93 protein-coding genes, 7 tRNA genes, 3 pseudogenes and 1 riboswitch (1 of these 104 cut by a window edge) are annotated in these 115,343 nt (G+C 40.2%); of the genes and pseudogenes, 43 read left to right on the plus strand and 60 right to left on the minus strand.

Annotated elements, in window-relative coordinates; all coding sequences use genetic code 11:
- The first annotated feature begins 58 nt into the window (after positions 1 to 58).
- From trxA to B9Y81_RS10255, 8 genes and pseudogenes are all read left to right on the plus strand, one after another.
- A complete protein-coding gene (gene trxA / locus B9Y81_RS10220) occupies positions 59 to 532 on the plus strand; it encodes a thioredoxin (protein ID WP_085536841.1) in 474 nt (157 codons plus the stop codon).
- 12 nt (positions 533 to 544) lie between these two features.
- Positions 545 to 913, plus strand: coding sequence for a MarR family transcriptional regulator (locus B9Y81_RS10225; protein WP_085536842.1), 369 nt, complete (start codon positions 545 to 547; stop codon positions 911 to 913).
- A 108-nt stretch (positions 914 to 1,021) separates the two neighbouring features.
- Entirely contained in the window at positions 1,022 to 2,131 is a 1,110-nt protein-coding gene (gene lpxK, locus B9Y81_RS10230; protein WP_085536843.1) for a tetraacyldisaccharide 4'-kinase, read from the plus strand.
- Positions 2,124 to 3,143, plus strand: coding sequence for a thiamine-phosphate kinase (gene thiL / locus B9Y81_RS10235; protein WP_085536844.1), 1,020 nt, complete (start codon positions 2,124 to 2,126; stop codon positions 3,141 to 3,143). The genes lpxK and thiL overlap by 8 nt, the downstream gene beginning before the upstream one ends.
- Before the next feature lie 76 nt (positions 3,144 to 3,219).
- Positions 3,220 to 3,292, plus strand: a tRNA-Phe gene (locus B9Y81_RS10240).
- Between the two features lie 361 nt (positions 3,293 to 3,653).
- A pseudogene (locus tag B9Y81_RS15540) lies at positions 3,654 to 8,477 on the plus strand (RecQ family ATP-dependent DNA helicase).
- A gap of 195 nt (positions 8,478 to 8,672) precedes the next feature.
- On the plus strand, positions 8,673 to 9,362 hold the full coding sequence (locus B9Y81_RS10250) for a response regulator transcription factor (RefSeq protein WP_085536845.1): 690 nt from the start codon (positions 8,673 to 8,675) through the stop codon (positions 9,360 to 9,362).
- Positions 9,363 to 9,380: 18 nt separating this feature from the next.
- Entirely contained in the window at positions 9,381 to 11,150 is a 1,770-nt protein-coding gene (locus tag B9Y81_RS10255; protein WP_085536846.1) for a sensor histidine kinase, read from the plus strand.
- 136 nt (positions 11,151 to 11,286) lie between these two features.
- Here the strand turns inward: B9Y81_RS10255 and pgl are convergent, their stop codons facing one another.
- The 3 genes from pgl to gnd are packed head-to-tail and all read right to left on the minus strand — an operon-like array spanning position 11,287 to position 14,932.
- Positions 11,287 to 11,988 (minus strand): 6-phosphogluconolactonase, encoded by a 702-nt coding sequence (gene pgl / locus B9Y81_RS10260; RefSeq protein WP_085536847.1) that lies wholly within the window; start codon positions 11,986 to 11,988, stop codon positions 11,287 to 11,289.
- Between the two features lie 11 nt (positions 11,989 to 11,999).
- Positions 12,000 to 13,466: a glucose-6-phosphate dehydrogenase gene (gene zwf / locus B9Y81_RS10265; RefSeq protein ID WP_085536848.1), complete on the minus strand. Its 1,467-nt coding sequence runs from the start codon at positions 13,464 to 13,466 to the stop codon at positions 12,000 to 12,002.
- An 11-nt stretch (positions 13,467 to 13,477) separates the two neighbouring features.
- The gene (gene gnd / locus B9Y81_RS10270) at positions 13,478 to 14,932 is read right to left on the minus strand and encodes a decarboxylating NADP(+)-dependent phosphogluconate dehydrogenase (RefSeq protein WP_085536849.1); all 1,455 of its coding nucleotides are present in this window, start codon (positions 14,930 to 14,932) and stop codon (positions 13,478 to 13,480) included.
- Between the two features lie 137 nt (positions 14,933 to 15,069).
- On the opposite strand from gnd, the gene B9Y81_RS10275 reads away from it, so the two are divergent.
- Genes B9Y81_RS10275 through B9Y81_RS10285 form a run of 3 tightly spaced genes read left to right on the plus strand, consistent with a single transcriptional unit; the run spans position 15,070 to position 18,778 of the window.
- Positions 15,070 to 16,932 carry an SLC13 family permease gene (locus B9Y81_RS10275; protein WP_085536850.1) on the plus strand — a complete coding sequence of 621 codons (1,863 nt, stop codon included), beginning with the start codon at positions 15,070 to 15,072 and terminating at the stop codon, positions 16,930 to 16,932.
- A 60-nt stretch (positions 16,933 to 16,992) separates the two neighbouring features.
- The gene (locus B9Y81_RS10280) at positions 16,993 to 17,952 is read left to right on the plus strand and encodes a DUF2156 domain-containing protein (RefSeq protein ID WP_085536851.1); all 960 of its coding nucleotides are present in this window, start codon (positions 16,993 to 16,995) and stop codon (positions 17,950 to 17,952) included.
- Positions 17,906 to 18,778: a GNAT family N-acetyltransferase gene (locus B9Y81_RS10285; RefSeq protein WP_085536852.1), complete on the plus strand. Its 873-nt coding sequence runs from the start codon at positions 17,906 to 17,908 to the stop codon at positions 18,776 to 18,778. Before B9Y81_RS10280 ends, B9Y81_RS10285 begins: the two co-directional genes overlap by 47 nt.
- Before the next feature lie 12 nt (positions 18,779 to 18,790).
- Here B9Y81_RS10285 and B9Y81_RS10290 read toward each other — a convergent pair whose 3' ends face one another.
- Positions 18,791 to 20,125: a sigma-54-dependent transcriptional regulator gene (locus B9Y81_RS10290; RefSeq protein WP_085537750.1), complete on the minus strand. Its 1,335-nt coding sequence runs from the start codon at positions 20,123 to 20,125 to the stop codon at positions 18,791 to 18,793.
- Positions 20,126 to 20,322: 197 nt separating this feature from the next.
- Here B9Y81_RS10290 and prmA point away from each other — a divergent pair, with 197 nt between their 5' ends.
- Both prmA and B9Y81_RS10300 read left to right on the plus strand, forming a co-directional pair.
- Entirely contained in the window at positions 20,323 to 21,180 is an 858-nt protein-coding gene (gene prmA, locus B9Y81_RS10295; RefSeq protein ID WP_085536853.1) for a 50S ribosomal protein L11 methyltransferase, read from the plus strand.
- Positions 21,181 to 21,337: 157 nt separating this feature from the next.
- The gene (locus B9Y81_RS10300; RefSeq protein WP_085536854.1) at positions 21,338 to 22,300 is read left to right on the plus strand and encodes a hypothetical protein; all 963 of its coding nucleotides are present in this window, start codon (positions 21,338 to 21,340) and stop codon (positions 22,298 to 22,300) included.
- Between the two features lie 311 nt (positions 22,301 to 22,611).
- On the opposite strand, the gene B9Y81_RS10305 is transcribed toward B9Y81_RS10300, so the two are convergent.
- Complete coding sequence (locus B9Y81_RS10305) at positions 22,612 to 26,697, minus strand: hybrid sensor histidine kinase/response regulator transcription factor (RefSeq protein WP_085536855.1); 4,086 nt, start codon at positions 26,695 to 26,697, stop codon at positions 22,612 to 22,614.
- Positions 26,698 to 26,885: 188 nt separating this feature from the next.
- Here B9Y81_RS10305 and B9Y81_RS10310 point away from each other — a divergent pair, with 188 nt between their 5' ends.
- From B9Y81_RS10310 to B9Y81_RS10325, 5 genes are all read left to right on the plus strand, one after another.
- On the plus strand, positions 26,886 to 28,172 hold the full coding sequence (locus B9Y81_RS10310; protein WP_085536856.1) for a phenylacetate--CoA ligase family protein: 1,287 nt from the start codon (positions 26,886 to 26,888) through the stop codon (positions 28,170 to 28,172).
- Between the two features lie 30 nt (positions 28,173 to 28,202).
- A complete protein-coding gene (locus B9Y81_RS10315; RefSeq protein ID WP_085536857.1) occupies positions 28,203 to 28,628 on the plus strand; it encodes an acetolactate synthase in 426 nt (141 codons plus the stop codon).
- A 17-nt stretch (positions 28,629 to 28,645) separates the two neighbouring features.
- On the plus strand, positions 28,646 to 28,783 hold the full coding sequence (locus B9Y81_RS15515; protein WP_394335440.1) for a symporter small accessory protein: 138 nt from the start codon (positions 28,646 to 28,648) through the stop codon (positions 28,781 to 28,783).
- On the plus strand, positions 28,780 to 30,333 hold the full coding sequence (locus tag B9Y81_RS10320; protein WP_085536858.1) for a sodium:solute symporter family protein: 1,554 nt from the start codon (positions 28,780 to 28,782) through the stop codon (positions 30,331 to 30,333). Before B9Y81_RS15515 ends, B9Y81_RS10320 begins: the two co-directional genes overlap by 4 nt.
- 970 nt (positions 30,334 to 31,303) lie before the next feature.
- A complete protein-coding gene (locus B9Y81_RS10325) occupies positions 31,304 to 32,953 on the plus strand; it encodes an IS1182 family transposase (protein ID WP_085535336.1) in 1,650 nt (549 codons plus the stop codon).
- 63 nt (positions 32,954 to 33,016) lie between these two features.
- On the opposite strand, the gene B9Y81_RS10330 is transcribed toward B9Y81_RS10325, so the two are convergent.
- From B9Y81_RS10330 to B9Y81_RS10360, 7 genes are all read right to left on the minus strand, one after another.
- Positions 33,017 to 36,145, minus strand: a complete 3,129-nt coding sequence (locus B9Y81_RS10330; RefSeq protein WP_085536859.1) for a FimB/Mfa2 family fimbrial subunit — start codon at positions 36,143 to 36,145, stop codon at positions 33,017 to 33,019.
- A gap of 23 nt (positions 36,146 to 36,168) precedes the next feature.
- Entirely contained in the window at positions 36,169 to 37,074 is a 906-nt protein-coding gene (locus B9Y81_RS10335; protein WP_085536860.1) for a FimB/Mfa2 family fimbrial subunit, read from the minus strand.
- A 98-nt stretch (positions 37,075 to 37,172) separates the two neighbouring features.
- Positions 37,173 to 38,534, minus strand: coding sequence for an Mfa1 family fimbria major subunit (locus tag B9Y81_RS10340; protein WP_085536861.1), 1,362 nt, complete (start codon positions 38,532 to 38,534; stop codon positions 37,173 to 37,175).
- Positions 38,535 to 38,736: 202 nt separating this feature from the next.
- Positions 38,737 to 39,366, minus strand: a complete 630-nt coding sequence (locus B9Y81_RS10345; RefSeq protein ID WP_085536862.1) for a DUF3575 domain-containing protein — start codon at positions 39,364 to 39,366, stop codon at positions 38,737 to 38,739.
- 454 nt (positions 39,367 to 39,820) lie between these two features.
- Positions 39,821 to 40,696, minus strand: coding sequence for a helix-turn-helix domain-containing protein (locus B9Y81_RS10350; protein WP_176221480.1), 876 nt, complete (start codon positions 40,694 to 40,696; stop codon positions 39,821 to 39,823).
- Positions 40,697 to 41,407: 711 nt separating this feature from the next.
- Complete coding sequence (locus B9Y81_RS10355; RefSeq protein ID WP_085536864.1) at positions 41,408 to 42,166, minus strand: SDR family NAD(P)-dependent oxidoreductase; 759 nt, start codon at positions 42,164 to 42,166, stop codon at positions 41,408 to 41,410.
- Positions 42,167 to 42,224: 58 nt separating this feature from the next.
- A complete protein-coding gene (locus tag B9Y81_RS10360; RefSeq protein WP_085536865.1) occupies positions 42,225 to 42,698 on the minus strand; it encodes a PaaI family thioesterase in 474 nt (157 codons plus the stop codon).
- Positions 42,699 to 42,837: 139 nt separating this feature from the next.
- Between B9Y81_RS10360 and B9Y81_RS10365 the strand changes: the two genes are divergently transcribed.
- The 9 genes and pseudogenes from B9Y81_RS10365 to B9Y81_RS10405 form a co-directional block, all read left to right on the plus strand.
- Positions 42,838 to 43,158 (plus strand): ArsR/SmtB family transcription factor, encoded by a 321-nt coding sequence (locus B9Y81_RS10365; protein ID WP_085536866.1) that lies wholly within the window; start codon positions 42,838 to 42,840, stop codon positions 43,156 to 43,158.
- Positions 43,159 to 43,221: 63 nt separating this feature from the next.
- On the plus strand, positions 43,222 to 43,647 hold the full coding sequence (locus tag B9Y81_RS10370; RefSeq protein WP_085536867.1) for an arsenate reductase ArsC: 426 nt from the start codon (positions 43,222 to 43,224) through the stop codon (positions 43,645 to 43,647).
- Complete coding sequence (arsB, locus tag B9Y81_RS10375) at positions 43,640 to 44,698, plus strand: ACR3 family arsenite efflux transporter (RefSeq protein ID WP_085536868.1); 1,059 nt, start codon at positions 43,640 to 43,642, stop codon at positions 44,696 to 44,698. Before B9Y81_RS10370 ends, arsB begins: the two co-directional genes overlap by 8 nt.
- Before the next feature lie 4 nt (positions 44,699 to 44,702).
- Positions 44,703 to 45,134 carry a nitrophenyl compound nitroreductase subunit ArsF family protein gene (locus B9Y81_RS10380; protein WP_095996274.1) on the plus strand — a complete coding sequence of 144 codons (432 nt, stop codon included), beginning with the start codon at positions 44,703 to 44,705 and terminating at the stop codon, positions 45,132 to 45,134.
- A gap of 5 nt (positions 45,135 to 45,139) precedes the next feature.
- Entirely contained in the window at positions 45,140 to 45,838 is a 699-nt protein-coding gene (locus B9Y81_RS10385; protein WP_085536869.1) for an aromatic aminobenezylarsenical efflux permease ArsG family transporter, read from the plus strand.
- Positions 45,839 to 45,849: 11 nt separating this feature from the next.
- Positions 45,850 to 46,083, plus strand: a complete 234-nt coding sequence (locus B9Y81_RS10390; RefSeq protein ID WP_085536870.1) for a thioredoxin family protein — start codon at positions 45,850 to 45,852, stop codon at positions 46,081 to 46,083.
- Between the two features lie 14 nt (positions 46,084 to 46,097).
- Entirely contained in the window at positions 46,098 to 46,454 is a 357-nt protein-coding gene (arsD, locus tag B9Y81_RS10395) for an arsenite efflux transporter metallochaperone ArsD (RefSeq protein ID WP_085536871.1), read from the plus strand.
- 82 nt (positions 46,455 to 46,536) lie between these two features.
- Positions 46,537 to 48,252: an arsenical pump-driving ATPase gene (gene arsA / locus B9Y81_RS10400; RefSeq protein WP_085536872.1), complete on the plus strand. Its 1,716-nt coding sequence runs from the start codon at positions 46,537 to 46,539 to the stop codon at positions 48,250 to 48,252.
- A 177-nt stretch (positions 48,253 to 48,429) separates the two neighbouring features.
- Positions 48,430 to 48,786: pseudogene (locus tag B9Y81_RS10405) on the plus strand (carbohydrate kinase family protein); the annotation flags it as partial.
- Here the strand turns inward: B9Y81_RS10405 and B9Y81_RS10410 are convergent.
- From B9Y81_RS10410 to B9Y81_RS10430, 5 genes and pseudogenes are all read right to left on the minus strand, one after another.
- Positions 48,743 to 48,961, minus strand: a pseudogene (locus tag B9Y81_RS10410) (substrate-binding domain-containing protein); the annotation flags it as partial. The pseudogenes B9Y81_RS10405 and B9Y81_RS10410 overlap by 44 nt on opposite strands.
- Before the next feature lie 411 nt (positions 48,962 to 49,372).
- Positions 49,373 to 49,445: transfer RNA gene (locus B9Y81_RS10415), tRNA-Lys, on the minus strand.
- 77 nt (positions 49,446 to 49,522) lie between these two features.
- Entirely contained in the window at positions 49,523 to 50,326 is an 804-nt protein-coding gene (locus B9Y81_RS10420) for an MBL fold metallo-hydrolase (RefSeq protein ID WP_085536875.1), read from the minus strand.
- A 41-nt stretch (positions 50,327 to 50,367) separates the two neighbouring features.
- Positions 50,368 to 51,429, minus strand: a complete 1,062-nt coding sequence (locus tag B9Y81_RS10425; RefSeq protein ID WP_085536876.1) for an asparaginase — start codon at positions 51,427 to 51,429, stop codon at positions 50,368 to 50,370.
- Positions 51,430 to 51,466: 37 nt separating this feature from the next.
- A complete protein-coding gene (locus B9Y81_RS10430) occupies positions 51,467 to 52,078 on the minus strand; it encodes a trimeric intracellular cation channel family protein (protein WP_085536877.1) in 612 nt (203 codons plus the stop codon).
- 144 nt (positions 52,079 to 52,222) lie between these two features.
- Here B9Y81_RS10430 and B9Y81_RS10435 point away from each other — a divergent pair, with 144 nt between their 5' ends.
- A complete protein-coding gene (locus B9Y81_RS10435) occupies positions 52,223 to 53,701 on the plus strand; it encodes a DUF3943 domain-containing protein (protein ID WP_085536878.1) in 1,479 nt (492 codons plus the stop codon).
- Here B9Y81_RS10435 and B9Y81_RS10440 read toward each other — a convergent pair.
- Positions 53,698 to 55,335: an ABC-F family ATP-binding cassette domain-containing protein gene (locus tag B9Y81_RS10440; RefSeq protein WP_085537752.1), complete on the minus strand. Its 1,638-nt coding sequence runs from the start codon at positions 55,333 to 55,335 to the stop codon at positions 53,698 to 53,700. The genes B9Y81_RS10435 and B9Y81_RS10440 overlap by 4 nt on opposite strands.
- Before the next feature lie 443 nt (positions 55,336 to 55,778).
- On the opposite strand from B9Y81_RS10440, the gene B9Y81_RS10445 reads away from it, so the two are divergent.
- Both B9Y81_RS10445 and B9Y81_RS10450 read left to right on the plus strand, forming a co-directional pair.
- A complete protein-coding gene (locus B9Y81_RS10445; RefSeq protein WP_085536879.1) occupies positions 55,779 to 56,051 on the plus strand; it encodes an HU family DNA-binding protein in 273 nt (90 codons plus the stop codon).
- Positions 56,052 to 56,280: 229 nt separating this feature from the next.
- Positions 56,281 to 57,852 carry an Rne/Rng family ribonuclease gene (locus tag B9Y81_RS10450; protein WP_085536880.1) on the plus strand — a complete coding sequence of 524 codons (1,572 nt, stop codon included), beginning with the start codon at positions 56,281 to 56,283 and terminating at the stop codon, positions 57,850 to 57,852.
- Between the two features lie 57 nt (positions 57,853 to 57,909).
- Here the strand turns inward: B9Y81_RS10450 and B9Y81_RS10455 are convergent, their stop codons facing one another.
- Genes B9Y81_RS10455 through B9Y81_RS10480 form a run of 6 tightly spaced genes read right to left on the minus strand, consistent with a single transcriptional unit; the run spans position 57,910 to position 64,951 of the window.
- Positions 57,910 to 59,310, minus strand: coding sequence for a putative oxidoreductase C-terminal domain-containing protein (locus tag B9Y81_RS10455; protein WP_085536881.1), 1,401 nt, complete (start codon positions 59,308 to 59,310; stop codon positions 57,910 to 57,912).
- Between the two features lie 54 nt (positions 59,311 to 59,364).
- On the minus strand, positions 59,365 to 60,573 hold the full coding sequence (gene uxuA / locus B9Y81_RS10460) for a mannonate dehydratase (protein ID WP_085536882.1): 1,209 nt from the start codon (positions 60,571 to 60,573) through the stop codon (positions 59,365 to 59,367).
- Positions 60,574 to 60,576: 3 nt separating this feature from the next.
- A complete protein-coding gene (locus B9Y81_RS10465; protein WP_085536883.1) occupies positions 60,577 to 61,383 on the minus strand; it encodes an SDR family oxidoreductase in 807 nt (268 codons plus the stop codon).
- A 26-nt stretch (positions 61,384 to 61,409) separates the two neighbouring features.
- On the minus strand, positions 61,410 to 62,309 hold the full coding sequence (locus B9Y81_RS10470; RefSeq protein ID WP_085536884.1) for a DUF6807 domain-containing protein: 900 nt from the start codon (positions 62,307 to 62,309) through the stop codon (positions 61,410 to 61,412).
- A gap of 31 nt (positions 62,310 to 62,340) precedes the next feature.
- The gene (locus B9Y81_RS10475) at positions 62,341 to 63,570 is read right to left on the minus strand and encodes a DUF6807 domain-containing protein (protein ID WP_085536885.1); all 1,230 of its coding nucleotides are present in this window, start codon (positions 63,568 to 63,570) and stop codon (positions 62,341 to 62,343) included.
- Positions 63,571 to 63,583: 13 nt separating this feature from the next.
- Positions 63,584 to 64,951 carry a Gfo/Idh/MocA family protein gene (locus tag B9Y81_RS10480; protein WP_085536886.1) on the minus strand — a complete coding sequence of 456 codons (1,368 nt, stop codon included), beginning with the start codon at positions 64,949 to 64,951 and terminating at the stop codon, positions 63,584 to 63,586.
- A gap of 180 nt (positions 64,952 to 65,131) precedes the next feature.
- Between B9Y81_RS10480 and B9Y81_RS10485 the strand changes: the two genes are divergently transcribed.
- From B9Y81_RS10485 to nrdG, 3 genes are all read left to right on the plus strand, one after another.
- Positions 65,132 to 66,019 carry an AraC family transcriptional regulator gene (locus tag B9Y81_RS10485; protein ID WP_085536887.1) on the plus strand — a complete coding sequence of 296 codons (888 nt, stop codon included), beginning with the start codon at positions 65,132 to 65,134 and terminating at the stop codon, positions 66,017 to 66,019.
- Positions 66,020 to 66,320: 301 nt separating this feature from the next.
- Positions 66,321 to 66,525, plus strand: a riboswitch (cobalamin riboswitch).
- A 74-nt stretch (positions 66,526 to 66,599) separates the two neighbouring features.
- Positions 66,600 to 68,984, plus strand: coding sequence for an anaerobic ribonucleoside triphosphate reductase (locus B9Y81_RS10490; RefSeq protein WP_085536888.1), 2,385 nt, complete (start codon positions 66,600 to 66,602; stop codon positions 68,982 to 68,984).
- The gene (nrdG, locus tag B9Y81_RS10495) at positions 68,977 to 69,510 is read left to right on the plus strand and encodes an anaerobic ribonucleoside-triphosphate reductase activating protein (RefSeq protein WP_085536889.1); all 534 of its coding nucleotides are present in this window, start codon (positions 68,977 to 68,979) and stop codon (positions 69,508 to 69,510) included. The genes B9Y81_RS10490 and nrdG overlap by 8 nt, the downstream gene beginning before the upstream one ends.
- Here the strand turns inward: nrdG and argS are convergent.
- The 4 genes from argS to B9Y81_RS10515 all read right to left on the minus strand — a co-directional run bounded on the left by argS (position 69,461) and on the right by B9Y81_RS10515 (position 74,200).
- On the minus strand, positions 69,461 to 71,254 hold the full coding sequence (argS, locus tag B9Y81_RS10500) for an arginine--tRNA ligase (RefSeq protein WP_085536890.1): 1,794 nt from the start codon (positions 71,252 to 71,254) through the stop codon (positions 69,461 to 69,463). The two genes, nrdG and argS, sit on opposite strands and share 50 nt — an antisense overlap.
- Before the next feature lie 135 nt (positions 71,255 to 71,389).
- Positions 71,390 to 71,746 carry a thioredoxin family protein gene (locus B9Y81_RS10505; protein WP_085536891.1) on the minus strand — a complete coding sequence of 119 codons (357 nt, stop codon included), beginning with the start codon at positions 71,744 to 71,746 and terminating at the stop codon, positions 71,390 to 71,392.
- A gap of 537 nt (positions 71,747 to 72,283) precedes the next feature.
- Complete coding sequence (locus B9Y81_RS10510) at positions 72,284 to 73,435, minus strand: AAA family ATPase (RefSeq protein ID WP_085537753.1); 1,152 nt, start codon at positions 73,433 to 73,435, stop codon at positions 72,284 to 72,286.
- A 120-nt stretch (positions 73,436 to 73,555) separates the two neighbouring features.
- Entirely contained in the window at positions 73,556 to 74,200 is a 645-nt protein-coding gene (locus B9Y81_RS10515) for a DUF5715 family protein (protein ID WP_085537754.1), read from the minus strand.
- Positions 74,201 to 74,267: 67 nt separating this feature from the next.
- On the opposite strand from B9Y81_RS10515, the gene B9Y81_RS10520 reads away from it, so the two are divergent.
- Positions 74,268 to 74,564: a hypothetical protein gene (locus B9Y81_RS10520; protein WP_085536892.1), complete on the plus strand. Its 297-nt coding sequence runs from the start codon at positions 74,268 to 74,270 to the stop codon at positions 74,562 to 74,564.
- Between the two features lie 166 nt (positions 74,565 to 74,730).
- Here B9Y81_RS10520 and B9Y81_RS15220 read toward each other — a convergent pair whose 3' ends face one another.
- The 5 genes from B9Y81_RS15220 to pruA form a co-directional block, all read right to left on the minus strand.
- Positions 74,731 to 74,928 carry a hypothetical protein gene (locus B9Y81_RS15220; RefSeq protein WP_139822915.1) on the minus strand — a complete coding sequence of 66 codons (198 nt, stop codon included), beginning with the start codon at positions 74,926 to 74,928 and terminating at the stop codon, positions 74,731 to 74,733.
- A gap of 140 nt (positions 74,929 to 75,068) precedes the next feature.
- A complete protein-coding gene (locus B9Y81_RS10525; RefSeq protein ID WP_085536893.1) occupies positions 75,069 to 75,407 on the minus strand; it encodes a hypothetical protein in 339 nt (112 codons plus the stop codon).
- 3 nt (positions 75,408 to 75,410) lie between these two features.
- The gene (locus B9Y81_RS10530; protein WP_085536894.1) at positions 75,411 to 75,710 is read right to left on the minus strand and encodes an FtsB family cell division protein; all 300 of its coding nucleotides are present in this window, start codon (positions 75,708 to 75,710) and stop codon (positions 75,411 to 75,413) included.
- Between the two features lie 110 nt (positions 75,711 to 75,820).
- Positions 75,821 to 76,996, minus strand: coding sequence for a proline dehydrogenase family protein (locus B9Y81_RS10535; protein WP_085536895.1), 1,176 nt, complete (start codon positions 76,994 to 76,996; stop codon positions 75,821 to 75,823).
- Positions 76,997 to 77,025: 29 nt separating this feature from the next.
- Positions 77,026 to 78,657 (minus strand): L-glutamate gamma-semialdehyde dehydrogenase, encoded by a 1,632-nt coding sequence (pruA, locus tag B9Y81_RS10540; RefSeq protein ID WP_085536896.1) that lies wholly within the window; start codon positions 78,655 to 78,657, stop codon positions 77,026 to 77,028.
- A 244-nt stretch (positions 78,658 to 78,901) separates the two neighbouring features.
- On the opposite strand from pruA, the gene B9Y81_RS10545 reads away from it, so the two are divergent.
- The 5 genes from B9Y81_RS10545 to B9Y81_RS10565 are packed head-to-tail and all read left to right on the plus strand — an operon-like array spanning position 78,902 to position 84,443.
- Positions 78,902 to 79,456, plus strand: a complete 555-nt coding sequence (locus B9Y81_RS10545; RefSeq protein WP_085537755.1) for a helix-turn-helix domain-containing protein — start codon at positions 78,902 to 78,904, stop codon at positions 79,454 to 79,456.
- Positions 79,457 to 79,477: 21 nt separating this feature from the next.
- Complete coding sequence (locus B9Y81_RS10550) at positions 79,478 to 81,127, plus strand: AMP-binding protein (RefSeq protein WP_085536897.1); 1,650 nt, start codon at positions 79,478 to 79,480, stop codon at positions 81,125 to 81,127.
- A gap of 6 nt (positions 81,128 to 81,133) precedes the next feature.
- Positions 81,134 to 82,216: a glutamate 5-kinase gene (proB, locus tag B9Y81_RS10555; RefSeq protein WP_085536898.1), complete on the plus strand. Its 1,083-nt coding sequence runs from the start codon at positions 81,134 to 81,136 to the stop codon at positions 82,214 to 82,216.
- A gap of 11 nt (positions 82,217 to 82,227) precedes the next feature.
- Positions 82,228 to 83,478, plus strand: a complete 1,251-nt coding sequence (locus B9Y81_RS10560; RefSeq protein WP_085536899.1) for a glutamate-5-semialdehyde dehydrogenase — start codon at positions 82,228 to 82,230, stop codon at positions 83,476 to 83,478.
- A gap of 11 nt (positions 83,479 to 83,489) precedes the next feature.
- The gene (locus B9Y81_RS10565; protein ID WP_085536900.1) at positions 83,490 to 84,443 is read left to right on the plus strand and encodes a Rossmann-fold NAD(P)-binding domain-containing protein; all 954 of its coding nucleotides are present in this window, start codon (positions 83,490 to 83,492) and stop codon (positions 84,441 to 84,443) included.
- 49 nt (positions 84,444 to 84,492) lie between these two features.
- Here B9Y81_RS10565 and B9Y81_RS10570 read toward each other — a convergent pair whose 3' ends face one another.
- Both B9Y81_RS10570 and B9Y81_RS10575 read right to left on the minus strand, forming a co-directional pair.
- Positions 84,493 to 85,491 carry an acyl-ACP desaturase gene (locus B9Y81_RS10570; RefSeq protein WP_085536901.1) on the minus strand — a complete coding sequence of 333 codons (999 nt, stop codon included), beginning with the start codon at positions 85,489 to 85,491 and terminating at the stop codon, positions 84,493 to 84,495.
- A gap of 328 nt (positions 85,492 to 85,819) precedes the next feature.
- Positions 85,820 to 86,131, minus strand: a complete 312-nt coding sequence (locus tag B9Y81_RS10575; RefSeq protein WP_085536902.1) for a DUF3467 domain-containing protein — start codon at positions 86,129 to 86,131, stop codon at positions 85,820 to 85,822.
- A 208-nt stretch (positions 86,132 to 86,339) separates the two neighbouring features.
- Here B9Y81_RS10575 and B9Y81_RS10580 point away from each other — a divergent pair, with 208 nt between their 5' ends.
- On the plus strand, positions 86,340 to 87,989 hold the full coding sequence (locus B9Y81_RS10580) for an IS1182 family transposase (RefSeq protein WP_085535336.1): 1,650 nt from the start codon (positions 86,340 to 86,342) through the stop codon (positions 87,987 to 87,989).
- A gap of 61 nt (positions 87,990 to 88,050) precedes the next feature.
- On the opposite strand, the gene rpoC is transcribed toward B9Y81_RS10580, so the two are convergent.
- From rpoC to B9Y81_RS10690, 22 genes are all read right to left on the minus strand, one after another.
- Positions 88,051 to 92,343 (minus strand): DNA-directed RNA polymerase subunit beta', encoded by a 4,293-nt coding sequence (gene rpoC, locus B9Y81_RS10585; protein WP_085536903.1) that lies wholly within the window; start codon positions 92,341 to 92,343, stop codon positions 88,051 to 88,053.
- Positions 92,344 to 92,411: 68 nt separating this feature from the next.
- Positions 92,412 to 96,224 (minus strand): DNA-directed RNA polymerase subunit beta, encoded by a 3,813-nt coding sequence (rpoB, locus tag B9Y81_RS10590; RefSeq protein ID WP_085536904.1) that lies wholly within the window; start codon positions 96,222 to 96,224, stop codon positions 92,412 to 92,414.
- A gap of 107 nt (positions 96,225 to 96,331) precedes the next feature.
- Complete coding sequence (gene rplL, locus B9Y81_RS10595) at positions 96,332 to 96,706, minus strand: 50S ribosomal protein L7/L12 (protein WP_085536905.1); 375 nt, start codon at positions 96,704 to 96,706, stop codon at positions 96,332 to 96,334.
- A gap of 34 nt (positions 96,707 to 96,740) precedes the next feature.
- Positions 96,741 to 97,268, minus strand: coding sequence for a 50S ribosomal protein L10 (gene rplJ / locus B9Y81_RS10600; RefSeq protein ID WP_085536906.1), 528 nt, complete (start codon positions 97,266 to 97,268; stop codon positions 96,741 to 96,743).
- Between the two features lie 15 nt (positions 97,269 to 97,283).
- The gene (rplA, locus tag B9Y81_RS10605; RefSeq protein ID WP_085536907.1) at positions 97,284 to 97,982 is read right to left on the minus strand and encodes a 50S ribosomal protein L1; all 699 of its coding nucleotides are present in this window, start codon (positions 97,980 to 97,982) and stop codon (positions 97,284 to 97,286) included.
- Between the two features lie 15 nt (positions 97,983 to 97,997).
- On the minus strand, positions 97,998 to 98,441 hold the full coding sequence (rplK, locus tag B9Y81_RS10610; protein ID WP_085536908.1) for a 50S ribosomal protein L11: 444 nt from the start codon (positions 98,439 to 98,441) through the stop codon (positions 97,998 to 98,000).
- Between the two features lie 65 nt (positions 98,442 to 98,506).
- Entirely contained in the window at positions 98,507 to 99,049 is a 543-nt protein-coding gene (nusG, locus tag B9Y81_RS10615) for a transcription termination/antitermination protein NusG (protein WP_085536909.1), read from the minus strand.
- A 12-nt stretch (positions 99,050 to 99,061) separates the two neighbouring features.
- Positions 99,062 to 99,256, minus strand: a complete 195-nt coding sequence (gene secE, locus B9Y81_RS10620; RefSeq protein ID WP_085536910.1) for a preprotein translocase subunit SecE — start codon at positions 99,254 to 99,256, stop codon at positions 99,062 to 99,064.
- A gap of 17 nt (positions 99,257 to 99,273) precedes the next feature.
- Positions 99,274 to 99,346 (minus strand) — tRNA-Trp (locus B9Y81_RS10625).
- Between the two features lie 46 nt (positions 99,347 to 99,392).
- Positions 99,393 to 100,580: an elongation factor Tu gene (tuf, locus tag B9Y81_RS10630; RefSeq protein ID WP_085536911.1), complete on the minus strand. Its 1,188-nt coding sequence runs from the start codon at positions 100,578 to 100,580 to the stop codon at positions 99,393 to 99,395.
- Between the two features lie 79 nt (positions 100,581 to 100,659).
- Positions 100,660 to 100,731 (minus strand) — tRNA-Thr (locus B9Y81_RS10635).
- 6 nt (positions 100,732 to 100,737) lie between these two features.
- A tRNA-Gly gene (locus B9Y81_RS10640) sits at positions 100,738 to 100,810 on the minus strand.
- 12 nt (positions 100,811 to 100,822) lie between these two features.
- Positions 100,823 to 100,905 (minus strand) — tRNA-Tyr (locus B9Y81_RS10645).
- Between the two features lie 22 nt (positions 100,906 to 100,927).
- Positions 100,928 to 101,001, minus strand: a tRNA-Thr gene (locus B9Y81_RS10650).
- 93 nt (positions 101,002 to 101,094) lie between these two features.
- Complete coding sequence (gene hpf / locus B9Y81_RS10655; RefSeq protein WP_085536912.1) at positions 101,095 to 102,291, minus strand: ribosome hibernation-promoting factor, HPF/YfiA family; 1,197 nt, start codon at positions 102,289 to 102,291, stop codon at positions 101,095 to 101,097.
- A gap of 80 nt (positions 102,292 to 102,371) precedes the next feature.
- Complete coding sequence (gene rpsU / locus B9Y81_RS10660; RefSeq protein WP_085536913.1) at positions 102,372 to 102,563, minus strand: 30S ribosomal protein S21; 192 nt, start codon at positions 102,561 to 102,563, stop codon at positions 102,372 to 102,374.
- Positions 102,564 to 102,809: 246 nt separating this feature from the next.
- Positions 102,810 to 103,691 (minus strand): signal peptidase I, encoded by an 882-nt coding sequence (gene lepB, locus B9Y81_RS10665; protein ID WP_085536914.1) that lies wholly within the window; start codon positions 103,689 to 103,691, stop codon positions 102,810 to 102,812.
- A 13-nt stretch (positions 103,692 to 103,704) separates the two neighbouring features.
- The gene (locus tag B9Y81_RS10670; protein ID WP_085536915.1) at positions 103,705 to 104,154 is read right to left on the minus strand and encodes a cysteine peptidase family C39 domain-containing protein; all 450 of its coding nucleotides are present in this window, start codon (positions 104,152 to 104,154) and stop codon (positions 103,705 to 103,707) included.
- On the minus strand, positions 104,151 to 105,485 hold the full coding sequence (locus B9Y81_RS10675) for a glycosyltransferase (RefSeq protein ID WP_085536916.1): 1,335 nt from the start codon (positions 105,483 to 105,485) through the stop codon (positions 104,151 to 104,153). Before B9Y81_RS10675 ends, B9Y81_RS10670 begins: the two co-directional genes overlap by 4 nt.
- A 6-nt stretch (positions 105,486 to 105,491) precedes the next feature.
- The gene (locus B9Y81_RS10680; RefSeq protein WP_085536917.1) at positions 105,492 to 106,508 is read right to left on the minus strand and encodes a 6-bladed beta-propeller; all 1,017 of its coding nucleotides are present in this window, start codon (positions 106,506 to 106,508) and stop codon (positions 105,492 to 105,494) included.
- 155 nt (positions 106,509 to 106,663) lie between these two features.
- Complete coding sequence (locus B9Y81_RS10685; RefSeq protein WP_085536918.1) at positions 106,664 to 106,879, minus strand: hypothetical protein; 216 nt, start codon at positions 106,877 to 106,879, stop codon at positions 106,664 to 106,666.
- Between the two features lie 199 nt (positions 106,880 to 107,078).
- On the minus strand, positions 107,079 to 107,960 hold the full coding sequence (locus B9Y81_RS10690; protein WP_085536919.1) for a DUF1573 domain-containing protein: 882 nt from the start codon (positions 107,958 to 107,960) through the stop codon (positions 107,079 to 107,081).
- Positions 107,961 to 108,505: 545 nt separating this feature from the next.
- On the opposite strand from B9Y81_RS10690, the gene uvrA reads away from it, so the two are divergent.
- Both uvrA and B9Y81_RS10700 read left to right on the plus strand, forming a co-directional pair.
- The gene (gene uvrA, locus B9Y81_RS10695; protein WP_085536920.1) at positions 108,506 to 111,289 is read left to right on the plus strand and encodes an excinuclease ABC subunit UvrA; all 2,784 of its coding nucleotides are present in this window, start codon (positions 108,506 to 108,508) and stop codon (positions 111,287 to 111,289) included.
- Positions 111,290 to 111,383: 94 nt separating this feature from the next.
- Positions 111,384 to 111,725, plus strand: a complete 342-nt coding sequence (locus B9Y81_RS10700; protein WP_085536921.1) for a TIGR04076 family protein — start codon at positions 111,384 to 111,386, stop codon at positions 111,723 to 111,725.
- A 28-nt stretch (positions 111,726 to 111,753) separates the two neighbouring features.
- Here the strand turns inward: B9Y81_RS10700 and B9Y81_RS10705 are convergent, their stop codons facing one another.
- Genes B9Y81_RS10705 through B9Y81_RS10715 form a run of 3 tightly spaced genes read right to left on the minus strand, consistent with a single transcriptional unit; the run spans position 111,754 to position 114,996 of the window.
- On the minus strand, positions 111,754 to 111,996 hold the full coding sequence (locus B9Y81_RS10705) for a hypothetical protein (RefSeq protein WP_085536922.1): 243 nt from the start codon (positions 111,994 to 111,996) through the stop codon (positions 111,754 to 111,756).
- Between the two features lie 52 nt (positions 111,997 to 112,048).
- Positions 112,049 to 113,797 (minus strand): T9SS type A sorting domain-containing protein, encoded by a 1,749-nt coding sequence (locus tag B9Y81_RS10710; protein ID WP_085536923.1) that lies wholly within the window; start codon positions 113,795 to 113,797, stop codon positions 112,049 to 112,051.
- 53 nt (positions 113,798 to 113,850) lie between these two features.
- Positions 113,851 to 114,996 carry a DUF6051 family protein gene (locus B9Y81_RS10715; RefSeq protein WP_085536924.1) on the minus strand — a complete coding sequence of 382 codons (1,146 nt, stop codon included), beginning with the start codon at positions 114,994 to 114,996 and terminating at the stop codon, positions 113,851 to 113,853.
- 176 nt (positions 114,997 to 115,172) lie between these two features.
- On the opposite strand from B9Y81_RS10715, the gene B9Y81_RS10720 reads away from it, so the two are divergent.
- On the plus strand, positions 115,173 to 115,343 hold the 5' end (the start) of the coding sequence (locus B9Y81_RS10720; protein ID WP_085536925.1) for a LytR/AlgR family response regulator transcription factor. The gene runs 678 nt beyond the window's last position; only the first 171 of its 849 coding nucleotides appear in the window; the start codon lies at positions 115,173 to 115,175; its stop codon lies beyond the right edge, outside the window.

The following is a 115,343-nucleotide window of genomic DNA, read 5'->3' on the forward strand; positions in this document are numbered from 1 at the left end:
TTTGTAACTTTGCAACGTTAATGATTTGAACGTTCGGTTAATAACAAATAATTAAATAATGAAACGAATAATTTATGCTGTTTTGCTTGTATCGTTTGTGTTTGTTTCCTGTAATACACAGGCAAAAGAAACAAAAGAAGCTAAACTAACAGACAAAAAGGAGGTTGTAGTGAAAACAATAAAATTGACAAAAGCGGATTTTTTAGCTAAAGTGGCTAATTATGAAACAAATCCGGAAGAATGGAAGTATTTGGGTGATAAACCGGCTGTGATTGATTTCTATGCAGATTGGTGTGGCCCATGTAAAGCTATTGCACCGGTATTGGAAGAGCTTGCCACAGAATATGATGGCGAAATTTATATTTACAAAATAGATACGGAAAAGGAACAGGAACTGGCTGCTGCTTTTGGAATTCGCAGTATCCCTTCATTGCTTTTTGTTCCGATGAGTGGAGATCCTCAGATGGCTCAGGGAGCATTGCCAAAAGCAACATTGAAAGAAGCTATCGACACTGTTCTGTTGAATAAATAAGATTGGACAAAAATGATTGATAACGCTTTGTGTTCCCTGAGAGACATATATCGTGCGATCAGGGAATTTGAATTGGAGTTTTCACAAAAGCATGCTCTAGGTTTGAATGAGGGCATGCTTTTGTGTACATTGTGTACTGAAATGTACTCTTCGAGTGAGATTGCTGCAAAATTGGGCCTTACTAATTCAAATGCTTCAAAAGTAATTCGCTCTGTAGAGGAGAAAGGGTTAATAGAAAGACGTTTAGGGACAGAAGATAAACGTCAGATGTATTTTGTGTTGTCTGCTGCGGGTAAGGGTAAATTAAAAGAAATTAAAGATGCAGATAGCGAGATTCAAGAAATCCTGATGCAAATTATAAGTAAAAAGGCTGCTCAGTGAAATAAGTTCTTTATCTTTGTTTGCAAATCCATGAGAATTAGTTGAATAAAGCTAATTGTTCTCGGAGTTTGGACGAAAACCAGGCTCTTTATATGAACCCTTTATATCATGATGCATGCCGGAAAATTAAATTATTTGTTGTCGCCGTTTTCTCTTTTATATGGAATAGGGATAGGACTGAGAAATAAGTTTTTTGACTGGGGGATTTTGCCTTCGGAGCAATTTCCCGTTCCGGTAATTTGTGTGGGAAATCTTGCCGTAGGTGGTACAGGAAAAACGCCACATACCGAGTTTTTAATTCGTCTTTTGAGAAAGAAATACAGAATTGCCGTGCTTAGTCGTGGATATAAACGAAAGAGCAAGGGATTTTTATTAGCCGGCCCTCAGAGTACGAGTTATGATATTGGAGACGAGCCTTACCAAATTTATACTAAATATCCGGACATTTTAGTAGCAGTAGACGCAGATAGGAGAAATGGCATTCGTAATTTATTGGCGTTGAGCAATCCCCCATCGGTGATTCTTCTTGACGACGCTTTTCAGCATCGGTATGTAACGCCTTCTTTTTCAATCGTTCTGACAGAGTATTCCCGTCCGTTTTATTTGGACAAGCTACTGCCTTTTGGTCGGTTACGTGAAGGAAAATCCGGAATTCATCGCTCAGACGCCGTGGTTGTAACAAAATGTTGTAAAGACATCAAGCCGATTGAATATCGGATTATCGAGAAAAACATGTATCTCACCGCTCACCAGATTGTATTTTTCACGTCTGTGGTGTATGGTGAAATGAAACCTGTTTTTCCGGGAGAGGCAGAACCTTGGTCTTTGTTAGACATCCGTGCAAACGACTCTGTATTGCTGATTGCCGGCATTGCTTCTCCGGATGGCTTCATCAAAGAGATGAAGAAATACACGTCGAATGTAGTTCCTTTGATTTACGCGGATCATCACTTTTTTGACAAGCAAGATATCACCCATATCGAGAAGACTTTTGACGAGATAACCTCTTTAGGGAAGGTTATTATCGTTACAGAAAAAGATGCGGCACGTTTCAGAAGCATGTATGAAGACATTCCTGAAACTATTCGCCGGTCAATTTATTATCTACCAATCACAATAGACTTTTGTACGCGCAGTAAGCAAGAGTTTGAAGAAATGATAAACAGACATATTATCTCATTTCAACGTGAAAATAGTTTAAAAATAAAAAATGAATAGAACTGAAATCGCGACATTAGGTGAATTTGGATTAATTCGCCACCTCACGGATAAAATAGAACTAACAAACCCAAGCAGCCTGAAAGGTGTAGGAGATGATGCTGCTGTATTGGAATATAAAGATAAGCTTACGCTTGTTTCGACCGACCTATTAATGGAAGGTGTGCATTTTGACTTAATGTACGTTCCTCTTAAACACTTAGGGTATAAATCCGCCATTGTAAATTTTTCGGATATCTACGCCATGAATGGCCGTCCTAAGCAAATGACCATTTCTTTAGGTATATCCAAACGATTTTCAGTAGAAGACCTCGAATCATTTTATGAAGGTCTGAAGCTTGCCTGCAGTATCTACGGTGTAGATTTGGTTGGAGGAGATACTTCGGTATCATTGACCGGTTTTACCATTAGTGTTACATGTATCGGAGAGGTTGAAAAAGGAAAAGAAGTCTACCGAAGCGGAGCAAAAGAAACCGATTTAATATGCGTGTCGGGCGATTTGGGAGCGGCCTATATGGGCTTACAGTTATTAGAACGTGAAAAACAGGTTTATAAAGGAGAGGCGGATTTCACCCCGGATTTCTCAGGGAAAGAATACCTGCTGGAGCGTCAGTTAAAACCCGAAGCCCGGAAAGATATAATAAATGAATTAGAAAAAAACAATATAAAGCCAACCGCAATGATTGACATATCAGACGGATTAGCATCCGAACTGTTGCATTTGGCCAAAGAAAGTAACGTAGGCTGTCAGGTATATGAAGACCGCATACCAATTGACTTCCAAACCGCTGCAATGGCAGAAGAATTCAATATGAATCTTGCAACAGCAGCCCTAAACGGAGGAGACGATTACGAACTACTATTCACAGTACCCCTCTCCCTGCACGAACAAATTTCCGCGATGGAGGGAGTAAAAGTAATAGGACACATCACCAAAGCCTCCTTAGGCAATTATCTGATAGGTCGAGACGGCGGAGAAATCGAAATAAAAGCCCAAGGTTGGAATAAATAACAATAAAACAGCAAAAAAACCCCAACCCGCTTGCAAATTAAAAAAGATCGCGTATCTTTGCACCCGTTAAAACAACGGTGCCATAGCTCAGTTGGTAGAGCAAAGGACTGAAAATCCTTGTGTCCCCGGTTCGATTCCTGGTGGCACCACTTTTAAAAATCATAAAATCCCTGAAAGTTAATTACTTTCAGGGATTTTTGTTTTATAATCGGCAAAGCAAAGTTTAGCAAAGCACAACGAAGGTCGGTGGTTTATTCGGAGCTAGGTGGTTTGATTTGGCTTGTTTCAATATCTATCCGGTTTATGCATGGTAAGCTCGATTATTCTCTTTATTTTGCATATCGAATTTACCGCCCATTTTTATTAGCTTACACAGCATTGTCGTTTTTATGGGATGATTCCAACAAGGTGAATAGCAAGAAGATTTTGTGGTTGGAAAATTTGTAGATTTACTAACGGAATGAAAAGGATTAAGGGAGCATATTATAAAAAAAATTAAAGATATAGTTTATGGTTGAACGCCGGATCACATTCGTTGATATCGAAATTGAATGCAAGAGCCAAAAGATTCTTGATATTGGTAGTATTAAGAACGACGGCAGTTCTTTTCATAAGAACTCCGTTACGGAGTTTATGCAATTTCTTGATGGGACACAATTTATCTGCGGACATAACATTTTCAAACACGATCTAAAATACATTGGCAACGCCATTTATGAAACAGGAATAAATCAGGCAAACATTATTGATACTTTATTTCTTTCTCCTTTGCTCTTCCCAACAAAACCATATCACAAATTATTAAAAGACGACAAACTACAATCGGAAGAAAAAAATAATCCGTTGAATGATTCTATTAAAGCAAAAGAACTATTTGATGACGAGATTACCGCATTCAAACAAACCGACAAAGCATTACAGGAAATTTTTTATTTATTGTTAGCTGAAAAGAAAGAATTTCGAGCCTTTTTTCAATTTATTGATTACGTAAACGAAAGCACGAATGTTGAAAAAATTATTCGCAAAAAGTTCGAAAATGAGATTTGTGAACACGCTGATTTGAGAAATATCATCTCAGAACATCCGATAGAACTTGCTTACTGTCTTTCTTTGATTAACTCTTTTATCCACAATAAAGCAACACACTCAATAACACCTCCTTGGGTGTTGAAAAATTATCCTGAAGTGGAACAAATCATGCTGCGTTTACGGAATAAGCCCTGTGTATATGGTTGCATATATTGCGATAAAGCGTTGGATGCGAATAGTGGATTGAAACACTTTTTTGGTTACGATTCTTACCGGACTTATGGTGGAAAACCGTTACAGGAAAATGCGGTTAAAGCGGCTATTTATAGCAAATCTATACTTGCTGTTTTTCCTACCGGTGGTGGAAAATCTATCACTTTTCAAGTTCCTGCGTTGATGAGCGGTGAAAGTGTCAATGGTTTAACTGTTGTCATTTCACCTTTGCAATCGTTGATGAAAGACCAAGTTGATAATCTCGAAAAAAATGGAATTACGCAAGCTGTTACCATTAACGGTTTGCTTGACCCTATCGAGAGAGCAAAATCTTTTGAAAGAGTAGCAGATGGTTCTGCGTCTATCCTTTATCTTTCTCCCGAAGCCTTACGTTCCCGAACCATTGAACATTTGCTTTTGGGGCGTAAAATTGTGCGCTTTGTTATAGACGAAGCACATTGTTTTTCTGCGTGGGGACAAGATTTTAGGGTAGATTATTTATACATTGCCGATTTTATCAAATCAATTCAAAAGAAGAAAAACCTGGAAGAGGGAATTCCTGTTTCTTGTTTCACGGCAACAGCAAAGCAAAAAGTGATTGAAGATATTTGTACCTACTTCAAAGAAAAACTTTCTCTTAAACTTGAATTGTTTACCTCAAAAGCGTCAAGAACAAATCTTCAATATAAAGTTTTTGAAAAAAGTAATGAAGATGAAAAGTATTTAGCAATAAGAGATTTGATAGAAAAAAAAGACTGTCCTACTATTGTGTATGTTTCAAGAACACGTACGGCAAACCGCCTTGCAGTAAGATTAGTAAAAGATGGATTCAATGCAAAATCATTTCATGGAAAGATGAATGCTGATGAAAAGATCGCTAATCAAAATGCGTTTATTTTGGGCGAAGTGTCCGTAATGGTTGCTACATCTGCTTTCGGAATGGGTGTCGACAAAAAAGATGTCGGCTTAGTAATCCATTATGATATTTCTGATTCGCTCGAAAATTATGTACAAGAGGCGGGTAGAGCCGGGCGAGATGAAAGTATTGTTGCCGACTGTTTCGTATTATTCAATGAAGAAGACCTTGATAAACATTTCATTTTATTGAACCAAACCAAACTTTCAATCAAAGAGATTCAGCAGGTTTGGAAAGCGATAAAAGAGATAACAAAATTTCGTTCTACCGTTTCAAATTCAGCTTTAGAAATTGCCAGGAAAGCAGGTTGGGACGATAGTGTTGCTGAAATTGAAACAAGAGTAACTACCGCCATAGCAGCGCTGGAAGATGCCGGTTATCTGAAACGAGGACAGAATATGCCGCGAATTTTCGCAAACAGCATTCTGTCCAAAAATGCACAAGAAGCAATTGATATAATTAATGCGTCGGAGAGATTCCAGGAAAAACAAAAGGAAAAAGCGATCCGAATTATCAAAAAACTGTTTTCAAGCAAAAACAGAAAACAATCGAGCAATGAAGTGCCTGAGTCGAGGATTGATTATATCAGTGATCATTTGGGGATTGTAAAAAACGAAGTTATAAATATAGTCAATCTTCTGCGTGAAGAAAAAATTCTGGCAGACACAAAAGATTTAACGGCTTTCATCAAAAAAGGAGAAAACAAAAACCGTTCGCTCCATATTGTTAAAGAATTTTGTCAAATCGAAAATTTCTTGTCTTCTCTTTTTGAAGAACAAGAAAAATCGTTTCATTTAAAAGAGATCAATGAAAATGCTGAGATAGCCGGATGCGAAGACATTACGACCAAAAAGATAAAAACTATACTCAATTTTTGGGCAATTAAAAATTTGATTAAGCAGAAGAATTTAGCCTATTCAAAAAACAATATAGCTGTACTTAGCCTTTACCCTAAAGAAGTATTGCAGGAGAAATTAGATAAACGGCATGAATTAGCCTTATTTATAGTTGAGTTTCTTTATGGAAAAACCAAACGGAATGTATTGTCAGATGAGATAGATAAAGAGGAAGTGCTGATTGAATTTTCTGTTCACGAATTAAAAGATACCTTTGAAAATTCGATTATCAGTTTCGGAAATAAAGTTTCAATTGAAGACATTGAAGACACGCTGTTTTACTTATCAAGAATTGAAGCTATTAAAATTGAAGGCGGCTTTCTTGTTGCTTATAATAGCTTGACAATAGAACGTTTGGAACAAGACAACAAGAAACGTTATAAAAATGACGACTATCAAAAGCTGAATCAATTTTACGAAAACAAAGTTCAACAAATTCATATCGTTGGCGAATATGCTAAAAAGATGATTAGCAACTACAAAGAAGCATTGCAGTTTGTTGATGATTATTTTCAGTTGAACTACAGTTCTTTTCTCAATAAATATTTCAATGTCAGCCAACAGCATGAAATCAAACGCAACATAACTCCGGCTAAATTCAAACAACTTTTTGGAGAACTTTCACCCGCTCAATTGAGCATTATAAAAGATAATGAGGCAAAAAACATTGCTGTTGCTGCCGGACCCGGAAGTGGAAAGACAAGGGCTCTGGTTCATAAACTTGCATCATTACTTTTAATGGAAGATGTAAAGCATGAACAATTGTTGATGCTTACTTTTTCACGAGCCGCTGCAACCGAATTTAAGAAGCGACTGCTTCAACTTATTGGTAATGCAGCAAATTTTGTGGAAATAAAAACCTTTCATTCTTATTGTTTCGACTTGTTGGGTAAAGTCGGAAATTTGGAAAAATCAGATGAGATTTAAAAAAAGACGATTAAAAAAATCAGAAACAAAGAAATTGAAATAAGCAGAATCACAAAAACAGTTTTGGTAATTGACGAGGCACAAGATATAGATTCTGATGAATTTAGCTTGATAACGACTTTAATGGAGCAGAATGAAGAGATGCGAGTAATTGCTGTTGGAGACGACGACCAAAACATTTACGAATTCAGAGGAGCGAGTTCGCAGTATCTCGAACAGTTTATCAAAGAAAATAAGGCTGCGAAATATGAGTTGGTCGAAAATTATCGAAGTAAAAGTAATCTTGTTGACTTCACTAATCAATTTATAAAAACAATTCGGAACAGATTAAAACAGACGCCAATTATAGCTCAACAAACGGATAATGGAAAAATAAAATTGGTTCGTCATCAAAGTGCGAATCTAATCCTTCCACTTATAGACGACATACTTTCTGCAGAACTTACGGGTACAACCTGTATACTCACAAAACAAAATGAAAAAGCCGAACAGATAGCCGGGTTACTTCTAAAAAACAAAATACCTGCAAAATTAATTCAAACCAACGACGGCTTTAATTTGTATAATTTAGTGGAAATTAGATTCTTTTTAAGTTGTCTTAATTTGGCAGATGATGTTTTCACAATCAGCGATGATAGTTGGGATAAAGCTAAACGAGAACTGAAAAACAGGTTTCAAAACAGCACGAAATTAGAAGTATGCAACAATATTATACGAGATTTTGAGGCGACCAATCCAAAAACAAAATATAAAACCGATTTAGAAGTCTTTATTCGTGAATCGAAGTTAGAGGATTTTTTTGATGAAAATGGAGAAACAATCTTTGTTTCAACCATCCATAAAGCGAAGGGTAAAGAGTTTGACAATATCTTTTTAATGCTTGAAAATTTCAATCCGACAACTGATGAGGCTAAGAGACAATTGTATGTGGCTATGACAAGGGCTAAACAAAACCTGACTATTCATATAAATTCTGATTTTCTGGACAACATTTCGACCGCAAAATTAGAGCGGATTGTGGATGAGAAAATGTATTTGCCACCAAAAGAGATCGTGATGCATTTAACGCATAAAGATGTTTGGTTGGACTATTTCATTAACAAACAACACCTAATTTCTCAACTCACAAGTGGAGATGTTTTAGTTTTCAATGGCACATCATGTTTAAATTCAAATGGAGAATCTGTTTTGAAATTTTCGACTAAAATGACCGAAGAGATTCAAAACAGAAAGGAAAAAGGATTTGAATTGAAAACCGTAAAAATAAATTTCATTGTTTTTTGGCAGAAAGAAGAATTGGATAAAGAAATTAAACTAATATTACCCGAACTTTATTTTACAAAAGTGCTGTAGTTGTTCGTGAGAATACTAAACTATAAGCCAAGATAAGGTTAAGGCACTCGTTCCGGCAGGTAAAGGGAGTGTCTTTACGATCAGGTTGTAAACGCAGCCGTAACTCCAATGTAATACGTATTTCACTATACCGAAACAATCATAGCGTTTCTTTGTATAAAATAATTATTTTTGTAATAACTAATTCAAAGACCTATGGCAGATACACCACGCATTCTTGTTGTTGATGACGAAGAGGATCTATGTGAAATCCTAAAGTTTAATCTGGAAACGGAAGGTTATGAAGTGGATACGGCACTTAATGCAGAGGAAGCATTAAAACTGAATCTGAGCAGCTATAATCTTCTTTTACTCGATGTCATGATGGGTGAAATTTCAGGCTTTAAATTAGCCAGCATATTAAGAAAGGATCCTTCTACGGCAAGTACTCCTATTATTTTCCTTACGGCAAAAGATACTGAAAATGATATGCTGACCGGTTTTAGTCTTGGCGCGGACGATTATATTTCCAAACCTTTTTCTATCCGTCAGGTGATTGCACGTGTGAAAGCGGTGATCAGACGAACGGCGGATAAACCGACAGAACAAGAGAACAACCTCCTTGAGTACGAAACGCTTACGCTTGACACCAAACGCATAAAGGCAACGATAGACAAGCAGGAAATACCGCTTACGAAGAAGGAATTTGAGATACTTCGTTTGCTACTGGAGAATAAAGGCAGCGTTTTTTCACGTGAAGAGATACTTTCACGCATCTGGAAAGATGAAGTATATGTACTCGACCGAACGGTAGACGTTAACATTACCCGGTTACGAAAAAAAATAGGTCCTTACGGCAAGAATATCGTTACCCGTTTGGGTTTTGGATATTGTTTTGAGTATTAACAATAAAGAATACAGGAAATGGGAGAAATAATGCCCAAACAGAAAAAACGAATCTCTTTTAGTTTACGACTCTTTTGGTCGGTTTTCGCGATTTTTCTGGCGTTTATTACCTGTTTCCTGATCTTCCAGTATCAACGCGAACGTGAGTTTGCGCAAGAAAAGCTGAATATTGTACTAACCAACTACAACCACCAGCTTTTTTACCGCCTCTCACAAACAGACAATCAGGAAAAAACAATCAAAGACTTTACGCAGGAGATACCGCAACATGATATTCGTATTACGATCATCTCGCCCGAGGGAAAGGTTGCTTTTGACAATAGCGGTGCTGAAAATCTCGACAATCATAACAACCGCGCGGAAGTTCGCAAAGCACGGTCCGGCAAAGAAGGCTACTCCGTGCGCTCTTCCGGTTCCACAGGCAAACGTTATTTTTATTCCGCCAGTAATATCGACGGATATATCTACCGCACCGCGCTTCCGTATGATATGTATGTGAAAGATGTGTTGACAATCAACTTTGACTTCATCTACTTCATGTTATTCATGACGTTGTTGTTCTTTTTCGTTCTTTCGCGCTTTACATTTAGTATAGGGAAAACAATTTCAAAATTGCGTGACTTTGCGCTGAATGTGGATACCGATCATATTTCGGAGGTAAGATACACCTTTCCGGATGACGAACTGGGTGATATTTCGCAAAACATCATCACGCTTTATCAACAACAACAAAAGGCCAAAGACGAGGTGTCCATGGAACGGGAAAAGCTGATCAAGCATTTTCAGTATTCCAAAGAAGGGTTTGCCATGTTTACCGCCGATGGTAGGGAAATTCTGTCCAACAACCTTTTTATTCAATACCTCAACCTGATTTCAGACACGCGAATCGATCAAACAGAAGGCGCGCTGGGTATAGAGGAACTTAAACCGATCGCACATTTTCTGAATTCGAACATACATAATCCGAACAGAAAAAAGCAAGTACTTCCCGAGTCTGTAACGATTGATAAAGAGGGTAAAATATTTCTGATCGAGTGCATCCTTTTCTTAGACAACACCTACGAACTTTCCATTAACGATATTTCCCGGCAGGAAGAAGAAACGCGCATGAAACGGCAACTTACACAAAACATAGCGCATGAACTGAAAACTCCTGTAAGCAGTATACAAGGTTATCTTGAAACAATCATATTAAACCCCGGTCTGTCTGAAGAAAAGAAACGTTTCTTTATTGACCGGTGCTATTCACAGAGCAGCCGACTAACGGATTTGCTACGGGATATTTCCGTACTCAACCGGCTGGACGAGGCTTCGGATATGTTTGAACTGTCCGAAATCAACATCGCCCGACTTATCGGCGAGATACAAAAGGAATGCTCCAAGGAAATGGATGAGAAAAAGATTAGCGCAGAAGCTATTTTGCCCGGCAACCCCAGCGTATACGGCAACTATTCGCTACTTTATTCTATCTTCCGCAACCTGTTCGACAACGCGATTGCTTACGCCGGTGAAGAGATCAAAATTACCATTAACTGCTACCGGGAGGATGCTAAATTTTACTATTTCAGTTTCTCCGACAATGGTATAGGGATTGATGAAGAGCATATCAATCGTATTTTCGAACGTTTCTATCGTGTGGACAAAGGGCGTAGCCGGAAAATCGGAGGTACCGGCTTAGGTCTTTCGATTGTTAAAAACGGCATCAACTTTCACAAAGGACACATCTACGCCAAAAGCAGTCCCGGAAAAGGCGTAACTTTCTTCTTTACGATCAAAAAAAGGGTGTAAAAACCCGGTTTTCGAAAGCCTTGAAAATCAGGCTATGTAGAGGCTGAAAAACATAAAGGTTATTTTTCGAAATATATCCTTTATTTTTCGAAAAATAACCTTTATGTTTTTAAAGACATTACTATGTCTTTTTTTTCTATAAATATTCGGTATAGAGCGTTACATCTGTAGCCTTGGAAACAACATAGATGGCAGGGGTGGGATGTTTAGTATAATCCGACTCTTCCAATGCCGAAATAACAGCACTTTTACCCGAACCTAAAACCGGCACAAGCAATGGCGTATCGTTCAGAATCACAGGTCCGGTCATCGTTACCCGAATCTGTCCGCTTTCGGGATGGGCAGCCGTGGCATAGCTTCGCGGGTCTGTAAGCAAGGGCATTGTATGCGGAAAAATCGATGCGGTATGCAAATCGTTTCCTACACCCAGAATTATACAGTCAAACCGAGGCTTGCCGTTGTTTATGGAAACAGCCCCTTCTACCTCTGCCGCATAACGCACCGCCTCCCCTTCCGGTTCGTTTTCACCCTGAATACGATGAATGTGTTTTCCAGCGATATTCAACGGCTCGAACAGTAAACGCCGGGCATGTCCGTAGTTACTGTCCGGACTATCCGGTGCCACGCAGCGTTCGTCTACCCAATAAAAGTGCAAACGCCCCCAATCCAAAGTATCTTCATACTCGCTAACCCAAAGGTCATACATCTGCTTAGCAGTTTCGCCACCTGAAAGTGCCAGGTTGAAGCGTCGTTCAGCCTTTGCTTCCATAAGGGCAATAAGATGGGCAGTCAATGCTCTGAGTGCTTCCTGTCCGGTAGTATGCTTTTCAGTTTTCATATTATTTTGAATTAAAAATGACATCCACAATCCGAGTCCGGGGTAGCACCCAACCGAAACGTTTCTTTCGGACCGTTTGATCCCGGTTCGTACGGAAAGAGTCCTTCCACTCCTTTATTTTTCCAATGTTGCAAAATAGGATCGATAAACTTCCAACTTGCTTCGAGGGCGTCGCTACGGGCGTAAAGAGTAGAATCGCCCAACATGGCATCCAACAGCAGTCGCTCGTAAGCATCCGGCAAAGAAGCCGAAGCCAACGAATCATAACGGAAGTCCATACCCACTTGTTTTACCTTGAAGCCTGCCCCCGGCATCTTCAGTCCGAAGCGCAGTGTAATACTCTCATCCGGTTGTATGCGGATAACCAAGCGGTTGCACGATCCTCCGGAACACTGACCTACAAAAAGCGTATGCGGTGTTGAGCGGAAATTTATGATTACTTCCGAAGTTTTAGCCGGCAGTTTCTTTCCTGTAAAGAAATAGAACGGAACGCCGCTCCAACGCCAGTTATCGATGAAGAATTTCATACCAACGTAAGTTTCCGTCTCCGAGTTCGGATTCACATTTTCCTCTTTACGATACCCCTCATACTGTCCGCGAACCACCATGTCGTCCATTTCCCACTTTTCGTAATGACGCACCGCGCGGAATACTTTTACAATTTCATCTCGTATCGGTTCCGGGTCGAACACCGAAGGCGATTCCATAGCCACAAAAGACATTAACTGCATCAGGTGGTTTTGTATCATATCTTTCATTGCCCCGACAGTATCGTAGTATCCACCCCGTTTTTCAACACCAAGTGTTTCAGCAGCGGAGATTTCGATCGAGTCGATATAATTTCTATTCCACAACGGTTCGAAAATACCATTCGAAAAACGGAGAACCAAAATATTCTGTACTGTTTCCTTCCCCAGGTAATGGTCTATACGATAAATCTCCTCTTCCTTAAATATACTACGGAGGTGTTCATTCAGCGCGCGAGCCGATTCATAGCTTGTACCGAACGGTTTTTCAACAACAATGCGGCGATACCCGGTTTTGTCGGCCGCGCGATGCATCCGGTTATCCTTCAAACATTGCGGAATAACTTCATACATGGACGGCGGCGTGGCCAGGTAGTACACAACCTTATCCGGAAGGTCTTCCTGCTCACGAAGTTCTTTCAGGCGTTTCTTCAACGTCGGATACTCCGTTGTGTCTGACGAATTAAAAGCAACATAGTAAACGTGCTTCAAAAAGTTGTCCAGCGTAGCTTCGTCCAGGTTCTTCTTTTGAACAGAAGGCAGGAGATGGTTGCGTTGTTGTTCACGAAACTCTTCGTCCGTATAAGCCGTTCGAGAAGCACCTAATATAACCAACCGGTCGGGCAGCAGTCCGCGCAAAAATAGTTCGTAAAGAGAAGGCAGGAGCTTACGACCCGTTAAGTCGCCCGAAGCTCCGAATATAACAAGTATTTGATTATCTGCTTTTATCATTTCACTATCATTTATACATTATACGTTCCCGAAACTGTCTTTCCACCTTTACCGGTCCAGTCGGTATGGAAAAACTTACCGGGCTCGCTATCCACACGTTCGTAGGTATGAGCTCCGAAATAATCACGCTGCGCCTGTATCAGATTAGCAGCCGAGTGCAACGTGCGTAGTCCGTCAAAGTAACTCAACGCCGCGCTCATGGAAGGCAACGCGATACCGCTCAGTGCTCCTTCGGCCACTACCTTTCTCAGTGAAGGCATTGCCGCTTCTATCTTACCCTGAAAGAAAGCGTCAAACAACAAATTCTCCAACGAAGGATTCTTTCGGTAAGCTTCCGTAATTTTATTCAGGAAAGCAGAACGGATAATGCAACCCTTTCGCCAAATACTTGCGATTGAACCGTAATCCAGTTCCCATTCGTAATGTGCCGAAGCACGACTCATCAAGGAAAATCCTTGTGCGTATGAAATCAATTTAGCAGCATAAAGCGCTTGCTCCACATCCGTTTCAGTAATCAAACTGTCGTTTGCTGTAGGAGCAGCGTATATCGAAGAAGCCTTCTTCCTTTCGTCCGCAAGCGCGGAAAGCAAACGGGCGTAAACCGCTTCGGTGATCAGCGTCAGCGGATCGTTTTCGTTCAATGCCGTAATGGCACTCCATTTACCGGTACCTTTTTGCCCGGCAACGTCACGTATTTTATCAAGCAGATGCGTACCGTCTTCATCACGATAACGAAGGATAGCCGCCGTAATCTCCACCAGAAAACTATCAAGATCACCTTTGTTCCATTTTTCAAACACACCGGCCAAGGCATCATTATCCAAACCTTTGCGATGTTTCAACACGGCATAAGCCTCGGTGATCAACTGCATATCGCCGTATTCGATCCCGTTATGAACCATCTTCACAAAATGTCCGGCACCGCCTTTTCCCATCCACTGGCAACAAGGCGCGCCATCATCCGCTTTCGCGGCTATCCCCTGAAGCACATCCTTCACCAAAGGCCAAGCATCAACAGCTCCCCCGGGCATAATCGACGGACCGTTCAAGGCGCCCTCTTCACCACCCGAAACGCCGGATCCAACGAAGTAGAAGCCTTTACTTTCCAAGTATTTCACACGGCGTTCCGTATCGGGAAAATCTGAATTACCTCCATCAATCACCACATCACCGGGAGATAAATAAGGTATTAATTGTTCGATCAGCTCATCTACCGGCGAACCGGCTTTAACCATCATCATTATTTTGCGTGGCTTCGCTATAGAATTAACAAATTCGTCAATAGAATGCGTACCAATGAAATTTTTGCCTTTAGCACGTCCGTTAATAAAACGGTCAACAACGCCCTCTTCTCCCGGAAAATTCCGATTAAATACGGAGACCGTAAAACCTTTACTTTCCATATTCAACGCCAGGTTTTCGCCCATCACGGCAAGTCCGATCAATCCTACATTTGAAGTCTTCATAAACTCACTATTCTATTTATGTTATTTATATTATTCTTATCTTTGTTCAAAAAAAATCAACAGTTAAAGGTACATATTAGTTTTTAGTCCAAACCAAATAGCGTCAATAACTTTCATCTATTAATTAATTAACATTTATGATAACGACACTTATCATTCTCGCTTTGTCGATGATCTTTTTCATACATGGAAAGATTCGTGCCGACATCGTCGCTCTATGCGCATTAGTTCTTTTGATGGTTTTTAACATCCTAACCCCCGATGAAGCTTTATCCGGTTTCTCCAACTCAGTTGTAATCATGATGATCGGATTATTTGTTGTTGGTGGTGCCATTTTCAAAACAGGCCTCGCAAAAATGATCAGTAGCCGTTTGCTGCAACTTGCCGGTAAAAGCGAATTAAAACTACTTATTCTCATCATGGTGGTAACCGCTTCTATCGGAGCCTTTGTAAGTAATACAGGAACAGTGGCACTCATGCTTCCAATCGTTGTAAGTATGGCAGTAGGTGCCGGAATAAGTCCAAGTCGCCTGCTAATGCCTTTAGCCTTCGCCAGCAGCTTAGGGATAGCAACCCTGATCAGTACCCCTCCTAACTTGGTGGTACACGGTGCTCTGTTAGATGCCGGCTATAAAGGATTGTCATTCTTTTCATTTACGCCGGTAGGTATTATCTGTCTTGTCGTGGGTATCCTGATGATGATTCCGATGAGTAAATGGTTTTTAGACAAGAAAGACCATAAACCAAAAGAAAACACAGGCAAAGCCAAAACACAAGATGAATTGATCAAGAAATATCAACTTTCAGAAAATCTATTCCGTATCTGTGTAACCCGGAATTCACCGGTTTGCGATCACAAACTTCAGGAACTCAATATCACGCAAAGATTTAATATTACGATTCTTGAAATAAGAAGGAAATCGTCTACTACCGGACGATTCATGAAAACGGTTGATCAACGGTTGGCCGGTCCTGATACCGAAATAAAAGAGAATGATATACTGTATGTGTTCGGCGAATTTGAAAATGTGGAAAAATTCGTAGAAGACAACAGCCTGGAACTAACGGATGTAACAGTTACAGAATTCTCCGGCGAATCATCTAATGAGAAATTAAGCGTACGTGAGATCGGTATCGCGGAAGTTCTTGTGCTTGCCGAATCAACATTAGTAAACAAAGCGGTTAAAGAATCCGGATTCAGGGATGATTATTCGGTAAACATCTTGGGTGTGGAACGCCGTGGAGAATACATGCTAAATGATGTTAAGGATGTAAAGATACACCCGGGAGACGTAATCCTGATACAAGGAAGCTGGGACAATATCACGCGATTAAGTAAAAATCAAACGGATTGGATCGTTTTAGGACAACCGCTCGAAGAAGCTGCAAAAGTAACCCTCGACTATAAAGCTCCCGTTGCCGCGGCAATCATGCTTCTGATGGTTGCCATCATGGTGTTCGACTTCATCCCCATTCCCGGTGTTGCCGCGGTTATTATTGCCGCGATCCTGATGGTACTGACCGGCTGTTTCAAGAATGTGGAAGAAGCCTATAAAACAATTAACTGGGAAAGTATCGTGCTGATCGGAGCCATGCTTCCTATGTCGCTCGCGTTACAGAAAACAGGAGTATCTTCGTTTATATCGGAACAGTTAGTAACGCAGTTAGGAGGACACAGTCCGATGCTGCTGCTTGCGGGAATCTATCTGACTACTTCGGCTTTGACTTTATTCATCAGCAACACAGCTACAGCGGTATTGCTCGCTCCTATTGCCATGCAATCGGCACAGGCCATGGACACAAGCCCATATCCTTATCTGATTGCCGTAGCCGTATCAGCCAGTATGTGTTTTGCATCTCCTTTTTCAACACCACCCAACGCGTTGGTTATGACGGCCGGTAAATACACATTTATGGATTATGTAAAAGTAGGACTCCCACTGCAGATTGTGATGGCAATTATCATGATACTGGTTCTTCCTTTACTATATCCTTTTTAAACAAAAGGGTTCCTTTAGTAGTTGTATAAAGGAATTGTTAGTAATCGAAAGGAAATTAGAATGGTATCGTTTAAACCCATAACTATAGACGATAAAGACATAATCACGTCTTATACGTTTAATAGCATTTATCGTAATTGTGATTTTTCATTTGCAAATATGTGTAGCTGGCGTTTTCTGTACGACAGCGAATATGCATTATCAGGCGGTTTTTTACTCATCCGGTTTTGGATTGAGGAAAAAAGCCGCCTGGCTTATATGTTCCCCATCGGAAACGGAGATTTAAAACAAGCGATCTGCACTATTGAAAAAGATTCTCTTGCTAACGGACATCCGTTATTATTACTCGGTGTATCTCCGGAAGCAAAAGAATTGGCCGACAAAGTATTCCCTGAACAGTTTGTTTACCTTGCTGAGCGGGATTATTTTGATTATATCTACCTGCGCGAGGATTTGATTAATCTGCGGGGTAAGAGATTTCAATCCAAACGAAATCACATCAATAATTTCAAGAAATCGTATAACTACACGTATAAACCGCTTACTCCGGAAATTGTACCCCAATGCTTGGAACTGGAGCGAAAATGGTACAAAAGCAACAATACGGAAGAGGACGGTGAAGAGCTATCCAACGAGCGAAGATCAATGACCTATGCTTTGCAGAATTACGAAAAACTTGGAATTATCGGTGGAGCTTTGTATGTTGATGACAAAATAGTAGCTTTCAGCTATGGCGCACCCATCAATCAGGATACTTTTGGCGTGCATGTTGAAAAAGCGGATATTAATTTCGACGGTGCTTATGCAGCTATCAATCAGGAATTCGCGGCACATATCCCCGAATTTTTCACTTACCTGAACAGAGAAGAAGACCTTGGAATTCCGGGACTACGGAAAGCCAAACTTTCCTATCATCCTACTATTCTTTTGGAGAAAAACGGAGCTGTTAAGAAACCCGGTAAAGGTTGTTGTGATGAAAAAACAAGAGACAGAGACACTATGGCGTGTATGCTTCTCTGATACGGAAGCGTTCATTCGTCTGTTTTTCGACGAAGTTTATCAGGAAGAAAATGCGCTTGTAATTGAGAAGCAGGGAGAGATTGTATCTGCCCTGCATCTTATTCCCTACACCATGATGCTGAACGAAATGGAGTTTCCCGTATCTTATATTTGTGGTGTAGGAACGCATCCGGATCAACGTGGTAACGGCTTAATGGAACAACTTATGAAAGAAGCCGAAGAAGAATTGAAGCACAGAAACATTCCGCTTGCTTTTTTAATCCCCGCCGAAGCCTGGTTGTTCGACATCTACAGAAAATACGGGTATAAGGAGGCTTTCTCTTATTGTTTGGAGACTTATTTACCTCAACCTCTTGCTTTATCTGACTCTATCCATATCTCAGCGGCAGAAACCACAGTACCCGGATTATACCCCTATTTTGACAAGAAACTAAGAGAACGTACGGCTTGTGTATTGCATTCGGAAGCAGACTTTACTGTTATCAGGAAAGACCTTGCCATCAGCAAAGGCCTATTACTTATTGCCAGAGATCTTAACAACAAGGTAGTAGGTATGGCATTCGGAGTACCTGAGGAAGATGGGAAATCAGCTTTTGTTATGGAACTGCTTTATGACAATGATTCGGTAAAGGAAAAACTGCTTTACGCAACAGCAAAACAGTTTAATGTTGCGGAAGTAAACTACCAGACTCCGGCAAGCATCAGACCTGCCCAACTAAAAGGCATGGCTAAAATAATTGACAACCATTTTTTTAAGGATAAGGGAATAGATATTGAGTCGCTATTTAACGACAAACAAGGCTTCATGTCATTGATGCTTGACTGATACGCAAAAAATCTATTCTATTTTTAAAAGCCGAAGTTTATTATACAGCGTTTTCCGGTCTATACCCAGTAGTTTCGCTGCCTGAGATTTATTGTTGCCTGTTTCCTGCAGAGCTCTAATAATTAAAACCCGCTCATGATCCTCACTTTTCAACTGCGTAACCCCATGAGGTTCATCTTCCCCTTTAGTCGTGGTAAGTTCCTCCGGCAGATCGGTTAACGTGATAAACTTTCCCGCGGCCAATAACGTTCCGTACTTAACAGCATTCTTCATTTCCCTGAGATTTCCGGGCCATGAATAAGAAGAAAATAATTTAATAACCTCTTCGTCAAACCCTATGATGGATTTATTCAAATCGGTATTGGCCTGGTCAAGAAAATGGTTGGCAAAAAGGATAATATCTTCCGAGCGCTCTTTCAGACTGGGTATACGTATGGTAAATTCGTTAATACGGTGATACAGGTCTTCCCTGAAATCGCCTTTTTCAATAGCCTGACGAAGGTTCTCATTTGTAGCGGAAATCAGGCGGAGGTTTATAGGTATCTCCTCATTACTACCGATAGGCTTCACTTTTCTTTCCTGCAGCGCACGTAATAATTGCACCTGCACTTCATAGGTAAGGTTGCCAATCTCATCCAAGAAGATGGTACCTCCATCCGCTGCGACAAAAGCACCCGTTTTATTATCGATCGCACCGGTGAATGATCCTTTCATGTGTCCGAAAAACTCCGACGCGGCAAGATCTTTCGGAATAGCCCCACAATCAACCGCAATAAAGGGTGCTTGCGAACGCAAACTCTGGCTATGGATCAATCTGGCGATATATTCTTTGCCCGTTCCACTGTTTCCGTTGATCAACACAGACATATCTGTGGGAGAGACCAGCTTTACATGGTCGTACATCTGAAGCGCGTTTATACTCTTTCCATGTATAAAATCGTCGTTTTTCTCTTCCGTATTGGGTTTAGTGAAAGAGTTGGAAGAAACATTCACGGCACAGATTTCTTCAATTTTCTGAAGAAGTTCCTGCGGATTTATCGGTTTTGAAATATAATCGGAAGCACCTAATTTAATCGCTTGAACAGCGGTTTGAATCTCGGCATAGCCGGTCATTACAATCACAGGTAACGAAAAGCCCTTTTCTTCCAACCAACGAAGCAATTCTATTCCATCACCATCCGGCAATCGCAAGTCCGACAAAATAACATCAACTGTTTTTTGTGCAATGATTCGCTTAGCTTCGGAAATTGTTGTAACAGAATTAACATCAAAACCCTTCTTTTTCAGCCAAGTCGACAACATTAAGGAGAAAGTTATGTCGTCTTCCACAATCAGTATTGGCCGCATAGTCATATTATTATCTATTGTTTACAAAAATAATCAAATAAGAATAATTCTTCCGTATTTTAGGTCTGCTATTTTACAGGTTTTTAAAAATATGCCTTAAAATTAAACAAACCTATTCAGTAAATGATAGAATGTGAAAAAGATTATTAATATTGTACTACTTTTACATATTATTAATTGATTTACTCAGCTACTCTATGGATTATTACTGTTTAAAAATAACTTTCACGTCTTCACTTCCTTCAGAAATCATTACAGATGTTCTTTCTTCAGAACTGGGCGAAATCGGATTTGAGAGTTTTGACGCAAAGGAAGATGCCTTCTATGCTTACGTTCCTGTTACGCTATACAACCAAACGTTGATTGCACAAAAACTGATCGAATTTCCTCTTGAAGATGTTACTTTCCATTATGATCTGGAACTTGTAAAAGCAAAAAACTGGAATGAGGAATGGGAGAAAAACTATTTCCAACCTATCCGAATCGGCGATCAGTGTATTATCAGAGCATCATTTCATGCAGAAGAGCCGGGTTTCTCGCATACACTTTTAATCGATCCTAAAATGGCATTCGGAACAGGCAATCACGACACAACTCGATTAATGATTACCGAATTGCTGGAAACCGACCTGGCCGGCAAAACCGTACTCGATATGGGATGTGGCACAGCCGTTCTCGCTATTCTTGCACGCAAATTGGGAGCAGCCGAAACAACGGCTATCGATATAGACGAGTGGGCTTACGAAAACGCTTTAGAAAACATTTCGTTAAACAACGTGAGTGGCATTGACGTAAAATTAGGTGGAGCAGAACAAATTGGAGCATACTCAACCTTCGATTTAATACTCGCCAACATCAACCGGAATATTCTTCTGAACGATATGCATTATTACGCGAACGCTTTGAAACCGGGGGCTTTACTTTTCATGAGCGGTTTTTATACCGAAGATATCCCTATGCTTGAAAACGAAGCCCGCAAAAACAATCTTACGCTGATTAAACAAAAAGAATCAAATAAATGGGCGATGATGTTATGTTCTAAAAATAATGCTTAGTTGATCTACAAATCAATTAAGCACATCAAACTCTGACGAAACAAACCGTTTTTTTGCTACAAAACACACATTTACAATAACAAAAACTCACTGATTCCCCACTTTTGACTAATATAAAGTTGTATTTTTACTCAAACAACAGTGAATATTCTATAATATGAGAAATCCTTCGAATAAACTTATAGAAGATATCATAAAAGAGAAATCGCACAAAGACGATAAACTCGTTGATATTATTATGGAGACCCTTTCCTTAGGTAAAGAAGCTGCTTATCGCAGATTGCGTGGAGAGGTGCCCTATACACTTGACGATATACTAATAATAGCCGCCAAATTTAATATTTCATTAGATGCTATTATTGGACGTAAGCAACATGGCGCTGTTTTAATAAACGCTGATATAATCGATATTGACGATCCGGTCTATTCTTACAACAAGTACCTGTTATCTCAAACAGCCATATTCAAAGAAGTAACCAGACGTGAAAACGGAAAAGCGTTTATGGCGTTCAACCTGATTCCGTATGTGCTTTATTCGAATTATCAAACACTGCATAAGTTCAGACTTTACAGGTGGATACATCAAATGAATGCTTCCGGAAATCAGCTTTCATTTAAAGACACGCATCTTCTTGACGAAGTGTGGGCTACGAATCAGACAGCTTTAAAAGAATTTTCGCGTATACAACACGTCGACTTCATTTTCGACAAAGAACTATTCCTGAATCAGGTAAAGGAAATTCTTCTTTTTGTGCAGCTCAACTTAATAGACAAGGAAACCCTTGCACAACTTAAAAACGAGTTATTGCAACTTCTGGAAGATATTGAAGAAATGAGTTACACGTCTGCCCAAAAAGAAGTAACACGTTCTATTTTCATTGCCAACGTGAGTTTTGAAAGTTGCTACCTGTTCTTCGAAGCAGACGATTATTGTATGTCCGGACTGAGAACTTTGGGCATTAGCGTAATCACTTCGCAAGACGCCTGGTTATGCCAGCAACAAAGAAGGTGGATCGAATCGCTTAAACGGTATTCTACGTTAATATCTGTCAGCGGAGAAATTAATCGCTTAGCATTCATCAACAAGCAGAAAGAATACATCAAGATGCTCGACATTTAACAGGCAACGATCATTCTTCAGGATCAAAAAAACACCCGGTTGGGAACGACTATTTCTCTTGTTTTACAGCTAAAACAGGGCTGTTTTTTCGCGTTTCATATAGCTCTGATAATCAACACACTACATACATCAAAAAACATAAAGGTTATTTTTGAAAATATAAAGGTTATTTTTTGAAAAATAAAGGATATATTTTTATTCATATAGTAATGCAAAAAAATCGCTCCTTTTTAGCACCGGATTCGCATGCGCTGATCCGAAGGCGGAACAGACAAAAACACACACCCGATCAACCGGAAAAAACAGTTGATCTATTCTTTACGATTGCCGTAAAGAGAGGGTAAAATTCCGAATTCATCCTTAAAGTATTTTCTGAAATACTTCGGATTGTTGAATCCTACTTCATACGCAATTTCCGAAACGGTTAGCTGACTTTCCTGAAGCAGTTGAGCCGCGCGTTTCAGTCGTATGATACGAATAAACTCAATGGGTGTTTTTCCGGTCAGTGACGATAACTTTTTATACAGATGCACACGACTCATACCCAGTTCACGGCTCAGTTCCTCTACCGAGAAATCCGGGTCAGACATATGCTGTTCCGTGTACTCCAATGCTTTACGAATAAGCTTTTCATCCAAAGAGCTAACCGCTATTTTCGATGGTTCTATCTTTACCTGTTCCTGAAATTCTTTTTGGTTGTGCCTCCTCATTTCAACAATATTCCTGATTTTCACTTTCAGAATATTCAGGTTGAACGGCTTCGTTATATAATCGTCTGCTCCCGCAGTAAGTCCTTCGAGTTTACTTTCCTCACCACTTTTTGCCGTTAGGAGGATCAGCGGAATATGCGATGTCCGAATGTCGGCTTTCAATTGCTGACACAGTTCGACACCATCCATTAGCGGCATCATCACATCAGACAAAATCAGATCGGGAATCTCCGCGAGTGCAATTTCTTTTCCATCTACCCCATTAGAAGCCCGAAGCACAACATAGTCGTTTTTCAGTTGATCGGTAAGGAATGCAAGCAACTCGGCATTATCTTCAACCACCAACAGCTTAGGCAGTTCATTTTCCGTTGAAGTTTCCGAAACAAGTTGTTCTTCATCTTGCTCCGCTCCCTCCGTAAGTAGTGCATCCGAGTGTTCGGGAGCGTCGGAAACAATCGGTAGTATAAATTCAAAGAGACTGCCTTTTTCGGGCAATCTTTCTGCATGAACTTTTCCATGATGTAGCTCCACATATTCCTTTACGATATGCAAGCCTATGCCACTACCCTGATTATTATAATCTTTCGAAGGATTTACCTGATAGAAACGTTCAAAAATCTTTTCCAGATCTTCTTCCGGAATGCCCACTCCGTCGTCTTTTACGACAATCGAAAGAGACGAGTTATCCACCTGCCTTACATGTATAGAAACATGTCCTTCTTCGGGAGTAAACTTATAGGCATTTGACAATAAGTTCACCATAACTTTCGCCAATTTGTCGGGATCGAACCATATATGCAAAGCGGTTATCTCTGACGAGAACGTATAGTTGATCTGCTTCTTCTCCATCGCGTCGTTAAAAAGCGACGCTTGTTCATTTAAAAATCGGATGATATCTCCGTGAGATTGTTGTAGTTTGTGTGCGTTATCATCCAACTTCCTGAAATCAAGAAGCTGATTAACGAGTCTTAATAAGTTTTGCGCATTCCGATCAATTACGTCTAACAGACTTTTCTTCTCTTTGTCTTTCTCTTTACTCAAGAGTTCATCCAGCGGAGTAAGTATCAACGTAAGGGGAGTTCTGAACTCATGGCTTATATTGGTAAAGAACCGGAGCTTCATTTCGTCCATTTCCAACTGTTGCTTTGTTTTCAGTTTTTCCTGGGCATAAACCAGTTTTCTTTCCGCCTTTGCCGTCATTCGTTTTCTATACCATAATATTAACGCTATAACAAGGAACAAATAAATGAACCAGGCGGCGGCGGTATTCCAGAAAGGAGGACTGACCGTTATTTTTAAACGGATAGATTCCCTACTTTCCACGCCGTCGTTGTTAACCGCTTTCAGTCTGAACAGATAAGTTCCCGGACTCAGGTTGGTATAGGTTGCTTTCCTGCTGAAACGGTCTGCCTCCAACCACTGATCATTAAACCCTTCCAATTTATAGAAATAACGTGATTTATTTGGCATACAATAATCCAGAGCCGCAAACGTCAGCGAGATATAATTGTCGAAATATTTCAGTTTAATCTCATCGGTAATGTTTATACTTTTCGTTAACAACACCCGTCCATTATATTTTTCTTCCGGCTTAATGCTCTTATTGTAAATCTGAAAATCCGTAATTACCACCTTGGGTGGGTTTGTGTTATAACTGATCTGAGACGGAATAAAAAGATTAAAGCCCGAAATTCCTCCGAAGAGTAATTCAGACTTGGATGTTATATAAGCGGCATTGTAATTAAACTGCTCGCCCTGTAACCCTTCGGAGCTGTCGTAGTTCATTATATTAAAGAAGTAACCGGGTGTTTCCACATTCGTTGTCACCTTCACACAAGAAAGCCCACGGTTGGTCGACACCCATATATTATTATCCGAATCCTCCAGAACACTTTGTATCAGATCGGAAGACAGCCCGTTGGCTTCGGTGAATAGCTCTACTTTTTTAGAGTAGGGATTAAAAACAAACAACCCATTGCGCGTTCCGATCCACAAGAGGCCGCGACTGTCTTCACACAGGTAGTTAATATCATTTCTACTTAGCTGTACTTCATTAAAAATCTCGGGCTCATACAATTCCAATATTTCTTTCTCGAAATCATACAAGTACAGCCCGCTTTGAGCACCCACAAACATACCTCCCAAGCGACGTTTCACCAAGGCATACACCGAACCATTCGTTTCAAGATGCTTAATTATTTTATGAGTAGCAACATCGATCAAGAGAACCCCTCCACGCAATGTGCCAACCCAAAGATGCCCATCCCGATCATTTTCCAACACCCAGGCATTATTATCGGTCAATCCATCAGACTTTTGCGTGTCGTAGGTGTAATTTGTGAACGTTTTTCCATCAAAACAGTCTAATCCTTCCAGGTAATACCCGATCCAGAGATGTCCGTTAACGTCTTCCTCAATCCCAACAATTACATCTCCCGCCGGCGAATTCGGATTATTCGGATTACGCTTGTATACGGTGTATGTTTCCTTTTTACGGTCGAAGAATAACAATCCTCCTCCATTAGTGCCGATCCAGAAATTTCCGTCTTTCGTTTCAAAAAAACAATTGATATCCTTATAAGGAATAGTAGACGATGAAATCAGTGATTTAAACTTATAAATACTCTCATGATAATAACAAACACCTTTCTTGTACGTTCCTAACCACATTATTCCGGTATCATCTTTATAGAGACTTTTAATCGTATTCTGAGCCAGACTAAGCGGATCGCTTTCATCATTTTTAATTACGGAAATTTCTCCGGTTTTTTTGTTCACCACATTTACTCCCCCATGGTCTGTGCCGATCCAAATATTGCCGGCATTATCTTCCTGTATTTCCGTAATAATATTATTTGTAATCCGATAATCGGAAGGAGCGTTAGCAGAATAAATCTGCCAGGTTGTACGCGAAGTGTTATAATGAGCAACTCCGAAATGAGAACCGATTCCATAAGCCCACACATCTCCCGAAGAATCTATAAAAAGTGTCATTTCCCGCTGATCCATTATGGAAGTCTTGCTTAATTTCAAAATCGTAGAATCCCGACTTATCACCTTATGGGTTTGGGCATCCATACATTCCAGCATTCCGTTATCCAGAAAAAACCAATACCGGTTTTTGCCTTGTTTTATATCCGCAATCAAGCCACGACTCAATCCGTCGGGGGTTCCTTGTTCAAAGATTTTCAGTTCTCCGGTTTTACTGTCATACAATCTTACATCCTCCCAGGTTACAAACCAGAAGTTTTTGCCTTCATCGATATAAACGCTCCAGAACTCTTCCGTACCGGCATATTTCTTAAATAAATCAGAGGGAGAATCTACAAAACGCTCGATACCCGGATCGTAAACCGTATATCCTAAACGGGTATTTAACCAAAGCCGGCCTTCCATATCTTCCTGAATGCGCCAGATATCATTATTAGAAGATAAGTTCGACTTTGTACTCAAGTCTTGTTTACAGGGAACCACCTCATAGCCGTCATAACGATTTAAGCCGGAAGGCGTTCCAAACCACATAAATCCCGAACGATCTTTAAAGATACATAGAACCTCACTGTTGGAAAGTCCGCGTTCCACATCGATGCGGTTAAATTTATATTCATTCGTTTCCTTAGCAAACAGCGTTTTGCTAATTCCTAATGCCAAGAAAAGGATACAAAACAACACACGTAGTTCATTCATGGTTTCTTACTATCTCAATATAGAATAACAAAGATAGATTATTCCTCTCATAATACCTTTCCGAAACATGCGAATAAGCAAAATCCCTGTTTTCTAAATGTTTTATCATATAATTCGCCTTGATTTAAAAAAATAAGATAATTTTGTGGTTATTTTCTATCATTTCAACACCCTAAAAACTTTACACCATGACATATTGGCAAGCAGACATGGAAACGATGAGTCGCGCCGATCTGGAGAAACTACAATTAAAACGTTTAAAGGAAACGATTCAGACAGCCGGCAATTCCACTTTTTACAACAAAGTATTCAAAGAACAAAAAATAACCCCCGACTCGATTCATTCTTTAGAAGATCTGAAAAGAATACCCTTTACTACAAAGGAAGATTTACGCAATAATTATCCTTTTGGTATGGCAGCAGTTCCTATTCAGAAATGTGTACGACTGCATTCATCAAGTGGTACTACCGGAAACCCCACAGTTGTTCTTCATTCGGCTAAAGACATTGACGAATGGGCAAACCAAGTGGCACGTTGCATGTATATGGTCGGTCTGCGCAATACGGATATCTTTCAGAACACATCCGGCTACGGCATGTTTACCGGAGGATTGGGGTTTCAGTATGGCGCGGAAAAATTAGGCGCGCTCACTGTTCCGGCAGCAGCAGGAAACAGTAAGAGACAACTTAAATTTATCGCGGATTTCGGCACCACCTGTTTACACATCATCCCCAGTTATGCCACAAGATTGGCAGAGGTTATGCAGGAATCAGGCATAGATCCAAGAAGAGACACAAAATTACATACGGTCTGTATCGGAGCCGAACCACATTCGGAAGAGCAACGCAAACGTATAGAAGAACTGCTCGGCGTGAAGGCGTATAATTGCTTCGGGATGTCGGAGATGAACGGTCCGGGTGTTGCTTTTGAATGTAAGGAACAAAACGGACTGCACATTTGGGAAGATTACGTAATTGTTGAGATTATCGACCCTATAACATTAGAACCCGTACCGGAAGGCGAAGTAGGAGAATTAGTGCTGACCGCCATCAACAGGGAAGCCATGCCTCTTTTGCGTTATCGCACGCGAGACCTGACGCGTATTATCCAGGGAAAATGCGCCTGCGGACGAACACACAAGCGAATCGATCGGTTCAAAGGCCGTAGTGACGACATGCTTATCTTAAAGGGGGTCAACCTCTTCCCTATCCAAATTGAAACAATCCTGATGAAGTTCAACGAGTTGGGAAACAACTACCTGATCACCATAGAAAACGACGAAATGCAGGTAGAGGTTGAACTGAGCGATTTGTTTACCGACGACTACAGCCAACTTCAACGGCTAACGAAAGAAGTTACCCGCCAACTAAAAGACGAGCTTCTTCTTACACCCAAATTAAAGTTGGTAGGCCGCGGCTCATTGCCTGTTCAGGAAGGTAAAGCGGTGCGCGTAAAAGACCTCCGAAAGTTTTAACTAAAGAATCATTCCTAAAAAAATACAATTATGACGATCAATCAGATTTCTATTTTTCTGGAGAACAAGTGTGGCAAACTAAGTCAGGTATTGGGTATTCTTACCGAAGCAAATATCGGAATAATCGCTGCAACAGTAGCCGACACGTCTGAGTACGGAATACTCCGTCTGATTTTAACCGACCCGGACAAAGCCTACGCCTTGTTCAAGGAGAACAACGTTACGGTAAGTAAAACCGAAGTACTGGCATTAGCGACCGATAGTTGCGCAGGCAGCTTTGCGAAGGTATTAGGCTGCTTTACTGAAGCCGGCATCAGCGTTGAATACATGTATTGTTTCTCGTTGAATGGTAAATCAATCCTTATCCTGAGAACCAATAATTCTTCGGATGCGCATGCTGTAGTAAAAAAACACAACCTCGAGTATATCTCTTCCGAAAACCTCAACAAAATTTAACAAGAAAAAATAACATTATGTTTGGAATAAATGACCCCGGAATCTGGATGGCCTATTTACTAACCTTTGCCTGTTTTGTATTTTCAATTGGTTATGGCATCGTTTTTTGGAACAAAGACAAAAGTAAAAACGATCAAAAGCACCAAGAAAAATGAGCACATTAGTTTTAGGGATCATCGTAATTATTTACATCTTCATATTAGCCTGGCTGGGCTGGTTAGGCTATAAACAAACAAAAAACTCCAGCGATTACCTTTTAGGAGATCGCAAGATAAATCCCATGATCATGGCGCTTTCTTATGGTGCCACTTTCATCTCTACTTCGGCAATTGTAGGTTTTGGAGGGGTAGCCGCTACCTTCGGTATGGGCATTCAATGGCTTTGTGCCTTAAACATGTTTATGGGAGTGATAATCGCTTTTATCTTTTTTGGCGGGAAAACGAGGCAACTCGGAGCAAAACATGACGCTCGCACCTTCCCTCAATTAATGGGGTCGCATTATGATTCACCACTGATCAAACGTATTTGCGCCGCGGTAATTTTTATCGGTATGCCTATATATGCCGCTGTTGTGATGAAAGGGGGCGCGGTTTTTATAGAGCAGGTGTTTAGCATGGATATGGATGTAGCTCTGCTTATTTTCACCGTGATCGTTGCCATTTACGTAATAAGCGGAGGTATAAAAGGAGTATTATATACAGATGCCTTGCAGGGCATAATCATGTTTATCAGTCTGCTGTTTATACTGATCTGGTTCTATAAGTCTATGGACATGGGTTTCATCGAAGCAAACCGTAACCTCACGAATATTGCGCATTTAGTGCCCGACCATTTAAGGGAACTGGGGCATCAGGGATGGACCGCCATGCCTGTAACAGGCTCTCCGCAGTGGTACACTTTAGTAACGTCGTTAATCATGGGAGTAGGGATAGGCTGTTTGGCACAACCGCAATTAGTGGTTCGCTTTATGATGGTAGAAAACGACAAGCAATTAAACCGGGGCATCCTGATCGGCTGCTTGTTTATATTCTTTACCGTAGGATCGATTTACCATGTGGGCGCCTTATCCAATCTGTTCTTTCTCAAAACCGAAGGCATGATCGCTTCCGAATTAGTAAAAGACATTGACCGTATCATACCTCTTTATATCGACAAAGCCATGCCCGATTGGTTCGGGGTTATTTTTATGCTTTGTATGCTTTCGGCCAGCATGTCTACACTAAGTGCGCAGTTCCATACAATGGGAGCAGCTTTCGGAGCCGATGCATTTCCTAAACTGGGACGTAGCAAAAACCCGAATTCCACAATCGCGATACGTATCGGAGTAACCCTGTTCATTGTTATTAGTTACACCATTTGCTACACGCTTAATGCCAGTGTCATCGCGCGGGGCACAGCTTTGTTTATGGGTGTATGTGCGGCAACCTTCCTACCGGTCTATTTCTGCTCATTATATTGCAAATGGGTAACCAAAGAAGGCGCTTTGGCCAGTATTTGCACCGGAGCTTTTGCCAGCATCTTCGCCATGCTGTTTTTGCATAAAGCAGAAGCTTCCGCTATCGGACTCTGCCGCGCTTTAACCGGACAAGACGTACTGATAGAAAGCTATCCATGGCCCATGATAGACCCGTTGCTATTTGCATTGCCCCTATCGGTTGCAGCAATTATTATAGTCAGTTTAGCTACAAAAAAGACCGCAAAATAGTCCTTTCGAAACTGATTATATTTTGTTATATGTTACAAAACACTATTTAACAGAATATATTGTGTATCTTATTGAAACACCCGTATATTTGCATCGTGGTTTTTTCATAATAGTATTAGATTTAAGGTTAACAAAGTTGGTTAGGGGTTGTCGGGAGACAGCCTTTAATTGTTTATAGGGGATTGATTTTTTCAATCCTTTTTTTATGCCTTTTTTTAGGAACTATAGGAATTTCGGATCAGCGGATTCTCCGGTTGACGACTAAGTAGCTTCTATCAAATTAACAATTCAAATTCTACGCTGAAAGGTCGGTTGTTTTTTACAATACTATATGTTTGAAAATATATCCTTTATTTTTCTGAAAATAACCTTTATCTTTTCAAAAATAACCTTTATGTTTTTCGGCATACACAATGTACTGATTATCAATAACGTATAGGGCTATTCAAAAACAGGAAGAAAAGTGCCGTTTTTAACTTAAAAAAGGAGTATAATAATTGTTGCCAACCGGATTTTCCGGTTGATCTTTTTTTTCATACAGTAATGAATAAAAAACGCTGCATTTTAATGCCGCGTTTTTTATTGTGTGTGTGTATGTACTGGTAGGAAGTATTACGCTTGTTTTTAGACAAAAAAAATAGAACTGTACGCGTTTCACAACGAGTGCAGTCCTGAATTTAACCAAAATATTTGACTTATTACTAAATCAAGCATTTTATCGTAGGCTACGAGCTTCACAACGGGCAACCTCCTCATTCTCTATTGTATTATATCATCTATTGAATTTTACATTCTATTATTTTAGTGCGTTAAATATCTTAATCATTCTGTTTCATTTATTTTTTATTCTTATTTTTCACTTCAACTACCGATTGTTTACATGAGGGTGTCCAAAAAGTTTTGGACATCCTTTTTTTATTGCTCTTTTTTTATTATATTTAAGTCATAAAACAAAGACAATCATTGCTTTATGGCCAAAATATCATGGAAACCCTACAATCAGGGGCAAGGTGTTCTTTTTCCGGTAAGTATAGACAGTAAGATACCTGAAGATCACCCCGTTCGTTTAGTCAATCATATTGTTGACGAGCTTGACTTATCCGACATTGATTTTGGATATAAAGGAGGAGGCAATAGTAGTTACCACCCCCGGATGTTGCTAAAGATTCTTTTTTACGCCTATCTGAACAATGTCTATTCCTGTCGAAAAATAGCCGCTCAATTAGAACAAAACATTTATTACATCTGGCTCTCTGGCGATCAACAGCCTAATTTCAGGACAATAAACAACTTCCGTTCGCTTCGTCTAAAGCAGAGTATCCATAAGCTATTTGTTCAGATCGTCTTCATTCTGGTAGATATGGGCTACATCAGTTTGAAAGAACTCTATGTAGATGGCACTAAGTTGGAGAGCCGTGCTAACCGATACACTTTTGTATGGCGCAAAAGCGTTGAAAGAAATAAGGCTAAGCTGGAATCTAAAATACATGGTATTCTCTCTCAGATAGAAGACGGTATTACTCAAGACAATGCTCCCGATGATGAGCCTCCTACCCCCATCAACAGTCGGGAATTGAAAGAAAGGATACAGCAGATAAACCGGGAGAACCGTAGTAAAGAAGAACTTAAACAAATCAAAACGCTGGAAGATAAACATTTGCCAAAACTTCAGGAGTACGAAGAAAAGTTGGATACTCTGGGGGAGCGTAATAGCTTTGGCAAAACCGATACGGATTCAACTTTTATGCGCATGAAAGAGGACCATATGAGAAACGGACAGTTAAAGCCCGCGTATAATCTTCAAATAGGTACAGAAAACCAATTTATAACACACTATGATCTCTTTCCTAATCCAACAGACACATTGACTCTTATCCCTTTTATGAATGGATTTGAAAGCAACTACAAGATACGTCCTGAACAGCTTTGTGCCGACTCGGGTTATGGAAGTGAAGAGAATTATACTTACCTGGAAAAGAAAGAAATCGAGGCTTATGTAAAATACAATTATTTTCACAAAGAAGAGAAACGTTCCTTTAAAAACAATGCATTTCTACAGGACAACCTCTATTACAATAAGGAGAAAGACTATTTCATCTGTCCGATGGGGCAACAAATGAAAAAGATTTATACGACAAATCGTAAAACTCAAAGTGGCTTTGTTTCAGAGATAAGTGTTTACAAAGCCAGCCGTTGTCAAGGTTGTCCGCTCAGGAGTTTATGCCATAAGTCAGAAAACGACAGACAAATACAGGTTAATCATAAGCTAAGGGAGTATAAACGGAAAGCCCGTGAAAGGCTTACCTCGGAAGAAGGTCTACGAATGCGAAAGCGACGCCCCATAGAACCCGAAGCTGTTTTCGGTCAAATCAAATACAATAAAGCTTACAATCGGTTCCGCCATCAATCAAAAGAGAAAGTGGCAATGGATTTTGCTGTCTTTGCTATAGCCTTTAACCTGCTCAAACTATATCGAAAGCAGAAAAAGGCAGTTTTTGCTCAAAAAAGAACGGTAAAAAACAAGAATGTAGAACTTTTTAGAGTCTATCAACACCACGAAGAGAGAAAAACTCAGATTATAAATCTGACAAAGCTAAATCAACAAAAGAACGCAGCATAAAAAGATAAAAGAGAGTGCCCTTGTGGGACACCCTCATGATTGAACATGGAAGACAAGCTCCCTTTATTCTTGAACACACCTAACGGAAAACCCGTACGCCCTGTAGGTGTTGATGCTAGGGGTCACGCTGCTACTGTAGAAGTACAGATAACACCCGCTCACTCCGATAGGCGAGGCCGACCAGTAGTAGCCGTTGCCACCCACGAAGTACAGCGCTCCACTATTGTAGTTCCGATACCCCGCGGCGGGGTAAAAGCCACCATGAGCGCCGCTGGTATGCCCATAGTTTGCCCACGACAGAGTAAAACCATTCCATACTCCGTTCTGTGGCACACGCCAACCCTGAGGACAAGGGTCGTAAACAGTCTTAGTTGTACCATGACCCCAAAGCGCATCATTGCGACTAGTCCAATCATAGCTATTACCAATATTCCCATAATTGAACGTAGCCGGATTAGCTATAGAATTAGCCACAGTGGTAACTCCTGCTGTAGCAACAGAGGTAATAGTACCTGATGCGGTGTAGCGAGTTGGCTCATCATCACCATTGATAGTTGTAGAACCGGGGAACGGATCCTTACGACCCCACTGGTACAACAAACCTTTAGTGCCGACTTTACCCGGAGTATTACCGATAGCGCCCAGGTTACGATCCATAAACTTATTCGCGCCTGGACCCGTAGGAGGAGCATAATTAGTTACCCAAATATGCCATGACCAGACAATCTTATTAGTTGATGTTTTTCGTACAGCAACAACAGCATTGCCTTCAACACTTCCCGGCATCACCAGGATATAACCAGAACTACCGGTACCAGTAGCAGTCAGTAAGCTAATATTAGAATCGGTAGCAATTCTATTTGAATTGTCCGTCCAAACCAATTCAGCCGTATAAGCATCGGTTGCGTTTAGCTGTATACCTATCGCATCATTCGCCCTGCTAACAGGTATCAAAATAGGCACACCTTTAGGAGCAACAATATAAGAATTTGAGGATGGCTGTATCTGTCCCGACATAGCATCTATTTTAAACTCAATCGGATCGAAATACCGATTCATGTCGGTACAAGTAATTGTAAAGTACACATCTGCTTGTAGCGTACTAAAGTCTCCGCTTCCAATTTTGTCTTTCAGCGTAAAACGGACCTCATCACCTGTGTCTGTATTATCACCACCTATTGTTGTCAAAAAAGACTCTACGACACCGTTTGGATCACCAGATGAGTTATCCTTTTTGTTAAGGGTTACCCTCCAAGAACTATTTGATTTTATCCGAAACGAATGTGTCGAGCCATCCATCAAGTAGAAATCTTCAAGCACAGGCACTGAGTTGAAATGTATCTGTCTCAATAACAATGTTTTTATATCTGTTTCTCCTGCATTACTACACATAAAAGTATACAAAGACGATCTTTCCAAAAACGGATTCGCAGCAATTTCAAATGACGCAAATTCGTCAGGTCTGATATCCAGATACGACACAATTCCGTTTGGAGCGGTTAGTTCGGTGGTTGAATTGGGTAACGCAGTACCCGACCCGAAAACAAAACCTCCACCTTTCAAGGGGGTAGATGTAGAAATGCAGGGGTTATCCTGGCTATACGGTGCCCAATTCACGGTAATATTTTTGGCAAACACTGGATAATCAGACCACAGTCCGCTTGGAAACACCAACTCTTTAATATCACTTATCGTAACACCTGTCACATCATCCACACGGACAAACACTTTCAATCTTATACCCTGTGTTACCTTTATTTTGATTACCTGTCGTCCGGATTGTACATAGATAAAACCTATGCGTTCTTTCCCGGTTGTATTTTCGTCAACAGTCATATCAACAGCAACTTTCACTTCTGCGTCTCCGTATTTACTACCTACTGTTTTATTGGTAGTCAGCCAATTGCCGGTTACAGGTTGTTCGTCTGTTCCGTTGTCAGCCAATTCGGTAATTTTCAATAGTTGCCATCCGCCGGGATAATCGGTCTGAATAGTTACTGTTTGCGTTTCAGGTATTTTGTCAAACTCGAATTCGCTTTTAGGCGTAATCTTAACGTAATAGCCATCCTTGTCGTAAATATCTCCAAGTTCTCCATCGTCCCATTCTTTCACTTCTGCTTCTATATTCAAAGCATGCGACTTAAAGGCTTCTTCGGGCGTTAGATAACCGCTACCCGACACCGATTTAATATTTGCGGTATATCTATGGTTACGTAAAATATCACGGTATGTTTTCTTGTCTGATTTAAAAAAATCAAGACGATAATAGGTTGTTTCTGTATCCGTTCCGTATGTACCCCCTACCACAATACAGGTAGCCTCCAATGATTTATCCTGCTCTACGGCTTTTGCTTCATACAGATAAATAGAGCGTAGAAAGCCGTATTTCATAGCTGTAGGAACGGTATATTCAAGCGCATTCGCATTGTTAATACTTCCTGTTGGTATAGTTGCTTTCTTTACTTTACTCGATGATTCAAGATTGTCCGGATCGGGAACGATATGTCCTTCTTTTTTACTGTTGTAGATATATATTTCGTCCAGCTTAAAATTATTGGCAGTAATCACATCACTATCCAACACAACTTCCACCCGTGCAACGGCACGCAGCAACGTTACGCCTGTTATTTCGGTAACGCCATCCGAGATGGTTGCAGTAGTTTCTCCCCACATCGGGAAAGAAGTAAAATTGCCTCTTCCGTTCAAATCGGCATTCCATTCAGCTGCAGTTTTGCTGATAAGTTTCGCCAACAGTAAATCTTTATCCGCTCCTTTCGCGATCGGTGCTTGTGCGCTCACTTCGGTGTTCGCATTGGCAAGAACTACAATCCGCTGTTCGTTGTTGTCCTTTAAAAGAGTAACCGTAAATTGTTTCTTGGAATCATTCGTTCCTCCGATACTGGAAATAGAGCTTCCCGTGGCACTGTATTCATAAGCCCATCCTGAAGGTTTAGAAGCATCTGCTTTAAACACCAGCACATTTACTTTAGAAACATCGTTCTCGTCAACCTCAGAGATAGCATAGGTATTCGGATCTGACGGCGCTGAAGACTGAGGCATCTGAAGCGTTATCTTTACCTGCGTCTCCTTGCCTGTTACGCCACCCGTTCTTACTTCCACTTCATCCGAACAGGAAAATATAAGCGCAGGCAGAGCAAGCCATAGCAGTAGTTTTAATTTAATCTTGTTCATTATATCTTTCTTTTTATTTTTGTCTATTTCAGTATTATGTTACCGTCTTCAACTACCCACCATCCGTTTAAACTTACCGATACCGACAAACCGAATTTAATGTGTATGTCGTAAGTGTGCGTATAGTCATAATTATTATTCCCCAGTGCATTGATTAGCTCAACAAGGTTTTCGCTGAAAATCATGTTGCCGTTTTGATCAGCAATTTCAATAATCGGGCTACGGTTTGATGCCAGTTTCAAAACATCAAGCCTTGCGGATAGTTGTCCTTTATCATCTTTCTTGCAAAGAGTTGTATAGTTGAAATCGCTGTCGGGAGCGAATGAACAGTCAAATTTATAATTACCATTATTGTCGTTAATGGTCATACGGTAAGAGTTGAGGTTATTGCTTAGTCCTTCTGTAGTTAAGTTAACGGTATTATAGACTTGCACCAAGGGAATATTTACCCTTTGTTCACGGTTATTGTCGATATAGTGTGATTTCTCCGCATGAAATAGTGGTGTTATGAGTGTACCGATTGTGCCCGATTGATGCTCGAGGGAAAAACGCACCTCATCAAAGGTTGTTTCATCGTTCACAAATGCAGCAGGTGTGGTGAAATAATCGGTTTCAAGTCCTGTCCATGCAATAAAACGATAAGACTGGTTTTTTGGCAAGTCGGTTACGGTGATAAAATAATCCTTGCTTAAAACAGGGTTTTTGTCTATCCACACGCCTTTGAATATGCCCTGCGCGTCAAACACAAAAACATCTATCCGTTTTACTTCCGAAGGATCAACACCTGTACGGGCATAAGTAACGGGGGTATAGTCAAAATAGATTTTTACTCCTGTGGGGCAATCATCCATATCCTCCTTAATACAACCGCTAAACGAAATAAGAAGCAATAACAATAAGAGTAGGAATGTTCGTGTAAATAGCTTCATGTTGAATTGTAAAAAACGTTAGTTAATAAAAGAACGGCAAGCGGAAGCAGGGGGCAACCGCCTGCCGTTAAAATACCCTAAAGCGGGTTATAGATTGATTATAAATTGTGATCTTCTGCCACAACAGCCCAAGGAGATACTTCTACATCTACAGTAATTGTAGTAGCTACTTTTACATCGCCTTTATCTTCAGGGTATCCCGGAGCTTTGATGCTCTTGATTACAGCTTTGTAGTAGTTGTTACGAAGGAAATCATACATGGCAACTTTTGAACCCGTAACATCTGAACTTGCAGCTTTATTTATATAAGCACGGAAGTAACAAAGACCATCTACATACTTAGCACTCTTTTCCGAACCCGCCGTAGCTAATTTATATGCATCAGCTTCCGATTCAAGATTGAAGTATCTAATAGTTCCGTTTGCTTCTGATACTACCCAAAATGATTCAGGTGTAGTAGTGCTTGTATTAGTTACTTTGGTAGCTCCGGTACCATCACAGAAAGTACCTGGAACGTACTTTGCACGAACAGAGATATAAGTTAAGTTATTACCATCTGTACGGTGGCTGCTCGCTGTGTTTTCAGGTGCATACATCGGTGTCATAGTAGCAACAGTAGCAGTTGAAGGATCAAGTGCTTGATAATCTGCTGCAGCATTGATACCGAAGAAGTCACCAGCATTCCAAGCGTTAACATCCCAGTTTGCATCTTGAATTACAATGTTAGGAGCAGTACCTACACGTTTTTGAAGAATGTAACTTGTTTTGTTGCTGTTTCCTAAAGCCGTTGTAAGATTGAACAACCAACCGCCTTCACTTTCAATTTCACCTGATGTGCCGCGTGTTATACCATCCTGAACGGTCACTTTAGCAACCATACGCTTCACTGCGACAGTTATTGCGTTGCCGGTAGGAGTTGTTCCCGGAGTAACCTCAGCAACCAATGTTTTATCTGTTGCTTCTCCACTAAACATAGCAAATTGGTTGGCTACTGAAAGATCACCTTTGGCTCCAATTGACAAGATAAGGCCTTCCAAAGTAGAAAGGGGTGTATCCACAGCAGGAAGCGTAACAGCCGAAGGAAGGTTCATTCCTACAAAGATTTTCTTGCTTCCTGTAGTGGTGCTAATTTGCGTAGAACTTGTGTACGTGTCAGGGCTAGTCAATGTAAAATCGCCAGGGTTTAATGTCTCCTTTTGTTCAAGTACATACGCGTTCATCGCATTTTTCTCGTAAACCAATAGAGTAACACTGTTCATAGCAACTTCGCTATTGGTAGCATTAATATCGTCGGCATAAGTTCCTGGAACACTTGGCGTTTTAATAGAAATCGACATCGTCGTAGGTTCTCCTTTAGTTACTCCGTTACCGCCGCCTATTGCATCGTCGTCATTGTTACAGCTTGTTACGCCCGTCATTAGAGCTGCCGCTGTTAGCATGGATAAAAATTTCACTTTCATCTTTTTTTGTTTTTAAATTATAAAACTGTTAGTAATTAATATGGAATTATTTATTCGTTTGTTGATTTTATTTATACTTTGCTGTTTATATAGTGCAAAGTGTTTAGTGATTATATAATAGAAACTTAAAACAAATTACTATATCGCATTTGCGATCACCCATCCGTTTAGTCCGCCCTTTGTTCAGACTTAGTTTGCTTGTTTAATTCATCGTGTAAATAAGAGACACTGCTGCTTTGGTTGCACCGAAATAATGCTTGTGCCCTTTGCCTATATCCATTCCGCAAGGGTCACATTCGTATTTGGTATAATCCATATACATATAACCCAAACCGATAGCCCCTTCGATACCCCAGTGCGGCGCTAACGCCCATTGATAACCATAAGATAAACCTAAACCATAACCATTACCCCGATAGCGGTAATTTTCCAGACCGGAAAGAATGTTAAAAGGAAGATTAATATTGCCTGCATTGAAACTGCTGTACATAAGGTGTGCCCCCGCGAAATGTCCTTTATAAGGTTCGCGTATCCAATAGCGGAGCTCGGGCTGAACAAGAACATGTTTAAATTTCTTGTTATTTGAAAAAGTCCAGGGGTTGTAATTACCCAAAATATCAAGACTCAGGCAATCATTCAGGCAAAATTCTACACCTACATTAAAGGTGGTGGTCAGGTCATAAAGCAGGTTGCTCTTAACAGCAACTGTCGAAAGCATCTCCTTCCATGTCAGTTTGTTTGCCCCGGCATCATCATGTTGCAGCGGCTCCAGACAGTAAGCAGTACCGAACTGAAAAATAGAAAATAATAGAAATATAACTCTTGTAATCATGTTTAGTCAAGTTTTTGATCTTGTAAGGCTGATTTTGGCTTTGCCCATCTAATCCTCTCAATCGGGTTTTATGCGACAGAGAATTACCGGCAGAAATAAAATCAACAGCTTAAAGGATTTTCATTATCCGGTAGCCATACATCACATTGCGGTAGAACCGCCTAACGGTTGCGCATAAAGCACATATCAACTTCTACTTAGGAGTAACCAACTTTGTACTCCAATTCCATCGTTGTAATTTTAAACTTTTTCATACGGTTATTTCTTTTTAACTGATAATAGTCAATAATTATCAAAATATCAATATTCGCTAAAATAGCCAATGTTTACTTAATACAGTCAATTAAATTATAACACATGACACTTATCAGTATCAAACTATAGATATAATTTTATACTGCAAAGATAGACTTGCCGTCCTCAAGTTGAATTATCATTTTGTTGATTTTTATTATCATTTCCCGATCTCTCTCATTTTTTTACGTATTTCATTGGGTGTTTCACCTAAATTAGTTTTACAAAACCGGTTAAAATTAGAGGTTGCGGTAAATCCGTAATCTGAGGCGATTTCCTGAAACGTTTTCTTATCTTCCTGAATATCTTCCAATATACACTGTGTCTTCTCATCTGCTAACCAGGCAGCCGGCGGTTTACTAAATATTGTTTTAAAACGTTTAATAAAATGAGTGCGCGACATGTTCATAGCATTAGCAAGTTTTTGAACCGTATTGTATGTACGCCAGTTGGCACGCACAAATTCCGAAAAAACCATATTTGGACTTAATATATAATAGAAAAAGTCGCGAAGTTGTTCTTTTGTATAATACGCGCGCAGCAACACAAACAACTCCTGTACTTTTATTTCAAAATAATACTTGCACAACAGCTCGTCGGACAACGCATTACGCAATACGCCTACAAAATCCCATAACATCCGGTTCATTTTTAACGACGCAACACTGTGTGGCGTTTTTTGCGATCTGTGCGGCAACGGTTCTACTTTGTCAAACAGACTTTCGATGTCAAACCCTTTGCACAGCCGAATATTGCCATTTACACTGACAGACATTAACTGACTGTTTTTAGTTGCTCTGAAATGAATGGTTGTGCCTACGGGAGCAAAAATAAATTCTCCTTTTTCTACCACAGTTTCCGATTGATCTTGCGAAATGATACATATCAATCCCTCCAACAGGAAAACTATTTTATTTCCGGAAAGCACCATTTTATTTACCGTTTCTTTAGTTATTTTCATAACTTCAACCATCGGATGCGGATCGCTATCATAGTAGAGACAGGAAAGATATTTTCGTGAACAAAAGACCTTCATAAGGCGCATTAATTTGTTAAGGTAGTTAATACACAGCAGTTTGTGCCTGTTAATTTTGCCCTTAAGGGAATAGGGCTGTTTAAACTATCTTCTATACAAAATAGACTTCCCCGATGTTTAGCTATTCGTATTTAGCCGTTTTTTTGCATATTCATTGTATGCTTCTATTCGTATCCGGCACCAAGAGTGTCAGGAGATAGAGATAAATAGTCACGAAGCAAAGATATATATTTATGTTATTTTTCAGCATGTTTTTTATAAAAAATATTTTGAGAGTTATTTTTTTTTAATAAAGAGTATTTTTTGTGGTTTGCCAGCCTACAAAAAACCTCGCTCTGCAATGTTTAAATTTTGCATTACTATATAAAAAAATATATATCCTTTATTTTTCGAAATATATCCTTTATTTTTCAAAAAATAACCTTTATGTTTTTGCGGTCATCCTACCCGCTGATTATCAGACTATTACAAAAGCGTCAAAAAACCCCGTTTTTCATTCATTTTTTAGCTAAAAAACGGCCGGTTGTCAATCAGTTTTTCCTTTGCCGTTTATTCCGCCCACCCCCTTTTTGTCATTCCGACCGAAGTGGAGGAATCTCTGCATGGAGCTTCGTTAAATAATAGTCAGACCGGATGAGATCCTTCGACAAGCTCAGGATGACAATGGGGATTTTGGTAGATTAGCAGATAGTTGGTTGGGTAAAGGGCGGATTATTCTTCGTAGATCATTTTTTTTGTCATTCCGCCGTCAATAATTATATTTTGTCCGTTAATGAAGTTATTGTTCGGGTCGCAAAGGAAAAGACACGTACGCGCGATATCTTCGGGCATGCCTACGCGTCCGGAAGGGTGCTGTTTATGGTCACTTTCTTTGAGTGTTTCGTAATTACCGGTTTCAATCCAGCCGGGACTTAGGCAGTTTACCGTTATGTTATATTTACTCAACGATAGAGCCAATGCATGTGTAAGTGAAACAATGCCTCCTTTTGAGGCAGCATAGGCCTCTGAATCCGGCTCGCTCATTAAGTAGCGCGTAGAAGCAAGATTGATAATGCGCCCGTATGAGTTTAGTTTTAAATGAGCGGCCCGATGTTTAACCAAGGTTTTCGCGGTCAGAAACACGGAGCGTAAATTAACATGCAACACATGTTCAAAATCTTCTACGGAAATATCCAGTATTGATCCGAATCGGCCTATTCCTACATTATTAATAAGGATATCCACATTTCCATACTTTGCAATAATTCCGGTAAGCCCTTGTTCTAAGGCTACAGCGTTTGATACATCGATTGCCACAAATTCGCATTCGTAGGCTAAAAGTTCGGCGCAAAGTCTCGTTCCGGCGTCTTCATCTATATCACAAAATATTACTTTTGCCCCGTTTCTACAAAACAGAGAAACGATACTTTTTCCTATGCCATTACTACCACCGGTAATAAAAACAACTTTATTTTTCAGAAAACTATTCATTCCACTTCGGATTAATTCCTGATTATATTCAATTTATTCGAACAGCACAACACCGACGTTATTCGCCTTCTACCTTACAGGCCTTGAACGAGAAATCAGCTATTGCCTTTTCCTTGCTTACTACGAAGTAAAGCAAATCCGCCCGCGCGCATTTTTCTCCGGCCGAATTATAAATCTCGGCTTCCAGGAAGATCGCGTTTCGTTTTTGTTCTTTTAATCGCGCCTTAATGGTAAGGTAAGGCTCATCGGTCGATATGCTTTTAATAAACTTAGCGTCGAGCTTTGATGTAACTCCGGCCGTTTGTAGTTTACGGGTAATCACCCAGCCGCCAACTTCGTCCATTAGCGTACACTGAATACCTCCATGCAGTGTTTTTACCCAACCTTGCATATAATCCTGCGGTTTCCAAACCGATACAATATCGTCGCCATCCTCATAAAATTCCATTTTCAAGCCATGCTCATTATTCGGAGAACAGGCAAAGCACCGGTAAGCCTCCATACCTTTCCACGGACTGATCACTTTCTTCATGATATTTCTTTTCTTTTATTAGATTAATGCCTCTAATTTAAGGAGAATTATTCAAAGAACGATATAGCGATTTTTATTCGCTCTTTATTTGGCTGATTAATTATTGTTCGTATATTTGCGAACAATAAAATATCTGATCATGGCAAAAAAAGCATTTACAGAAGAGCAGGAAAATCTGGCACGCATAGCTAAAGCGTTGGCACATCCGGTTCGTATTGCCATATTGCAAATGTTAGCTACACAAGCCTGCTGCTATCATGGCGATATGTCTGAAGTAATTCCGGTAGCCAAGAGTACCTTATCTCAGCACTTAAAGGAGCTTAAAGATGCCGGACTTATTCAGGGCGAAATCACATTGCCCAGCATAAGATACTGCATCAATCAGAAAAACTGGAGCATCGCAAAATCTTTGTTTGGTGATTTCTTCAAGGAAATAAAAATGAACGCAGGGAGCTGTTAAAAAATTTGCCTTTTATGTTCGTTGATCTACGAATTACGAAATTATATACTTATATCAATCAGAATGAAAATATTGATTCTTTGTACAGGCAACAGTTGCCGAAGCCAGATGGCGCATGGTTTTTTGCAATCTTTTGATGATAAAGCGGAGGTGTACTCGGCAGGAACACAAGCAAGCGGTAAATTAAATCAGCAAGCGGTAGACGTGATGCGGGAAGCAGGTATAGATATTTCACATCATACATCCGATCACATTGATTTATATCTCAACGATGCGTGGGATTATGTAATAACCGTATGTGGCGGAGCTAACGAAAGCTGTCCGACATTTACCGGGCAAGTTAAGCACAGAATACATATTGGATTTGATGATCCCTCCGAGGCGAAAGGATCGGAAGAATATATCCACAGCGAGTTTATTCGCGTACGTGATGAAATTAAAGCAGCTTTTCTTGATTTTTATAACACCAGAATAAAAGGAAATGAGTAAGAGAAAAATGAGTTTTCTGGATAAGAATTTAACGCTTTGGATATTTTCGGCCATGGCGATTGGTGTTGGATTAGGCTATTTCGTCCCCGCATTTGCCGAATCTGTCGATTCATTATCAAGTGGTACGACAAACATCCCCCTCGCTATCGGATTGATTCTTATGATGTATCCACCCTTGGCAAAGGTAAACTACAAACTTCTTCCGCAGGTTTTCAGGAATGTAAAGATATTAGGCTTGTCCTTATTCTTGAATTGGGTTGTCAGTCCTGTTTTGATGTTTATTTTAGCCATCACTTTTTTACAAGGCTATCCCGAATACATGGTCGGCGTCATACTAATCGGACTTGCCCGGTGTATTGCAATGGTTTTAGTGTGGAATGATCTGGCGGAAGGAAGCACAGAATATGGTGCGGGACTTGTGGCATTGAACAGTATTTTTCAAGTATTCTTATACAGTTTCTATGCCTGGTTATTCATTACAAAGCTGCCCCCACTATTCGGATTTGAAGGAGCAATCGTAGATATATCGATCGGAACAATAGCCGAATCAGTTGCGATATATTTAGGAATCCCTTTCCTGATGGGCATTTTAAGCAGACTGATCTTAGTAAAGATCAAAGGGATAACATGGTATGAAGAAAAATTTATACCCACCATCTCACCGCTTACGTTAATCGCGCTATTATTTACCATCGTATTGATGTTCAGCCTCAAAGGAGAACTGATAGTGCAGATACCAATGGATGTAGTGCGCATCGCCATACCGCTGTTGATCTATTTTGTCGTTATGTTCTTTATTAGCTTTTTTGCTTCTAAGGCAGCAGGAGCCGATTATGACATAAACGCGTCGGTATCATTTACAGCTGCTGGGAATAATTTCGAGCTGGCAATCGCAGTTGCCATTGGCGTTTTCGGTATTCATAGCGGACAGGCATTTGCGGGCGTAATAGGTCCTCTTGTTGAAGTTCCTGTACTCATAGCCCTTGTAAATGTAGCGTTTTGGCTAAAGAGAAAATACTATTCGGGAGAAAAAAATATTTTAAACAAATAATACGATGATTAAGAACCTTATTATTATTGCAAGCATAGTCTTGTTAATGCCGGCTTGCGGAAACAAGTCTAAAACCAATCAAGAAAATTTCAACACAACAGAAGTGTCGGAAAATAAAAATGAATCAACATTGGTTAATGTGTACTATTTTCATGGTAAACAAAGATGTAAAACGTGTATCGCTGTTGGTGACCTCGCTAAAAAAACAATAGAAAACAGTTATGCAGGCAATGACAACGTGCGATTTGTAGAAATCAATACCAGCGAGAAAAAGTATGCAGCCTTAGTTGAAAAGTACGAAATTTCATGGAATGCTCTGATTATCGCTAAAGGAGATCAATTTACAGATTTAACAGAACAAGCATTTGCCACTGCGATAAATTCTCCCGGAGTATTGGAAAATCTGATAAAAGAGACCGTTAATAAAAACATCTAAATCGGATGGAACTCTTACAGCAAATAGTAGACAATTCGGAAATCCCTGTTCTTACAGCTTTCATATTAGGTCTGATGACGGCGATAAGTCCTTGTCCATTGGCAACAAATATAACAGCGACAGCCTATCTGAGTAAAGATATAGCCGATAAAAAGCGTGTTCTTTTCAATGGAATATTCTACACGTTAGGACGTACTTTCAGTTATACAGCCTTAGGATTGGTATTCTATTTCGGAGCAAGCAAATTTCATGTAGTCCAAATGCTGCAAAACATTAGCGGCCTGTATTTGGGTATCGCCTTAATCATAATCGGCATATTGATGTTGGATGTTATTAAATTCAATATCCCAGCATTAAGTAAAATCACAGCAAAGGTCAGTGAAAAGAAAATGAAAAAAAACTACCTGAACGCTTTTCTGTTAGGAGTATTATTCGCATTGGCTTTCTGTCCATATAGTGGTGTGCTTTATTTTGGTGTACTTATTCCCATGACAATAAGCAGTGCGTCAGGATTGCTTTTACCTCCGGTATTTGCTGTTGCAACGGGTTTGCCTGTTATTATCATCGCTTATCTTTTGGCTTACAGCATGTCAAATGTCGGAAAGTTCTATAATAAAATGAAAAACGTTGAAGTATGGTTTAGGCGAATTGTTTCGGCGGTATTTATTGTAGTGGGAATATATTATATAGTAATGGATATTTAACAGAACATAATATGGAGATAATAGTATTAGGCACTGGCTGCCCAAATTGCAAAACAACTTATAACAGAATAGCAAAAGTGATTGAAGGCATGACAAACAAGCCTACATTAAGAAAAGAGGAGAATATTTTAGAAATTATCAACTATAATATAATGTCTCTTCCTGCTGTGGTTGTAGATGGCGAAGTAGTTATCAAGGGGATAGTACCTACAGAAGAAGAAATTAGAAGAGTAATAATAAAATAAAAAACAGCTGAAACATGAACGGTTTAAAATTAGACAACAGGAAAGAGATTAAAATATATGATCCTGCTTTATGCTGCCCTACCGGGCTTTGCGGTGTGAACATTGATCCGGAGTTAATGCGTATCGCCGTAGTGATTGAAACGTTGAAGAAGAAAAAAGGGATCATCATCGAACGTTTTAATTTGAAAGACAATCCGCAAGTGTATGTCGACACAACGGCGGTTAACAACGTGCTGATGAAAGAGGGCTCGGATTCTCTGCCGGTAACAACAATTAACGGCGAAGTGGTTTTAAAAAAAACATACCCGTCCAATAAGCAAATCGCTGAATGGTTAGAGATAAACGAAGAAGAGCTAACCATCAAACAATAATTTAACAAACAACGTGTTACATCATTTTTCTTAGCCGAAAAAGCGGTTAGGACAGCGATTGTACACAATAAAATAAGCAGACATGAATACATTTAATCCAATTGACAGCATTAAAACCAAGTATGTGTTTTTCACCGGCAAAGGTGGTGTTGGTAAAACTTCTATTGCTTGTGCCACAGCCGTAAATCTTGCCGATAACAATAAAAAAGTGCTGTTGGTAAGTACCGATCCGGCGTCTAATCTACAAGATGTTTTCAGTATTCCACTAAGCAATAAAGAAACTAAAATAGAAGAGGTCCCGAATCTTAGGATAGTAAACTTAAACCCCGAAGAAGCCGCCTACGAATATAAAGAATCAGTTATCGCTCCTTTCAGAGGCAAACTGCCTGAAAATGTTATAGCCAATATGGAGGAACAGTTGTCAGGTTCGTGCACTATTGAGATAGCCGCCTTCAACGAATTCTCGGATTATATTACCAATGAGGAGAAACGAAAAAATTATGATTATATAATTTTTGACACAGCACCAACAGGTCATACCCTCAGAATGTTAGCGCTGCCTTCAGCATGGAATACGTTTATTGATGAAAACACAACGGGCGCATCGTGTTTGGGTCAGCTATCGGGCTTAACAGACAGGAAAAAAATATATGAGGATGCCGTTGAAACGCTGAAAAACGCGTCAAAAACAACTCTGTTTTTTGTATCCAGACCAGAAGAAAGTCCATTGCAAGAAGTGGAGCGTTCGGCAAAAGAATTGCTTGCTATAAATATTCAATCACAACAACTAATTATCAATGGTGTGCTGCCTGAATATGATAATACCGATAAAATAACCGAACAAATATACCAGCGTCAGCAAACGGCATTGAACAATCGTTCTGAAATGCTGCTCGACATGAATACTTATATCGTACCTCTACGCTCGTACAATATGACAGGAATAGATAATATACGAGCTATGTTAAGTTCTGACAAAGGGGCTGTGGTTGTTGATGCGAAAATAAATTCAAAAGACTTTAACGGAATTGATGACATTATAGACGACTTGTACCAAACAGGTAAAAGAGTGATCTTTACAATGGGCAAAGGCGGTGTAGGCAAAACTACAATAGCAGGAGAAATTGCTCGTGGATTGGCTCGAAAAGGACTAAAAATACACCTTACAACAACCGACCCCGCAAATCACTTATCGTTCATCGAAACAAAGACTGACGGAATTACAGTTAGCCATATTGATGAAAAGAAAGTATTGGCAGACTATCAAAAAAAGGTACTTGACAAAGCTCGTGAAACAATGGGTAATGCCGACCTTAGCTATATCGAAGAAGATTTGCGTTCTCCATGCACACAGGAAATAGCTGTTTTCAATTCTTTTGCAACTATTGTCGCAAAGGCAGATGATGAAGTGATTGTAATAGATACCGCGCCAACCGGCCATACGTTGCTATTACTTGACTCAACGCAAAGTCATCACAAAGAGGTTGAAAGAACGCAGGGCACTATATCTCCGGCAGTACAAAACTTACTTCCTCGATTAAGGAACAAACAGGAAACAGAAGTAATTATCATTACCTTGCCTGAAACAACGCCTGTATATGAAGCACACAGATTACAGGAAGATTTGCAACGTGCCGGGATAGAAAACAAATGGTGGGTGATAAACGCCAGTTTATATTTAACAAACACTCAAAATCCATTTTTGAAAGCTAAGGCTCAAAGTGAAATCCAATGGATTAATCGGGTTAATGAGATATCAAACGGTAAATTTGCGGTTATCGAATGGAAAGAATCCTAAATAAACGCTTATATTTCGTTTTAACGAGTGGGTTATTTGCCTATTCACAAAATGAAAACGTTTGCAGATTTTGAGAACGTTCCCGCAATCGTTCCCATTAAGTTTTTGATTAATTTAGGCGTTTACCAATCAACCTTCTTCTAAATTTGGTAAGTAATATTAACAATCCAACTATATTATCATATAAATCTTCGTCAACATTTTTACACAGAAGAGATTCTTCACCAATCAATGGAGCGATTTAATATCCTGAAAATGAAACACAAGCTGGAAATACTTATCCTTACCTGTGGCACAAATGGCAGTTATGTGTTTACGTCGGGAAATGCTTCTTTTGTTGAAACACCTAAAGTAGATGTTATTGACACTGTCGGCGCAGGCGACTCCTTTACGGCGGCTTTTATAGCTTCGATATTAAAGGGCAAAACAATAGTGGAAGCACATCAATTAGCCGTGAATTTTTCGGCTTATGTTTGTACACAAAACGGAGCTATGCCTGTATTGCCGCCTCATCTGAAACACCGGGTCGACTAATTCCGGTAGAAGCTCGGATTTTAATCTCAGCATCAAAAACCAACGTTCGATTAGGAGCGGAAAAGCTTTTGATTTTTTCTAAAATCATTTCAGCAGCCGTCTTTCCCATCTGGGCTAAAGGCAGCTCTACTGTTGTAAGCTGAGGGTAAACGATAGTTGACAGCACTGTTCCGTTAACCTAAATATAAAGAATGGAATATCGGAACTACGGTAATTTCCGGTTGACGAATATGTAGCGTCTAACAAATTAACAATTCAAATTCGGGCTTGAAAAAGAGGCTTTTTACTACAATACTATATGTTTGAAAATATATCCTTTATTTTTCCAAAAATATCCTTTATGTTTTCAAAAATATCCTTTATGTTTTTCGGCATACACAATGTACTGATTATCAACAACGTATAGGGCTGCCCAAAAACAGGAAGAAAAGTGCCGTTTTTAACTTAAAAAAGGAGTAAAATAATTGTCGCCAACCGGATTTTCCGGTTGATCCCTGAAAACGAGGGTTAAAATAACAAAGAAACACATAAAAAAAGGAGCTACATTTGATTGTAACTCCTTAGTTTGCTTTAACTTTAAGACTTGTGACCTGGGAGGGGCTCGAACCCTCGACCCAATGATTAAGAGTCATTTGCTCTACCAACTGAGCTACCAAGTCTTTTGCTTTATTGCGGGTGCAAAGATATGCGTTTATTTTTTTCTCTGCAAACTTTTATTTATTTTTCTCCCTCGGTTTTATTCGAATTCAAACAGATCGGAAGGGGTGGTACGCTTCAGTACATGTATGTCGACGTCTTTTCCAACCCGGACTCCTTCTTGAAATAATCTTATGTCTATGGTTTTATAGGCTAATTCCGGATGGTTGTTATCGCGGCTTAAATGGCAAAGCCAAACATCTTTTAACTCCGGCGTATAGTGGGTTGCCAGGAATTCGGCTGCTTCACGGTTGCTGAGGTGTCCGGTAGGACTGGATACGCGTTCTTTCAGAAAGGCCGGATAAGACCCGAACTTCAGCATTTCTTCATCATAGTTGGCTTCTATGATTAAGCGGTTGGCTTTGCAAATATAGGTTGCTATCGTGTCTGTGATATGACCTACGTCTGTAGCTATTGTGAATCGTTGTTTAGCGTATTCAATATGATATCCTACATTATCGGTACTATCATGTGGCACTTCGAATGCGGTAATTTTAAAATCTCTGATGAGGAAAGGAATCTCCTTCTCTATTACTCTTTTGGATTGGTACAGCATTTCTTCTACATAACGGCTTTTTTCAATCCCTTTATGCACCATTTCAGTTGCGTAAACGGGAATATTGTATTTTTCGCCGAGGCATCCTACCGTTTTAATATGATCCGCATGATCGTGCGTTATCAATATACCTGCCAAACGGGTAAAATCTATTGATTTATCCTTCAACACCTTTTTTATTGTCCGGATACCTATACCGGCATCTATAAGCACTCCGAATTCCGGGGTGCCCAAGTAATAGCAATTTCCGCTACTTCCACTGGCTAAACTCAGAAATGATAGTTTCATGTTCTAAATGCATCCGCGCTTTTTAATCCTCAACTCTATATTTATTTATGCAGTACGTTCTCCGGAATGGTAATTTCTCCGATGAGAGAGCAACTCATGTGCTCGATTACTTCTTCCCGAGACAAACCATGTCCAAACAAAAACATCAACTTTGTCACGGCACTCTCCGTAGTAGAATCATATCCACTGATTACGCCTGCTTCCAACAATTTATGCCCGGTCTCATAGCGATGCATTTCTACACTACCCGCTATACACTGAGACACATTTACAATAACTATTCCACGACTTACCGCATCCCTCAACATATTCAGCAACCATTCGTAACACGGAGCATTACCGCTTCCGAATGTTTCCATCACCACGCCTTTTAATCCGGGAATATTCAGAATACTTTCGAGTACCTGTTGAGACAGTCCCGGAAACAATTTCAGAATCGCGATGTTACGATCAAGCAGATAATGCGATTTTAACGGCTTACGTAAAACCGGATGGTATATCTGCGTGGTATCGTACTTGATATATATACCGGCATGTGCTAACGCCGGATAGTTATACGATCGGAAGGCATTAAAGTTATCTGCATTGATCTTACGGGTTCTGTTGCCCCTCAGCAAGTTGTTTTCAAAGAAGATACAAACTTCAGGAACAATGGGCATTCCGTTTTCTTTTGCGGCAGCTATTTCAATAGCTGTAATCAGATTTTCCTTTCCGTCAGTCCGCAACATACCAATTGGCAGTTGAGAGCCGGTAAAGATAACGGGTTTACTTAAATTCTCAAGCATAAAGCTTAGTGCAGAAGCGGTAAAGGCCATCGTATCCGTTCCATGCAACACAACAAAACCGTCGTATCTCTGATAGTTTTCCGAAATAATCCGAACAAGTTTTTTCCAGGATTCAGGACCCATCTCCGAAGAATCCATGGGGGGATCAAACTGAATAGAATCAATCAGGTATCCGAGCTTCTTCAGCTCCGGCATATTATCTTTTAGATGTTCAAAGTTGAAAGATTCCAGTACACCTGTTTCAGAATTTTCTATCATCCCGATCGTTCCACCGGTATATATCAATAAGATAGAAACTTTTTCCTGCAGCGCGTTCATGTTTTATCGTTATTATATTACAAAGGTAATAAATTATTTACTCTTCTCCCTTTAATACCGGTACGCTTATATGGTATTTCACCGCGACTACACGAGTAGCAAATACACTAACTGCCGCCAGAAATTGCGTCAACGAGTCACTTACATTCAGGAGTATACAGATATAATACACAATGCCACCAAATACACAAGCGAGTGCGTATATATCTTTACGGAACACCAACGGTTCCTCATTAATCAATATATCACGGGTCATCCCTCCGAACGAGCCGGTAATTGTACCCATGACAATCGCTACCCACATCGGAAAACCAAACGCCAGTGTTTTGGAAATCCCGACCACAACAAACAGTCCTAAACCGATCGCATCAAACGTAAAAAGTGTATTATTTTGCCGTATCAGATATTTCCGAAAAGCGATTACGTAAAGAAGCGCTAAGGCGGAAATGATAAGATAGGAAGGCTGTTCCATCCAAAATGGAGTGGCATTTAGCAAGATATCACGAACAGTTCCGCCGCCTACGGCAGTAACCAACCCCACTACATACGCGCCAAACCAATCAAATTGCTTCGCCGATGCCAGTCTCATACCACTAATCGCAAATGCAAACGTACCAAGATAGTCGCAAGCGGTGATAAAATCTATCATTTTGTTTTTTATGCAAAAGTAATGAATTAATACATTACATCGTCTTTTATGACGATATAACCCAATTATTATTTAATGCAAACAAACCGCTGTTAACTATAATATAATTAACTTTGCTCCTTCTTTTTATCAACAGAATATTGTATGCGTAAAATTATTATCACTATAACATTTATCGTTTTATCCTTCCAGTTATTAATTGCACAAACAGTTCCACAAGAAAAGAAAAGGAATTATGTGTCTGATTCCATTCGAATTTTACCCAAAAATCCGTGGATGGCGGGTGCAAAAGTTTTCGGTCTGAATATGGGTGTTTGGGCATTCGACCGATATGTAATGAACGAAGATTTTGCCAAGATAAACGGGCATACAATCAAAAGAAACCTGAAAACACTGCCGGTATGGGATACGGATATGTTTTCAACCAATCTTTTCGCGCACCCTTATCATGGCAATTTATATTTCAACGCGGCACGTAGCAATGGCATGAGTTTTTGGGAATCGATTCCATACACTGTTGGGGGTAGCCTGATGTGGGAGTTTTTTATGGAAACAGAGCTTCCTTCTGTCAACGACTTGTTCGCGACAAGTTTTGGAGGGATTGAGTTAGGCGAAATTACATTCAGGATTTCCGATCTTTTCCTCGACGATCGCTCAACAGGTGTTGAACGGGTTGGGCGTGAGGTGCTTTCCGGCATCATCTCGCCTATGCGTGGGCTTACCCGGCTTATTTCCGGTGATTCGTGGCGATACAGACCGAATAAAGGACGTACTTTTAGTAAAGTTCCGGTCGACTTTACCCTTAGTTTGGGCACCCGGTATCTGGCCGAAGAAGAAGAGTTGGAAAACAAATCTCATGGAATGAACCTGACCTTCCGGCTTGATTACGGCGATTTATACAATGACGATTTTTTCTCTCCTTACGAATGGTTTCACTTCAAACTCAGCACAGATTTTCTTTCAGACCAACCGCTCATCTCGCAGGTAAACGCTATCGCCGCGATATGGGGTAAAACAGTTTGGACTAAAGAAAACCGAAATCTGACCGCAGGTATATTTCAGCACTTCGATTATTATGACTCCAAGTTAAAATTAAAAGAGGATCAGGAAGCGATTGCGCCTTATCGGATTGCCGAAGCAGCAGCACTTGGCGGAGGGCTTATCTACCAACGAAAATCAACTCCGGCCAATCCTGTCGACATTTATGCCGAAACTTATGCCAACGCGGTATTTCTGGGCGCAAGTACGTCAGACTATTTCCGTGTGGACGAACGCGACTACAATATGGGTAGCGGCTATAGTCTGAAAAACTCAATCGGGCTGACTTATAAAAAAAGGTGGAGTTTGGTTTTGTCCGGAGAGAACTACCATTTATTCACCTGGAAAGGATACGATCCCGACATTAATTGGGAAACCGTAGACCCAGGCACTTTAAATGCTCAGGGAGATGCCGGCAATGCCCGTCTAACCGTTTTTAGCACCAATCTGGTGTACACATCTCCCAAAAACTGGAACATCTTACTGTCCAGCCGTCAGTTTTTCCGCCGCACGCATTATAAGCATTATGATGATGTGGAACATTCCACAATGGACGTTACATTAAGCTTTGGGTTGAAACTTTAGTTCTTGCGTTCCAGTTCACGCAGGTTTTCCATTTTCTTGCGTTGCATGAATTCATAAATGCCTTCCAGGTGTTCAACCACCTTCTTATTGCCGAATTCATAGACCTTGGTAACCAGTCCGTCTAAGAAATCGCGGTCGTGTGAAACCAGGATCAATGTGCCGTCAAAATCCATCAAGGCTTGTTTCAGAATATCTTTCGTTTTCAAATCTAAATGGTTTGTAGGCTCATCCAGAATCAGCAAATTAACCGGTTCAAGCAAAAGTTTGATCATGCCCAGACGTGTACGCTCTCCACCCGAAAGCACTTTCACTTTCTTGGTCGAATTTTCGCCGCCAAACATGAACGCGCCTAACAAATCGCGTATTTTATTACGTATATCCCCTTTTGCCACGTCATCGATCGTTTGAAACACCGTCAGGTTCTCATCCAACAGTGAAGCCTGATTTTGAGCAAAATAACCGATCATCACATTATGACCTACGGTAAGCGTACCGTCGTGTTCGAGTTCTTTCATGATACACTTAACCAAGGTAGACTTTCCCTCACCGTTTTTTCCCACAAAAGCAATGCGATCTCCCCGTTCAATCGTTAGATTCGCATTTCCGAAAACCTGATTGCCATCATAGCTCTTCCCTACCCCTTCAATAATCACGGGATAATTTCCCGAACGCGGTGAAGGAGGGAATTTCAACCGGAGAGCCGATGTGTCCTCTTCGTCGACCTCTACAATATCCAATTTCTCCAACATCTTCACGCGACTTTGCACCTGAAGGGTTTTCGAATAGGTTCCTTTGAAACGTTCGATAAACTCGGTGGTTTCGGCAATCATTTTCTGCTGTTCGTTAAATGCTTTCTGTTGCTGTTCGCGTCGCTCTTGTCGCAATTGCAGGTAGGTTGTATAATTCACCTTGTAATCATAGATACGCCCCATCGTTACTTCTATCGTACGGGTTGTGATCCGGTCCACAAACGCGCGGTCGTGACTAATCACCACCACAGCCTGTCCGTTGTCGATCAAAAAATCTTCCAGCCATTGAATGGACTCAATATCCAAGTGATTAGTCGGCTCGTCAAGCAACAACACGTCGGGCTTTTTAAGCAGCAGCTTTGCCAATTCGATGCGCATACGCCATCCACCACTAAACTCGCTGGTATCCCGCGTAAAATCACTCCGCTTAAAACCAAGTCCGAGCAATGTTTTTTCAATATCCGCGTCGTAATTGATTTCCTCAATCGAGTAGAATTTTTCACTTAATGTAGAAACACGCTCAATCAACGCATAGTAGCTTTCCGAATCATAATCCGTCCGGGTTTCGAGTTCCTTATTGATCTCGTTGATTTCGGCTTCCATGGCATGAAGATGCGCAAAAGCTTGCGCTGTTTCCTCAAAAACTGTCCGTCCGTCTTCCGTCATCAAATGCTGAGGCAGATAAGCAACAACAGTATCTTTTGGAGCCGACACCTTTCCCCGTGAAGGCTCGCGTACACCTGCAAGAATCTTCAGCAAGGTAGACTTACCCGCTCCGTTCTTACCCATCAGCGCAATCCTGTCTTTTTCATTAATCACAAATGAGACATCCGCAAAAAGCGCGCTCCCACCAAACTCAACCGTTAACCCGTCTATTGAAATCATATCTATATTTACTAAAAGAACGCCAAAAGTACGTCTTTTTTCCAAATACTCTCCGCATAAAGCACAAAACACGGCCTATTGATTTAAATAAACACGATAAAGGATATATCTTTCCCAATAAAGGATATTTCTCTTTTTCTATATCTGTGGTAAAGTTTTTCTATATCTGTAGAAAGCTTTTTCCATATATATAGAAAAAGGAAAATATACTTTATGTAAAAACATAAAACCTTTCTTATGAAAGATGCAATATAACCGAACAGAACCCTCATTTCGACGCTATACATTAATTATATATAGCAAAGCGAACTATCGGTGTTATAACAGGTTGTAAAATCTTTTTTATCAAAATAGAATGTATTTGTTTCATCGCTATGGAAAAAAGCCATATATTTGCATTCCAAAAAATTAATAGGTTTAAATCAATTAATTATCTATAAGACATGACTAAAGCAGATATTGTAAACGAAATTTCTAAAAACACAGGTGTAGATAAACATTCAGTGTTGGCGAGCGTTGAATCTTTTATGGAAATAGTAAAAGATTCGTTAGCTAAAGGAGATAATGTATATTTAAGAGGTTTCGGAAGTTTCGTTGTTAAAAAAAGAGCACAGAAAACTGCTCGTAATATCTCGAAAAACACTACAATTATCATCCCGGAACATAATATTCCATCTTTCAAACCTGCCAAAACATTCTTGAGTAAGGTAAAATAATTAATTATCATAAAGTCTAATTTTTAAAAATAAAAAACGATGCCAAGCGGAAAAAAGAGAAAAAGACATAAAATGTCTACGCACAAGCGCAAAAAGAGACTAAAAAAGAACAGACATAAAAAGAAATAAAGCTTTCTGTTAAAAAAGAACTCTAAAGAACAAACTTAAGCTATGACCTTTTAAGTTTGTTCTTTGCGTATTAAGGAAGGTCATACAAATACTTTTTATAGTGATTAGTGAATTAGTAGTCGATGTACAACCCAAAGAGGTATCTATCGCCGTACTTGAAGATAAAAGCCTTGTAGAGCTGCAAAAAGAAGCTCGCAATGTATCTTTCGCGGTAGGAGACATTTACCTTGGTAAAGTTAAAAAACTGATGCCGGGTTTAAACGCCGCGTTCATTGATGTAGGATATAAAAAGGATGCATTTCTTCATTATCTGGATTTAGGTCCGAATTTTAACACACAACAAAAATTCCTGAAACAAGTTCTCAATGATCCGAAGAAGATCGGCACGCTTTCAAAGACGCAGATTCTTCCCGAGATCGAGAAAGACGGAAGCATTAGCGATGTTTTAAAAGTAGGACAGGAAGTATTAGTTCAGATAGCAAAAGAACCGATCTCAACAAAAGGACCAAGATTAACCTCCGAGCTTTCTTTTGCCGGCAGGTATATCGTATTAATTCCATTTGCTGATAAAGTTTCAGTCTCCACAAAAATCAAATCAAGCGAAGAACGGGCTCGTTTACGCCAGCTGATACAAAGCATTAAACCTAAAAACTTTAGTGTTATCGTTCGCACCTCGTCTGAAGGTAAAAGAGTTGCCGAACTTGATCATGAGTTAAAGACATTAGTGAAACGGTGGGAAGATAATATTCCCAAAGTAGGAAAAGCAAAAGTTCCTACTATTATCTATGAAGAGACAGCACGTTCTGTCGCTTTGCTTAGAGATATCTTCAACCCCTCGTTTCAGAACATTTATGTAAATGACAAAGATGTATACAACAACCTGAAAGACTATGTAACGCTAATTGCGCCAGGGCGCGAAAGCATTGTTCAGCTCTACTCAGGCGAACTTCCGATCTTTGACAATTTTGCAATCACAAAACAGATCAAATCCCTCTTCGGACGGACTGTGACTTATAAAAGTGGAGCTTATCTTATTATCGAGCATACCGAAGCGATGCACGTAATCGACGTAAACAGCGGCAACAGGTCTAAAGGCAGCGATGCTCAGGAAAAAACCGCTATCGATGTAAATATGGCAGCGGCAGATGAAATAGCCCGCCAACTACGACTACGTGACCTTGGAGGTATCATTGTGATAGACTTTATCGACATGGCTGAACCGGCCAACAGACAAAAGCTTTTCGAACATCAAATGAAAGCAATGTCTACAGACCGTGCAAAACACAACATCTTGCCTTTGAGCAAATTCGGTTTAATGCAAATCACCCGTCAGCGGGTACGACCGGCGATGGACATTAACACAACGGAGCAATGTCCTACCTGTTTTGGAACAGGAACCGCCAAGCCTTCTATCCTGTTTACCGACAGCCTGGAAGGAAAAATTGATTGTTTGGTTAACAAACACAACACGAAGAGATTCATCCTGCATGTACATCCGTATATCGCGGCATTTCTAAATAAGGGATTATTCCCTTTGAGTTGGAAGTGGAAATTCAAATACACTTTCGGCATGAAAATCATTCCGGATCAAAGTCTGGCTTTTCTTGAATACTGTTTCTATGATTCAGACAAGAACGAGTTAGATATGAAAGAAGAAGCGGATTTGAAATAACAAAAAAGCCTTGGTTAACGCCAAGGCTTTTTTTGTTCTCTATATATCACCACATCATCATTTATTCTTTGCCATCTCCAACGCTTTTGTTGTAATGTAGTATTTTGTGATCATATTGGGTACTTCCCAGTCGGGAAGCTTGCCGTCGATCAAGTATTGCAGAAAGTTTTCCGTTACTTGTCCGAAGTGGGCTTCGTGACCTACACGGTATTCAGACGGGATCATTACTTGCCATACTCCTTCATTGATCTTTATGAGCGAAATTCCCGGAAACTTATTTGCTACTGCTTTGATGTCATTTTGCAGAGTTGCTTCGTAAGCCGGTATATCTTTCACACCGGTTGCTTCGATAAACAGTTCGGGTTTGTAATTCTGCTCCTTGTCCTGACGAATCACCAGATTAGACAAGCTTCCTTTCATCACAGAAAAATGGGTGTCTCCACCACCTTCAGGATAAGTGTAATTCCATTTTACCAGTACTTTGGCATGAATGCCTTTTATTTTATAATGAATATCTCCGTTGGCATAAACGTTCAGGGTTTCACCCTCTACGTCTTTCATCAGATAATCAGGATAATGATCCGTACCGGTTACTTCGTTGAACTGCGCCGGCGTCATAGGTGTAGGCCAGCGGTTCGCGTCGAGTAGTTCGATATCCGTGTTGTAATCAATCACAACGTTAGGGAAAGCTTCCCATTGAATCATATCAACTAAGTGTGTAGATACATCAACGATGCCTTCGCCTTGTTGTTCTACATCAAAAAACCAAGCCGGACGTTTCAACGGATTGCCGGAAACGACTTTGAAAAAGTGGTGCACACTTTCCTTTACAATAGCGGGATCTTCAAGACTCCCGGTCAATTGAGTTCCATAAACGCTCGGAAGAAGAGACAGTTCACGTTGCAGAATAGTCGTAATTTCATGACGTTCGGTCATAATATCGTAAAGCATAACCCCTTTCTGATTGGCTATTTCAAAGCACTCCTTAAGTTGCTCGAAGTTAGCGGTGTTGATTGCCATTGGTTTGTCGGCTAATACATGGATGCCGGCAGAAAGCACTTGCTTGATATAATCGGTCTTTTTCCCGTTATTACCGGCCGTAACCATTACATTTCCCTTCTTTTCAGCAATCATCTTCTGCAGAAAGTCCGGTCCGGTATAGACTATTTCATTCCATGCGGTGGGTGATTCCGGGCGGGAGTTGTATGCTTCAATCTTTTTCAGGTGTTCTTGCAGGTCGTCTCCTGCCGGAGCATAGACATACACATCTTTCGATACTTGCGGATACGAAGACTTCTGCACCAACGCGGCATGAAAATGCCCGGGATCAAGGGTGATTAATTTTACCTCTCCTTCTTTTCCGGTAAAAGAGTTCTCTGCGGAGTCACTCTTTTTTTGAGGGGAGCAAGACGCTCCTGCGATAAGGACAACCATACTTGCGATAAGATATTTGTTCATGTTCTTCAATTAATTAGTAATTACACAAAGATAATTGTTTATAAGAATACCGGACTACGCTTCCAGCATTCTCTCTATTCCAACTTGCAAGCCGTCTATTTCCGCAAGACCTTTCAATCTACCTATCAGCGGATAGCCCGGATTAGCCGTTCGATTGTAATCATCCAATAGTTTGATACCGTGATCCGGACGGAAAGGCATACGGAAATCTTTCCTGCCTGTTCGCTTCCGTCTTATCTGCTCTTCCAATAATATCTTTACCACAGCAACCATGTCGACAGTTCCTGTCAGATGACCGGATTCATAAAAACTACCATCCTCCAGATGGGCCGTATTGCGCAAATGGATAAAATGGATACGGGGAGCCAATTCTTTTGCCATAGCAACAAGATCATTGTTCCGGCTTCCGGAAAGAGAGCCTGTACAAAACGTCACCCCGTTAGCCGGCGAATCTACCTGCTGTAATATCCAACGAAAATCAGCCGAGGTACTTGCAATGCGCGGCAACCCCAGCAAAGGGAAAGGAGGGTCGTCCGGATGGATACAGAGGTTTATACCCAATGCTTCGGCAACAGGCACTACATCTTGCAGGAACCGCACTAAATGTTCGCGTAGTTTGGTGCTGTCTATCGTTTTATAGGTGTTCAGGTAGGCACGGAACCGTTCAATATAGTTCGTGCTGTCATCTCCTAAAACTCCGTGAATAAATGCCTGCGTTACTACAATAATATTATGTGCCAATTCTTCTTTTTGTTCTTCAGACAGGGTTTGCACTACTTGTTTTGCTTTTTTTACCATCTCAGCGGAATAATCTTTCTCCGCACCTTCCCGTTTAAGAAGGAAGAGATCAAAAGCGGCAAATGTCGGATAATCAAACAACATAGATTCTCCCCCGCGTGCATCTTTATACTGCAGGTTGGTACGCGCCCAGTCGAGCACAGGCATAAAATTATAACAAACCGTATCAACACCCGCTTCCGATAGATTTCTGAGTGATTCCACGTAATTGGCGATCAGTTGCGGACGATCTGCCGAACAAGTTTTTATCCCCTCCGACACGGGCAGACTTTCTACCACACTCCAGCGCATACCATAAGATTCGATCTCATCTTTGACCTTCCTGATTTCAGCCAAAGGCCAGACGTCTCCGGGAGGAATATGGTGCAATGCCGTTACCACGCCTTCCACTCCCATCTGCTTCAAATCCGCCAATGTTACGGAATCTTTTCGTCCGAACCATCTCCATGTTTTTTCCAATGCCATAATTTACACGCCGCTAAATGAACTAAAGCCCCCGTCTACAGGTATAATTGTTCCCGTTATAAAGCTGGCATGCGTTGAACAGAGGAAATGTACCAGCCCGTTCAACTCGGTAATATCTCCAAATCGCTTCATTGGTGTGCGTGCCAATACTTTATGGCTGCGTTCCGTATAGCTTCCATCCGGATTTAAAAGAACAGCCCGATTCTGATCTCCGATGAAAAAGCCGGGAGCTAAAGCATTCACGCGTATCTTTTCGCTATATTTCAGTGCCATTTCCATCGCCAGCCATTGGGTAAAAATACTCACTCCACTTTTTGCTATTGAATAACCGGGCACACGTGTTATTGCAGAATAAGAAGCCATAGACGAAACATTAACAATACTCCCCTCGCCCTGCTCTGCCATGGATTTCCCAAACACAAGACAGGGATAAACCGTACCGTTAAGATTCAGATCAGTCACCTTATTATAGGCGGCAATATCCATATCAAACACGGTTTGCGTTTCAGTCAGCGTGCCTGCGGGAATATTCCCTCCGGCAGCATTAACCAGGATATCCACCCCACCCCATTTCTCGGTCAACTGTTTGCGCGTCTGCTCCAGACTATTCATATCAAGCACATTACACACCAAGCCAATCACTTCACCCAAAGGTGCTAATTCCGCAACACGACTATCTAATTGTTCTTGTCGGATATCCAATATCGCAACCTTTACTCCATTTTCAACCAAACTACGGGCAATACTTCCACCCAACACACCACCTCCTCCGGTTACTACGGCAATCTTGCCCTTTAAGTTTATTTCCATCTTTATTTATCGAATTATATAAGTCATTATTCACCCTTGTACTGATCAAATAGCAAACTTATTCCTGCTTCACGCGTATCACCGGCGTGAACAAGCACACGGTATCTCAATTTGATTGTTTCGCCCTTCTTCAACAAGGTAGCCTTATCATCCCCAGGCCAATACATCGGAGTTGGCGACACAAACCCGTAATCCCGGGTAAACCAAGGAGAAGGATACCATTTATTCGTAGGATGCTGCATCAACACGATGCCTTCTATACCCGTTTTACGTTCTCCATAACAGTCTATCCATGGAGATCCTACACCGAAGGTTGCCTTTTCGCCCGTTGCTCCTTCCGTATTAATCATCACACCACCTTGCTTTACACTCAGATCGGGATCAATACGAGCACTAAAAAGGGAATGGTTCGTTTTCAGAATCGTTACATCCATCAGCATCTCCATCTCCACATCAAAGTCGAGTTGATATAGGCTTTTAGAAGGTGAAGAGATCGTTATTTTCCTTCTGTCCATAATCGGCGCCTGCGCGTCAGGACGCTTCCAGATGCATTCGTCTTCAATCACTACCCGCTCTCCTTTGGCTTCCAGGATTCGCGCACCGATAGATATAATTTGCCCTCTATCCAAACCTTCCTGCCAATAATTTCCTCCATTCACTTTGTCACATCCAAAGAAAAGTGAACTATGGTGAGGATACTCGCCATTACGCATAGAAGTAACAGACGCACCCGATGTAGGTCCATTTACAGGATAGAAAAAAGGATATTTCTCATCCGGATTAAAATGATAACTGGTAAAAAAACTATTCCCGACTATGACGTCGATCCGGTTACCTATCTGTGTAGCCGACACTTGCTGCTTCTGTGCGAAAGAAATATTCGCACAAAACAGGAGTAGCATTACTAAAGCAATATTCTTTCTCATATTTTTCTATTTTATGAATTTATGATTCAGGTTATTTCACGGTTACTTCCGGCGGAAAAGCGAAAGCATTCCACTGTGTTTCTGCCTGATCGCTGGTCATTTCTCCATCATACGTCAAAACCCGATAGCGCAGTTTGTACGTATTCCCGGGAATTAGATTCCAGTCTACATTTTTAGTTGGCGCAAAGTTTACAAAAGCATCACCACGCCCTCCGTTAGCCTTTTCGTCCCAGATACGTAAGGGTTCGGGCGCACTGTAATTTGCCGGATGTCCGAGCAACAAAAAACCGGAACGATCGTTTCCACATTGACCGGTAACATAAATCCACCGGGCATTCGTACCATCAATTTGCTGCCGGGTCTTACCTTCGGAAGTAAACATTTCGCAATTTTCTTTCGTCCATTCCTCCGTAGCACGCCAACCAAACCCGGCATAACGATAAGCTTTTATCAGAACAGGCAACTCAGTAGCCGGATTCAACGTAGATTCAAAATCCCACAATAACCCTTTCGAAACATTCCACGTCTTCACATCCCAAATTTCATTCATGATCACCTTTTCAGCACCCGGAGTAAAGATGTAATGATCCAGATTAGCTGCAAAGCCGGCAAACACCTCACCGCTATAAGTTGTCTGAATAGTTCGCGCGCGAACGGTTCCTTGTTTGTCGCGCAAGTTCCAGAGGTCGTAAACCTGTCCATCATACGCTACCCGTGTCCACGGATTCCAAATACCATAATGGTGATAATGATCTTTCGGTTGAATTGTGGTAAGCACATTCCCTTTCGGAGAATAAGCCGGATGAATAAATCCGCTCCGTTGATAAGACGGATCAACTCCTTCGGGAGGATATACCGTAGCGTAATTATACGCCAACACCCCACTTGCGCCCTTCTTTAAAACAAGTGCCTTACCATTATCGACAGTTTGCATCACAGCAGATTTCGCATCACGCGCCTTAGTACGCTTAGCAACATACGTACGAGAAGCCCCGGAAGCGGTTTTCCCCTTCAGCACCCAATACAGCATGCCATCAGCGTCCAATTGGCATTCCACGCTCAACTTCTTCTTCCCAACCAGCTCAAAAAGCTCTACAGATGAAGCACCAACACCCAATGCAGACACATCAGCAAACACCACACAATCTTCCCGATCGTAGTTGCCCGCATCCACGGTAAGAGTTAGTTTGTCTTTGGCATAACCTGCATTCACCGATAAGAACAATAGAAACAAATAAAATAATAAGGCTTTTATCTTCATTTTCTTTGGATTTTTAAAAATTATAAGGTGGTCTGTGTGGTCGGGCTATCATAGAATTGGCTTCGTCATCGTTTTTGAAACGTTCTGAAACGGGGTCCCAATATAGTTTTCGATTTAGTTTCATTGCAATATGTTGCAGCAAACAGGCCGAACAGGAACGATGTGCTACTTCTGCCGGTGTAATGTTTTGTTTGCGTGTTCGTACGCTTTCCAACCAATTGCCATGATGGCCTGTGCTCACATATAAACGAACCGGATCGTTATCCGTTAATGGAGAGAGAATTTTAGGATCAGAGGCTTGGAGGGCTTTTGAAGTTGTGCTGATCGGATCATTTGCTGAAGCCTGATAGGATCCGCGACTTACAAATAGCCATCCGTCTGAACCGGTGAATAAAACGCCGTTCGGTTTTTCTTTACTGTCTGTAGTTCCTGTCACTACGACACCATTGTCATAAAGCATCTCTGTTTCGTATTGTCCATGCACATTCCAAAGTCCGCCTGTGGCAAATTCTGCTTTTCCATAGATCTCCACCGGACCAGAATATTCCGTATCCATCGCCCAATGGGCAATATCGAAGTGATGCGCGCCCCAACCGGTAATCATTCCGGCACCAAACTGTTCGCAGCGCAACCAACCCGGACGGCCATACCCTTGCTGAGGATGTACCCGATCTACCGTATATGGAACATAAGGCGTTTGTCCCAGCCACATATCATAATTAAAACCTTTAGGGATCGGCATTTCTTCCGGATTACCACCCGGAGGATCGCCCGGCAAGCGCACCTCTATCTTTTGCAGCTTACCGATACGGCCGTTTCTAACCAGCTCACAGGCAACCCGGAATTGCTCCATAGAACGTTGCTGACTGCCGATCTGCAAAATACGTCCACTGGCATTTACCGCGTCACTCATCTTACGTCCTTCTTCAATCGTTAATGAGGTTGGTTTTTGCAAATACACATCCTTGCCCGCGCGCACAGCGTCTATCGCATTCTTCGCATGCCAATGATCCGGCGTACTGATCAGTACAGCATCAATATCTTTATTCGCTAATAAATCAAGATAATTTTCATAAAGCGTAACACCGGTATACGGTTTACCGGATTTTTTTGAGTAATATCCTTCGATAAGCGTTTTGGCATCAGCCAAACGATTCACATCCGGATCGGCAGCGGCAACAATACGCACATCATTATATTTCCATACGCCGGGCATATCATGATCCCGGGAAATACGGCCAACTCCAATTGCACCAATATTAATACGGTTAGAAGGTGCATTTGCACCAAAAACAGAAGCCGGTACAATTGTCGGAGCAATTAGGAGACCAACCCCCGCTTTAAGTGACTTTTTGAAAAAATCTCTTCGAGTAGTATTCATAAGTAATAAATTAAAAAGTTAACAGACTTCGTGTAAAAGCAAAGATATAGTTGTTTTCCCTGCCAAACAGACTTTATTTTTGCAAATAATAAGACTATATTTGCTATTCGTATAGAGTAAATATTTATATAATCATTTTAATAATTGCCTTCTTAAACCGGAATTAATTAACAGACGTATATGAAAAACAACTTTATGCATGAACAACTGCCGATCGATGACCATCAGCCCATCATCGCGCGTCATTACGACTACAATCGGTTTACTTACCCGTGGCATTTTCACTGCGAATATGAAATTATTTATGTTAGGGAAGGGCATGGCGAACGCTTTGTTGCGGATAATATCGGCACTTTCGGAGCCGGCGACATCATTTTTTTAGGTAGTAATCTGCCTCATTACATGAGAAGTTCTGTTGAATATTTTTCTGAAAACAGCCGCAAGAGAGTTACAGGGGTAGTTATTCAATTTCAGGAGGATTTTATGGCTCATGCTATCGACAACTATATTGATTTAAAACCGATAAAAGATCTTTTGACAAAATCGAAGCGTGGCCTTTTATTTACATCGCATTCCAACAAAAAGATCGTAGAACAAATAGAACTTTTGCCTTCGTACAACGGAATAGATCGCTTTGTTAATTTATTATTACTTCTTGATCGTATGGCCCGATCAAATAATAAACGGCTGTTGGGAAGCCGGCAATTTGATAATTCTCTTTCCTTATTTACCGACGACCGTTTGGTAAAAGTACTTTCTTATGTTAACTATCATTATACTGAAAAAATCAACCTTGAAGAGGTTGCGGCAAAAATCCCGATGAATGTAACCGCTTTTTGTCGTTATTTTAAAGAGAAATCCGGAAGAACATTTATGGATTATATTCTCGATTTGCGTATTGGTTATGCTTGCAAGCTTCTATCCGGCAGACCAATGGATATTACACAAATTAGTATTGCCAGTGGATTCAATAGCGTTTCACATTTTAATCGTATATTTAAACGTAAAATCAATATGACTCCAACCGAATACAAAACGCGTTTTTCGCAACCTTACCAAATACTTTAAACTACCTCAATTCCTCACTCGCGAAATTCAGAGTTCACCTAAATGTTACACATTTATCTCGAACTAAAAACGGTAAAACCTATATATCAACAACTTAAATAGTCTAAAAGCATAATTCAATAAAATATAAACACCAAAACATCTCCCATTTAGGAAAACTTTTTTAAATAATCAATATAATTATTCCCCAATTCGGGATACTATTGTCGTTTTTTATTTACACCTTTGCAGTATTCAAGATCGAAAACAAATAGCCGGTTGGCTTCATCCTCATCTACATAACAACCGGATATTTTGATTGATCTTACAAAAACATATTGGTGTCGGATTTCCGCGACTTCGGAAATGCGATGAAAAGGGAATCAGGTGGAAATCCTGAACAGACCCGCTGCTGTGAGCTCAACAAGAGAGGCTTTATGCAACACTCCAATGCCACTTTTTTAAATTAAAGGGAAGGCGCATAAAGCAGAGCAAGTCAGAAGACCTGCCAGTATAAAGTGTCAAACTATTCTTTCGAGGTATAAAAGAATAGTATAGTTATTAGTGCTATTAATTGATTGTACAAACAAAATTAAATGCCATGAGTTTTTCTGAAATTACAATCTCCAAACGCGATGGTACGCAGGAGAAGTTCTCAATTGAGAAAATTAAAAATGCCATTACTAAAGCATTCCGGGCAAGCAATACGCCCGATGGTGAAAGGGAAATGTATGATATCGCGTTGGCTGTTGCTTCCGCCATCAACAAACCGACAACGTCTGTAGAGGAAATTCAGGATGTAGTGGAAAATGAATTGATGAAACGAAATCCTATTGTAGCCAAAAAATACATTATTTACAGGGAATGGCGAAATGTGGAAAGACATAAAAAAACCCACATAAAGCATATTATGGACGGAATCGTTTCTATTGAAAAGAATGATACGAATCTCAGCAATGCCAATATGTCTGCTCATACTCCGGCAGGCCAGATGATGACTTTCGCGTCTGAAATCACAAAGGATTATGCCGAAAAGTACCTGATCAATCCGGAATATACGTTAGCGCACAGGAATGGGGATATTCACATTCACGATCTGGATTATTATCCTACCAAAACGACTACTTGCATACAATATAATCTGGAGGAACTTTTCGAAAAGGGGTTCCGCACTAAAAACGGCAGTATTCGTACGCCGCAATCTATTCAGAGCTACGCTACGTTGGCAACCATTGTCTTCCAGACAAACCAGAACGAACAGCACGGCGGACAGTCTATTCCGGCGTTCGATTTCTTCATGGCTAAAGGGGTGCGCAAAACTTTCCAAAAACATTTGGCATCCAACATAGAATTGCTTGCGCAATTGGCCGGCGCGATTGCGAACGAAAAAGAGTTGCGCGCGATTGTAAAAGAAAACATTCAAAGCATACAGGTTTCCGAAAGCGACAGGAACAAACTGATCGATAAACTGACTGAGTACGGGATAAATCTTGACAGTGATCAATTACTTCTTGCAATCAAACGTTCCGAGGTTACTACGCGAAAAGAAACGCACCAGGCAATGGAGGGCTTCATCCACAACCTGAACACAATGCACTCCAGAGGAGGTAATCAGGTTGTTTTCAGTTCCATTAATTATGGAACCGACACCTCGCCCGAAGGACGTATGGTTATACGCGAGTTGCTTGGTGCTACAATTGAAGGATTAGGACACGGGGAAGTTCCCGTTTTTCCGATACAGATATTTAAAGTAAAAAACGGAGTTTCATACAATGAAGAGGATTACCGATTGGCGTTAACGGATTTTGAGGGAGCGTTAAAGGGTAAATTCAAATTCTCAGCGCCTAACTTCGATTTATTACTGGAGGCTTGTCAGACAACTTCAGTTGCTTTATTCCCGAACTTCATGTTTCTGGATACACCGTACAATCTGCACGAAAAATGGCAGGTAAACGATCCGCATCGATATATTTATGAGACCGCCACTATGGGATGCCGCACGCGTGTTTTCGAGAATCTGCACGGTGAGAAATCTTCTATTGGTCGTGGAAACTTATCTTTCACCTCAATAAATATGCCCAGACTGGCCATAGAAGCCAAGTTGAAAGCAGAAACGCTATACCCTGATTTAAGCAAACAGGAAACACAAGATAAAGCCCGCGCCTTCTTTCTAAAGTCAGTACATGCCATGACCGAAATGGTAGCCGAACAACTTTATGATCGCTATCAATATCAGCGCACAGCCTTAGCAAAACAGTTTCCTTTTATGATGGGCAACAACATCTGGCAAGGTGGAGAACAACTCCAGGCAAATGACGAGGTGGGCGATGCGATAAACTCCGGGACTTTAGGCATAGGGTTTATTGGCGGACACAATGCGATGGTTGCCATTTACGGCGAAGGACACGCAAAAAACCAACGAGCCTATCAAACGCTATACGACGCGGTTCTCGAAATGAATAAAGTAGTCGACGAGTTTAAGGAGAGATACAAACTGAATTATTCTGTACTGGCCACTCCCGCGGAAGGTTTATCCGGACGATTCACCCGGATAGACAAAAAGAAATACGGTATAATTACGGGTGTTACCGATCGGGATTATTACGTGAACTCTTTCCATATTGATGTAAAGGAACATGTAAACGTTGCCGAGAAAATCAGACTGGAAGCTCCTTTCCACGCCATAACTCGTGGAGGACATATTACTTATGTGGAGTTGGACGGTGAAGCGAAGAAAAACGTTTCGGTAATACTTAAGATAGTTCATCAGATGAACAAAGAGAACATAGGATACGGTTCCATCAATCATCCCGTAGATACATGCCATCAATGTGGATATAAAGGCATTATCTACGCTAAATGTCCGATCTGCAAAAGCGAAAACATTATTCGCATGCGCCGGATCACCGGCTACCTGACAGGGAGTCTTGAATCATGGAACTCGGCCAAGCAGGCAGAGGAAAAAGACCGCGTAAAGCATGTTTAAAGATCCCATTCGCATAATTAAGATTTACAACGAAACCATCTCGGATGGAGAAGGCATTCGTTATTCCATCTATCTGTCCGGTTGCAGGCACTGTTGTAAAGGGTGCCACAACCCGGATAGTTGGAATCCATCGGCAGGCAGAATACTCACCGCAGAATGGCTGACGGAAATCATTAACGAGATCAACGCCAATCCCATGCTGGACGGAGTCACATTTTCGGGAGGCGATCCGTTCTATTATCCGGCCTCATTTCTGTTATTATTACGGGAGATCAAGGAAAGAACCGGCATGAACATCTGGTGCTATACCGGATACACGCATGAAGAGATAGTAAGAGACAAAGCACTGAATGCCTGCCTCGAATACATAGATGTTTTAGTGGATGGACGTTTTGTAAAGGAGTTATTCTCTCCGTCTCTCCCGTTTCGAGGCAGCACAAATCAACGCATCATACGTTTAGATAGAAAAACGAAGATTACATCCGCTCAGGCACCTCGATTCCTAACAGTTCCATTCCGGACTTAACTACTTTTGCCACATTGGCCGAAAGTACAAGTCGGAACACTTTCAACGCTTCATTTTCTTCACGAAGAATTGAATAGTCGTGGTAGAATTGATTGTACTCCTTCACCAGATCATAGATGTAGTTAGCGATATAAGCCGGGCTATATTCCGCGCCTGCTTCTTTTACCGTTATCGCAAAGTCGGCAACGAGTTGCACCAAGCCTTCTTCCTTTTCAGAAAGTGGAAGATTCAGCGGTAATTCCGCCGGGAGAAGGATTCCCTGTTCTTCTGCTTTGCGCAATACAGAACAAATACGCGCATAAGTATATTGAATGAACGGACCCGTATTTCCATTAAAGTCAATCGATTCTTTCGGATTGAAAGTCATATTTTTACGGGGATCGACCTTCAGTATGAAATATTTCAATGAACCCAACCCTACTATTTCGGCAATATGCTCTGCTTCCTCTTTGGTTAGTCCGTCTAATTTTCCCAGCTCCTGCGAGATATCACGGGCCGTAGATACCATTTCCTCCATCAACTCATCGGCATCAACAACAGTTCCTTCGCGACTTTTCATTTTTCCTTCCGGAAGTTCCACCATACCATAAGAGAAATGAACCAAGCCCTTTCCAAACTCAAAGCCTAATTTATCCAACAGAATGGAAAGTACCTGAAAATGGTAATTCTGTTCGTTCCCTACTACATAGATCATCTTATTAATAGGATAGTCGTCGAAACGAAGTTTAGCCGTACCGATATCCTGAGTCATATAAACAGACGTTCCGTCGGATCGAAGCAACAACTTCTCATCCAGTCCATCGGGCGTAAGATCTGCCCATACAGAACCATCTTCACGACGGTAGAACACACCTTTTTCCAGTCCTTCAAGCACCTTATCTTTACCTTCCAGGTAGGTTTCCGATTCGTAATAAATCTTATCGAAATCAACGCCCATTCTTTTATACGTCTCGTCGAATCCGGCATAAACCCAACTATTCATCCGTTTCCACAAAGACACCGTTTCCTCATCGCCGGCTTCCCACTTGCGTAGCATTTCACGTGCTTCGGCCATTAATCCGGATTTTGCCTCTGCCTCTTCTTTCTTTAGTCCGGAAGATTCCAGATCCTTAAGTTCCGCTTTATAATGTTTATCAAACAACACGTAGAAATCACCAATCAGGTGGTCGCCTTTCTTTCCGGTAGAGTCGGGAGTAGCACCCTCACCCCACTTTTGCCAGGCCAGCATAGACTTACAGATATGGATTCCACGATCATTTACGATGTTTGTTTTCACAACACGGTAACCGTTCGCTTTCATGATTTCAGACAAACTGAATCCTAAAAGGTTATTACGCACATGCCCCAGGTGAAGCGGTTTATTGGTGTTAGGAGACGAATATTCGATCATCACCAAAGGCGCGTTTTCCGTTACCGGACGAATGCCGTAGTTTGGTTCCGCTTGAATCTGATTCAACAGATCCACCCAGCATGAAGCAGCAACCGTCAGATTCAAAAATCCCTTGATCACATTAAACTCAGCCACGGCAGACTCATTCTGCTGAAGATACTCCCCTATTTCCTGTGCTGTTTGTTCAGGCGATTTCTTAGATATTCTCAAGAAAGGAAAGACCACCAAGGTAAGATGTCCTTTAAACTCTTTTTTAGTCTTTTGCAACTGAATTTGATCGGCTGCTACATCAGCCCCATAAAGCGTTTTGATCCCGGCAATTACTGCCCCGGCAATTTGCTGTTCTATCACCATAGGTATATATACTGTTGTTCAGATTATTATTCGAGTTGCAAATGTACGGCTTTTTTCAAAAAGATAAGGCTTTCCTATGACGGAAAGCCTTATCAACCTAAAATACAATCTTAACTACTAATCACAAATCTATTATTACAATAATTTATGCTGAATTAATTCTTTTAATTCATGTTTAGGCATAGTGCCCAACATCATTTCCTTGCCACCGTCTTTTTTACAAAATAAAAGAGTGGGAATCGTTCGTATCTTAAAAAAAGCATCCAACTCCTCTTCCTTGTCCACATCTACATTATAGATATAAATATCCCCTCTGTAATAATCTGCGAATTCATTCAGTATAGGTTCCAGCCTTTTACAGTAGCTGCACCATGGAGCAGTGAAGTTTACAATACAGGGCCTGTCTCCTTTATACTTCCAATCACTGGGGGAGGCATCAATATCTCCTACAAGTGTCAGGAATTCGGCCTTTGTCAATTCTTTAACCGCCATATATTCTTCTTTATATTAAAATTCTAACTGTTGGTATTACAAAGTTCAGAAATTAATATGACATGAGAGATAAAATCAAAATAGATAAACTTTATGCAATTATAACCGTGATTTATATCCCTTTACAAAGCACGAACCGGACATACAAATACGCCTGCAAAACACAACTCAGAAAACCATAAACTAAAGGCAAATAAGAACACTCCGACTCACTCTCCCTGTCATCTCGACTTTCCCTCCTTGTCAATCCGGCTACCTTCCCTGTCATCTCGACCGAAGTGGAGAGATCTCTGCATGTGGCTTCGTTTGATTGTAACCAGATGGGATGAGATGCTTCGACAGGCTCAGCATGACAGTGGTTAATGGCCACATTTTTATCCAACTACCCTCCCTGTCATCTCGATTATCCTCTTTGTCATCTCGACCGAAGTGGAGAGATCTCTGCATATAGCTTCGTTTGATCGTAATCAGATGGTATGAGATCTTTCGACAAGCTCAAGATGACAGTGGTTGATGGTATGAGCGCCTCTCTTTGCGTCATAGTTCATAGCGGGTACTATAGATGCCGTTTATCCACATGCCAAAAAGCTTGTCTGTTATGGAATAAGTCTTGTTGAGTTCCGTGATAAGGTCTTTCTCAAGTAATTTTTTTGTGGCAGATTGAATCGAACTTGCTGATGTTAGATTATTTCTTTTGATAAATTGTGCTGACGTTATCTGCTCAACTAATCCCTCACGCGCTATGGCATAGAGCAGTTCTTTTTGTTTCTCAGGTACGTTTGATAGTATTTCACGAAACAGGGTAGCATTGCTTTCTATCATAGTGTCAATAGTTGCCTTAATCGTATCGATGGTGCATTCTTCACCTTGTAAAGTGTTTGCAAAAACACCGTTAAATGTCTTCTGGATATAATAAGTGTGTCCTTCAAATAGATTATAAACACGCTGAACCGAATCTTCTGAAATGAAACGCTGATTTGTTTTGAAATGGTCAATAATAAATGGTATATACAACTCCGGGGCAATTGCATTTAATTCCATAATATCCGCACTGTGATAGAAAGGACGAGCAGCAGACAAAAACATCGACTGCATCATGTGTCGCTCACTACCTGCAAAAACAAAATGGCAGTTCTCCATTTTCTGAATATGAGTCCGCAACAAGGCTTCAATATTTCTTTCGGGATACTTCGCGATTTGCTGAAACTCATCAACAGCCACTATACATGGCTTATCTGCCGCTGCCAAATAGCTGAATATTTCTTCTAATGTATATTCCGGACGATCAATATCTCCTAATCCGAAATTAAAAGTCGGCAGATTAGTCAATGGATCAAAGCCAAATTTACCATGCAATGATTTTAGTGTCTGAACAAACAAACTTGCCATTTTTTTACTACGGGGAGCAAGCGTTTCATATATTTTTTTACCGAAAACATACGTAAACTCCTTTAAACTCGAAGTGTGTAGTATATCCATGAAAAAGGTATAGTAATGATCTTTGATTTCCGGTTTCTCATAACAAAACTGAATAAGACCGGTCTTGCCCATTCTACGTGGAGAGATAATCACCATATTGTTGCCATTTGTCAATGACTTTATCAACCTCGCCGATTCTGACTTCCTGTCACAAAAATACTCCGGGGCAATTTTGCCGGTAACGATAAACGGATTTGTTTCTTTCAGCATAACAACGATTTTTTTTTGGATCATTTGTTTAAAAACGCATGATCCTTTTTATGCAAATATAATTATTCGTTTCGAATAATGCTAATCGAATAATCTATTTATGAACCGCTATCGCCGGCTTTACTGTCTTACGGTAATGTGGAAACATCCCTGTTTCCGCTCGTGCTTTATATAGCAACGATCTGCGCGTTGCAGGTCTCGCAACACCGTAGCCAACACTAATTTAAGCTGGTCTTTGTCCAGATCAAGCGGATCTTTTTCTTTTATTTTAGTATAGCGAACCCACGAAATATCAAACGTAGTGCCGTATTGGTGGGCAGAATTAGCCGAAGAGTTGCCATTTCGCTTGCGTAGTTTTGAAACATCCTCTACAGTACGGGTAACACTCGTTACCTTTATTTTGTAAAGTGGTGCATTGAGGTTATAAAGAGAATCCTGAAAATTACGTCCGATATCTGTCAATAATTTTTCAGCTTCGGGTACAAGAAAGGGAATAGAATGCGTCAGATCTTCTACTTCAAAGTAATCATTCGTCGCAATCTCCTTCATTTTTCGCGTTGCATGTTTTGCCTCTTCACGAGATGCCACCGGTTTTACACCTAATTTCTGAGCAGAGTCTATATGCTTATCGTTCAAATCGTTGAAGTCCCGGTTATAGCTACCGGTAAATCTGATCGGTTTTAGCTCGCCACGTTTTTCCTTACAAGCAGAGAATGTAATCAACAACACACACAAACAACAAAAAAATCCCGTTAACCTATTCATCATATTTACATCTTAATTTGCGCAAACAAAAATAGGCAAAAGAGACTGTTTTCCCATAGCATAGCCCATGTATTATTCCGCCGGCAAACCAGAACGCCCGTTTTTATCGAGTAAACAGACAATAAAAAGAAAACAAAAAAGTAAATTTTCCCTCATTTTTAACTTAAAAACGCGAAAAAACAGTCCCGAAAAACAGCTTTTACAAACCACTGTTTATCAACAACATAGAAAAGCGAAAAACATAAAGGATATTTTTTTAAACATAAAGGATATTTTCGGAAAAATAAAGGATATAATTAAAAATATAAAGGATACGATTTTTAAGCGCATCCCACAAGCTGATCAAATCGAAATGTTAAAATAATTACACCACAGAAAACCAACCCCTATTTTCACCTCACAAAGTTGACCGTATCCCACTGTCATCTTGAGCCTGTCGAAGCTTCTCATACCATCAACCATTGTCATGCTGAGCCTGTCGAAGCATCTCATACCATCAACCATTGTCATGCTGAGCCTGTCGAAGCATCTCATACCATCTGATTACGATCAAACGAAACTATATGCAGAGATCTCTCCACTTCGGTCGAGATGACAGGGAGGGAAAGTCGAGAAGACAGGGAAGGTAGTCGGATAGAAATGTAGCCATCAACCATTGTCATGCTGAGCCTGTCGAAGCATCTCATACCGTCAAACATTGTCATCTTGAGCTTGTCGAAAGATCTCATACCATCTGATTACGATCAAACGAAGCTATATACAGAGATCTCTCCACTTCGGTCGAGATGACAAAGAGGGTGGTTGGTTTGACAAAGAAGTAGGTCGGTTTCATTAAGAGGGAAAGTCGAGAAGACAGGGAAGGTGGTAGTTATTTCTCCTTTTTATCGTCTTTGGGGTAAACAAATGCTACGTATAATTGCAGAAAGGCAGAGATACTCAGACAAAGGATCCATTCATTCCGGTTGTTAAACATCAGCATGGAAGCGGCGATCATTAATATTCCGGCAATAAGATTATAACGTTGTAATCGCTTTTTTCGTAAATCTGTTTCTTTAGTAGGTTCTGTGGCATAGCCAAGAGTAAGACCGGCAGCACCTACAGCAAAGAGATAGGGAGATATGGCTTGGTCAATAATGTACAATGTAGCTCCTGCAAGTAATAAAAGGGCGGAAACTAAAAATAGAATTGTTCTGAGTCGTTGATTCATTCGTTAATCCTTAATTATAAAGATATCTTCGTTTTCTTTTTTCATGAAATATTCTTCACGGGCAAATCGCTCTAACCCTTCTTTATCCGTATGGAGATTGTTCAGTTTTTCCTGATTGACTATAATTTCTTTCTGGTAATAGTTGATTTCGTTTTCCAGAGAACGGATTTTCTCATCGTACTGGTAACGCATATACAAGTTACTGTCTCCCGCGATAAAAGTCAGCGCCAAAAATCCGACAATAACGACTACGTACGGGTTTACCTTAGCCAAATATTTATTATACAAGTTTTTAATGCCCATCCGGAATTTGTTTTTGACAAAGATATATGTTTTTGTATTAAACAAGAAAGGACGCGCCTTCTATTTACAAGGGTGCGTCCTTAAATAACACAGTAATTAAACCTGTATATTTATTTTTTCAGTTTTTTCCTTCTTTCCAATTCAGATTTCAACATCCTGAGTTCGCGACCGGTCTGGCCGGCAACAGAGGTATTTTCTTCTGCTCTACGAATAAGGTAAGGCAACACATCATTTACGCGGGCATAAGGAACATATTTAGTTACATTGTATCCGGCATCCGACAGGTTAAATGATATATTATCACTCATACCGAGCAACTGAGCAAAGAACACTCGTTTATCATTCGTGGCCAGGTTTTTATCCAACATCAGTTGAGCCAATTTATAATTGCTTTCCTCATTATGTGTTCCCATAAAAAGTTCCATACGATCCAGGTGATCAATAACAAAAGCTACTCCTTCATCAAAGTTGGCATCTGTCGCAGCTTTGTCTTTACAGATCGGGTCCGGATAACCATATTCAGCCGCCCGCGCGCGCTCATCTTCCATATAGGCACCACGCACAAATTTTATTCCGGGAAAATAGCCTTTTTCTATGGAGTCGTCCAGTATTCGTTGCAGATAAGGCATACGATCATGGCGATACATCTGTAATGTAGCAAAAACTATGGCTCTTTCTTTATTGAATTTACGCATGGCCTCATCGGTAAGCTCGTCGATAGCCGCTTGAAAGCAATAATCTTCCGCGTCTACTAAGATACGCACGTTGTTATCATAGGCTCGTTGACACAAGGCCATAAAGCGTTCGGTAAACTCTCTGTATTCTTTTATTTCATCAATAGTCAATTTCCCTCTTTTCTCCGACACTTTTGAGAACAGCGCGTCATACGTTAATGTTGAGGGTTTAAAAACAGCATAAGCGATATTCGGATTTTTTTTCGCGTAATCAACAGAACGTAGGGTTTCTTCAAATGCGGCCTTAATTCCATCCGGAGTTTTCTTGCCCTCAGCAGAATAATCAAGGGTAGAAAAAACCTGATACTTCTTCAGGTGCTCAATAGTCGGGGCACAATCTTCCAACGATTCTCCACCTACAAATTGTTTATAGAGGGTAGGCTTTACCGCCCAGGCCAAAGGGAAATGAATGGCCAATGCAACATTCGTGCCTGCTTTGGCTATTTTCACCAAAGATGGGTATTTAATCGCGCTAAACAACAAGCAAGCATTTCTTAATTCAGATCGCGTTTTCGATGAAAACGCGATCTCTAAATTATTAAAGTCCAACATATATCGTAATGATTTAACGATCCGACTTTTTATTTTTCACCTAAAAAAGGATAGCCGTAATGCGTTGGCGGAACAAGTGCTTCCTTAATAGTACGTGCATTAGTCCAACGTATAAGGTTCAACGGTCCTCCGGCTTTATCATTCGTACCCGAAGCTCTTGAGCCACCGAATGGCTGCTGACCAATCACGGCACCGGTCGGTTTGTCGTTGATATAGAAATTTCCGGCAGAATAGCGCAGCTTTTCAAAGGCGGTCTGTATCGCATAACGATCACGTGCGAAGATAGAACCGGTCAATGCGTAAGAAGAAGTACTGTCACATAGTTCAAGTGTTTCTTCGTATTTATTATCATCGTATATATAGATCGTAATTACCGGACCGAAAATTTCTTCTACCATTGATTTGAATTTCGGATTAGTGGTAAGTATCACCGTTGGCTCTACATAGTAACCCACTGATTTATCGCCGTTACCTCCAAAAATAACTTCCGCGTCGGTAGCTTGTTTTGCGTAATTAATATAGCCCATGATATTATCAAAAGACGCCTCGTCGATTACAGCGTTAACGAAATTCGTAAAATCCTGCGGGTCGCCCATCTTGATGTCTTTCAACATATCGCCGATATAATTTTTCACATCTTTCCAAAGAGAAGCCGGAATATAAGCACGTGAAGCTGCCGAACATTTTTGTCCCTGATACTCGAACGCACCACGAACGATGGCTGTTGCCACATCTAATGCCGGAGCTGACGGATGTACAAAAACAAAATTCTTTCCACCTGTTTCACCAACAATTTTCGGATAAGATTTATAGTTTTCTAAGTTATCGCCCATTTGACGCCATAACGTATTGAAGGTAGAAGTAGAACCGGTGAAATGGAATCCTGCCAAATCCGGACTTTTAATCACTACTTTACCAACCACACTTCCTTGTCCCGGAATAAAATTAACAACGCCATCCGGCAAACCTGCTTCCCGGAATACTTTCATCAGCAGATAATTGGAATGGATTGCCGTTGTAGAAGGTTTCCAAACCGTTGTATTACCCATCATAGCCGGAGCCATGTTTAAATTGGATGCGATAGACGTAAAGTTAAACGGGCTCAATGAAAACACGAAGCCTTCCAGCGCGCGATATTCCATACGGTTCAAAATACCGGTATCGGAATAAGGCTGATCTTCGTAAACCTGTCCGGCATAAAAAGCACTGAAACGCAGGAAGTCGATTAATTCACACGGAGCGTCTATTTCTGCCTGATAAGGATTTTTGCTTTGCCCCAACATGACTGAGGCATTCAACAAATAGCGGTATTTTGTCGCGAAAAGTTCAGCCACACGCAACATCACAGACGCACGCTCTACCCAGGGTAATTCAGACCACTCCTTATGCGCTGCCATAGCTGCGTCAATAGCCATCTGTACTTCTTTCTCTCCTGCTTTATGGTAAGTTGCCAACACATGTTTATGATCATGTGGCATAACAACCTTTCCGGTATTTCCGGTGCGTATTTCTTTACCTCCGATAATTAATGGAATATCCCATTCCTCCGAAGAAACTTGCGCAAGCGCTTGTTTAAGCTGCTGTTTATCACTTGAGCCGGGTGCATAAGCTTTTACGGGTTCATTGATTGGCTTAGGGAATCTAAAAATAGCGTTGTCCATGATAAATTAAAGTTTATAAAATTATTTGTGTGTGTGTGTTTTTTACATGCAGTAAACTTAGTAAATATTAACTATATCTAAATACTCCGTACCGTTAAATAATCTTCAGTATTTACAGAGCATAAATCATAACGCATCTTTTTTTACCTGCAACTTTCACTTTGAAACATTTTTCCCCTTTTTTATAACAACTATGTTTTTATCTTTATCTTTGTCAGGTATCACCTTTATGAATCAGGTAGAAATGAATGAACAAATCGAACAAATTGCTAAACGACTGGTAGGCTTGAGAGAAGCTTTAGATATTGGTCCTGAAGAGATAGCCCGGGTATGCAACTTAAGTAAGGAAGAGTATCTTCTGCTCGAAAGCGGACAGGTCGATATATCGGTCAGCGTTTTACATCAAATCGCGCAAGCCTACAACATTGAATTAACCACGTTGATGTTTGGTAGTGAACCCAGAATGAGCGCTTACTTTATTACTCGTAAAGGAAAAGGTGAGGCAGTTGAAAGAACAAAAGCGTATAAATACCAATCATTAGCCATGGGGTTTAGTGACAGGATAGCCGATCCGTTCATCGTAACAGTACACCCTCGTCCGGCCGGAGAACCGGTTTATCTTAACGCACATAAAGGACAAGAATTCAACATAGTGATAAAAGGGCGCATGCTGATCCAGATCAATGGAAAAGATCTGATTCTGGAAGAAGGAGATAGTATTTATTTCAACTCAGCACTTCCACACGGCATGCAGGCTCTGGACAATAAAGAGGTGCAATTTCTCGCAATCATATTATAAGAATCAACGGATAACAAACACATGTTGGAAAAATATATTGATCAAACATCTTTCACCTCACAGAAAGATTTTATCGAAAATTTTAAGGTAAACGTACCCGACAATTTTAATTTCGGATATGATGTAGTGGATGCCTGGGCTATGGCAGAACCGGAGAAAAAAGCATTATGCTGGACAAATGATAAAGGAGATCATATTGATTTCTCGTTTGCCGATATCAAACGTTATTCGGATCAAACAGCCTCCTATTTCCAATCGCTCGGAATTGGTCGTGGAGATATGGTGATGCTTATACTAAAAAGACGATACGAATTCTGGTTCTCGATCATTGCCTTACACAAAATAGGGGCTGTAGTTATTCCGGCAACACACCTGTTAACGAAGAAAGATATTATCTATCGCAATAAAGCGGCTGATATTAAAATGATTGTTTGTGCCGGCGAAGAGGATATTTGTAATCATGTTAAAGAAGCAATACCGGAATCGCCATCTCTGAAAACAATTGTTTCGGTTGGTCCGGAAGTGCCTGAAGGTTTTTTGGATTTTCACAAAGGTATTCGTGAGGCTAAGGAATTTATCCGTCCGGCAAAAAACAGTAATGACGATATTTCATTAATGTATTTTACATCGGGCACAACAGGTTACCCGAAGATGGTAGCCCATGATTTCACCTATCCTTTAGGACATATCGTTACCGCAAGTTTCTGGCACAACCTGAAAGAAGACAGTCTCCACTTAACAATAGCGGATACGGGTTGGGGAAAGGCCGTATGGGGAAAACTATACGGACAGTGGATTGCCGGAGCTACGGTTTTTGTTTATGATCATGAAAAGTTCACCCCTTCAACCATGTTGGAGATGATACAGCAATACAGTATCACCTCGTTATGCGCTCCTCCTACCATCTTCCGTTTCTTAATTCGCGAAGACCTGACTCAATACGACCTTTCTTCTTTAAAATATTGTACTATTGCCGGAGAAGCTCTTAACCCGGCTGTATTCAATACCTTTTTGGAGCTTACCGGAATTAAATTGATGGAAGGATTCGGACAAACAGAAACAACGCTTACGATAGCGACTTTCCCGTGGATGGAGCCCAAACCGGGTTCAATGGGTGTACCCAATCCGCAATATGATATGGATCTTATTCTTCCGGATGGTTCATCTGCTGAAGATGGCGAACAGGGCGAAATCGTAATCCGCACAGAAAAAAACAAGCCTATTGGATTGTTCAAAGAATACTACCGCGACCCACAGCTGACGCATCATGTATGGCACGACGATGTTTACCATACCGGCGATGTAGCGTGGAGAGATGAAGACGGATACTATTGGTTTGTAGGACGTGTAGATGATGTAATTAAAAGTTCCGGATACAGAATCGGGCCGTTTGAGGTAGAGAGCGCGTTGATGCTTCATAAGGCAGTTGTTGAATGTGCCATTACCGGTGTTCCGGATGAAATTCGCGGACAGGTTGTTAAGGCTACGATTGTTCTTTCTAAGGAATACAAAGACAAAGCAGGGGATGATCTGGTCAAAGAATTACAAGATCACGTAAAACAAGTGACCGCTCCTTACAAATATCCACGCATTATCGCGTTTGTAGACGAACTCCCTAAAACCATCAGCGGTAAAATCCGCAGAGTAGAAATTCGGGACAAAGACAAATAAAAAGCAATGTATCGATATAAAAGAATTGCCGTAAAAATCGGAAGTAACGTACTGGCCAGAAAAGACGGTACGTTAGACGTAACTCGTATGTCCGCATTAGTCGATCAGGTTGCCGAGTTGCATAAAAAAGGGATCGAAATAGTTTTAATCTCCTCAGGAGCTGTTGCTTCAGGCAGAAGCGAGTTAAACGTAAGTAAAAAGTTAGACGCCCTTTCTGCTCGTCAACTTTACTCTGCCGTAGGACAGGCTAAACTGATCAATCGGTATTATGAATTATTTCGTGAACATCGATTGGTATGCGGACAGGTGCTCACTACGAAAGAAAATTTCGGCAGCCGCACGCATTACCTGAATCAGAAGCATTGCATGGAAGTTATGCTCGATAATAAAGTGATCCCTATTGTTAATGAAAACGATACAATATCGGTAACCGAACTTATGTTTACCGATAACGATGAACTTTCAGGCCTTATCGCCGCGATGATGGGAATGGACGCGCTGATTATATTAAGTAATATAAACGGTATTTACAATGGCGATCCTTCAAACCCGGCCTCGTCTGTGATTGCGGAGATAAACGGTTCGCAAGAAGACTTATCGGATTTTATTCAAACCGAAAAGTCATCATTCGGTCGCGGCGGAATGCTCACCAAATGCACAATAGCCCGTAAAGTGGCCGAAGAAGGTATCTCGGTTATTATCGCAAACGGCAAGAAGGATAATATTTTGTGCGATTTATTAAAGAAGGAGAGCAATACTATCTGCACACACTTTATTCCGTCGGCCAAACCGGTTAGCAGTGTAAAAAAATGGATTGCCCATTCGGAAGGATTTGCCAAAGGTGAAATACACATTAATGAAGGCGCGGAGAAAGCCCTTTTAAGTCCGAAAGCAACCAGTGTATTGCTGGTTGGAGTAACCAGAATACAAGGCGAATTCGAAAAAGACGATATCGTTAAACTGTTTAATGAAGAAGGAAAACAGTTGGGCGTTGGCTGCGCGGCATACGACAGCCGGGAAGCCGTTAAGTTAATTGGCGTAAAGGATATAAAGCCTTTGATCCATTATGACTATCTTTATCTGGATTAATAGATTTAGTTATGCAAACAATCGGACTGTTACAAAATGCGTCTGAGGCAAAATACGCGCTGAACAGACTTACAGACAATGAGATAAATGACATTCTACGCTCCGTTGCCACCGCTCTGGAAGCTAATCAGGACTTCATATTAGCAGCAAATCAACAGGATTTGCAACGGATGGAGCAAGCTGATCCGAAATACGACCGCCTGAAACTTACGGCAGAACGGATTAAGAGTATAGCCGGAGATATGCGCAATGTTACCACCCTACCCTCTCCTCTTCATAAGATACAGAAAGAGATAGTGCGTCCTAACGGGATGAGTATACGCAAAATCTCCGTTCCGTTCGGTGTGATCGGTGTAATCTACGAAGCTCGCCCGAATGTTACATGCGATGTATTTTCGCTTTGCCTGAAAAGCGGAAATGTATGCGTACTTAAGGGCGGATCGGATGCTGAGTATTCGAACAAAGCATTGGTTGAAATCATTCATAAAGCAGTAGAACAACATGGGCTCCGGAAAGAAGTCTGTACGTTGCTTTCCGCGGAAAGAGAAGCTACAGACGTTCTTTTAAAAGCAACAAACTATGTCGATCTTATCATACCTCGTGGAAGCGCGGGATTAATCCACTTCGTCAGAGAAAATTCTCTCGTTCCTATTATTGAAACGGGAGCCGGCATTTGTCATACCTATTTCGACAAAGACGGCGATAAAGACAAAGGGCAAGCCATTATTACGAATGCTAAAACAAGACGTGTAAGTGTATGCAATGCGTTAGACTGTTTGATCGTTCATGCCGATCGTTTATCCGATCTGCCTTTCCTGTGTGCCAAACTAAAGGATAGTGCGGTCATTATTTATGCGGATAAAGACTCCTACGCTGCATTAAAAGGGAACTATCCGGACAAACTGCTTAAAGAAGCAACGGAAGAAAGTTTCGGAACGGAATTTTTAGATTACAAAATGAGCATACGCACTGTTCCGTCAATCAACGAGGCACTCAAACAGATCAGTCGCTACAGTTCGAAACACAGCGAATGCATTGTAAGCGAATCCCGCGAAGCGATACTTCTGTTCGAACGTATGGTAGATGCCGCCTGTGTTTATGCCAACGTGTCTACCGCATTTACGGATGGGGCTCAGTTCGGATTCGGCGCGGAAATTGGAATCAGCACCCAAAAAGCGCACGCGCGAGGCCCGATGGCTTTAGAAGAAATTACAACATACAAATATATTATCGAAGGAAACGGGCAAATACGCCAGCAATAAAAGTAAAAAATATGAGGAATTTCACATGCGTCCATGATTTGGGCGATTTAAACAAAGCAGTAAAAGAAGCGTTTGAAATAAAAAAAGACAGATTCAAACATGTGGAACTGGGAAGAAACAAAACCTTGTTGATGATTTTCTTCAACTCCAGCCTCCGTACTCGTCTTAGCACACAAAAGGCAGCCATGAATCTGGGAATGAACACAATCGTTTTAGATATTAATCAGGGTGCCTGGAAACTGGAAACAGAACGGGGCGTTATTATGGATGGCGATAAACCGGAACACCTGTTGGAAGCTATACCCGTTATGGGTTGCTATTGCGATATAATTGGTGTGCGTTCTTTCGCTAAATTCGAAAACAAGGAAGAAGATTATACCGAAATGGTTATCAACCAGTTTATCAAATATTCCGGCAGACCGGTGTTCAGCATGGAAGCCGCTACAAGGCATCCGCTGCAAAGTTTTGCCGATTTAATTACCATAGAGGAGTATAAAAAGACAGCTCGCCCGAAAGTAGTGCTGACTTGGGCTCCTCACCCACGCGCACTGCCCCAGGCAGTTCCAAACAGCTTCGCGGAATGGATGAACGAAACAGATTATGATTTCGTGATCACTCATCCGAAAGGCTATGAACTGGCTCCCGAATTTTCCGGTAAAGCGAAGATCGAATATGATCAGGCTAAAGCATTTGAAGGTGCCGATTTTATTTATGCTAAAAACTGGGCGGCTTATGCCGATCCGAACTATGGACAAATACTTAGCACAGATCGCGCATGGACAGTAGATGAAGCCAAAATGAAGCTTACCAATAACGCTTATTTCATGCACTGCCTACCGGTTCGGCGGAATATGATTGTGACCGACGACGTGATCGAGAGTCCGCAAAGCATCGTTATTCAGGAAGCAGCAAATCGCGAAATCTCGGCACAAGTTGTGCTTAAACGGATTTTAGAAGGTCTGTAAAATAACATCGGGGCGGATCAACGTATCTGCCCCGACACAAAACATCGAATTATAACCGCGTAGCCGGTTGCAACCACTTATACTGATACGAAACTTCGGGAACCACCATTCGTTCGGCCACCTTACTCATTCGAGCCGGCAACTTCATCAAATAATCACGCGCTTTCTCGGCCTTGTCGGTCAGTCCCGTTAGCTTATCGATATGCCACTTATTGATCAGTTTCTGCATAATATCCACATAATCCGTAGCCGTATACACCCCCAATCGTTGCGCAGAGTTAGAGAAATGCTCGAACAATGAGCCGCTACTCTCACCCGATTCTCGCAGGAAGTGCGCAGGCATAATAATCTTCTGCCGCATCATATAGTCAAACGCCAGCAGCATCTCGCTCGGATCTACTTCAAAAATTCGTTTCACAAATTGCGCGTATGCCTGGTGATGACGCATCTCGTCCGAAGCAATCTTCTTACACATGGCAGACAGTTTCGTATCGCCAAACTTCTTTGCCAGATCCGAAACACGTAAATGAGAAAGATAGGTTGCCAGCTCCTGAAATGAAGTATAAACGAAGTTTTTATACGGGTCGCGACCTGTTCCGATATCGAAACCGTCGTTTATCAAATGATGGGCCGTTTGTTCTACTTCGCGCATATTGATTCTGCCCGACAGGTAAAGGTATTTATTCAGTATATCTCCATGACGATTCTCCTCGCCCGTCCATTGGCGCACCCATTTGCCCCAGCCATTTCGTTCCTCACTATCTTCCGTTTGCACCCCTTCCACCTGTAGCAGCCAGGATTCATAGGTAGGCAGTGCCTCTTCGGTGATTGTATCTCCCACCAGCACGGCAAGAAAATCATCAGGCAGGTCTTTCGCCAGTTCGCGCAGTTCCGTCACATCATCAAAAAACGACTCGCTTTGCGAATCAGGCAGGAAATCAGACGGTTGCCATATCTTTTCAACCGGAATCAAAAATTGTTTGATATATTCATTAACGTTAGTTTCCAAGAAGCGCATTACTTCCAGTCGGATGTTATGTATTGACATGTATTAAAATAATATTAAGCCGATCGGCAAATTGTTTATTCAGTTATAACAAGCAGAAAGGACGAATAGTTACGAAGAGGCTAAAAGTAATCCGGAAATCCGCAGAAACCGGCTTAAATTATTCCCCCAAAAAAGAGATAGTAATGTCTTTAAAAAGATAAAGGTTATTTTTCCAAACATAAAGGATATTTTTCGAAAAATAACCTTTATGTTTTTTTGATCTATATATTGCTGATTATCTGCAATATACAAAAGCACAAAAAAAAGCCCGGCAAAACGTGTTTATTTCACGCTTTGCCGGGCATCGTTTTAGGCTTTCAGGAGGAGATCAGGCTTCTCCCGGTTTACCTCCAATGGGAGGAATTACATCTTCAAATCTTACTGTTTTACCTGCATTACTTTGGTTTTCGAACTTCTCAATATTTTCTTGCAAAGCAAACAACAAGCGTTTCGCGTTATCCGGTGTAAGAATAATCCGGCTCTGAACCTTTGCCTTCGGCGTTCCGGGCATCAGACGAATAAAATCAATAATAAACTCCGAACTTGAGTGCGCGATTATCGCCAAATTTGAATATATACCTTGAGCTATCTCGTCTGTTAACTCAACCTGTATTTCGTTTCCTTGATTCTTGTTTTCCATAATCTTAGTTTTTAAAACAATTATTAATTAAACAAAAATAGACGTTCTGTTTCTATTATACAAACAAGACACAAGAATATCCGCACGCTATTTTTGATAGGGGTAAGTATTAAAAAAAAAGAGGGTGTCCAAAAAGTTTTGGACATCCTTTTTTTATTGCTCTTTTTTTATTATATTTAAGTCATAAAACAAAGACAATCATTGCTTTATGGCCAAAATATCATGGAAACCCTACAATCAGGGGCAAGGTGTTCTTTTTCCGGTAAGTATAGACAGTAAGATACCTGAAGATCACCCCGTTCGTTTAGTCAATCATATTGTTGACGAGCTTGACTTATCCGACATTGATTTTGGATATAAAGGAGGAGGCAATAGTAGTTACCACCCCCGGATGTTGCTAAAGATTCTTTTTTACGCCTATCTGAACAATGTCTATTCCTGTCGAAAAATAGCCGCTCAATTAGAACAAAACATTTATTACATCTGGCTCTCTGGCGATCAACAGCCTAATTTCAGGACAATAAACAACTTCCGTTCGCTTCGTCTAAAGCAGAGTATCCATAAGCTATTTGTTCAGATCGTCTTCATTCTGGTAGATATGGGCTACATCAGTTTGAAAGAACTCTATGTAGATGGCACTAAGTTGGAGAGCCGTGCTAACCGATACACTTTTGTATGGCGCAAAAGCGTTGAAAGAAATAAGGCTAAGCTGGAATCTAAAATACATGGTATTCTCTCTCAGATAGAAGACGGTATTACTCAAGACAATGCTCCCGATGATGAGCCTCCTACCCCCATCAACAGTCGGGAATTGAAAGAAAGGATACAGCAGATAAACCGGGAGAACCGTAGTAAAGAAGAACTTAAACAAATCAAAACGCTGGAAGATAAACATTTGCCAAAACTTCAGGAGTACGAAGAAAAGTTGGATACTCTGGGGGAGCGTAATAGCTTTGGCAAAACCGATACGGATTCAACTTTTATGCGCATGAAAGAGGACCATATGAGAAACGGACAGTTAAAGCCCGCGTATAATCTTCAAATAGGTACAGAAAACCAATTTATAACACACTATGATCTCTTTCCTAATCCAACAGACACATTGACTCTTATCCCTTTTATGAATGGATTTGAAAGCAACTACAAGATACGTCCTGAACAGCTTTGTGCCGACTCGGGTTATGGAAGTGAAGAGAATTATACTTACCTGGAAAAGAAAGAAATCGAGGCTTATGTAAAATACAATTATTTTCACAAAGAAGAGAAACGTTCCTTTAAAAACAATGCATTTCTACAGGACAACCTCTATTACAATAAGGAGAAAGACTATTTCATCTGTCCGATGGGGCAACAAATGAAAAAGATTTATACGACAAATCGTAAAACTCAAAGTGGCTTTGTTTCAGAGATAAGTGTTTACAAAGCCAGCCGTTGTCAAGGTTGTCCGCTCAGGAGTTTATGCCATAAGTCAGAAAACGACAGACAAATACAGGTTAATCATAAGCTAAGGGAGTATAAACGGAAAGCCCGTGAAAGGCTTACCTCGGAAGAAGGTCTACGAATGCGAAAGCGACGCCCCATAGAACCCGAAGCTGTTTTCGGTCAAATCAAATACAATAAAGCTTACAATCGGTTCCGCCATCAATCAAAAGAGAAAGTGGCAATGGATTTTGCTGTCTTTGCTATAGCCTTTAACCTGCTCAAACTATATCGAAAGCAGAAAAAGGCAGTTTTTGCTCAAAAAAGAACGGTAAAAAACAAGAATGTAGAACTTTTTAGAGTCTATCAACACCACGAAGAGAGAAAAACTCAGATTATAAATCTGACAAAGCTAAATCAACAAAAGAACGCAGCATAAAAAGATAAAAGAGAGTGCCCTTGTGGGACACCCTCTTTTTCTTATTTAGTTTTCTACCTTATTATCTATCGATTTCCGCATCCACTTCGTTGAAATCAACAACAGTTCTACGGTTTGACATTATACGGTCGAATTCATCTTTAGCTCCAACAACTAATTTATCAAAGTCGCGCTGTCCGGTTCCGGCAGGAATCAAGTGACCACAGATCACGTTTTCCTTCAAACCTTCAAGACGGTCAACTTTTCCGTTAATTGCTGCTTCATTCAACACCTTAGTTGTTTCCTGGAAGGAAGCGGCAGACATAAAGCTGGTAGTCTGTAATGCGGCACGTGTAATACCTTGAAGTATCTGATTCGCTGTTGCAGGGATTGCATCACGAACTTCTACCAGTTTAAGGTCACGACGTTTCAGCATACTGTTTTCATCTCTCAGTTTACGAGCGGTTACAATCTGTCCGGCTTGTAAAGTTTGAGAATCTCCGGCATCAAGAACCACTTTCTTACCCCAAACACGGTCGTTTTCTTCCATTACATCAAGTTTATCAACCACTTGTTGTTCAAGGAAGCGCGTATCTCCCGGATCTACAACTTCTACTTTACGCATCATCTGGCGAACGATTACTTCAAAGTGTTTGTCATTGATCTTCACACCTTGCAGACGGTAAACGTCTTGTACTTCATTCACGATATATTCCTGCACAGCCGTAGGGCCTTTAATCGCAAGGATATCGGAAGGCGTAGTTGCTCCGTCAGACAGCGGCATACCGGCACGTATATAGTCGTTTTCCTGAACAAGTAATTGTTTTGACAACGATACCATATATTTCTTCACTTCACCCAACTTAGAAGTAACGGTTACTTCACGGTTACCACGCTTAATCTTTCCAAAACCAACTTCACCGTCAATTTCAGAAACAACAGCAGGGTTAGAAGGGTTACGTGCTTCGAATAGCTCGGTAACACGCGGAAGACCTCCGGTGATGTCACCGGTTTTACCAATCGCACGAGGAATCTTCACTAAAACTTCTCCGGCTTTCACGCTATCTCCGTTTTCTTTAACAACGTGCGATCCGAGTGGCAATGAATAATTCTTCAGATAGCTTCCGCCCTCGTCTACAATGTGTACTTCCGGCGCTTTCGTCTTATCTTTTGACTCGATGATAATCTTTTCCTTCAATCCTGTAGTTTCATCACTTTCCACTTTGTAAGTTACGTTCTCAATTACATTTTCAAACTCAATCTTACCGGAAACTTCCGAAACAATAACAGCATTAAATGGGTCCCATTCAATAATAACGTCGCCTTTCTTTACATTGTCACCGCTCTTGAAATAAAGCTTAGAACCGTAAGGAATATTGTGCGTAAGAAGAACGATCCTTGTGTTAGGATCAATAATTCTCATTTCCGCCAAACGGCTTACTACTACCTGACAAGGTTTTCCTGTCACGTCTGTAGATTCTACAGAACGTAGCTCATCTATTTCAATGATACCGTCAAACTTAGAAGTAATATTATTCTCTGTAGCGATATTAGAAGCAATACCCCCAACGTGGAAAGTACGAAGTGTTAACTGTGTACCCGGTTCACCGATTGATTGCGCAGCGATAACACCTACAACCTCACCTCTCTGAACCATGCGTCCTGTTGCCAGATTACGTCCGTAACATTTCGCACATACACCTTTTTTAGACTCACATGTCAATACAGATCGTATTTCTACGCTTTCTATTGGTGAATCCTGTATTTTTTTCGCAGCGTCTTCTCTGATCTCTTCTCCAGCCTGTACAAGGATTTCTCCCGTTTGAGGATGTTGGATATCATGAACTGAAACACGTCCTAAAATACGTTCGTATAATGAAGCGATAACCTCTTCGTTATTCTTCAATTCAGTACAGATCAAACCGCGTAATGTACCACAGTCTTCTTCATTGATGATCACATCATGCGATACATCCACAAGACGACGAGTAAGGTAACCCGCATCAGCAGTTTTCAAAGCTGTATCCGCCAAACCTTTACGAGCACCGTGAGTAGAGATAAAATACTCAAGCACGGACAAACCTTCTTTAAAGTTTGAAAGAATTGGGTTTTCGATAATTTGACCACCATCAGAACCACTTTTCTGAGGTTTTGCCATCAAACCACGCATACCTGAAAGCTGACGAATCTGTTCTTTAGATCCACGAGCACCAGAGTCCATCATCATATAGACGGAGTTAAACCCGTCATTATCTTCAGTCAGCTGTTTCATCAAGATATTAGACAGCTTGCTATTTACGTGCGTCCAGGTATCAATAATCTGGTTATAACGTTCGTTGAAGGTGATGAATCCCATGCTATAATTGCCCAGAATCTGCTCAACTTCGTCGTAACCTTCTTTCACCAACGCTTCTTTTTCTTCAGGAATTAAAACGTCGGCAAGATTAAATGACAGACCACCCTTGAAGGCCATCTGATAACCGAGGTTCTTAATATCATCAAGGAACTGAGCCGTACGAGCAACACCACACGTTTTAATAACTAAACCAATGATGTCACGTAAAGACTTCTTTCCTAATATTTCATTTACATATCCTATTTCTTTCGGAACGAATTCGTTCACCATTACACGTCCAACAGAAGTTTCGCGCATAATTCTTACCAAGTTTCCGTTTTCGTCTATATCATCTACATATACTTTAATCGGAGCATGGATAGCTACCTTTTTCTCATTATATGCGATAATAGCTTCTTCTTCTCCGTAGAAAACAAGACCTTCACCTAACGTATTCGGACGTAGTTTTGTGATATAATACAACCCTAACACCATGTCCTGAGAAGGAACAGTAATAGGAGCACCATTCGCCGGATTCAAGATATTATGAGAAGCCAACATCAACATTTGAGCTTCCAAAACAGCTTCGTTTCCTAAAGGAAGGTGTACCGCCATCTGGTCTCCGTCGAAGTCGGCATTAAAAGCCGTACAAGCAAGCGGGTGCAACTGAATAGCCTTACCTTCAATCAATTTAGGTTGGAATGCCTGTATACCTAAACGGTGCAATGTCGGAGCACGGTTCAGCAATACGGGGTGTCCTTTCATTACATATTCAAGGATATCCCATACAACAGGTTCTTTTCTATCAACAATCTTTTTCGCAGATTTAACTGTCTTAACGATTCCACGTTCGATCAGTTTACGAATAACGAAAGGTTTATATAATTCAGCCGCCATATTTTTAGGCAGACCGCATTCATGCATTTTCAGTTCAGGACCTACAACAATTACCGAACGGGCAGAATAGTCCACACGTTTACCAAGTAAGTTCTGACGGAAACGTCCTTGCTTACCCTTCAAACTGTCTGAAAGTGATTTCAATGGACGGTTAGCGTCTGTTTTAACAGCACTTGATTTACGCGAGTTATCAAACAGAGAGTCCACCGCTTCCTGAAGCATACGTTTTTCATTACGCAGAATAACTTCCGGAGCTTTAATATCAATCAATCGTTTCAAACGGTTATTACGGATAATAACACGACGATACAAATCATTCAAGTCTGACGTAGCAAATCGACCACCATCCAACGGAACCAAAGGACGTAATTCGGGCGGAATAACCGGAACAACTTTTACAATCATCCATTCAGGTCTGTTCCGTCCTTTAGAAGCACGGAAAGACTCAACCACCTGAAGACGTTTTAACGCTTCATTCTTACGTTGTTGAGAAGTATCAGTGCTTGCGCGGTGACGCAAGTCATAGGATAAAGCATCAAGATCAAGACGAGCCAACAGATCATAAACTGCTTCTGCTCCAATCTTAGCGATAAATTTGTTAGGATCAGTATCTTCAAGCAATTGGTTTTCCTTTGGAAGAGAATCCAATACTTGCAGGTATTCTTCCTCTGATAACAGATCTAACTGCTCTACTGTGTCTACGCATCCTTTTTGAATGACAACATAACGCTCATAGTAAATAATCGAGTCGAGTTTCTTCGTAGGAACACCCAGTAGATAACCTATTTTATTCGGAAGAGAACGGAAATACCAGATATGTGCTACCGGAACAACCAAATGAATATGTCCCATACGTTCGCGACGCACCTTTTTTTCCGTAACTTCTACCCCACAACGATCACAAACAATACCTTTATAACGTATACGTTTATACTTTCCGCAATGGCATTCGTAATCCTTAATCGGACCAAAAATTCGTTCACAGAACAGACCATCACGTTCCGGTTTATAGGTACGGTAGTTTATCGTTTCAGGCTTCAAAACTTCACCGCTCGAGTTTTCCAGAATCTCCTCAGGAGAAGCCAACCCGATAGTAATTTTTGAAAAGCTACTCTTTATCTTATTTTCTTTTCTAAAAGCCATATGTATTATTTATATAAAGAGATATCGTTTGAAATTGAAGACACCATGTCTATTATATTCATATAGAATTAATCTAAAGTAAAGCTTAAGCCAAGTCCTCTTAATTCATGTAGCAATACATTTAAAGACTCAGGTATACCTGGCTGTGGCATAGGTTCACCTTTTACAATAGCTTCATAAGCTTTAGAACGTCCTACCACATCATCAGACTTGATAGTAAGAATTTCCTGCAGGATATGTGCGGCACCGAATGCTTCTAATGCCCAAACCTCCATTTCTCCGAAACGCTGACCACCAAACTGTGCTTTACCACCTAAAGGTTGTTGCGTAATCAAAGAATACGGACCAATAGAACGAGCATGCATTTTATCATCAACCATGTGTCCTAATTTCAGGAAGTAGGTAACACCTACAGTTGCAGGTTGATCAAAACGTTCGCCGGTTCCACCATCATAAAGATAAGTTTTACCATAACGTGGCACTCCTGCTTTATCCGTCCATTCATTCAAGTCGTCCAATGAAGCACCATCAAAAATCGGAGTTGCAAATTTAACATTTAATTCTTTACCGGCCCAACCAAGAACAGCTTCAAAAATTTGTCCAAGGTTCATACGAGAAGGTACACCAAGCGGGTTCAAACAAATGTCAACAGGAGTTCCGTCTTCCAAGAAAGGCATATCTTCCTGACGAACGATCTTCGAAACAATACCCTTGTTTCCATGACGACCGGCCATCTTATCACCCACCTGTATCTTACGTTTCTTGGCAATATAAACTTTAGCCATCTGAACAATACCGGTTGGTAATTCATCCCCAATAGTCAGATCAAACTTCTTACGTCTAAGTTCAGCGTCTAACTCTTTGTTCTTTTTCAGATAATTAAGAATTACAAGCTTAATTAACTCATTCTTTTCAGAATCAGATGTCCAATTGCTAACTTGAACAGCATTGTAATCTAATTCCTCCAATGACTTACGCGAGAACTTAGCCCCTTTAGCAATTATATCAGTATTCAGATAATCTTTAACACCTAAAGAGGTTTTACCACTTGTCAGAAGAAATATTTTTTCAACTAATTGGGCTTTTAATTCAGCCATTTTCATGTCGAAATCTTCATCCAATTTTGGCAGAATAGCCTTATCTGTCAATCTTGATTTGCGTTTCTTTACAGCTTTGGAGAATAAGTTTGTTTCAATAACAACACCACGCAATGATGGAGTTGCTTTTAAAGAAGCATCTTTTACATCTCCTGCTTTGTCACCAAAGATCGCACGAAGCAACTTTTCTTCAGGTGAAGGATCCGATTCTCCTTTCGGAGTAATCTTTCCAATAAGAATATCTCCCGGTTCAATCCGAGCACCTACTCTTACAATTCCACGCTCATCCAAATCTTTCGTAGCCTCTTCGCTAACGTTAGGAATATCAGAAGTCAATTCTTCCATCCCTCGTTTAGTTTCGCGCACTTCCAGAATATATTCATCAACATGAACCGAGGTAAAGAAATCATCTCTTACCATACGTTCATTCAACACAATAGCATCCTCATAGTTATATCCCTTCCAAGGCATATAAGCAACCTTCACATTACGTCCAAGTGCTAATTCCCCTTTTTCGGTAGAATAACCTTCGGTCAAAATTTGTCCCGGAACAACACGTTGCCCACGATAACAAATAGGACGTAAGTCAACCGTTGTACTTTGGTTTGTTTTACGCCATTTCGGGATATTATATGTAATAACCGCATCTTCGAAGCTTACAAACTCTTCATTTTCTGTACGGTCATATTTAATCTTAATACATGTAGCATCAACAAATACCACCTCACCATGTTGCTCAGCAACAATTTGAGTACGCGAGTCTTTCGCAACCTGCCCCTCAATACCAGTTCCCACAATAGGAGAATCGGTCTGAATCAATGGCACTGCCTGGCGCATCATGTTAGATCCCATCAACGCACGGTTAGCATCATCATGCTCCAAGAACGGAATAAGAGAAGCAGCGATAGAAGCGATCTGCGTAGGCGATACGTCCATCATATCAACTTCAGAAGGAGAAACCACAGGGAAGTCAGCCTCAAAACGAGATTTGATACGATCGCGAACGAAGCGTCCGTTATCGTCCAACAAGGCATTACCTTGTGCAATTGTCAATTCCTCTTCTTCCTCCGCTGTCATATATTGCAAACCTTCTTCCGAAAAGTCAACACGACCCTCTTTCACACTACGATAAGGCGTAGAAATAAAACCAAGATCGTTGATCTTCGCATATACACAAAGCGAAGAGATCAAACCAATGTTTGGTCCTTCCGGAGTTTCAATCGGACATAAACGACCATAATGCGTATAGTGAACGTCACGAACCTCAAATCCGGCACGTTCTCTTGATAAACCACCCGGTCCAAGTGCAGACAAACGACGTTTGTGTGTAATTTCCGCAAGAGGATTCGTCTGGTCCATAAACTGAGACAAGGCATTCGTTCCAAAGAATGAATTAACAACAGAAGAAATAGTCTTTGCGTTAATCAAATCAATCGGAGTAAACACCTCATTATCTCGAACATTCATACGTTCTCTTACCGTACGAGACATACGAGCCAAACCAATACCAAATTGATTATATAACTGCTCACCTACTGTACGTACACGACGATTGCTCAAGTGGTCGATATCATCAACATTCGCTTTTGAATTAATCAATTCAATCAAATATTTGATGATCTCGATAATATCTTCTTTAGTTAAAACCTTAGTATCATCACTGGTGGTCAAGCCCAGTTTTTTATTGATACGATAACGACCTACTTCTCCAAGATCATAACGTTTTTCAGAGAAGAACAGATTCGTTATTACCTCACGAGCACTTGCTTCATCAGCAGGTTCAGCGTTTCTCAGCTGTCTGTAGATATACAAAACAGCCTCTTTCTCCGAGTTACTCGGATCTTTTTGCAAAGTATTATAGATGATCGCGAAATCAGATAAATTCTGATCCTCTCTATGTAACAAAACATTCTGAGTGCCGGATTCAATAATAGCTTCAATATTATCATTATCCAAAACCGACTCACGATCAATAATTACATCATTACGTTCAATAGAAACTACTTCACCAGTATCTTCATCAACGAAATCTTCAACCCATGTTTTCAAAACACGCGCTGCCAACTTACGACCGATAAGTTTTTTCAGATTGGTTTTATTAACCTTAACCTCTTCCGCAAGATTAAATATTTCAAGAATGTCTTTATCACTCTCAAAGCCGATAGCTCTCAAAAGAGTCGTTACCGGTAATTTCTTTTTACGGTCGATATAAGCATACATGACATTATTAATATCAGTAGCAAATTCGATCCATGATCCTTTAAACGGAATAATACGTGCTGAATACAATTTTGTACCGTTGGCATGTATACTTTGTCCAAAGAACACACCCGGCGAACGATGTAATTGAGATACGACAACACGTTCAGCACCATTTATCACAAAGGTACCTCTGGAAGTCATATACGGGATAGGCCCCAGGTATACGTCCTGAATTACGGTATCAAAGTCTTCGTGATCGGGATCAGTACAATACAGTTTTAATTTCGCTTTTAACGGAACACTATAAGTAAGCCCGCGAGCAATACACTCATCAATTGAATAGCGGGGCGGATCAATATAATAATCCAGGAATTCCAGTACAAAATTATTTCTCGTATCTGCTATAGGAAAATTCTCAGCAAATACCTTATACAAACCCTCCTTTTTTCTTTTTTCCGAGGGAGTGTCAAGTTGAAGAAAGTCTTGGAATGACTTCAATTGTACTTCGAGGAAGTCTGGATAAGGAAGGGAGTTCTTTATCGAAGCAAAATTAACTCTTTGGTTTTCAGCTGTTGAAGACATCTATTAAGGAATTTATTGAACTTAATGAAATTATAGACACAAAAAGGTTAAGAATCCCCTTTCAAGAAGATTCTTAACCAAATCACCTGGTAACCAGGCTATAAGACTTATTTAAGCTCAACTTCAGCGCCAGCTTCTTCTAAGCTCTTTTTCAATCCTTCTGCATCTGCCTTAGCAATACCTTCTTTGATATTACTTGGAGCACCATCAACTAAATCTTTAGCTTCTTTCAAACCAAGACCTGTTAATTCTTTTACTAACTTAACAATAGCCAATTTGTTAGCTCCAGGAGCTTTTAAAACAACATCAAAAGATGTTTTTTCTTCTTCAGCAGCAGCACCAGCAGCAGCAGGACCAGCAACAGCAACAGCTGCAGCAGCAGGTTCAATACCATATTCTTCTTTAAGGATAGTTGCTAATTCGCTAACTTCTTTTACAGTTAAGTTTACTAATTGTTCAGCAAAAGCTTTTAAATCTGCCATTTTTGTATGATTTAATTGATTATTTTTCTTTTAATTATTTTCTTTCAGCAAGAGTAGTTAACACTCCGTGAATAGTTTGTCCTGATGATTGAAGTGCAGAAACAACGTTCTTTGCAGGAGATTGCAACAAAGCAATAACATCAGCAAGAAGTTCGTTTTTACTCTTGATATCAACTAAGGCACTTAAGTTTTCTGCTCCTACATAAAAACTTTCCTGTACATAAGCAGCTTTCAACTGAGGTTTTCCCTCCCCTTTAGTATCCTTTGTGAAATCTTTAATCAATCTGGCAGGTACATTAGCCGTATGTGATAACATAACAGCGGTATTACCCTTTAAAGCGGTGTATAAAGGAGAAAAATCCGATTCAAGATTCTCCAACGCTTTCTTTAGCAAACTGTTTTTTACAACAACCAGCTTAACTTCTCGTTTGAAACACTCTCTTCTTAATGCACTTGTTTTTTCTGCATTCAGCGCTTCTATATCTGTTAAATAGAAGTTCGGGTATTCCTGTACGATAGTTGTCAATTGCTCTATAACAGCGACTTTATCTTCCTTTCTCATCGTCCAATTCGTTTATTAATTTTCTTCAACTGATTTCGGGTCAATTTTAATACCCGCACTCATTGTACTAGAAAGATAAATGCTCTTTATGTACACCCCTTTAGCAGCAGTTGGTTTCAACTTGATCAAAGTAGAAATAAACTCTTTAGCATTATCACGAATCTTCTCAGCATCAAAAGACACTTTTCCGACAGACGTATGAACAATACCAGTTTTATCTACTTTAAAGTCGATTTTACCTTGCTTAACTTCTTTAATCGCATTACCAATCTCATTAGTAACAGTACCGCTCTTTGGATTTGGCATTAAACCACGAGGACCTAACACACGACCCAAAGCACCGATCTTACCCATGATAGAAGGCATAGTGATTATTACATCAATATCAGTCCAACCACCTTTAATCTTATTAATGTATTCATCTAATCCGACAAAATCAGCTCCTGCTTCCTGAGCTTCAGCTTCTTTATCCGGAGTACATAATGCGAGAACCCGAACCTGCTTACCGGTTCCATGAGGTAGAGAAACAACGCCTCTCACCATTTGGTTTGCTTTACGTGGATCGACGCCTAAACGAACATCTACATCAACAGACGCATCAAACTTAGTAGTAGTAATTTCTTTTACTAAAGCAGACGCTTCTTTCAATGTATATGATTTCCCAGCTTCAATCTTGCCTAAAGCCAACTTTTGATTTTTTGTAAGTTTACCCATCTCAATTGAAGTTTATTAATTAATTTCCGGGAATGTCCCTTTAACCGTAATACCCATACTTCTTGCAGTACCTGCAACCATTTTCATAGCAGAGTCCAACGTGAAACAATTCAGATCGACAATCTTGTCTTCTGCGATAGCCTTCACCTGATCCCAGGTAATTTCCGCAATTTTCTTACGGTTTGGCTCAGCAGAACCACCTTTCTGTTTTGATGCTTCCAATAATTGGATAGCTACAGGAGGAGTTTTAACGACAAAATCAAATGTCTTATCTGCGAAGTAAGTGATTACCACAGGCAACACTTTACCAGCTTTTTCCTGGGTTCTGGCATTAAATTGCTTGCAGAACTCCATGATGTTAATACCCTTCGAACCTAACGCAGGTCCTACGGGAGGAGAAGGATTCGCTGCCCCTCCTTTAATCTGCAATTTAATTTGTCCAGCAACTTCTTTAGCCATTTTTCTAAAATTTAGATATATATAACTATCAAAAACGAAAGATCATTTTCTTCGTAACAAGAAAACTACTCTTTCTCTACTTGCATATAACCCAACTCAAGCGGAGTTTTTCTTCCGAAAATCTTAACCATTACCTTGAGTTTTTTCTTGTCGGTATTTACCTCTTCAATTACGCCACTGAAACCATTAAACGGTCCAAATGTAACTTTTACGTTTTCACCAACATAATATTGAACGTCCAGCACTTCCTGTTGCTCTTGCAACTCATCTACCGTACCTAAAATACGGCTGACCTCAGAAGGGCGAAGAGGAACAGGATTATCCGATCCTCCTAAAAATCCAATCACGTTAGGAATACTTCTTAACTGATGAGCTACTTCACCTACCAAAGCAGCTTCCACAAGTACATAACCCGGCAAATAGGCTCTTTCTTTCATCACCTTTTTACCATTACGAATTGTGAATGTTTTTTCGGTAGGAATCAATACCTGAGATACATATTCTCCTAAGTCTGTATTTTTCAATTCAGCTTCCAGATATTCTCTTACCTTGTTCTCTTTTCCGCTTATAGCGCGAAGAACATAAAATTTTTTCTGAATGTCAGACATTACAAATACAAATTAAAGGATATTCTCATAGAAGAAACGTAACAACCCTTCAAAACCTAGGTCTATAACAAAAATCAGCGCAGCTATTATTAGGGAAGCAAACAATACAATGACAGCGCTGTTAGACAGTTCGATTCTGTTGGGCCAAGAAACTTTATAAACAAGCTCGTTATAAGATTCTTTGATATATGCAATTACTTTTTTCATCAATCTATAGATTTTTGCACGGAAGGAGAGGCTCGAACTCCCGACACCTGGTTTTGGAGACCAGTGCTCTACCAACTGAGCTACTTCCGTAAATAGCCAGCCCCTAAAAGGAACCGGCTACTATATAATTTAAGAATTAGTCAATTAATTCTGTAATCTGTCCTGCACCTACTGTACGTCCACCTTCACGAATTGCGAAACGAAGACCTACGTTACATGCTACCGGGTAGATAAGTTCTACAGTAATTGTTACGTTATCACCTGGCATAACCATTTCAGTTCCTTCAGGAAGAGTGATTTCACCTGTAACGTCCAATGTACGGATATAGAACTGAGGACGGTATTTCTGGTGGAAAGGAGTGTGACGACCACCTTCTTCTTTCTTCAGAATATACACCTCTGCTTTAAAGCGAGAGTGAGGTTTAACCTGTCCTGGGTGGCAAATAACCATACCACGTTTGATTTCGTCTTTATCGATACCACGAAGTAACAAACCAACGTTGTCACCAGCCTGACCATCATCAAGAAGCTTACGGAACATTTCAACACCTGTAACAACAGATTTTTTTCCTTCAGAACCAAGACCGATAATCTGAACTTCTTCACCAACTTTGATCTTACCTGTTTCGATACGACCTGTAGCTACAGTACCACGACCTGTGATTGAGAACACGTCTTCAACCGGCATAAGGAATGGTTTGTCAACTTCACGTGGAGGCAGAGGAATCCAAGTATCACAAGCTTCCATAAGCTCCATGATTTTATCTTCCCATATTTCTTCACCGTTCAATCCACCAAGAGCAGATCCACGGATAACAGGCGTGTTATCACCGTCGAAATTATAGAATGAAAGAAGTTCTCTCATTTCCATTTCAACAAGATCTAACATTTCTTCATCATCAACACTATCACATTTGTTCATGAAAACAACCAATCTAGGCACGTTTACCTGACGAGCCAAAAGGATGTGTTCACGAGTTTGAGGCATAGGTCCATCAGTTGCAGCAACCACAATAATAGCGCCGTCCATTTGAGCAGCACCAGTTACCATGTTCTTCACATAGTCGGCGTGACCCGGACAGTCAACGTGAGCATAGTGACGATTTGCAGTCTGATACTCTACGTGAGAAGTGTTAATAGTAATACCTCTTTCTTTTTCTTCTGGAGCGTTGTCGATAGAATCGAATGAACGCAATTCAGAAAGACCTCTCTTTGCCAATACAGTTGTAATAGCAGCGGTCAAAGTCGTTTTACCGTGGTCAACGTGGCCAATTGTACCAATGTTAACGTGGGGTTTCGATCTGTCAAAATGTTCTTTTGCCATAACTTAAAATTGTTCTTATTTGATTAATGATCATGTTCTTATCAACATCACATTCTATAAATGTTTCCAAATGTATCAGAGCCGGTGCCGAGACTTGAACTCGGGACCTCTTCCTTACCAAGGAAGTGCTCTACCGCTGAGCTACACAGGCAAAAAGAGCGGAAGACGGGGCTCAAACCCGCGACCCTCAGCTTGGAAGGCTAATGCTCTATCAACTGAGCTACTTCCGCAATTTTGTTTCGTGGGCAGTGATGGATTCGAACCACCGAAGGCGTAAGCCAGCTGAGTTACAGTCAGCCCCATTTGGCCACTCTGGTAACTGCCCCCTAATTCCTGAAACATCCTTGAGCCTCTTGTCGGATTCGAACCAACGACCCCGAGATTACAAATCACGTGCTCTGGCCAACTGAGCTAAAGAGGCGTTTTACGCTAAAAAAGAGCCGTTTCGAGATCAGGGCGAAACGGCTGCAAATTTAGGCATTATTTCTTAGATACCAAATTTATATTCTTTTTTTTATTTGGTTTTTGCTTTTTCTTTATGCTTAACCAATTGTTTCGACAACGCTTCAGCGCATACGTCTATTGCTTCCTCAAAACTATCGGCTGTTTTATCTGCAAAAAGATCTCCATTTTTAATCTTTAAACTGATGGAAGCCTGTTTATTCAACGCCACTTCCGGCTTCACTAACTTCAACACTACTTCTGCGGAAAGTATTCCATCATAGTACTGTTCAAGTTTTGAAATTTTCTTCTGAACAAATGCTTCTAAAGCTTCCGAAGCATCGAAACGAATAGACTGAACTCTAATATCCATAATAACCTCCTTTTTTAGTGCCCTCGGATGGGCATGATATACTTTCTTTAATTCCTCAAAGCTAGTATGAGTGTATATACTGGTAGAAGCCAGACTGCTGTGACCCAATAATTCTTTCACTGCATTCAACTCCGCCCCATTATTCAACATACTGGTTGCAAAAGAATGCCTTAACACATGCGGACTACGTCTTGCTAACGACGGGATCACAGAAAGTGATCTTTTAACTATAGAATAAACAATTCCGACCGAAACCGGCTCACCGTTTTTACGAACAATCAACCAACCTTCACCACTACCGACTTCCTTGTTTCTACATTCTATATATGTCAAAAGCAAATCAGCCAACTCCTTCGCAAAAGGAATCAGCCGCTGTTTGTTTCTCTTTCCGGTAACTTTCAACAGGTATTTACCAAAATCAATATCCGAATCTTTTATTCCGATCAATTCGGACCGTCTGATTCCGGTATCATATAACAGTTCAAGCACCAGTCTGTCTCGTACTCCCTTAAAATCCTCCCCAAACTGATCTCCATCCAAAATACTTTCCATCTCCTTTTCTCTGACAAAATAAGGCAATGGCTTTTTATTCTTCGGACCGTTCATCAAACGGATCGGACTTGTTAAGACAACTTGTTGTCTGACAAGAAACTTAAAAAAAGACTTCAAAGAACTTAGTTTACGATTTACTGTGGTTGAAGACATTTTCGCATTCATCAGAAATACAATCCAGCCTCTCACAATATCAGAGTCAATCCCACAAGGGTCGAACTCCTCTTTCAATTCCTTCTCGACATACTCAACAAACTGTGACAAATCTTTGCGATACGCTTCTATCGTATGTGCAGAATAAGCACGTTCAAAATTAAGATAATCTAAAAATGAATCGATCCACATATTCGTGTCAAATCAATCTTTTGCTTTGCAACGAATATATGAATTAAATATCAAAAAACAAAATCAAAAAACAGATAAAATTAATCTTCTTGCTGTTGCAAATGTTGTACATAAACAGCACGCATTTTCATTTTTCTCTTTTCAATAGAAGGTTTGATAAAAGCCTGACGACCTCTAAGCTCTTTAACAACACCTGTTTTTTCAAATTTTCTTTTAAATTTTTTAAGAGCTCTTTCGATATTCTCTCCCTCTTTCAATGGAACTACAATCATAATTAATTTATTATTTTATTTTTAATATAGCCTAAAATGGGCAGCAAAATTACGGATTGTTTCCTTATTACCAAAACTTTCCGCTAATTATTCTTACATTAATTTATTCAGCAAAGAAGTCATCTCAACTTTTGCTGACTTTATCACCTTATCTAATTCCTAATGAATCCTACAAAATCATTAGAACAGATCAAAAAGTCAAAAGTCATAAAATTTTTATTCCTTTTGTTTTTTAGCTATTAAGCATTAATCTATTTTTTTCAAAATACGATTCCACCGAATCTCACCCGTATATGAATCATTTGATTTCCATATCATAAAAGCTTTTCCCACAATAAACTCTTCTGGAAACAAACCCCAAAAACGCGAGTCTTTTGAGTCTTCTATCCGATCACCTGCCACGAAATAGTAATTAGTTTGAAAAGAATAGGTCTTAATCGGTAAATTATTTAATGAGGCATTTGTGCTATTATCAACCGGAAGTGTTTTACCGGTTTCCCATTCTATCAGTTTACGATAAAGAATGGCATTCTGCTGGTTCATTTCAATTATATCCCCTTTCTTTGGTATGTATAGCGGGCCAAAATTTTTCACATTCCATCCTATAAGACTGTCTTCCGGAAAACTCCAATATAAATTAGTGTCTTTCAGCATCTTGTTGCTCTGCACAGAAAACAGTTCTTGTCCTTCTATATTTCCTACTGGTTTAGATATACCATTGATTTTGTAAAATCCGTTTATAATAGACAGGCTATCGCCTGGTAGTCCAATACAACGTTTGATATAGTATTTCATCATATTCATTTCGATCTTATCCAAATTGTTTGGGTAAGGATAATTAAATACGATTACATCATTCCTTTTTATTTTATTTCCAGGCAGGCGAAATATCCTGACCTGTTCTCCACGCATAGATGCAAAAATATTGAATAAACGGGCACCGGGTGTAAGTTTACTAACCAACACCTTGTCACCTGTTATAAGTCCGGGCTCCATTGAGTTACTCGGGATTCTAAAGGATGAGAAAAAGAATATTTGAATTGCTACAAATAAAGTCAGAATCATACAGCTCCAAAAGAGTATATTGATTATATATCGGCTGAACCTTTTAATAATATCTATTCTCATATTTACATTGATCTTAAAATAAAAACTTTCTTTTAAATAAATTTGTAGGCTCTATATAAAGTATAAGACGAGATTCCCATAACACATCCATCTCGTCTTCTCTAAATTCCATTAGCCCCCAAGATGGTACACCAACCAAGAAGAAATTTCTATTAAATCCATAGCATACTACAAAATCATATTCACCCCAATCATTTCTTACATGCAAAATTACCGGATTGGGAAATTTTTTGAGGTTGTCTATTGTCGAGCTTCCAGTTTTTGTACTTAATCCTATTGTTTCTGCTGCTTTTGCTAAATCCGATAGCAGGGTAATTCCGTTCGTCGTTTTGCTGGCGGATAATAAATAAGCGGGGTCTTTATATCCTTTATGGTATTTTATAATTGAAAGCAAACACATAACTCCTGAAGACGGAATATCCCGGAATACAAATGTCTTTCGAATAAAATTAAATGATTTCATCTCTCCTGTGTATAAATGGGTGTGCTTTCATTCAGAATCTTTTCTTTCATAATAGATGAATTCTGTTTATAAACAGCATGATTTTCTAAAATTTGGACTATTTTCTTTTCAATTTTTCGGGAAGAATCCCATTTGATACGGGCTCTTAACCCTAAATTGTGATAAACGACTCGTGCGGAATTTCCGAGTTGATCCGTTTTTAGCGACATAGGGCAGACAAGCATAGGCACCTCCTTTTCTATACACTCTGCAATACTGTTCATTCCACCAAGTGTAATCATCAAATCACAATAAGTAAGCAAATGCAACTGAGGTACTTGTTGGAACACATACATATTGGATGGAAGGGGAAGTAAATAGGATGTATTGTGACACTTTCCCACAGATAGAATAAAAACAAATTGAGGATTTCGCAGGCTAATATTTCTGATTTTATTAAAAATAATTTTAGAGCGTTTTTCAAATCCCCTAACAGTCCCTGAAGCACAATAAATAATTTTTGTATCCGGACGCTTTTGTTTTAATAAATGAATGTTCTTTATTACTTGTAAATATCGTTTGTTAAGGATATACTCTTCCCTTTTCAAATCTACTCTTGATGGTGCATATTGGCACTTTGGTGGATACTTACGGGGAAAATCAAAACTTGCCGGAGTCATTGCCAAAATTTCAACATCTTTAATACCTATAACAAAAGGGCGTTTTAAATCAAGTTTTTCGTTATAGGGGAAGTTGTATTTAACAAATAGCTTTTTATATATAGAAAAGTAGTCTTGGTTAAACAGTAACACTGAAAAAAAAATATTTCGCATTTTTCTTTTTAATGTTATTTCTTTCCATGCAAGACATATCCTAAGTTTTGAAAAAAAAGTTTGTTTAGGAATAAGACCGGAAGTAAAAGGAGGAACCCACGGATCGTAAAGAGATAACGGCATTGTTTCTACTGATATGACAGGGATTTTTAGATTATGATACAATGCAGTGCGCATGGCACATTGAGCATCCAGATATACAAGATCAGGAGATAATTCTTTAACTTTATTCTCCCAATCAGCTATTTTTCTAAAAAAAACATTCTTCCTGTTTTGAGAAAATGCTGAAATTAAACATTCCAGAATAAAAAGCATTCCTTTTATTCGTAGTTCCTGTTTATCAGGTTCTATAGGATAATCCTGTATAACACACTCAAACCCTCTGCTCTTTATCATCGTTTCATGCTCTTTTTCTGCACAATAAACAATCCGATGCTGTTCTTTCAGTGATTTCGTCACAAGTGCAAAACTCGCGTTGAGATGTCCAATTGCAGGATATATGTCGAATAATATAGTCATGGAATATTAATCAAGTAAGTCTCCTAAATCCAAATATCCAAACTGAATATCATCATCCATACTCATGATAATCCGGTGATTGTCCTTGTCATAACAAAATCTTGCGATTTGATATCCTGTCTCTAAGGTCTTTAGATAATTACCCTCTAAATCAAAAATTATGAATTTAGTAGGAGAAATCGTTTTTCCATCTTTGGTAAAACTTTTTTCTCCTGAGTAGAGGGCTACGATTCTGTCTTTACAAAACTTGACAGGTCCAAAATGATCTATACCATGCGTTCTTGTATCCCAGTTAGGTCCATAAATATTATATTTTAAGTCTCCGTCAAGACTACATATCGTCATTAAATCATGAGGGATATAAGACTCCGCATAGATACCGTGTTCCACAGATATGCCAAAATAAATGCGTTTCTTTTTAACATCTGGGTGAATCGTATAATTCATACGTTTTATTTCACCGGTTTTCATATTGAATTTTCCAACAACCGGGATGAAATTATTAGTGCCAATGGGTTCTACAATTACGCCAATGGATAAGGTGTCGTTAATGTATACGTAATCCCAAGGAAATAATTGTTCACTTAATTCCATTTTTTCCACAGGTAGGTATGCCGGATCAGTAATTACACTGTCTAGGTCATAACTAAAAATTTTGTATTTACCTTCATCTGTTACGTAAAACTTACGATTTACTTTGTCTTCTACTATATACGCGATACGTGCAATTTCTCCCGGTCCTTGTCCTTTAAGTCCGGTACTAGTTATATACTCGAAATTTTCTTTGTCAAAAATATGTATTAATTCGTTGGCAGCTTTGTAGTCTTCGATAAATAAATAATTATCAATTATTGATAACCATGAATAATTGTTGATGAGGAGATCCTCTATCACTATCTCTTTTATTTTGTCACTTACATTAATAATATTATTTCTGTTGGCTTGGCGTTTTTCCGTTGTTGGGTTTGATGAACAACCCCAACAAAAAGTGATGATTAGGAATAAAAATGCTGATTTATTCATGGTTTATAATGTTTTAGTATTACTAAGTATGTTCATTTAAATGATAAATATATATTCAAAATGTTTAGAGATTAAAAGAATGCTTAATCTCTAAACATCTACTTTGATGTTATATTATGCATATTATAAGAATATAACATAATACAAAATTTACATTACCATCCACCATATTCCTTATAACCACTATAGGGACCATTGCACCAACAACCACCACCATTAGCGACACAACCATTTGGGCAGTCAGCCAATGCTTCAGTATTAGTTGCTATTAACTCTGTTACAGAAACTTCGTTGATACTCTTGTTTGCATTAAATCCTATAGCTGCTGCTATAGCCGCAAAACATCCTATTGATAAAATTTTTTTAATCATGTCTTTTCTTTTTTAAGTTATTGATTCGAATTAATTTACATTCACAAAAATGAATTAAACTCGTGGGAATTTGTAATTCCTATTTCTTTTTACACAATTCTTCTTACTTTTATGCACCTCCTTTCTTATTAAGGGGTAGTTGGGAGAGTTTGCTTTGTGGTTCGAATGCATAAGGCAAAGCTCTCCTTTCTTTACCCAATTATTCTACTCTTCCTTTAATTCTTAATTTTATAGGGTGTGTTGTATTACATTTCAGCATGATTATCTCGTTAAAAAAACCATTATCCTTTGGTTTCATTGTTACTTCTACTACTGTAGTTTCATTCGGCTTGATGGGTTTTTTCTTGAATTCCACAGAGGCACAACTACAAGTTGTACTTGTGGTTATTATAACAAGCGGTTTGTCTCCTGTATTTTTTACTTCAAAGAACTGTTTCTTTATTTCACCGACCTTCATAATCCCCATATCAACCTTAATAGGACTTACTTCTGCTAAAGTTTTGTTATCTTCCTTTTCATTAACCGTATCATACGTTTCTGATATTTGTTTGATATACAGACTTCTAATATCTACGCTATGAACAGGATTACCAATTACTAAGACTTTGTTGTTCTTGTCTAACAATAATGTATGAAACTGGGGGAGGTTCGGAAAGTTATTTAACTTATTTAGCTCACCTTTAAAATCTATACAAGTAGGAGTATCAAATAAATCGCGTTTAAAGAATTGACACAACTCATTATAATCTTTCGGATGAAAGAAAAACAGAAAAGGAATTTCCCCATTGCTAATCGAATTTGTATATTCGATTAATTCCTGCCATTTTTGCAATTGCAATTTACAGTCTATACATCCTGTAGAGTCAACATAAACCAGTACCTTATAGTTGGATTGAGGTATAGAAAAATCAACTGTATCTTTACCATAAAGAGTGAAGATTGGGCGGTTTGGAAATTGGATTTCTTTACCATGCCATTCTTTAACCAGTTGGAGTAATTCAGTATTATTTTTTTGCTTTTTACATGACAAACATGTAATTAAAAATAAAATTAGTATAATAAACGAATATGGCTTTCTCATAGTTGTTGGTTTTAAAGGGAAACAGACCCTTAAATGTAATTATTTTTCAATCAATCTATCAGAAATAACATTATTTAACCCAATAAATTATCTACCGCATTAACACGAGCGGGAATAAGACTTAATAGACTGTCTATCAATATTGATAAGGGTTTTGATTCCAAAGAATTCAGAGAACTCTTTTCTAAGCCAGAACCAAATAACATTTCCGGGCAGTAGGCAATGTTTTTCTTCTTTTTAAAGTTAAAAACACGGTCTGATCTTCTGCTTTTAGACGGATCTTCAAATAGCTGATAATCACAAGGTTAGTTGGGACGAAAAACATAAAGGTTATTTTTTGAAATATAAAGGATATCTTTTTATTTATATAGTATTGTAAAAATCGACCTCAGATTTAAGGCTGAATTTGAATTGTTAATTTGTTTCAGACCAACGGGTATGGCAACTGGGATATTTAATCTAAAATCGGTGAATCGGTAAAAAAAATCGATGTGAAAGATTTCGTATCTTTGCAAATTCAAAAATGAGAAGAACGGGTACAGGTTATGGCAAAAGAGAATAATATCCTTATTAAAGGAGCCAGAATTAATAATCTTAAAAATATTGATGTAGAGATTCCCAGAAACAAATTGGTGGTGATCACCGGACTTTCTGGTAGTGGCAAATCGTCTTTGGCATTCGACACGCTTTATGCGGAAGGGCAGCGGCGTTATGTTGAGAGTCTTTCTTCGTATGCACGCCAATTCCTCGGTCGGATGAGTAAACCGGAATGTGATTATATTAAAGGAATTCCGCCTGCCATAGCTATTGAGCAAAAAGTAAATACCCGTAATCCTCGTTCTACTGTCGGAACTTCTACTGAAATATACGAATACCTCCGCCTTCTTTATGCCCGCATCGGAAAAACAATTTCTCCGGTTTCGGGTGTTGAAGTGAAAAAACATCAGGTCAGCGATATTCGCAATGAAGTACTCGCTTTTCCCGAGGGAACGCGCTTTGCTGTTTTCGCTCCTGTTATTCTCCCCGAAGATCGTTCTGCCAAAGAGCAGTTAGAGATTTTACAAAAAGAGGGCTACAGTCGTTTATTAATTAATGAAACGGTTTATCGTATTCAGGAGGTATTGGAAAACACGTCTCTTCTTTCTGAGAAAGAAATCGAACTGGTTATTGACCGCCTTACTATATCGGATGATAAAATATTGAAAAGCCGGTTGGCCGACTCGGTAGAGACCGCTTTTTTTGAAGGGCATGGTGCTTGCAGTATCCGGATTTACACGGAAAAAGAAACCATTATTAAGGACTACTCAAAGAAATTCGAGGCAGACGGAATAACATTCATGGAGCCTACAGATATGATGTTTAGTTTCAACAATCCATTAGGTGCCTGTCCGAAATGTGAAGGGTATGGCAAAGTATTGGGGATTGATGAAGATCTGGTAATTCCCGACAAAGGACTTGCCGTATTTGAAGGGGCTGTGGTTTGCTGGAAGGGAGAAGTAATGGGTGAATGGCTGAAAGCGTTTGTGAAAGCGGCTACGGATTTCCCGATTCATCGTCCTTACTATGCCTTGTCCGAAGAAGAGAAAGAGTTGTTGTGGAATGGTTCAAAGCATATTCATGGAATATACGATTTCTTTAAATTCGTAGAGGAAAATCAATATAAGATACAATACCGCGTGATGTTGGCACGGTATCGGGGAAAGACTGTTTGTCCGATGTGCAAAGGCAGCCGGCTAAAACCGGAAGCGCTCTATGTAAAAGTAGGTGGACAAAGCATTGCGCAGTTGGTTACGCGTCCGGTTACGGAGGTTAAAGAGTTTTTCGACCAGCTGGAACTAAGCGAAACCGATGCGGCTATAGCCAAACGCCTGTTAACGGAGATAAACAGCCGGTTGCAGTTTCTGATCGACGTAGGGTTGGGCTATTTAACACCGGATCGCCTTTCGTCTTCTCTTTCGGGAGGAGAAAGTCAACGCATTAACCTGGCCACATCACTTGGCAGCAGTCTTGTCGGTTCTTTATATATTCTGGACGAACCAAGTATTGGATTGCACTCAAGAGATACGGATTTATTAATTAAAGTGCTTCGCCAATTGCAAGGATTAGGAAACACGGTTATCATTGTTGAACACGACGAAGAGATTATCCGTGCTGCCGATTATATCATAGATATTGGCCCGAAAGCCGGTCGCTTAGGAGGCGAAGTGGTTTACCAGGGGGATATTACTAATTTAAAGAAGGATAGTAACAGTTATACGGTGAAATACCTGACGGGTGAAGATCGCATCGAATTGCCTTTGTATCGCCGTCCGTGGAATAATTACATCGAGGTAAAGGGAGCCCGCAAAAACAACTTGCAAGGGGTTACCGTTAAGTTCCCATTAAACAGCATGACTGTGGTTACGGGAGTAAGCGGATCAGGCAAGAGCACATTGGTTAGAGACATCTTTTACACCGGTGTAAAAAACTCGGTTGAAGGCAACGAACGTGCCAGTGTTGACTGTTCTGCGATAGACGGTGATCTTAAATTAGTTAAGCAGGTTGAATTCGTTGATCAGAATTCAATCGGTAAAAGTTCGCGCTCTAATCCGGTTACTTACATTGGCGCCTACGATGAAATCCGTAAACTATATGCTGAACAGGCGTTGGCTAAGCAAATGAACTTTACGCCTGCTTTTTTCTCTTTTAACAAAGAGGGTGGTCGCTGCGAAGAGTGTAAAGGAGAAGGCAAAATTACCGTAGAAATGCAGTTTATGGCTGACATTACGTTGGTCTGCGAGGCTTGTCACGGCAAACGCTTTCGTTCGGATCTGTTAGAAGTAGAATATCAAGGCGCGAATATTTTTGATATTTTGGAGATGACCATCAATCAGGCGATTGAGTTTTTCGGCGTAAAGCAGGGCAATCAGGAAAAGAAGATTGTAAAGAAGTTAAAGCCATTGCAAGACGTAGGTTTAGGTTATCTGAAATTAGGGCAAACCTCATCCACACTATCCGGTGGAGAGAATCAACGTGTTAAGCTGGCTTATTATTTAGGGCAGGAAAAACAACAGCCTACTTTATTCATTTTTGACGAACCAACCACAGGTCTTCACTTTCATGATATAAAGACATTATTGAAAGCCTTCAATGCATTGCTCGACAACGGACACTCCATCGTTATCATTGAGCACAACATGGACGTGATTAAATGTGCCGATTATATCATCGACCTCGGACCGGAAGGTGGTAAGGCCGGAGGTAACCTGGTTTGCGCAGGTACACCGGAAGACATCGTGAAATGTCCGGATTCATACACCGGTCGTTATTTGAAAGAAAAGCTGGGATAATAAACATACTGTGGTTGAATAATTTACGATTGCTTGTTTCTCCTCAAAGTTTTATATAACTTTATAGGTGTAGAACACTTTAAAGCTATACATTATGGATAAAGCAGATATCAAATACCGCAAATGTAAGATCACGGTCATTCGCAGAGAATACTATCAGGATTTGGCAGATCAATATCTTGCCGATCCAACTGTGGGGAAATGTCAACTATTCAAAGAAGGGCAAGAGTTTATCGTTGACAACGAGAACTATTTCTGCATGATGAACGGTAAATTTTGTTCAGAAGCCTGGGCTGCCATCAGCCATTATGTTTATTCAGCAATCAACGGCGGATCAATCATGCGCGGTTGGACTAACGACGAAAAAATGATGATAACATGCTGTAATGATGGAGTCCGTCCGGTTATATTCAAACTCGAAAGAATAGACGAATAACTCACTTTGTAACCGGGGAATCAATCGGTTATTCCCCTTTGGCTGATTCTTGTTTATTTATTTTATCCTCATTCTCCTTGCGCCATTTATCTCGTATTTTGAGTCGTCTGATCTGGACTATGCGGAGGATGATTGTGATAAAGACTGTGCCTCCCAATACCATAAAATAGCTTTTAAAGTCTATTTGGGGATTTTTATCGGGATGGAAAAGCACGCCCATTACTAAAATGTAAATGCACAAAAGAGCCGTAGTTATATTTATCTTCTTCATATTTAACTATATACTTTCTACGGCTCAAAGATACGTGTTTCCTTTTACTCTTCTATCGGATAAACTTGTATTCCTTTCGTCTGTTTTGCGTCTGCAAAAGAAGAATATAGAATCCTTGTCGTTCAGGCAAGGCAATTTGTCGGGATTCTCCTGCTGCGAACTTTGTAACAAAGACTTGCCTTCCGTTCGAATCAAAGAGGGTAACGCTTCCTTTTTCCGGAGCATTCGTAATTGAGAATGTTGTTCTTTCTATTTGGTAGTTTTCCTTATTCAATGTGGAGGTATTGTTTATCGGAGTATCTACTGCCGGTTCGGATATGTTTGCACGCAAAGGAAGCATTCCCGACAAAGTAACGCTATTCCCATCATCTTCCGTTGAGCCAATAGCCAACGAAACACTTTGTTTGGCTTTTAGGAAAAAGGCCGAATAGGGAGGCAACGTATAATTTCCTTCCAAGGGTATTGGTGTATAGTTTTCGCCATTAAAAACATACACGTATCCATCCAGAGCAGGATGGTTCAATTCACGGATATGTAATGGAGCAGGAAGTGGATTTCCACATAAATACCAACCTCCATGACTGTTGTTTTCATCGACAGTGTAAGGTATATCGATATCAAGTTGGCCGCTTCTGCCAAATGTAGGAGGGATAGCTCCTGCACGAGAGGTAAAACGGATGGTTGTAGCACTCGCATTTTCATCAACGGCCAACAAATAGCCTTTATTCTTCTCAAAAACGGGAGAATTTCCCCATGAAGTAGCCGCGGGCAAAACATTCCAATTACTTCGAATAGTCTGTTCGTTATTTCTGGATGCTCCATCATAAGTCAGGGCATAGATAAAGTTTCCACCTTCGTTGGGCGTATCATCTTTTAGCGTAAAACCACTATCTATACCATCCGCGTAAACATCAAAAGGGAAAGAGATAAAATACCAGGCTCCCTTTTCAGGAAATGTACGGCTAATACTCAATTGCCCGTTTATCAACAACTCGCCTTTATTTTGAATGCCGGAGGATGTTTCATGGATAGTCAGTTCTTTCAAACTAAATGTCTTGTTTTTCGCAATACTCAGCCCCCCTTTCAGGTCAACAAAGTCACAATGTGTATCAGTGGCAATCGAAGCCTCACCTTTTACCAGCGCATGTCTGTGACGTTCGGCCGGCAGATGCGACCAGGCAGTTGTGTCATCCCAACGACTTTTCCCTTTAAAAAGACTATAGAGGGGTATGTTGCCAAACAGATAAACACTATCAAGGCAATAATAACCGTTTTTTGTAGTAGCAGTGGGAGGTTGCACTTTAAAATCAATAGCATGCACCGTTCTGTTTATATTCGTATGCTTCAGATTAAAATCAACATTATCAATTACCACTTTGGCTAAAACAACGGTATCTGTTTTCTGAGGTTCGTAGAGTACAACGCTTAAGTTTTCATTTTTCATCAACTTTTTGCCTAAAGATGAAATTCCTCCTTTTACAGATTGATGCGAGGGAGAATAAACTTCAGAAAAAGAGATACTACTGCCCAATTCCAGCTTCATTAATTTATGCTCATTCGCTTTTGACAATCCTACGGTTGAGGCATCTATTATCGCGTAATTTCCCTTCAGGGTATAGGTCCAATTTTCTGTAATGCTATTTTCAAATCGTTGCATGCGAAAGGTATCACTCACAAGTACTGTATTATTTGTACTTACAAAGGATTCCCACTGATCAGGAAAAAGAGTTTGAGATTGGAGAGAAGGGCATAAGCCGATAAGCATAGCTATACAGGCCATTGCAGTAATGTTTTTTTCCATAGTAGAGTTTTGTCATTAAATTTAATGACGCAAATTTAAACAAATGCTTTGAATTACAAAAAGGCAGCGGCTTCTCCGAATGTCTGCTTAAATGAGCGATTTATCAGTTCCGGATCCGTCTTTCCTGTCACAGGAAAAGGTACTTGATGGGAATAAGCGAATGGAAAATCAAACTCCTTTACTATTTTTGCAGACACTTCACCTAACGCGGAAATAATTCCGGCCGTAGGCATTACTATATCATTTTTAAGCGAAATGGCCCTTACCCGATCACAAGCACGCCTAAAGAACGATTCCCGGTATTCGGTCAGCACATCCGGCCGTATCATAGCTTTGAACGCTTCTTCCAAAAAATCATTTTTAAACGATACCGGAATGTTTAACCGCTCCAAAAAATCATGCCTGAAGTAATATTGTAAACGGTCAAAAGCGTCCTTATCCAGAATATCCCGCGCGTTACCGTTCATTTCACTGAATATCGAGCCACCGCAAAACATGAATAATCGGGTATCAGAAAACATATCACTTGGATTAGCTAAAAGCAGCACTTGTGACAGTAAAGCTCCGATTGAATAAGCAAACAAATTAACAGACGTATTTTCACTGAATAGGGGATGTTCGCCATTTTTAATCTCATGCACCAACTGACAGAGATTGTAAACCGACTCACGCCCGGATGCGTAAAAACGCAAAGGATGACTGGATATCCGACTGCTAAGTGCAACATTTGCAAAGGTGGAATTACACAGGTCGGCTACTTCCTGTTTACGATGAGCAGCCCAAGGCATTGTTTCACGTGGATTACACCACGCACTTGGTGTACGGTTCATGTGAAACGCTATCGGAAATAGAATAACCGGCTTTCCGGTCGAAATGGCAAGGGTTTCTGCCCATGTCAGGTATTTCTCCCATGTACGTTCGTTTAATCCATGCAACAGAATAATGGCTTTATCTCGCCGCTTCCTCCCATTCGGAGCAAATATGGTGTACGTAAATGATTTGTTTTCCCTGATATCATTATCAGTCACCGGACAAAAATTAACTGTGGGCAGTTCCTTCTGGAAATTATGTATTTCCGCAGCTCCGTCTGTCTGCGTAAATTGGTAAGGGATTATCTCCAGGTTACTATCTGCGATGGTTGTTCTCCTCTCATAAGAGAACAGCTGACTTAAATATTTGGTCCGTAAAGCGATGTCCATGACTGTGCGTTTTTTATTGTTGACACAAACAAACAACAGAGTTTGGTTATTTCAAAAAAAATGGTTCCTGCACCCTCCGTAAGGGGCGAAAAGACGTATGCAGGGGCGAAATTCCGATATACGGGATGAACGTCAAAAGGAATATATGTACCTTTACCGGAAAAATGAATAATTCCATGGGTGTACTTGCAAACAATATCCCTTCTTATATTTACGAGAAATCGAACATCATCCGATTGATCTTATTAACTGCTTTTTTCGCACTTATATTTATCAATATATATAAGCCGTTCAGTTCCTCCAATTGGTATGCGGTGTCCGAATTTAAGTTTTTTGTTTTCTCGAGC

Source organism: Massilibacteroides vaginae (assembly GCF_900178525.1).
Taxonomy (GTDB): Bacteria; Bacteroidota; Bacteroidia; order Bacteroidales; family Tannerellaceae; genus Massilibacteroides; species Massilibacteroides vaginae.

Bases quoted from the DNA above. Each gene is read 5' to 3' on its own strand.
- trxA (WP_085536841.1), top strand. From the start codon at position 59: ATGAAACGAATAATTTATGCTGTTTTGCTTGTATCGTTTGTGTTTGTT.
- B9Y81_RS10225 (WP_085536842.1), top strand. From the start codon at position 545: ATGATTGATAACGCTTTGTGTTCCCTGAGAGACATATATCGTGCGATC.
- lpxK (WP_085536843.1), top strand. From the start codon at position 1,022: ATGATGCATGCCGGAAAATTAAATTATTTGTTGTCGCCGTTTTCTCTT.
- thiL (WP_085536844.1), top strand. From the start codon at position 2,124: ATGAATAGAACTGAAATCGCGACATTAGGTGAATTTGGATTAATTCGC.
- B9Y81_RS10250 (WP_085536845.1), top strand. From the start codon at position 8,673: ATGGCAGATACACCACGCATTCTTGTTGTTGATGACGAAGAGGATCTA.
- B9Y81_RS10255 (WP_085536846.1), top strand. From the start codon at position 9,381: ATGGGAGAAATAATGCCCAAACAGAAAAAACGAATCTCTTTTAGTTTA.
- pgl (WP_085536847.1), bottom strand. From the start codon at position 11,988: ATGAAAACTGAAAAGCATACTACCGGACAGGAAGCACTCAGAGCATTG.
- zwf (WP_085536848.1), bottom strand. From the start codon at position 13,466: ATGATAAAAGCAGATAATCAAATACTTGTTATATTCGGAGCTTCGGGC.
- gnd (WP_085536849.1), bottom strand. From the start codon at position 14,932: ATGAAGACTTCAAATGTAGGATTGATCGGACTTGCCGTGATGGGCGAA.
- B9Y81_RS10275 (WP_085536850.1), top strand. From the start codon at position 15,070: ATGATAACGACACTTATCATTCTCGCTTTGTCGATGATCTTTTTCATA.
- B9Y81_RS10280 (WP_085536851.1), top strand. From the start codon at position 16,993: ATGGTATCGTTTAAACCCATAACTATAGACGATAAAGACATAATCACG.
- B9Y81_RS10285 (WP_085536852.1), top strand. From the start codon at position 17,906: ATGAAAAAACAAGAGACAGAGACACTATGGCGTGTATGCTTCTCTGAT.
- B9Y81_RS10290 (WP_085537750.1), bottom strand. From the start codon at position 20,125: ATGCGGCCAATACTGATTGTGGAAGACGACATAACTTTCTCCTTAATG.
- prmA (WP_085536853.1), top strand. From the start codon at position 20,323: ATGGATTATTACTGTTTAAAAATAACTTTCACGTCTTCACTTCCTTCA.
- B9Y81_RS10300 (WP_085536854.1), top strand. From the start codon at position 21,338: ATGAGAAATCCTTCGAATAAACTTATAGAAGATATCATAAAAGAGAAA.
- B9Y81_RS10305 (WP_085536855.1), bottom strand. From the start codon at position 26,697: ATGAATGAACTACGTGTGTTGTTTTGTATCCTTTTCTTGGCATTAGGA.
- B9Y81_RS10310 (WP_085536856.1), top strand. From the start codon at position 26,886: ATGACATATTGGCAAGCAGACATGGAAACGATGAGTCGCGCCGATCTG.
- B9Y81_RS10315 (WP_085536857.1), top strand. From the start codon at position 28,203: ATGACGATCAATCAGATTTCTATTTTTCTGGAGAACAAGTGTGGCAAA.
- B9Y81_RS15515 (WP_394335440.1), top strand. From the start codon at position 28,646: ATGTTTGGAATAAATGACCCCGGAATCTGGATGGCCTATTTACTAACC.
- B9Y81_RS10320 (WP_085536858.1), top strand. From the start codon at position 28,780: ATGAGCACATTAGTTTTAGGGATCATCGTAATTATTTACATCTTCATA.
- B9Y81_RS10325 (WP_085535336.1), top strand. From the start codon at position 31,304: ATGGCCAAAATATCATGGAAACCCTACAATCAGGGGCAAGGTGTTCTT.
- B9Y81_RS10330 (WP_085536859.1), bottom strand. From the start codon at position 36,145: ATGAACAAGATTAAATTAAAACTACTGCTATGGCTTGCTCTGCCTGCG.
- B9Y81_RS10335 (WP_085536860.1), bottom strand. From the start codon at position 37,074: ATGAAGCTATTTACACGAACATTCCTACTCTTATTGTTATTGCTTCTT.
- B9Y81_RS10340 (WP_085536861.1), bottom strand. From the start codon at position 38,534: ATGAAAGTGAAATTTTTATCCATGCTAACAGCGGCAGCTCTAATGACG.
- B9Y81_RS10345 (WP_085536862.1), bottom strand. From the start codon at position 39,366: ATGATTACAAGAGTTATATTTCTATTATTTTCTATTTTTCAGTTCGGT.
- B9Y81_RS10350 (WP_176221480.1), bottom strand. From the start codon at position 40,696: ATGAAGGTCTTTTGTTCACGAAAATATCTTTCCTGTCTCTACTATGAT.
- B9Y81_RS10355 (WP_085536864.1), bottom strand. From the start codon at position 42,166: ATGAATAGTTTTCTGAAAAATAAAGTTGTTTTTATTACCGGTGGTAGT.
- B9Y81_RS10360 (WP_085536865.1), bottom strand. From the start codon at position 42,698: ATGAAGAAAGTGATCAGTCCGTGGAAAGGTATGGAGGCTTACCGGTGC.
- B9Y81_RS10365 (WP_085536866.1), top strand. From the start codon at position 42,838: ATGGCAAAAAAAGCATTTACAGAAGAGCAGGAAAATCTGGCACGCATA.
- B9Y81_RS10370 (WP_085536867.1), top strand. From the start codon at position 43,222: ATGAAAATATTGATTCTTTGTACAGGCAACAGTTGCCGAAGCCAGATG.
- arsB (WP_085536868.1), top strand. From the start codon at position 43,640: ATGAGTAAGAGAAAAATGAGTTTTCTGGATAAGAATTTAACGCTTTGG.
- B9Y81_RS10380 (WP_095996274.1), top strand. From the start codon at position 44,703: ATGATTAAGAACCTTATTATTATTGCAAGCATAGTCTTGTTAATGCCG.
- B9Y81_RS10385 (WP_085536869.1), top strand. From the start codon at position 45,140: ATGGAACTCTTACAGCAAATAGTAGACAATTCGGAAATCCCTGTTCTT.
- B9Y81_RS10390 (WP_085536870.1), top strand. From the start codon at position 45,850: ATGGAGATAATAGTATTAGGCACTGGCTGCCCAAATTGCAAAACAACT.
- arsD (WP_085536871.1), top strand. From the start codon at position 46,098: ATGAACGGTTTAAAATTAGACAACAGGAAAGAGATTAAAATATATGAT.
- arsA (WP_085536872.1), top strand. From the start codon at position 46,537: ATGAATACATTTAATCCAATTGACAGCATTAAAACCAAGTATGTGTTT.
- B9Y81_RS10420 (WP_085536875.1), bottom strand. From the start codon at position 50,326: ATGAAACTATCATTTCTGAGTTTAGCCAGTGGAAGTAGCGGAAATTGC.
- B9Y81_RS10425 (WP_085536876.1), bottom strand. From the start codon at position 51,429: ATGAACGCGCTGCAGGAAAAAGTTTCTATCTTATTGATATATACCGGT.
- B9Y81_RS10430 (WP_085536877.1), bottom strand. From the start codon at position 52,078: ATGATAGATTTTATCACCGCTTGCGACTATCTTGGTACGTTTGCATTT.
- B9Y81_RS10435 (WP_085536878.1), top strand. From the start codon at position 52,223: ATGCGTAAAATTATTATCACTATAACATTTATCGTTTTATCCTTCCAG.
- B9Y81_RS10440 (WP_085537752.1), bottom strand. From the start codon at position 55,335: ATGATTTCAATAGACGGGTTAACGGTTGAGTTTGGTGGGAGCGCGCTT.
- B9Y81_RS10445 (WP_085536879.1), top strand. From the start codon at position 55,779: ATGACTAAAGCAGATATTGTAAACGAAATTTCTAAAAACACAGGTGTA.
- B9Y81_RS10455 (WP_085536881.1), bottom strand. From the start codon at position 59,310: ATGAACAAATATCTTATCGCAAGTATGGTTGTCCTTATCGCAGGAGCG.
- uxuA (WP_085536882.1), bottom strand. From the start codon at position 60,573: ATGGCATTGGAAAAAACATGGAGATGGTTCGGACGAAAAGATTCCGTA.
- B9Y81_RS10465 (WP_085536883.1), bottom strand. From the start codon at position 61,383: ATGGAAATAAACTTAAAGGGCAAGATTGCCGTAGTAACCGGAGGAGGT.
- B9Y81_RS10470 (WP_085536884.1), bottom strand. From the start codon at position 62,309: ATGAGAAAGAATATTGCTTTAGTAATGCTACTCCTGTTTTGTGCGAAT.
- B9Y81_RS10475 (WP_085536885.1), bottom strand. From the start codon at position 63,570: ATGAAGATAAAAGCCTTATTATTTTATTTGTTTCTATTGTTCTTATCG.
- B9Y81_RS10480 (WP_085536886.1), bottom strand. From the start codon at position 64,951: ATGAATACTACTCGAAGAGATTTTTTCAAAAAGTCACTTAAAGCGGGG.
- B9Y81_RS10485 (WP_085536887.1), top strand. From the start codon at position 65,132: ATGAAAAACAACTTTATGCATGAACAACTGCCGATCGATGACCATCAG.
- B9Y81_RS10490 (WP_085536888.1), top strand. From the start codon at position 66,600: ATGAGTTTTTCTGAAATTACAATCTCCAAACGCGATGGTACGCAGGAG.
- nrdG (WP_085536889.1), top strand. From the start codon at position 68,977: ATGTTTAAAGATCCCATTCGCATAATTAAGATTTACAACGAAACCATC.
- argS (WP_085536890.1), bottom strand. From the start codon at position 71,254: ATGGTGATAGAACAGCAAATTGCCGGGGCAGTAATTGCCGGGATCAAA.
- B9Y81_RS10505 (WP_085536891.1), bottom strand. From the start codon at position 71,746: ATGGCGGTTAAAGAATTGACAAAGGCCGAATTCCTGACACTTGTAGGA.
- B9Y81_RS10510 (WP_085537753.1), bottom strand. From the start codon at position 73,435: ATGCTGAAAGAAACAAATCCGTTTATCGTTACCGGCAAAATTGCCCCG.
- B9Y81_RS10515 (WP_085537754.1), bottom strand. From the start codon at position 74,200: ATGAATAGGTTAACGGGATTTTTTTGTTGTTTGTGTGTGTTGTTGATT.
- B9Y81_RS10520 (WP_085536892.1), top strand. From the start codon at position 74,268: ATGTATTATTCCGCCGGCAAACCAGAACGCCCGTTTTTATCGAGTAAA.
- B9Y81_RS15220 (WP_139822915.1), bottom strand. From the start codon at position 74,928: ATGAGATCTTTCGACAAGCTCAAGATGACAATGTTTGACGGTATGAGA.
- B9Y81_RS10525 (WP_085536893.1), bottom strand. From the start codon at position 75,407: ATGAATCAACGACTCAGAACAATTCTATTTTTAGTTTCCGCCCTTTTA.
- B9Y81_RS10530 (WP_085536894.1), bottom strand. From the start codon at position 75,710: ATGGGCATTAAAAACTTGTATAATAAATATTTGGCTAAGGTAAACCCG.
- B9Y81_RS10535 (WP_085536895.1), bottom strand. From the start codon at position 76,996: ATGTTGGACTTTAATAATTTAGAGATCGCGTTTTCATCGAAAACGCGA.
- pruA (WP_085536896.1), bottom strand. From the start codon at position 78,657: ATGGACAACGCTATTTTTAGATTCCCTAAGCCAATCAATGAACCCGTA.
- B9Y81_RS10545 (WP_085537755.1), top strand. From the start codon at position 78,902: ATGAATGAACAAATCGAACAAATTGCTAAACGACTGGTAGGCTTGAGA.
- B9Y81_RS10550 (WP_085536897.1), top strand. From the start codon at position 79,478: ATGTTGGAAAAATATATTGATCAAACATCTTTCACCTCACAGAAAGAT.
- proB (WP_085536898.1), top strand. From the start codon at position 81,134: ATGTATCGATATAAAAGAATTGCCGTAAAAATCGGAAGTAACGTACTG.
- B9Y81_RS10560 (WP_085536899.1), top strand. From the start codon at position 82,228: ATGCAAACAATCGGACTGTTACAAAATGCGTCTGAGGCAAAATACGCG.
- B9Y81_RS10565 (WP_085536900.1), top strand. From the start codon at position 83,490: ATGAGGAATTTCACATGCGTCCATGATTTGGGCGATTTAAACAAAGCA.
- B9Y81_RS10570 (WP_085536901.1), bottom strand. From the start codon at position 85,491: ATGTCAATACATAACATCCGACTGGAAGTAATGCGCTTCTTGGAAACT.
- B9Y81_RS10575 (WP_085536902.1), bottom strand. From the start codon at position 86,131: ATGGAAAACAAGAATCAAGGAAACGAAATACAGGTTGAGTTAACAGAC.
- B9Y81_RS10580 (WP_085535336.1), top strand. From the start codon at position 86,340: ATGGCCAAAATATCATGGAAACCCTACAATCAGGGGCAAGGTGTTCTT.
- rpoC (WP_085536903.1), bottom strand. From the start codon at position 92,343: ATGGCTTTTAGAAAAGAAAATAAGATAAAGAGTAGCTTTTCAAAAATT.
- rpoB (WP_085536904.1), bottom strand. From the start codon at position 96,224: ATGTCTTCAACAGCTGAAAACCAAAGAGTTAATTTTGCTTCGATAAAG.
- rplL (WP_085536905.1), bottom strand. From the start codon at position 96,706: ATGGCAGATTTAAAAGCTTTTGCTGAACAATTAGTAAACTTAACTGTA.
- rplJ (WP_085536906.1), bottom strand. From the start codon at position 97,268: ATGAGAAAGGAAGATAAAGTCGCTGTTATAGAGCAATTGACAACTATC.
- rplA (WP_085536907.1), bottom strand. From the start codon at position 97,982: ATGGGTAAACTTACAAAAAATCAAAAGTTGGCTTTAGGCAAGATTGAA.
- rplK (WP_085536908.1), bottom strand. From the start codon at position 98,441: ATGGCTAAAGAAGTTGCTGGACAAATTAAATTGCAGATTAAAGGAGGG.
- nusG (WP_085536909.1), bottom strand. From the start codon at position 99,049: ATGTCTGACATTCAGAAAAAATTTTATGTTCTTCGCGCTATAAGCGGA.
- secE (WP_085536910.1), bottom strand. From the start codon at position 99,256: ATGAAAAAAGTAATTGCATATATCAAAGAATCTTATAACGAGCTTGTT.
- tuf (WP_085536911.1), bottom strand. From the start codon at position 100,580: ATGGCAAAAGAACATTTTGACAGATCGAAACCCCACGTTAACATTGGT.
- hpf (WP_085536912.1), bottom strand. From the start codon at position 102,291: ATGTGGATCGATTCATTTTTAGATTATCTTAATTTTGAACGTGCTTAT.
- rpsU (WP_085536913.1), bottom strand. From the start codon at position 102,563: ATGATTGTAGTTCCATTGAAAGAGGGAGAGAATATCGAAAGAGCTCTT.
- lepB (WP_085536914.1), bottom strand. From the start codon at position 103,691: ATGAGAATAGATATTATTAAAAGGTTCAGCCGATATATAATCAATATA.
- B9Y81_RS10670 (WP_085536915.1), bottom strand. From the start codon at position 104,154: ATGAAATCATTTAATTTTATTCGAAAGACATTTGTATTCCGGGATATT.
- B9Y81_RS10675 (WP_085536916.1), bottom strand. From the start codon at position 105,485: ATGACTATATTATTCGACATATATCCTGCAATTGGACATCTCAACGCG.
- B9Y81_RS10680 (WP_085536917.1), bottom strand. From the start codon at position 106,508: ATGAATAAATCAGCATTTTTATTCCTAATCATCACTTTTTGTTGGGGT.
- B9Y81_RS10685 (WP_085536918.1), bottom strand. From the start codon at position 106,879: ATGATTAAAAAAATTTTATCAATAGGATGTTTTGCGGCTATAGCAGCA.
- B9Y81_RS10690 (WP_085536919.1), bottom strand. From the start codon at position 107,960: ATGAGAAAGCCATATTCGTTTATTATACTAATTTTATTTTTAATTACA.
- uvrA (WP_085536920.1), top strand. From the start codon at position 108,506: ATGGCAAAAGAGAATAATATCCTTATTAAAGGAGCCAGAATTAATAAT.
- B9Y81_RS10700 (WP_085536921.1), top strand. From the start codon at position 111,384: ATGGATAAAGCAGATATCAAATACCGCAAATGTAAGATCACGGTCATT.
- B9Y81_RS10705 (WP_085536922.1), bottom strand. From the start codon at position 111,996: ATGAAGAAGATAAATATAACTACGGCTCTTTTGTGCATTTACATTTTA.
- B9Y81_RS10710 (WP_085536923.1), bottom strand. From the start codon at position 113,797: ATGGAAAAAAACATTACTGCAATGGCCTGTATAGCTATGCTTATCGGC.
- B9Y81_RS10715 (WP_085536924.1), bottom strand. From the start codon at position 114,996: ATGGACATCGCTTTACGGACCAAATATTTAAGTCAGCTGTTCTCTTAT.